Source organism: Klebsiella sp. KTE92 (genome assembly GCF_000398905.1).
GTDB classification, from domain to species: Bacteria; Pseudomonadota; Gammaproteobacteria; order Enterobacterales; family Enterobacteriaceae; genus Klebsiella; species Klebsiella variicola.
In genome coordinates, this window is the sequence record NZ_KB976100.1 from 2196682 (window position 1) to 2312024 (window position 115343).

Consider the following 115343-nt stretch of genomic DNA (forward strand, 5'->3'; position numbering starts at 1 on the left):
TTCTTTGCCAGCCGCCGGATGGCTGCTGGTGCCGGAGCTGGATAGCTCAACCAACCCTATATTTTAATCTCCAAGGAATCTATACACATGGCTAATACGCTTACCGGGTTGATCCCGACTATCTTCACGGCTCTGGATACCGTATCTCGCGAACAGGTCGGTTTTATCCCGGCTGTATCGCGTAATGCTAAAGCTGATGCGGCGGCGAAGGACCAGACTGTTACTGCGCCGGTTGCGCCACCGGCAACCACTGTTGATATTACCCCGGGGGCTACTGCGCCAAATGACGGCGACCAGACGATCGGCACCGTTGATGTCAAAATCACCAAATCCAAAATGGCCCCGGTCAAATGGAACGGTGAGGAACAACTGGCGCTGGGGCCCGCAGGGACATACAACACCATTCTTGCTGATCAGTTTAAGCAGGCTTTTCGCGCGCTGGCTAATGAGATGGATGCAGATCTCGCGGCTCTGTATTTCGCATCCTCTCGTGCTGTTGGTACGGCCGGCACCGCTCCTTTCGGTATTGCAGGTGATTTGTCGGATGCGGCAAATGCGCGCCAGGTTCTCTCTGACAACGGTTCGCCGACAACTGATCTGCAGATGGTTCTCGGTTCTTCGGCTATCGCAAACCTCCGCGGTAAACAGTCTGTTCTGTTCAAAGTAAACGAGTCTGGTACTGATGCGCTTCTGCGCGAAGGTATCGTGGGGCGACTGGAAGGATTCAACATCCACGAATCCGCGCATGTTAAGAAACGCGCTGCATCTCCGGCTGCCGGATACCTGGTGAATGGAGCAAAAGCTGAAGGCGATATTCTGATTGCCATTGATACCGGCACAGGTGCTTTTGCAGCGGGCGACATCGTGACGTTTGACGGGGACAGCAATAAATACCTTGTTGCTGCTGCGACGGCTACAGCAATCACCCTGGCTGCTCCTGGCTTACGTCAGGCACTGGCCGACAACACCGCTATTACCGCTGGTGGCGCCTACACCGCAAACATGGCGTTTGATCGCAATGCATTCCTGCTTGCATCCCGAACCCCGGCAATGCCGCAGGGCGGCGATACTGCGGATGATGTGATGAACGTTACTGACCCCGTATCTGGCATCACTTACCAGGTAGCACTGTACCGCCAGTATCGCCAGGTGCGTTACGAAGTCGGTTTGTCCTGGGGCGTAGCGGCAGTTAAGTCGGCGCACTCAGCGTTGTTGCTGGGCTGATAAACAGGGGCTTCGGCCCCTTTTTTTAGTGGAGGGCTAATGGCCGGATTAACAAAAGAGCAGCGCGCCCAACGAGCTGCTGAGCAAACTGCGTCTACGCAGGCGGATAACAACGAACCCGTATCGACCACATCGCAGCTGGTGGCGATGGTTACCGATTTCCCGGCATTCCCGGGTGCGCCCAATACCGCCAACGTTCACCCTGATGAAGTGGAGAACTGGAAGGCGCACGGCTGGAAAGAAATGGAGTGATGCATGATCACTTTCATCACCGTTGAAGACGTCAATTCGATTCTCGGTGCCACCTGGACAGATGAAAGCAAAAAAGCCAAATCTGTGCTGATGGCTAATACCTGGATGAATGGACTTAACCTGAAAATGCCGTGCGATAAGGCAACTCACGAAATCATCATTCCTGACGATGTGAAGCAGGCTGGCGCCTATGCAGCGCTAGCGGCCTCGAATGGTGGCCTTTATCAGCAGAAAACCGATTCTGGTGTGTTGCTGAGTAAGACGGTAGATGCCGATGATGTCAGCGTTTCAAAGACCTTCGCGGAACTCGCTACCAACAGCTCGGCATTGCTTGATTCTGATCTGCAGCTGGCGCTGGCCATGCTTAAGCCCTATGGCGTTAGTCAGTCACAGGTGCGGCTGGTGAGGGGGTGATATGCAAAATCCAGATGTACATTATGCCGGTGACGGGCTCGGTCCTCGCGATGTGTTTGTGAATGGAAACCCGATCAGACATGTCGTTTACGCAAACCCGGCAAAGGGCGTTGTTGAGTTTGCTCCGCTCCCGCTGCGGGTTAAGCGCAATGGCGAAATCTATACCAGAAAACTGCGTGGTAACGTCCTGGTCCTTTTTACTGGCGGATATGTTTCTAACAATATACCGCTTCAGCGTTTTGGTGAAAAAGGCATAGAGGAGGTAGACCGTGGGTATCCGCGACGAACTCCAAACTGAAGTCGCCGCAGCCTTCGATACAGACCTGCAGGATGCCGTTAAGGATTTCACTGGGTCATACACCGTTCGTGGTGCCTGGGATCCGGTTACGGAAACCGGCACTGAAACACAGGTGACTTACTCAGGGCGCGGAGTGCTGGCGCGCTATAAACTCCGCCGTATCGATGGCGTTAATATTCTGCATGGTGATGTGAAGCTAACCGCCCTGGTTAACGAGGTGACTGATAAGCCGGCAGTCGGGCATATCATCACCGCACCGGATCCGATTACGGGTGAGCTTCAGCGCTACGAGGTCATCAACGCTTCTGCCGACTCTGCTGGCGCTGCGTACTCCATTCAACTGCGGAGGGCGTGATATGGCTAAGGGCTGGAACATTGACCCGGCGGCATTCGCCGGGCTGGTGGCCGAAGATGTCAAACTACGCCAGCGGACAATCGCCATTCAACTGCTGAATGAAATTGTTCAACGGTCGCCGGTAGGAAACCCGGAGCTGTGGGCCATCAACGCGACCGCGGTTCAATACAACAAAGCTGTTGGGGAATGGAACGAATCTCTTTATGCCGATCCTGCTAACCTGACCAAAACCGGAAAGCTCAGGAAGAAAGTCCGTGTTAATGACAGCATGGATATCAGGCGGCCGGCTGAGTATCGCGCAGGAACCTTCAGGGCATCGCATTTTGTCAGCATCGGCGAACCCGATCACTCCGTCCCGACCGAACCGGATCCGCGCGGGACAATGACGTTTCTTAATGGCAAAAATATCATTGACCAGGCGCCAGCCTACTCGGTGATTTACATCCAGTCGAACCTGCCTTACTCCGTGCCTCTGGAGAATGGTCACTCAACGCAGGCGCCAACAGGCGTCTATGCCGTCTCGTTTAATGGTGTGATTCAGGCCTACAAATGACCCTTACAGAAATCAGAAACGCTGTCATTTCCCGAATGGCGGCACAGACCGCTATTGCCTCTGATGCAGTGGATTATCCCAATGGTCCGGTATTTGACCCCAGCAACCGCGATATCTGGGCCCGCCTCACCAACATTGCAGGACAGGCTGGCGCAACCGAGATCGGGGATGGGCCGGTCGTCCACAGGACGGGCTTGCTCATCATTCAGCTTTTTGTTCCGGTCGGCTCCGGGACGTTGCTTATCTCCCGAACGGCCGATCAGCTAACGGAGCTATTCGAGTTCAGGGACGATGGAAAGCTGAGTTATTTCGCTGTATCTGCTGTGCCGGCGGGTGAAACCGATGGCTGGTTACAGCTCAATCTTCAAATTCCTTATCGCGCTCTGTAGCGCACAAAAAACAGGAGGCTCCTGTGAGCTCAGGTGCAAAAGTAGTAGCCGCGTTTATTCGCGAGACAACGCCAGGAATCACGCCAACAGCAGGGGCGTGGAACCTGCTGCGGCGTTCTTCATTTGGTCTGAAACCAACGCTGAACACCAACGACAATGACGAAATCGCTGGTGACCGCATGGCGCAGGGCGTTTCACGCGGCACTGTGGATGTCGGCGGCGATGTCGGTACGCGGTTTCGCTGGAATCAGCACGATGCCTTTCTGGCGAGCTGCTTTGGTGCGGAATGGGTGGATAACGTTCTGACCATGGGCAATGGCCGCATCACGTTCTCAGTGGCTTCCTATGCCGAGGATGTGGGTATCGCCCAGATCGCCCGCGGCTGTCAGGTGGCAACCCTGCAGATCGAAATCCCGAATGATGGTGACATCACTGCTACGGTCACGTTTGCTGGCCTGGACTGGGAAACAAAAGGTGACGATACCAGCTTCTTTAGCGCGCCGGTCGATAATGCCGGAGCGTTGCGCTATTCGTTCAAAGAGGTAACAGCCCTCAGCCTGAATGGCGTTGCTGGTGGCAATGGTTTCTGTGTCGATACCTTCAACATCCAGTTCGACAACAATATGCAGACCCAGCGTTGCATCGGTACCGGTTCGGCGTTCGCCGGCGCAAACATTCCGACAACCTTTACCCCGTCAGGTCAAATCACGCTGTCATGGTCAAAAGCTGCGTGGGAGCTCTATAAGAAAACGTTCACCGGCGAAACGGTGCCGTTTAGCTTTACGCTGGAGAATGCTGAAGGTGCATATACCTTCTATTTCCCGGAAGTGCAGATTTCCGGCGACTGGCCGGATGCGGGGAGCACTGACATTGTTCAAGTTCAACTGGATATCACCGCGGCCAATACTCCGCCAACTATCACCCGCGTCCCCAAAGTGCCGGCGACGGCGATCAGCGTTGCGCCGGGCACTTCAACTGGGGCCGTGGGTTCTACGGTGACGTTAACCGCCACGCTTACCCCAGCTGATTCAACTGATACCGTCGAGTGGACGTCATCGGATCCGACTATCGCCAGCGTGGTTTCTACCGGACAGAAAACAGCGAAGGTCACGCGTAACGCAGCCGGTACTGCAACCATAACCGGTAAGGCCCGCACCTTTACGGCAACGACTGAAATCACCGTTACCGCGCCTTAATTTACTAGGCCCGTTCTGCTGAGCATCGCGGATCGGGCTTCACTATGGAGTTATTATGCTGATTGTTACCCCAAAAATTGATTTAAATGGCGAGCGCTGGTTTTCACCTTATCAAAAGCCAGAAAACAGCAATGAAGAATACACCCCGGAAGAGGAATCGCTTTTCAAACTTCGCCTGCTGGTGGCCAGCAGCGAGAATCCACAATATCGCTCCCGTAACGCGCTGGTGCGCCGCCACATCGATAAGATGGACGCTGGTTATAAGGTAGGCACCAAAGAATTCAATCTCGCCAGAGTGGGCGATATCGACTCTGTTGATGACTTGCTGATCGATAATGTCGCTCGGTTTCTGTTGAAGGGTTGGGAAGGTGTGGGCCAGTTGGTAGATGGCGTAGAAGTTGCCATCGACTACACGCCGGAAGTCGGGATCGCCATGCTGAAACAGCACCCGGAGCTGTACTGGCTGATACTGGCTGAGGCGGCGGCCATTGCTCAGGGTAAGGAGCAGCAGACTCAGGAAACCGTAAAAAAGCCATAGAGGCTCAGAAGTGGCTTAAGGAGTTCGGGGGAGAGCAGGGCGAGAAAGCAAAGTGGCGCAGGGAGAAGCTAAATCTCCCGCCCATTCCAGAGCCTGAAATCGATGCAGTCACTGGTGAGATCCTCAACGCTTACGCCATGATATCGCGCGGCAGGAAGTATGCCGGCATGGCCGGCGTGCCGCTCCCTCTGTCCCTGAATGATGTCGAGCTTTACCTGGCAGCGCGCACCATCCTGATCGACCGCATTGAGTTTGACGCAGCAATACTGGCCCTCGATGATGCCTGGCGGGATGCGTGGGCTGAAGAGCAGAAAAGACAGGCAAAAGTGAAGTAGTCATATCATTGTCTACATCTATTCCTGTGCTAACCTGTGTGCAAATGTTAATGATGGGGATAGGGCTTTGAGCGAAGATATCGGAAATGTCAATTTTGGCATTAGCCTTGGTGGTTACAAAGATGAAGAAACGGCAAAGGAAGTTGGAAATGCTGTAAGCCAATTCATTAAAATACTCTGCAAGTATATCGATCTTACATCCTTAGTTGGAATTTCAATAAATTATGATTATCAATATGCATTAGACTCAGTTGACAGAGGGATTGAGACTTCTAATACATTAACTCCATCTGATGGCGATGTTGTAGGTGTCGCTATGGTTGTTCGAGTTATGCGTAATGGTGAGCCTAGATGCCATATCGTTTTTAATGCTCTTCACATTGAGGGTATTGTATCTCCAGTCAATTCGCCGGAGTGGCTAACTGCTATTGGAATCATTTCGCATGAATGCGCTCATGTCTCAAATAGCAATGCCTTAAACAAATGTTTTCCGGGGCGGATGATGAGTTACCGCTATAAAAACATCCATGAGCAATTGAGAGGGGAGTGTTGGTTATCTGTGATGGAGGAATATTGCGCAACTAGATTGAGTGCGCATATTGGTGAAGATCAGAGCAAGATGTTCAAAGCGTCTTTTTTCAGACAGGCTTCTAAACTATATGATAAAGCAAAGGATTCTATATTTAATTATCAGTTTCATCAAAGTGTAGACAAAACATTAAATGAAGTTTATTCGGAGATTGAAATGACTTTGAAACTTGCAGCATATTTTTTAGGGGATGCTGCAGCAAAAGGTGTTAATTACAAGGATGGAAATGAGGATGACATGTCTGAGTTTTCATGGCTTATTCCCTACATTGAAAGATTAGATTCTGCGAATGCCGTTATTTTCGAAAATTATGGAAGATGGAAATCAATTGATGAGTTTGAGGTGATATCAGATATCCTTGATGATATTGCCAGATATCTAGGCGTAACCGTCTCCTTACGTCCGCAGGGTGTGTGGGTTGATATTAGTTATTATTAATAGAGGGTGCTATAATGAATAATTTTGCTATATTAGTTCCTTTGCTTTGTCTGGTAATGCTTGGGTGCACCTATACAAACCAATATGAAAGTGGGTCTCAAATAGCTGTTGAAAATGTGAACCGGATTGTTAAGGGTAAAACAACTGAGGCTGAGTTGATCGGTATGTTTGGACAGCCTTTTTCTAAGGCAGTCATCAGTGCGACTGAGGTCAAGTGGATTTACACACACAATGCGGTGTCAGCTTCAGCCCAGGCGTTTACCATGAAAACAACATCAAGCGCTGAAATGACAACGCTTGATATCCTTTTGAAGGATGGTGTGGTCGTTAATTATGCGTATACCAAATCCCCTCTAAATCCAACTATGAACATGAAAACGTCTTTGTAACAAGAGAACCCACTCCGGTGGGATTTTTTATCATTGTTTAAACATTCCTTACCCGCTTGATTTGCGGGTTTTTTATTGCCCGGAGAAAGGTAAATGACAGAACAAACATCCCGCCTTGCTATTATTCTCGATAGCACCGGAGCAGAAAAGAACGCGGATAGTTTAGCCAGTGCTCTAAACAAAATGACGGCAGAGGGTGAAAAAGCTGAGTTCGCAACGGATAATCTTTCCGCAGCTACTAAAGACCTGAACTCCCATCTTAAGGTCGGACCAAAGCACGCTATCGAAAATGCGAAGTCAACAAGGACGCAGCGGGAAGAAATAGAAAAATTACTGGATAAGCTGGATCCTACATCAAAAGCGTTTGATGAGCTGGATAAAGCAATGGAGCGGCTGAAAAAGGCAAATTTATCTGGTGTGCTGGGGGCTGAGGAATTCAGCCACTACAGTTCCATCATTGATCAAACTCGCAATCGTCTTCAGTCTGCTCAGGATGAATTGACTGGGTATACGCAGGCCCAGAGAGAAGCTGCGAAAGCTGCTCAGGATTCAGCAGCGCAACAGGCGCAGCAGGAGCGAATTCTCACGCAATTACAGGCTCGCCTTGATCCCGTCACCCACGCATTACAGGCCCTTGACGAGCAGCAACGGCAAATTTTCGAATATACGTATAGTGGTGCGCTTAGTATCCAGCAGTATGATGCCTACAGCGCCAAAATTGCCGAAGCCCGCCGTGAGCTGAACGGAGAAGCGCAAGCAGAACGTGAGGCAGTAAAGGCTCAGGAAGAGCAGCGTGCTTCGTTGCAGCGATTAGTTGGCCAACTTGACCCTTTCTCAGCTGCGTTAGATAAAATCAAGAAACAGCGAGCTGAACTGTCGGCAGCCAAAGATGCCGGGCTGCTTACGCCTGAATACCACGCAGAGCTTTCAAATAAGCTGGATTTGACGGAGAAAGGGCTCAATCAGGTCAGCAATGAAATGCGGTTTGGAGCCATCTCGGCAGGGCAGTATAAAAATGCCATGCGGTTACTCCCTGCGCAGTTGAATGATATTGCTGTTGGCCTGGCTGGTGGTATGCCTTTGTTCACTATCTTCATGCAACAGGGTTCGCAGATCGCTGATTCGTTTGGCGGTTGGGGTAATCTGTTCGAGATCATAAAACAGCAGTTGCTGGGGGCCGGAGATGCCGCCGATGAATCAAGCGATTCCCTGTCAGATAACGCTAACTCATTGTCTGAAAATGCAGAGAATGCCAAAAAACTTACTGGCTTTCTGAATCCCATGACTATCGGGATCGGCGCTCTTGTCGCAGTTGTGGGTACTCTCACATATGCCTGGTACAAAGGCAGCCAGGAGCAACAGGAGTTCAATAAGTCCCTTGTTCTGACCGGGAATATTGCCGGGGTAACCACCGGGCAATTGGCAGACATGGCGAGATCGGTCGCAGATAATACAGGGAATACCACAGCCGCCGCCGCTCAGGCACTAAACCGTGTTGTCTCTGGTGGTAAAATCGCTACAGGCTCAATGCAGACTGTCACAGAGGCCGTTGTCGCAATGAACGATGCGACCGATGAATCTATCGATAGCATGGTGGCAGACTTCGAGAAAATCGCACAAAACCCGGTAGCCGCTATAGGAGAACTGAACGACAAATATCACTTCCTGACTCTGGCAACATACAACCAGATTAAGGCGTTGCAGGACGAGGGTAATCAGCAAGAGGCTGCGAGACTGGCGACAGAGACGTATGCTGCGACTATGAAGCAGCGTGCTGACCAGATTCAGGGTAACCTCGGCTCACTGGAGCAGGCATGGAAATGGTTGGGTGATGCCGCGAAAGGTGCCTGGGATGCCATGCTTGATATTGGTCGTGAAAAATCTATAGATCAAAAAATAGCAGAAGCTCAGGACGAACTGGGTAGGGCGCAAAGGTCACTTTCTGATTTAAGTGCCGGACAATCAAAACATGAGGGGGCATATGGCCCATGGAAGTCTAGTGACCTTTCCATGCTTCAAAAGGGGGTCGATGCTGCCAAAGCACGACTATCTTCATTGCAGTCTGAGAAAATGGCTCAGGACACCATTAACGGGTTATATGATGCTGGCAACCAGAGGCAGCAAAAGGGTATAAAGGCTCAGCAGGAAATCAATGCTCTTGAGGATCGTCTAGCCAGTAATGCGGAAAAGAGAGCCAAGGCGCAAGAAAAATACACGCAACAATTGATTGACGCTAGGGCTGCAGGTTCGATAATCAGTCCTGAGAAAGAGGCTGATACCCGAAAAAAAATTGACGAGCAATTCAAAGACCCTAAAACCCCGAAGACACCAAAAGGCAAAACCTACACCGAAGATGCTGGTACCCGCATGCTCGACCAGCTTAATCAGCAATATGCTGCGTTAACTTCTCAGTTCGATATAACAGAGAAGATTGGAGTTGCTCAACAAGCGCTTATCAAATGGAAGAAACAACTCGCCGACATAAAAAGCAAGAAGACCCTGACCGCCGATCAAAAATCATTGCTCGCAAATCAGAACGAAATTACAGCGCAATTACAGAAAAATGCAGGCTTAGAAAAGGAAATCGCGCTTCGCAAGGATGCCGATAAATTAACAGCTTTCAAGAATACGCTGACATCTGGACTACAGACAGATGCGACGACTTTACAAAATGACCTCAACAACAACACAATCTTGTCACAGGAGCAAAAGCGCCAACAGGAACTAACGAAGATTGTCACCGAGTATCAGAAAAAGCGTGTTGAGCTGACCAATCAGCGCACTACAGGGCAGATCTCGCAAAATCTGTACGACCAGGAGACGGCTGCTTTGCAGCAAGCGCTAGATCAGCGACTTGCCATGCAACACGCTTATTACACTCAGACAGATCAACTCAATAGCAATTGGCAGCTTGGCGTCCAAAACGGAATGCAGTCATACCTTAACAGCGTGCCCACGCTCTACGAATCAGTGACCGCGGCGACAACTTCAATATTCAGTTCAACTGAAACAGCAATCTCCTCAAACTTGTCTGCGATGTTGCAAGGAACCGAAAGCCTAAGCGATGGATTTAAAAATATGGCGGTAGGGATGGGGCAGGCGGTAATTGATGCTTTGACCAAGATGGCTGCTCAATGGCTGGTATACCAGGCGGTTCAATTGCTTGTAGGGAAAACGGCCGCCGCTGGTGCCGCTGCGTCTATGGTTGGACAAGCTACGGCCATGTCGCAAATAGCAGGAATTAATGCATACGCATCAGCGGCAGCAATACCTGTTACTGGATGGGCTATGGCTCCAGCGGCTATGGCGGCAGCTTTGGCAGCAACCACCCCTCTTATAGCATCAGTAGCTGTAAGTTCTGCAGCCATGACTGCTGGAGGTGGACTAACAGGCATGGCTCACAACGGCATCGACTCTGTCCCATCTACTGGTACTTGGTTGTTGGAGAAAGGCGAACGCGTCATGACAGCTGACACATCGGCACGGCTGGACTCAACACTGGAGAACCTGCGCAAAAACGGACTGGACTCGACGCTAAGCAAACCGGGTTTTGGGACCGGGGTGCAGAACGTGAATAGTGATAACAGCAGCAAGACCACCATCCATGCTCCCATTGAGCAGCATTTCCATACGCCGCCAGGTGTTACACCTGATCAGATGGCTCTCTCTATGGCGCAAACACAGAAGCGAGCGACAACGGAAGCCCTGGATCAGGTTGCTGCGCAATTGTTGAGAGGGGACGGGAAAGTTGGTAAGGCAATGCGCAGTAAATATCCAGGCAGAGGGTTAGAGTGATGACTGATATCTACTACCCACATGACTATCTTCCAATGCCACTGCAGGAAGGATACGGATTCCAGCCTGTAAGCCCGTTAAAACGAACCCAGTTAACCACCGGCCGCGCGCGGCAAAGGCGAGCTTATACGTCCACACCGACGCAGGCCAGCATCACCTGGTTTATGGAAACCGATGCGCAGGGACTGGCGTTTGAGTCCTGGTTCCGTGATGCGTTATCTGACGGGGCTGCATGGTTCATGATGAAGCTGCAGACGCCGGTGGGCATTAAGTTTTACAAATGCCGCTTCACAGATATTTATCAGGGACCGGTGCTGGTGGCCCCGATTTACTGGAAGTACACAGCGACGCTTGAATTATGGGAACGCCCCCTTGCTCCTGCCCCATGGGGTAATTACCCGGAATGGATCGTCGGCAGCTCACTGCTGGATATTGCGCTGAATAAGGAGTGGCCAAAGCATGACGCAGATTAAACGCCTCTACGCCAGCAGCGGGCCGGAGGTGATCATTGAAACGCTGCAGATCACCATTGGTTCTGACGTCCATTATCTGTGCCAGGGTTACGAGAACATCACGGCAACGACGGAGAACGGAGATACCGTAACGTTTACCGCCTGTGCGATAGACATTGCGCTGCCGGCGCGTAATGCGGACGGCACGCAGGACCTCAAATTCGCCCTGTGCAATATCGACGGCGTTGTGTCCACGGCGATCCGCTATGCCCTGGCTAACAAATTGCCTGCATGGCTGACGTACCGGAGTTATATCTCCACGGATTTAGCAGCCCCTGCGGAAGTGCCGTATACGCTGAAAATCAAGTCGGGCTCCTGGACGGCGACAGAGGTGCAGATCACCGCGGGCTATATGAATATTCTTGATACAGCCTGGCCACGTAACCGCTACACACTTAATAATTTTCCCGCTCTGCGTTACATGAGTTGAGGTTTCTCCATGTTTAATCCTGATAAATACCGTTCAGTCACCTGGCTGAAGGGCGGGCGCGTATACCCGCTACTCGACTGCTTCGGGATTGTGAATGAAATACGCAGCGACCTGGGGCTACCTGAATGGCCGGATTTTGCAGGTGTGACCAAAGACGGCGGGGGCCTCGACCGGGAAGCGCGCCGGATGATGCTTACCCTTGAGCGCTGCGAACCCTGCGAAGGGGCCGGGGTGGCCTGTTATTCCGGGTCGACTGTCACCCACGTAGGGATCGTGGTCAGTATCGATGGTCTGTTGCATGTGGCGGAATGCAATCCGGGTACGAACGTCACCTTTCTGCCGTTGCCGCGGTTTAAGCGCCGATTTGTCAAAGTGGAGTTCTGGCAATGACCATTCGTTTTTATCCGTCCCGGCTTCCCGGTGAACCACTCGAAACGCATGAGCATGGTGTAACCAGTATTCGCAACTGGCTGGTGGCAAATGTCGAAGGCTACGAGGATCGGGATGTCCCACCGCTGACCGTTGAGGTTGAGGGACTGTCAATTCCGCCAGGCGAGTGGGCCACCTGCGTGATCCACCCTGATAGTGATGTCAGGCTTTATCCGGTTCCCTTCGGGCTGGAGGCCGCCACAATCGCGTGGATCGGCGTCGGTATCTCCGTTGCTGCTGCAGCCTATTCGCTGTTTATGATGAGCAACATCGATACGGGCGGCTATACCTCATCCACAGGGCGGAGTCTCGACCTGAACCCGGCAAAGGCGAATACCGCAAAACTCGGTGATGCCATTCGTGAGGTGTTTGGCCGGGTGCGTATCTACCCTGATTATGTGGTGCAGCCGGTTACCCGGTTTGATGCCGCCGATCCTACGAAAATGCGCGTCCAGATGCTGCTGTGTCTCGGTGTCGGTGATCTGATTTATACCAATGGCGATATCAGGGTTGGCAGTACGCCAGCTTCAACGCTGCCGGGTTTCAACATCACCTATTTTCCGCCAGGCGCGGACGTTTCCGGCGATGAGCGCAGTGAAAACTGGGTCAACTCCACCGAAGTGGGCGGGACGTCATCCGGAACCGGGCTGGACATGGCCCAGACGTCGCCGGATGCCGACGATATTATCGCAGACAGCATGACCGTCTCCGGATCGAGCGTGACGTTTACCGGGCTGGACACGGATGACGGCGATGACGACGACGAGGACGAAAACGCGCTACCGCCCAGCTGGGTAGCTGGCGCCGTGGTCGAACTGAAAGCCCCGGCGAACTACCAGATCACTACGGCGGCTGGATACAGTGTTATCGCCAGCCCGCTGCTGACGGAGATCGCGCCGGTGGTTGGAATGCCGGTGACGCTGGGGTTTAACTCTGTCGATTACGATCTGTTTATCGCGTCATATACCCCCGGTCAGGCTGCAGTGCCCGGCACCGGGGGGAGTGCGGCAAAAGTCCAGGCCAGTGCGGCCCCGACCACCTACGATTTTTCGACCAGCTCCAGCACGTTCACGATCACCTGGCAGGGGGTTATCTACCCGGTGTCGCTGGTGGCTAACTATGTCTCGATGTCGGGACTGCTGGCGGCCATCACCGAGGGACTCACTGGCTCCGGCCTGGTTGCACAGGACAACGGCGGCACCGTACTGATAACCGAGTCGGCCAGTCCGTTCGCGGGTGGGGCGATCACGTCCTCTTCGCTGCCTGCAGCTGTTTTCGGTGATGCTCCGGTTTACACCTCCGGCACGGCATCAACCGGCGGCAGCCCGGCGGTAACGGCGAATGTGACGCTTGCCTATAACAGCGCCACGGGAACAGCCTTTTCCGGCATGCCGGAGGGGGTGCAACGGCTTTCACTTGCTCACCGCGGGAATGAGTACCGGATTGTGTCAGCTGACGGCACGACGGCGACGGTGGCGCGCCTGATTTCCGGTGTCGTTGATGAGTCATGGCCGGGATTCTCCGCCCGGACGATGATCGACTATGAGGCCACTGGTCTTAACGACACGCTGAGCTGGCTGGGGCCGTTCCTGGTTTGCCCTGAAAATGAGACCGTCGATATGTTCGAGGTGAATTTCTCCTTCCCGAACGGCATCTGTGGCTTTGACAGCAAGGGGAAAAAGCGGCTTCGGCATGTTGAGTGGGAGATTCAGTATCGCGTCTACGGTTCCGGATCGGGGTGGGTGAGTCACCAGGGAGAGTATGCGCTTAAAAACGTCAACGGGCTGGGATTCACTGAGCGGATCACCCTCAGTTCTCCGGGACTGGTAGAGGTTCGCTGCCGTCGGCGCAATGAGCAGGGCTCAAACAACGCCAGGGATTCGATGTACTGGCAGGCACTGCGCGGGCGACTGCTGACGCGCCCTTCATCCTATCCCGGCGTGTCGCTGATGGCGGTGACCGTTGAGACGGGGGGCAAATTGGCGGCTCAGTCGGACCGCCGCGTAAACGTTGTGGCCACGCGGGCCTATGACTCAGGAACGGCCAGAACCATTTCTGGGGCGCTGCTGCATGTCGGGAACTCGCTGGGACTGGAGATGGATGTCGACACCATCAACGCGCTGGAGTCTGCGTACTGGACGCCACGGGGAGAGTATTTCGATTTCGCTACCGGCGACAGTATCTCAGCGCTGGAAATGCTGCAGAAGATAGCCAACGCCGGGAAGTCCCGCTTCCTGTTAAGCGATGGCCTCGCGACGGTCAACCGTGAGGGGATTAAGCCCTGGACTGGCGTGATCACTCCTCATGAGATGGTAGAGGAGCTGCAGAGCGGATTTACCGTGCCCTCAGATGATGATTTTGATGGTGTCGACGTGACGTACATCAACGGGACTACCTGGGCAGAGGAGACCGTTAAATGCCGGACGACTGATAATCCCACGCCGGTGAAAATAGAGAATTACAAACTCGATGGGGTACTGAATCAGGATCACGCCTACCAAATCGGGATGCGTCGCCTTATGAAATACCTGCAGCAGCGGGTGACGTTCCAGACCACTACCGAGCTGGACGCGCTGTGCTACAACACGGGCGATCGCATTGTGCTCACGGATGATATTCCGGGTAACAACACAATTTCCTGTCTGGTGGAGGCGATGACAACGGCTGGTGGCGTGACAACGTTCACCGTTACGGAGCCGCTGGACTGGTCTTTCGAAAATCCCCGAGCGCTGATCCGCTATCAGGATGGCTCTGCATCCGGGCTGATGGTGGCGCGCAGGGTGGGTGATTTTCAGCTGTCAGTCCCGCACCTGAGCGAGTTTGATGACCCGATGAAGGTTGACCTGTCGTCGGCAACCATCGAGCCGATCCGCCTGGTGTTCTGCGGCTCAACGCGCCACGTCTACGATGCCATTGTAGAGGAGATCGCTCCGCAGTCAGACGGAACCTGTCAGGTCACCGCTAAAGAATACCTCGAATCGTTCTACCAGTACGACGACGCCACATACCCCGGCAACGTCGCGTAATACCCCATAACAACCCCTAATTAACTCTTTTCGCTCAAACCCTCGTTTGCGCGAACGCCTTTTTTGGAGCAAAAACATGGCCGAACTTAACCCGCCTTTGGGAACGACGACGCCTGAAATTTTCCTGGATAACGTCAAGCGCGCTGACGAGCTGGTTAACGGTCCGGCCGGAACGGTTAACGACCGCGCAGGTGAACCGCTCGATACGTGGCGTCAGATGATGGCGAAAAATGAAGCCCTTACAGAGGCAACCCGTCAGAACCTGATCCCCCTCAGTCGCCAGTATATGACTCTCTCGGCAGCGCAGGCTGATATTGCCAACATTCCCGATGGCAGTGCTACCTATTACCGCAGCCCTGACGATAGCGCGCTGGCTATTGAGGTGATCAATAATGCTGGAACGCTGGAGCCTACTGGGCGGAAAATGCCATCACAGGCTGAGATTGACGATATTAACACCAGGATATTTTACGGTAATGATGGCGATCCGTTTATTTATAAACAGATCGATGCCACTGGTAATATAATTGATATTATATTCAAGAATGGCGAAAGCCAAAGAATGGGGGAGAGAGAAAACATCTCCTCAGGTGTTGATGAAAAAATAACTGGTGTTAAAACATATTCTCAGGTAGCGTCAATAGATGATTCCACCGGTGGCTCGGCAATAGCGGTAACACCAGATGGAATGGTATGGCTCAGAGGGCTTGCTATCCCTATCCAACAAATCTATGCCATAAAAAATCAGAGCCAAATCGCGCAGGCAATAAAATCTATAGCTGAAATAGAAGCTGACGGCCTCTCTCAGATTAGAAGAACATTTTATGCAACGGACAAAAGTGGGGCGCTTACAACCCAGTCCCTTCTGGTATCCAGGGTAACTAAAAACACTGGTTTTACATTGAATTCATGGCCTCAGGGCAAAGTATGTCATGATTCTACCGGGCGAATTTATGTTGGGTACAATCATGCGTCGGCTCACGGTAGTAGTGACCAATTATGTGCGCTTCGCTACAGTGATGATGAAGGCAAAACATGGAGCGATACCATTGAGCCCATCGCCAGCGAAGGAAAAGCGCGTGGTTCAGACTGGTGGGCACTGGGCTGCGATAGCGCGGACCATCTGTGGGGAATCATACGAAGCCGCGGCACGAATAACGCTCAGGGAGTAACTGCTCATAATATCTACAGGTCCACGGACAGAGGAGTTACATGGTCAAAAATAGGGGAAATCCCACTAACCCAGAAAATATCCGGAACACAATATGTTCCTGAGTTGTATCACGATTTTTTATATTATAACGGCAGGATGTATACAGGGTATCATTTTGCAAACTCATCCCGGATGGGCTTTCTGTCATTTGATATTTCCGACCCACTGAACACCATCACAACATTCGACGCTATTGCCGATGGTGCTTATCCTACGACCAAGCTGGTTGAACCAACACTAGGTATCGATCTGGTTCAGGATGGTACGGGATATATTTATGGCGGTATACGAACGCAGGATACAGCATACCCGTCAAAGTTTTATTTCATGCGACCTGATTTTTCAGGGTTTACGATGTATAACGCCCCGGAAAACGTGATTTACAGTGGTGTGGTAGTGAAACGCATTAACGGGATGATGATAGCGTTATTCATTGAGAGATATAACACAGGGATAATGAATTTATGGTTTGGAACGCCATCTGATTTTTACAGTAGTTCTGTGGCTTCATTTTACAAAATGAAAATTGGGCAGATACTGAACTCCGCGATACCCAGCGGAAATTCCACTAACGTAGGTGTGCAGGGTATGGACGTTATAGGAAATAACCTGGTGATGGCATGGTCTACAGAGGATGAGGCTGGAAACAGTGACACCTTCTTTGCTGTTATGAATGTTGTTCAGTCGGAATCGTATATGACCCTTAATTATCTGGAGTCCTTCTAATGTCTAAATCGCTTGTTTTACAGTCCCCGTCATCGTTGGACAGCGATGTGATGCCCCTCATGCTGAGTGATGGAATTCATATCGCAGCGGAAAATGCATACACAGATCAAACTGACTCACTGGTTAAAGTCGCGGATTATATGCAGCCATCTATCATTTATACCTCTCCGGAAGTTGCCAAAAACCCGGGAATTATTACTGATGATGCTGGCTTTGTCGGTCTGGTTTTCAGTGGCGCCCAGGGTTTGCTTGTAAACCCTTTTGCTTCCCTTGCCGGGTATGGCGAGGTCACCTTCTACCTGGTAGGTAAATTTATCGCTGGTACTGCGAATGATGTTTACTTTAAATGGGGGGCTGTTGAGGCGGCGACAAGCAATGATAACAAGGCGGTATACCTCAGGAGATATACGTCGAATAATGAACTGCAATTCACCTACGATCCTGGAACACCAGTAAACGTAGCGACAGTCCACGTACCGAGGCCATCAACCGATACGGCAATCGTATCATGCGGTTATTCAGTTGCCAGTAAAGAGGTCTTTGTCGGATTCAATGGAGCTGAAGTTATCACCGCAATGCCTCAGGTCAGTCAGGCTTTAATCAGCGAAGCGACAGGCGATTTTACGATAGGTTATAATTATTATACGGCCGGGCAGGAAAGCGAGATGACCCTGAACAGAATGCATGCGTTCCGGCAGTACCATAATGCCAAACAAAGGGCTAAAGTTGTTTCCGCATTGGCTTCGGCCTTTGGTGTGAATATTTAATAATAAATATGATGTGCTGATGCTTAAATATACAGTTGTTCACTTCACATGAAGAATAGGCTAACCCGCTAAACGGATATATATAATACTATACCCCTCCCTTTTTTTATAGGTGGCAATTATTGATTAATGCCACCATATTATTTTAAATACTATCTGTTTTTATTTGTTGTCTACCTGAGTCGGTTCACCATAATAATATTTATCTAATAATTTGCACTTGTTTTTTGAAAGTATTGAAAAAGCTATCAGAGCGATTGTTAAAAAAATCACCGCAATATAATAAAATGAACTGTTATTATCAGTAAGTCTGGTGACCAAAATTATAATGGCTACATGCCAAAGATATACTGGAAGAGATGTCTCGCCGAGTTTTGTAATTATATTTGCATTGATGGTTAGTGGTTTTTTACATATGTTGATTGTTAAGTTTATTAGTGAGATGTTAAATAAATACCAAAGTATGGCACCGAAAAGTGGACTCTGGTCAATAAAACTGTTCAACAGTATCGCTATGATACATATAGCTAATGACACCCATGGTTTCATGCTGGTTATGGTACAATTTCCTAGCATGTATCCCATTAAAAAAAATGAATAGTAATAATAGAATCTTTTGTCACCGATGTATTTTAGTAAAGGGATGGTATTAGTCAAATAATCGCCATAAGCATACCACGTAATAGATACTATCGCTGACGCGACAAAGGTTATAAAGACTAATTTATTACTTATATAAATAAATTTTGTATAAAAAATAAATATCAAAACAGCAGGTATGTACCATAGGTGATAAAATGGATAGATGACTGAGGAAATAATATCTTTGGTTTGTAATTTGTTAATTCCTACATAATAATAAAAATTACATAAAGTGTAAGCCACAAAGGCAATTATATATGGTGTGAGTAGTCTTGATTTATATTTAATTAATAATATGGTGGATTTTTGCTCTAGATTTTTTGTTTTAATGAAATATCCAGTAATAGCTAAAAAGAGAGGCATGTGAAAATAATATATATCACCTCTTAATCCTTCGTCTGCTTTGCCAGGAAGAATATGACCTGTGATAACAAGAATAATTAGAAAACCCTTTAAAAGATCAAATGATAAATTTCTTTTGTGCTTCATTATAAAATAACTCAACAAGTTAAGCGGTACATAAAAATCAACTTATGATGTTTTAGCACAGATATTGAAAACTGTCTGCACTACAAATTCCGAATTTATAGACACTTAAGTAAGAAGTGATCGCGGTGGACATGAGTTTTGCATATAAAAAGATTGTAAAGTCAATAAAATCAATGTGTTATTTCGTAACACATTATTGATAGATACCACATCTCTTGATCTTCACTTTTTATAAAGCAGCTGTATATAAAAACAGTATTGTCGGAGGGCAGATCATGCTTCAACAACAGCCAATCTACGAAGCTACCGGCATAAGTCAGTATGCAATGTTCGTCAATACTCAGCGAGGAGTCGCCGTAGTTGAGCGCTCCTCAGTGCCTTTAGCTACAGCCGTTTTGCTTATCTCATACTGTGGGGTGCAGAAATTTGCCAGATTTCTTGGTGGATCACTCATTACGGAAGATGGTGATGCTATCGAAGGAGACGTGCTCTCTGATGTCGAGCTGATAGATGTGGTAACGCATATCATCAGTAAGCCTGGCTTTGATGATTGCCCGGCGATGTGCTGGTGGTCTGGAAACTGGATCGGCTTGGCCGCAGCGTGCGCGATCTGATTACGCTCGTATCGGAGTTGCAGGCGCGTGGGGTGAATTTCCGCAGCCTGACCGACAGCATCGATACCAGTACGCCAGCAGGCCGCTTTTTTTTCCACGTTATGAGCGCCCTGGCGGAGATGGAGCGCGAGTTAATAGTGGAGCGTACCCGAGCCGGTTTAGCCGCTGCGAGGGAGCAGGGGAGAGTCGGCGGCCGCCGCCGGGTAATGACTGAAGTCGTGGTGGAGCGGTGCCGCAGAATGCTGGAGAACGGCGCTACCCGGCAACAGATCGCAGATGTGATAGGGGTGGGGGTGAAGACGATCTACAAATACTTTCCTGCTGCCGTCCGCGATCAAGGATTCCTGCCCTTCCCGTGATATGTAACATTTGAGATAATAAGTACTTTCAGTTTTGAAAACAGTTTGGTTTGTTCGTGAACGGTAAGAAAACAATAAGTTTTGAACAATTTTTAACTATTAACAGCAATCTTGTTTCCATCTCAGATACATGGGCAGACTTGTGGGCGTTAATTTTTCACACAGGTTTAAGCGCTGGAAGGCTGCTGAGTATTCGATATGATGATATTGATGATGGCTTGATACTGATACGAAAACAGGGTCACCTGAAAGAGCTACGTGTTGAATCAACCCCTCCAGTGGAGGGGATCATTGCTCGTAGAAGAGAACGCTATCCAGAAGATGTTTTTTTATTTCAGAGCCATTCTAACCGTGTGAAGTACCAACGCCGGCCGGTCACTATAATTGCTTTCAACGCCGCTTTACGTCGCGCCGCTAGATCATTACCAGACGTTAACGTAAGCAGTAGTAGCGCGAGAAACATACCGGACTAACCGCCTGTCCAGTCGCGTGTGGCCGATGTGACAGGCGTGGACGTGAAGACGATTTACAAATATTTGCCGGTACAATTCGGCGATAAAAAATCCCCTTGAGCAGGCACACTCAAGGGGAAAATACTACATAACATCATTGCTGTGTGCGTCTTCGCACACGCCTATCTTCCTAGAAGACGCCCAAAGCTTCCAGATATTTCTGGTCTGAGTTGTTACACATGAAGTAGGTGCCGATGTGATAGGTTAAGAGCGATGATGGTCTGTAAATACCTCCGACGTCGAGGAACAAGGACCATGAATTTGGGTCTATACCATCACAATTCATACATTCTTTGTAAGTCTATGAAATATTGAGCAGAGTATTCTGCACGAAATGAACCATATGGAATAGCCAAAGGCTAAAATGCCCAGCGTAAAAACAACAATCAGCAAGTCCGTCTGTGACATCTTATATCCATTTTGCACTAGCAGGTTTTGAGAAAAGATAGTCCATAGCTGGCATATAGACAACATAATCACTAAGTGAAACCAATATCAGGGGCTCAAAGGTGACAGGTTTCCCCCTCTATGCTCCTGATTGATAGTTAAAACCTCTATTGATCGGATTAGCGAATAAAACTACTGTATATAAAAACAGTATTAATGTGAGCGAGTTTATTATGCAGTTCTACACGCCCGTTGAGTTACGTCAGATCATGCTCCTACCGTTGTTCAGTGACCTTGTGCAGTGCGGCTTTCCTAGTCCAGCGCAGGATTACGTTGAGCAACGTATCGATCTGAATGAGTTGCTCGTTAACCACCCCAGTGCGACGTATTTTGTCAAAGCCGCCGGCGACAGCATGAAAGACGCCGGCATAGAGGAAGGGGATCTTCTGGTTGTGGATAGCTCAAGGACAGCAGTTCATGGCGATATCGTTATTGCTGCTGTGGATGGGGAATTTACCGTTAAGAAGCTGCAGCTGCATCCGCGGGTTCAGCTTAACCCAATGAACCCTGCATATTCGCCGATAGTCGTCGGTAGCGAGGATACTCTCGACGTTTTCGGGGTGGTTACGTACATCATTAAATCAGCTGGCTAAGATGTTTGCGCTTTGTGATGTGAATTCATTTTATGCATCGTGCGAGACCGTATTTCGTCCTGACCTGAAAGGGCGTCCGGTGGTCGTTCTGTCAAACAACGACGGCTGTGTGATCGCGCGCTCGCCAGAGGCGAAGCCCTTCGTCAAAATGGGTGAACCTTATTTCAAGCAAAAGGACATGTTTCGCCGGCACGGTATTATCGCGTTTAGCAGCAACTATGAGCTTTATGCCGATATGTCCAACCGAGTGATGACAACGCTGGAGGAACTCTCTCCACGGTGCGAAATTTACAGTATTGATGAGGCATTTTGCGATCTGACTGGTGTTCGTAACTGTCGCGATCTTACCGATTTTGGCAGGGAAATTCGTGAGACGGTTCTGCGCAGGACGCACCTCACGGTCGGCGTCGGCATAGCCCAGACTAAAACCCTGGCAAAGCTGGCCAATCACGCTGCGAAACAGTGGCAGCGACAGACCGGAGGAGTGGTGGACCTGTCTAATCTGGAAAGGCAGAGGAAGTTGATGGCTTTGCTTCCTGTGGATGAAGTTTGGGGCGTCGGGCGCCGCATCAGTAAAAAACTGGAGGCCATGGGGATTAAAACTGTGCTGCAGCTGGCGGATACCGATATCCGTTTTATCCGGAAGCATTTTAATGTGGTTCTGGAGCGAACCGTGCGGGAGCTGCGCGGAGAGCCATGTCTCGGTCTTGAGGAGTTCGCGCCGGTAAAACAGGAAATCGTCTGCAGCCGCTCGTTTGGCGGCCGTATCACTGAATACCATGAGATGAGACAGGCGATCTGCAGCTACGCCTCACGTGCAGCGGAGAAACTCCGTGGCGAGCATCAATATTGTCGGTTCATCTCAGCGTTCGTTAAAACCAGCCCCTTTGCGCTTAACGAGCCATACTACGGAAACAGCGCATCGGTAAAGCTGTTAACCCCAACGCAAGACAGCAGGGACATAATCACCGCGGCGACAAAATGTCTCGATGTAATCTGGCGAGACGGGCATCGCTACCAGAAAGCAGGAGTAATGCTAGGAGATTTCTACAGCCAGGGCGTAGCGCAACTGAATCTGTTCGATGATAACGCACCACGAAAGAACAGTGAAAAACTCATGGAAGTACTCGACTATCTCAATGCGAAAGACGGAAGAGGAACTCTGTATTTTGCTGGGCAGGGGATCCAGACTGCCTGGCAGATGAAGCGAGAAATGCTATCACCTCGATACACCACGAGATATAGTGACTTGCTTAAAATCAGATAATTCAGTCCATGAATGTTGCATTGTACTATTACAAGCTCTACTGCTATCTCAGTTCGCTTAGGAGCGAAAAGCGGAAGTTCATAAAGGTTCTTAGCATGGGTAAGATCTTAACAAACGCATAGGTGTATTAGTCCCATCGGGATGGACAAGGAAATAATCAGCCAGTTAAGAGATTTCTAAAGTGAGTGTTCCGGCTAAGCGGGGGGACTTGCGATGATTGCTAGATGAATATAAAAAGGTTGAAACTATGAAAAATAAAAACTACAGCGTTGAGTGTGATGATGAATCATTTGTATCTAAAGACGTTCAAGCTCTGATCAACAACGGTCTGGAATTTCTGGATAAGGCACGCGAAGAGTTGGAAGCCTCCAAGACGAAATTTTCGATTGTCAGTTTCTGGACAGCGGTTGAGATCATGTTGAAAGTGCCGCTGGTACACGAACACTGGAGCTTAGTGTGTTCCGGAAGGAAAATTGAAAAAGCAAAATACCTTGCCGGTGATTTCCAGTCGATCACGTATGATGAAACCTGTCAGCGATTAGGTGATGTGCTTCAAAATCCCTTACCGAAAGAAACCATCGCTGTATTCAAAAAAGTTAAGGACCACCGCAACCGTGTAGTTCATTTTTATCATTCAGATTTCACAGATACTCAAGTGAAGACAATTCTTGATGAACAGGCTGATGCTTGGTTTGCGCTAAACCGTTTTATGCGTGATCAGTGGTTCTACCTTTTTGGAGAACCGCTAAACTCAAAGCTGGCATCAGATGAGGACCGTATGCTCCGGAGTTCGTTATTTTATGCTGATGCAAAATTTCGTTATCTCCAGCCAACTCTTGATAATCTAAGAAATAAGGGAAGCACGATTTCAACCTGTCGTGCCTGCAGCAAAGAAGCTCTCGTTGACATGCCTATCAATGAGGAAAGTGGGAATACTCTTCACGAGGCCGATTGCTTAGTGTGCGGTTGCAGGGCTGATCCATATGTCGAAGTGACATGCCCTGATTGCGGGGTAAAGCAGGATATGGGGGCTACCGGTGGAACGCAATTCAATTGCAGTAACTGTAATTATTCTTCATCACGGTACGACTTGCTGGATGAGTGGATTGGCAAACCGGAAGAATTTAGTTATTCGGGTCTTCCAGCAAGTTGTTCCGATTGCGAAGGTTATGAGACGGTATGTGAGTACGGAGGTGGATATCTGTGTACGAACTGCCTTGTTTTTCATCATTCAATAGGTACTTGTGGTTACTGTGGAGGAAGCTCTACATCAGTTAGTGAAATGAGCGGGCTGGTTGGTTGCGGATTTTGTGACGGAAATATTAAGTATCTTGATGACTGAAATTAGCAAAAAATAGTCAATCATAAGGGGATATATGACAACTTTATTTAGCTGAGTTTTCTATCAGTTCTGGTCCCTTATTCTTCACGTTACCCACCGCGCTGGATACAGGGTGCCAGGTGAATTGATCTGCTGGCACTGCACCATTTGCTGTTATCTCCTCCGCCTCTTTACCTCCTACATCCTGCCTCATCCATTCGCGGGCTGCTTCAGGCGTCAGTACTAGCGGACGGCGGTCATGAATATCGACCAGCCCTTGATCGGCCGCAGCGGTCACAATCAAAAATCCCTCTGCTTCATCTCTGCGCTCGAAAGGGACGCTGCCAATAGTCGCCATGAAGATGGGCTTGCCGTCTTTACGGTGAATGAAGTAAGGCTGCTTCTTGTCTCCTTCACGCTTCCACTCAAACCATCCATCGGCAAAGCAGATCGCTCGACCGTGCTGCCACAGGGGTTTAAACATTCTGCTGCTGGTTGCGGTCTCAACCCGGGCATTAATCAATGGCGGTTTATCCCACCACACAGGCGCATAACCCCAGTGGACAGGATCGAGGTGCAACTGTTCGTCGCGTTCGCTCAGGAGCAAAACTTTAGTGCCCGGCGCCACGTTGTACCGCCCGATTGGTTCTGGGTCATAAGCGATATCGCGCTCGGCCTCTTCAGCCAAATAAGCCAGGTACTCTTCACGGGTTTGTGATTGAGCAAAGCGTCCGCACATGGTTACCTCCAGTCTTTAGACTGAAAGTATAGAAGGTGTGGAGGAAACATAAGAAGAGAACTCCGACAGCCATCTAACTGATGAATGTCGGAGCAGACGTCAAAAACAATGTGTACAAAATTGTGTATTAAAATCAGGAAAATTGCACAATTTAAAATATTAACTCATTGTTTTTAAATGATAAAGCCATTTGTTTTGTAGCTGCTATCGTAGGGCATACCATTCCTTATGTTTCAGCGGGTTAGCCATGGCACCGAGGATATCGGAAATCACGTTGACGATAATGACCAGTGCGCCAATCACCATGACGCCGGCGGAAATCGCCGCATAGTCCTGCTGGCGGATCGCGTTGATCAGCCAGCGTCCCAGTCCGGGCCAGCTGAACACCATCTCGGTGATCATCGCCAGGGTGAGCATGGTGGAAAACTGCAGGCCGAGGCGCGGGATCACCGGCGGCAGGGCGTTGTGCAGTACATGGCGCAGTAAAATTTTGCGTCGCGACACGCCGCGGGTGGCAGCCGCTTTGACATAGTTGGTGTCATACACCTCGCTGGTGCTGATGCGCATCAGGCGGATCACCTCGGTGGTGGGCGCCACCGCCAGGGTCAGCACCGGCAGCACCATATGCCGTGCGGCGCTGACGATCATCTCATGGCGCCATGGCGAGTCCGAGATCCAGGCGTCAATCAGCGCAAAACCGGTGACGGTTTTCACCTCATACAGCAGATCGAAGCGGCCAGAGACCGGAAACCAGCCAAGAGTCAGCGAGAAGAAGAGGGTCAGGAGCAGCGCCAGCCAGAACACCGGGATCGAGAAACCGACCAGCGCGACGGCGCTGATCAGGGTATCAGGCCATTTGTTGCGCATTACGCCAGCGATCATGCCCACCGGAATGCCAATCAGCAGGGCAAAGCCGAAGGCGAGGATGCACAGCTCCATGGTCGCCGGGAACACCTCGCGCAGCTGCTCAGAAATCAACTGGCCGTTAATGCTGGAGACGCCAAAATCCCAGTGCAGCACCCCTTGAAACCAGAACAGCCACGCATTCCACAGGGAGGCGCCCTGTAGCGGCGCATGAGGGGTGAAATAACTCAGGCTGAAGCCGATAAAGGTCAGAAAAAAGAGGGTGACCAGCAGCAACAGCAGACGACGCAGGGTAAAAATAATCATGGTTTTTTCACCTCTTCGGTTTTCTCCCGCGATACGCCAGCGAACGAAGCGTTACCGAAGGGGCTCAGCACGAGGCCTTTCATATCATAGCGATAGGCCTGCAAACGCAGCGAGGAGGCCAGCGGCAGGACCGGCAGTTCGCGGGCGAGGATCCGCTGTGCCTCTTTGTAAGCGTCCATCCGCGAGGAGAGCTGTTGCGAAAGCAGCGCTTTTTGCAGCACGTCATCAAATTCCCGGTTACACCAGTGGGCAAAGTTGGTTTGTGAGGCGATCGCCGCGCAGCTCAGCAGCGGCCGGAAAAAACTGTCCGGATCGTTACTGTCCGTCGCCCAGCCGGAGAGCGTCAGGTCATGGTTCATGTCCATCAGCCGCGCCTCCTGGAAGCGCCCCTCCACCGGCATGATGATCACCTTGACGCCAATCTGCGCCATATCCGCCTGGATCAGCTCCGCCGTTTTCAGCGGGCTGGGGTTCCATGCCTGAGAGCTGGTGGGCACCCACAGCTTGAGGGTCAGATTTTCCAGCCCCAGGGCCTTCAGGCGGGCGCGGGCTTCCTGGGGATTGTACTCAGTAATTTTAGCGTCGTTATCGTAGGCCCACGAGGCGCGCGGTAGCATGGATGCCGCCGTCTCCGCGGTGCCGTAGTAGATGGACTGCATCAGGCGCTGGTTGTTAATAGCCAGCGCCAGCGCATGCCGCACCTCAGGGTTGTCCAGCGGCGGCTTGGCGGTGTTGAAGGCCAGCCAGGCAATGTTCATTCCCGGGCGCAGCGTCAGGCGCAGGCGCGGATCGTCGCGCAGGATCGTCAGCTGGCTGGCGGCGGGCCAGGCCAGCACGTCGCATTCCCCGGTGAGCAGTTTCGACAGTCGGCCGGTACCACCGGAGCCGAGGTCCACCACCACCTGCGGCATCAACGGTTTGCCGCGCCAGTAGTCGGGGTGACGCTGCAGGCGGATATATTGCCCGGAGCGGTACTCGGACAACTGGAACGGACCGGTACCGACCGGCTGGCGATCCAGCTGCTCCTGGCGGTCGTCTTTTGTTAAGCGGGCGGCATATTCGGCAGAGGTAATTGACGCGTAGTGAGTGGCCAGATGCCAGAGGAACGAGGCGTCCGGCCGCTTGAGGCGAAACTCCACAGTCTGATTATCCAGCTTACGCACACTCTCCACGCTGTCAGCAAACTGCAGACTGTCGAAGTAGGGGAAGCTGCTGCCGTTGACGTTGTGCCACGGATGGTCGCGGTTAAAAATACGGCCAAAAGTAAAAATCACATCATCCGCGTTGAAGTCCCGCGTCGGGGTAAACCATGCCGTGCGTTGAAACGGGACGTGGCGGCGCAGGTGGAAGCGGTAGGTGGCGCCGTTATCAAGGACTTCCCAGCTCTCCGCCAGCTCGGGGACCAGCCGGTAGGTATAGGGATCGACGTCAAGCAGACGATCGTAGATCTGAGCGGCCAGCGTATCGACAATCAGGCCGCTGCTGACTTTCTGCGGATTAAAGGTATTCACCTGGCCGCTGACGCAATAGACGAAACCGCTGTCGCGGATATCGGCGCGGTCAGGGAGCACAGGGGCGGCAAAGGCCTGCCCACACAGCAGGGAAACGGCTGCCAGGAGAGATGACAATTTCAGGCGCATATTTTCTGTTTGATTATAGAGTTGAACTCTATCTTATTAAGATTTATAGACATTCACCACCGCCTTCAACAAGCCTGAGGGATAATGCGGTTACCGGGAGCGTATAGTATTCAGTCAATTGATTAAAATAGTAGCGGAACCGAGTCTGTATATTGAAACATGGTAACTTTTTATCGCCGATATCGCCAGTCAGGTCTGTTTGGCCGCGGTTTGCCAGACGATGAAACAGACGCTGACGCCGGGGAGATATATTCAGTATAGCGGGGAGAAAGCAGAGGGACTGACGGGCAGAGGGCGAGCCCGTCAGAAAATTAAACAGAGGGTTTCGCTCGCTTATCGTGACAACGTCACTTTTTGGTAATCCATATTCCGCAGGTCCTCCAGCAGCCCGGGGCCAACCGGCTGCCACTGCAATCGCTCACGGGTCCATGCTGAGCTGGCGCGCAGGTCAAGGGCGGTAAATGGCGCAAACCAGCCGAACCAGGCATCGACCTGCGACTCATCCAGGTGGGTCAGCGGCAGGTTTAATCCCTGAGCAATTACCGTAGCAATCTCGCGTAACGCGATCCCCTCTTCGGCCACCGCATGGTAGCGCTCGCCGGCCGCGCCCTGCAGCAGGGCGCTAACGTACAGACGTGCGACGTCATCGACGTGGGCGGCGGACCAGCGGTTGCTTCCTTCGCCGCGCAGGGCCACCGTCCCGTTGGCGACCGCGCGTTCGATATAGCTGGTCAGTAGCCCCTGGCGCACGGTGTCATGCACCTGCGGCAGGCGAACCACCCGAACATCCACTCCCGCCTCCAGCAGTTGCTGACCGGCGAGCTCAGAGGCGGTGCGCGGGCTGGGGTGCCCTGAGTTGAAGAACGACTCCCGGGCCGGGACGCCGCCCCCGTCGTCGCCCATCAATGTGCCGGAGGTGATGACCAGCGGCCGCGCGCTGCCTTGCAACGCCCGACCCATGGTCAGGATCGCCTGGCGGTCTTTCTCGCAGTTGGCGGCAAAGCGGCTGAAGTCGTGGTCGAAGGCGGTATGGATCACCGCGTCAGCGCCCTCGACGCCAGCCAGTAGCGAGTCCGGGGCGTCCAGCGTGCCGCGGTGCACCTCGACGCCTGCCGCTTCCAGGGTCTGCGCTGCGGTGTCGCTGCGCGCGAGGCCGATAACCTGATGGCCCGACGCCTGCAGGGCCGGAAGAATACGTGAGCCGATAAATCCGCTCGCGCCGGTAAGAAATATACGCATCATGGATCTCCTGAACGGGTTTCAGGCGTATCCTACCTGCGATGTCATACTATAAAAGTAGAGACATTATCGGGGTATAAATTCTAACAGGCAGAACCCACAGGCAGATGATGAACACTTCTGACAACCATGCTTTAGGCGATTTTCTCCGCGCCCGGCGCCAGCGCCTCGATCCGGCGACGTTTGGCTTCCCGCCGGGACGTCGGCGCACGCCGGGGCTGCGCCGCGAAGAGGTCGCGCAGCTCGCCAGTATCAGCCCGACCTGGTATACCTGGCTTGAACAGGGGCGCGGCGGGGCGCCCTCCCGCGAGGTGCTGGAGCGGATCGCCTGCGGTCTGCGGCTGACCACCCCGGAGCGCGAGCATCTGTTTATTCTCGCCTTTGGCCATCCGCCGCAGACGCGTCTGACGGTGACAGATGATATGACGCCGCGGCTGCAGCGGGTGCTTGACGCTTTTACCATTCCGGCGATTATCCGCACCGCCAGCTGGGACGTCATCGCCTGGAACGCGGCGGCGGCCAGGGTGCTGACCGACTACAGCCAGCTACCGCTGGCGGAGCGCAACGTACTGCGTCGCCTGTTTACCCGACCTGAAGCCCGCTGCACGCTGGAGGACTGGCAGACGGTGGGGCAGCTTATCGTCAACGCTTTTCGCGCCGACGTCACCCGGATGGGGGCGACGACGGAAACTGACCAGTTGATCGCTGAACTCACGCAGCAGAGCGTTGAGTTCGCCCGTTTCTGGCAAAGCCATGACGTCGCCGGCCACGGAGAAGGCTATAAGCGCATTCACCACCCGCAGATGGGCCCGCTCGATCTGGAGTTCACCTCTTTTGCCGTAGAAGGCCGCCCCGATCTGTCGCTGCTGGTTTTCAACCCGGCGACGACGGAGAGCCAGCGCAAAATTCACGGATTGCTTGCGGGGGCGGGATCCTCGCCGGGAGCGCGCTGAGGCGTAAATTCGTACAGCGCCAAAGCGTTGCTTTCCAGCGAGTCGACCCGCAGCCAGTGTCCGTCAAGCCGGGCATCTTCCACACTGAGCGCCGGACGAGCCCGATGCATCAACCACTGGTAATCCTCAGCGTCGGGGCCGCTGCGGCTGCGAAAGGCGTCGACCAGCGGGAATAACGCGCCATGATGCTGATCGAACAGGTGCTGTTTGACGCGCCAGCCGCCCTCCAGACCCTGCAGCCGCACGCTGTAGGGCTGGCTGAAGCGCTGGATAAAGGCCGCTTCGCTGGAGAGCCAGGGATTGTAGACCACCGTATTGCGCAGCAGCAGCTGGTAGTGCCCCTGGTGGTGAAGCAACAGCAGGTTTTTATCCTGAAACAGGATCTCGCCGCGCAGCCGCCGCCAGAGCCACAGTACCCAGTAAACCGGGCGAGGCAGCCCGTGCAGATAGTGCAGCGCCAGGCTGGAGGTATCGAGTTTCCCGTTAGCGCGGGCTTCGCCCTGGAGGCCTGAATTTAACCAGAAGCCCGCCAGCCAGACCTGGTCCGCCACCCCCAGCAGATTATCCATCAACAGCGCGCCGCGAAAAAAGCGGCCGTTGGTATCCCGCGTATCGCCGGTCAGGGTATTCCAGGAGAGCAGCCACAGCGGCAGGTTAAGCTGTCGCTGGCGCAGGGCGCTGTGGATCTGCCGCAGCTTGTGCAGCGGATAATGTTCGCTGGAGGCCAGGCGGCTGCTGTCTGCCTGCGCCAGATCCAGCTGTTCGTTGGCATCTGCCTGGCAGGCGAGAAAATCCGCCTCCGCCAGCAGCGGTGAGTGAAACAGCGGATCGTTCCCGGGATCGCTGGGAGCAAAGCGGTGCCAGATCCCCAGCTGCGGCTGCGGCAGCAGGCGGTGAAGAACCTCGCGCTGCTGGCGCCAGGCCGCCTGGCGGGTCGCTTCGCTGGCCTGCGGCGACCAGTGCCAGACAAAGCGCCAGCTGTTGAGCGTGGCCGGCGGAAAATGGTTGGCGGCGAGCAGCAGAAACCGCTGCAGCAGGTCGCTGCGGGTGGTGACGCCGGTGTGGAGGATCACGTTCCAGCCCATCGCCGCCAGCCAGCTAAAAATCTGCTGCAGGTTATACCAGCAGGCGTAGCCGGCCATCTGCGGATCGTCCCAGCCGGTGCCGAACAGCCGGCTGCTGAGAAAGGGATCGTTGATATCGATGGCATACACCGGCAGGGCGCGGTGCAGCTGCTCCAGTTCCCGGCGCACATCCTCCCGTAGCAGGTCGTCCAGCTCGCGCACGGTCACCACCATCCGGGTATGGCGCAGCACAGCGGCGCGCGCCGGGCGATCGTGCAGGTTGATCTCCCGGGTCTGCGGCGGATTGATCGGCAGCGGGGGACTTTCCCGGTCGCGTGGTTCCGGTTCATTGAGGCGAGCATAGAGCCGGTCGACAGCGACCAGCTGCCAGCGGTCGGCCTGCGGCGGACGCGGTCGGGCAAGCTCCCGGGGATGCTGTTCACGATACTGGCGCGGCGTCACGCCGTGCTGGCGCTTAAACAGATCGCTCATCATACGGGTACTGGCGAACCCCTGTTCGCGGGCGATTTGCTGGGCGGGTTTGCGGGTGGTCAACAACTGATCGGCGGCGTGGCGCAGGCGCAGCGCGGTGAGGTACTGAACAAAACTCACCCCGACTTCTTTGTGAAATAAGCGTGACAGCCAGGCCTCGGAGACAAATTCCGCTGCCGCCACCTCCTGCAACGAGAGGCGGCGCTGATAGTTGGCGTCGATCCGCGCCACCACGCTGGCTATTCGCCGGCTCCAGTTCTCCGCTCCGCGGCGCGGCGTGGAGGCGATGGGCTGGCTGAAGCGCGTGGCCAGCAGGAGCGCTATCTCACTCAGCCAGCGGTTGGCCTCCAGTCGGTAATGGCCGGGATGCTTGACCAGGCCGCTCACCAGCAGCTGGCGCATCAGGCGGCGCAGGCCGTCCTCCGCATCCCGGGTGCGCGGCGTTATCTGATAGTCGACAGCAAAAAAAGCGCTGTCAAGGCGGGTCAGCCAGCTGGCGGAAAGGGTCAGGATCATCACTGCGTTGGTACCGGCGCTGCGCAGACTCCAGCGACGGTTGCGGTTAACGATCGCCAGCTCGTCGGCGGCGAGCGGCTGCGGCACACCTTCCGCCTCCGTCAGATTTACGCTCCCCTCCAGCACCCATAGCAGCGTCAGCAGATCGCCTTCTGTCTGGTTCAACTGACGTACATCGCGCACGGTGACGCTAAAGTCGCCTGAATGCTGCTCCACGTGACACTCCTCCGCAGACAAAAAACAACCCGTTATTTTTTGTCATAACTGATATGTATGAAAAACAGTCATTGATTTCTCGTCAATATAAAACAAAAAAGCGCACCTGAAAGCTGTTTCACCCGCATAAACTCGAAAGTGTCGTGCAAACACAACACAGGAATAACAAAAATGACACATCCGTTGCTTGAAGCCTTGCAGGTCAACGAGGCGCAATTTATTGCCCTGCGTCGCCAGTTCCACCAGCAGCCGGAGATCGGCTTTGAAGAACATCAAACCAGCAATGAGGTCGCTCGACTGCTTGGCGAGTGGGGATACGAGGTTCACCGCGGCCTGGCGGGCACCGGAGTGGTGGGCACGCTGCGCGTCGACCACGGAAAAAAACGCCTCGGCCTGCGGGCGGATATGGATGCCCTGCCGATGCAGGAGCGGAGCGGGAAGCCGTGGGCAAGCCAGGTTGACGGGCGTTTCCACGGCTGCGGCCATGACGGGCACACCACCACGCTGCTCTACGCGGCTGAATATCTGGCGCGCACCCGCCAGTTTACCGGGACGCTGCAGCTGATTTTCCAGCCCGCGGAAGAGCTGTTGTACGGCGGGCGAGTGATGGTCGAGGACGGTCTGTTTGACCAGTTCCCCTGCGATGCCATCTTCGGCTTGCACAATATGCCGGGTCAGCCGCTGGGCAAGATCGGCCTGCGCGACGGGGCGATGATGGCCTCCTCCGATACGCTGCATATTGAGGTGAAAGGCGTTGGCGGCCACGGCGCGGTACCGGAGCATACCGTGGATGCCACGCTGGTCGCCTGCCATATCACCCTCGCGCTGCAGTCGATCGTCTCGCGGAATATCACCCCGTTCGAACCGGCGGTGGTCACCGTCGGCAGCATCCAGGCCGGACACGCGCCCAATATCATTAACGATCACGTGCTGATGAAGCTCACGGTGCGCACCCTCAATGAGCAGGTGCGCGAGACCGTGCTGCAGCGGATCCATGATATCGCCGTGGCTCAGGCGGAGAGCTTCAACGCCACGGCCACGCTGACGCACGTCAACGGCAGCCCGGTATTGCGTAACGATCCGGCGGCCAACGCGATGGTGCGGGAGGTGGCGACATCGCTGTTTGGCGCAGAGCAGGTGGGCGAGGTGAAGCCGTTTATGGGCAGTGAAGATTTTGCCTTCATGCTGGAACAGCACCCGCATGGCAGCTATTTCACCATCGGCGCTGGCGATGAGCCGGATCGCTGCATGGTCCATAACCCGGGCTATGACTTCAACGACGCGCTGTTGCTGACCGGGGCGGCGCTGTGGTGCGGTCTGGCGGAACACTATTTGCGTTAATCACCGGAAACAGGAGGGCCATGCGATGAGCACTGTCACCGTGAGCGACACCCCCTTTGTCGGCAGCGATCGCCTGCTGGTGGGGATTGTGCTAAGCGTTTTAACCTTCTGGCTGTTTGCCCAGTCGGTGATTAACGTGGTGCCGGCGATGAAAAGCAGTCTTGATATCTCCCTTGAAACCTTAACCCTGGCCGTCAGTCTCAGCGCGCTGTTCAGCGGCTGTTTCGTGGTTGCCAGCGGCGGCCTGGCGGACAAGTTTGGCCGGATGCGGATGACCACCCTCGGGCTGGGGCTGAGTATCGTCGGCAGCGCCATGCTGGTGGTCGCTCAGGGACCGGGGTTGTTCCTGGCCGGCCGGGTGCTGCAGGGGCTGTCGGCGGCCTGCATTATGCCGGCGACGCTGGCGCTGATTAAGACCTGGTATGAAGGGCGTGCGCGGCAGCGGGCGGTCAGCTTCTGGGTCATCGGCTCGTGGGGCGGCAGCGGTCTCTGTTCCTTCGTTGGCGGGGCCATCGCCACCGGGCTCGGCTGGCGCTGGATCTTCGTCTTCTCCATTGCCGTCGCTCTGCTGGCGCTGTTTTTGCTGCGCGGCACGCCGGAGAGCCGCAGCGCCAGCGCCAGCCAGCATAAGCTGGACGTCGGCGGTCTGCTGAGCCTGATTGCCGCGCTGGTGCTGGTGAATTTGTTTATCAGCAAGGGCCATGGCTGGGGATGGAGCAGTCCGCTGTCGTTGACCATGCTGGTCGGGGCGCTGGCGGCGGGGGCGGTATTTATCCGCAACGGCATGCGCAAAGGCGAGGCGGCGCTGATTGATTTTGCGCTGTTTCGTAACCGGGCCTACGGCGCGGCAGTGCTGTCGAACTTTCTGCTCAATGGGGCGATTGGCACCATGATGATCGCCAGCATCTGGCTGCAGCAGGGGCACCACCTGACGCCGCTGGAGAGCGGGATGATGACCCTCGGCTATCTGGTGACCGTCCTGGCGATGATCCGGGTGGGCGAGAAGCTGCTGCAGCGCTATGGCGCCCGGCTGCCGATGATGGCCGGGCCGGTGCTGACCGCCATTGCCATCGGCCTGATATCCTGCACTTTTCTCGATAAGGCGCTGTATATCGGGGTGGTGTTCGCCAGCAACGTGCTGTTTGGCCTCGGGCTGGGCTGCTACGCCACACCCTCAACGGATACGGCGGTGGCCAACGCGCCGGAGAACAAAATCGGCGTCGCCTCGGGGATCTACAAGATGGGCAGCTCGCTGGGCGGGGCGATGGGTATTGCCGTGACGGCGTCACTTTTCGCGCTGTTTTTGCCGCTGGGCATGGCCCATGCCGCCCAGTATGCCCTGTGGTTCAACGCCGTCTTATGCCTGGGGGCGATGGCGGTGAGCGCGCTGCTGCTGCCGCGCGCCTCTCACAGCTGATGTTTTTTCAGCAGCGCGCGGAGCTGGTGATAGGTTAACCCCAGCAGCTCCGCAGCCTGCTTCTGATGATACTTCGCCTGCTGCAGACTCCGCTGCAGCAGGCGTTTTTCCTGCTGGAGCTGAAAATCGCGCAGATCCAGCGGCAGAGCGGGCAGCTCGTCCCCGGACGCGGCCTCCGGCACGGAGGCCGCGGTCTGACGGAAAGGGTTGAGGATAATGGCGTCCAGCTCGTGCTCGCTGTCGCCGTGGCGATAGACCGAGCGCTCGACGACATTCTTCAGTTCACGAATATTCCCCGGCCAGCGGTAGCCGAGCAGCGTTGCGGTGGCACGTTCGCTGAAGCCGGGAAACAGCGGCAAACCGAGCTCGCGGCACATCTGAATGGCAAACTGGTTGGCGAGCAGCATGATGTCGCTCTGCCGTTCACGTAGCGGCGGAAGCTGCACCACGTCGAAGGCCAGACGGTCGAGCAGGTCGGCGCGAAAATGGCCTTCCTCCACCATCCGCGGCAGGTCAGCGTTGGTGGCGCACACCAGCCGGACGTTGACCTGCAGCGGCTGGCTGCCGCCCACGCGCTCCAGCTCGCCATATTCAATCACTCTTAATAGCTTCTCCTGCACCAGCATCGGCGCCGTCGCCAGCTCATCAAGAAATAACGTCCCGCCGTCGGCGCGCTCGAAGCGCCCAGGATGGCGCTTGCTGGCCCCGGTGAAGGCCCCGGCTTCGTGGCCGAATAGTTCCGAATCGAGCAAATTGTCGTTCAGCGCCGCGCAGTTCAGCGAGATAAACGGCCCCTGCCAGCGGCTGGAGAGGTAGTGGAGACGATTAGCGATAAGCTCTTTCCCGGTGCCTCGCTCGCCGATGACCAGCACCGGCTTATCCAGCGGGGCCAGCCGGGAAACCTGTTCCAGCACCTCGAGAAAGCTGTTGGCCTCGCCCAGCAGATTATCCTTGTACTGCGCCATGATGAATTTCGCCATTAAGTAGTGTGATTAACCAGGTGACTGTAGCAATGCCCTGCACAATTCGCAACCACTCTGTTTAAAATCAATAAGATAAAAAGTTGGCACGTCATTTGTATTAGCTAAGCCACAGGTGAATGCCTGAAACCAGAACTATGAGGATTGAAATTATGGGTATTTTTTCTCGTTTTGCCGACATCGTGAACGCCAACATCAACTCCCTGCTGGAGAAAGCGGAGGACCCGCAAAAGCTGGTGCGTCTGATGATCCAGGAGATGGAAGACACGCTGGTGGAAGTGCGTTCCACGTCGGCCCGCGCGCTGGCGGAAAAGAAACAGCTGACCCGTCGTATTGAGCAGGCGGTCGCCCAGCAGGCGGAATGGCAGGAAAAAGCCGAGCTGGCGCTGCGTAAAGAGAAAGAGGATCTGGCCCGGGCGGCGCTGATCGAAAAGCAGAAGCTGACCGACCTTATCGCTCAACTTGATCATGAAGTGCAGCTGGTGGATGAAACGCTGGCGCGCATGAAGAAAGAGATTGGCGAGCTGGAGAACAAACTCAGCGAAACCCGCGCTCGTCAGCAGGCGCTGGCGCTGCGCCATCAGGCGGCGAGTTCGTCCCGCGATGTGCGTCGCCAGCTGGACAGCGGTAAACTGGATGAGGCGATGGCCCGCTTTGAATCCTTTGAGCGTCGCATCGATCAGATGGAAGCGGAAGCGGAGAGCCACCGCTTTGGCAAGCAGCAGACGCTGGATCAGCAGTTTGCCGAACTGAAAGCGGACGATGAAATCAGCGAGCAGCTGGCGGCGTTGAAAGCCAAAATGAATCAGTCCAACCAGTAAGTATGATTGCGCGGCGCGGCGTTGCGCCGCGGCTCACCCCCTGTAAGGAGTACACATGAGCATGCTTTTTCTCGCCATTCCGCTGACGCTGTTTGTGCTGTTTGTTCTGCCGGTCTGGCTGTGGCTGCACTACAACAATCGCGGCGCCAACGGCAGTCTGACGCAAAATGAGCAGCAACGGCTGCTGCAGTTGACCGATGACGCGAAGCGGATGCGCGAACGTATTCAGGCGCTGGAAGCGATCCTGGATGCTGAACATCCGAACTGGAGAGACAAATAATGGCCGGACTGGATCTGAATAAAAAACTGTGGCGTATCCCGCAGCGCGGGATGGTGAAGGGCGTTTGCGCGGGCATTGCTCAGCATCTTGATGTCCCGGTGAAGCTGGTGCGTCTGATTACCGTGCTGGCGATGATTTTCGGCCTCTTTTTCTTTGTCCTGGTGGCCTACATCATTTTGACTTTTGCTCTGGATCCGATGCCGGACAGTGAACTGTACGGTCACAAGGCGCCGAGCAATGGCGATCTGCTGGCCGCCGTGGATGCCGAACTGGCCTCCGGTGAACAGCGCCTGCGTGAAATGGAGCGGTATGTGACCTCCGACACCTTTACGCTGCGCAGCCGCTTTCGCCAGCTGTAAATCCTGTTTTTAACGAGTGAGGCAACGCATGAATAGCAAATGGCAACGCGCCGGGCAGCAGGTGAAGCCCGGTCTGAAAATCGTCGGTAAGCTGGCGCTGCTGACCGCGCTGCGTTACGGCCCGGCGGGCGTTGCCGGCTGGGCGGTTAAATCGGTCGCGCGTCGGCCGCTGAAAATGCTGCTGGCGGTGGCGCTGGAGCCGCTGCTCAGCCGGCTGGCCAACCGCGTCACGCGCGGGATGAAATAATGCCGCCGTGGGGAAGGCGCAAAAGGATTAACGTTGTCCTGCTTATCCCCGGCAGATAGCTTATGATGACGAGACATACCTTCAGGGCATAACGGACTGGCGATGAAGCGACTGAAAACTGAATTGAATGCGCTGGTCAACCGCGGGGTTGACCGGCATTTACGTCTGGCGGTGACCGGCCTGAGCCGGAGCGGTAAAACGGCGTTTATCACCGCGCTGGTCAATCAACTATTGAATATCCACACGGGCGCCCGCCTGCCCCTGCTGAGCGCCGCACGCGAAGAGCGGCTGCTCGGCGTCAAGCGCGTGCCGCAGCGGGACTTTGGCATTCCCCGATTCACCTACGACGAAGGGCTGGCCCAGCTGTACGGCCAGCCCCCCATGTGGCCAACCCCGACGCGCGGGGTGAGCGAGATCCGTCTCGCGCTGCGCTACCGTTCGAATGACTCCCTGCTGCGCCATTTTAAAGATACCTCCACGCTGTATCTGGAGATCGTCGACTATCCGGGCGAGTGGCTGCTCGACCTGCCGATGCTGGCACAGGATTATCTGAGCTGGTCACGACAGATGACCGGGCTCCTGCAGGGACAGCGTGCGGAGTGGTCGGCCCGCTGGCGGCAGCTGTGCGCCGGGCTGGATCCGCTGGCCCCTGCCGATGAGGCCCGTCTGGCAGATATCGCTGCCGCCTGGACGGACTATCTGCACGCCTGTAAGCGCGAAGGGCTGCACTTTATCCAGCCCGGGCGCTTTGTCCTGCCCGGTGAAATGGCGGGTGCGCCGGCGCTGCAGTTTTTCCCGTGGCCCGACGTCGACGCCATCGGCGAAGCCAAGCTGGCGCAGGCCGATAAACACAGCAACGCCGGCATGCTGCGCGAACGCTACAAATACTATTGCGAAAGGGTGGTGAAGGGGTTCTACAAAGAGCACTTCCTGCGCTTCGACCGGCAGATTGTGCTGGTGGACTGTCTGCAGCCGCTCAACAGCGGGCCGCAGGCTTTTAACGATATGCGTCTGGCATTGACCCAGCTGATGCAAAGTTTCCATTACGGGCAGCGCACCTTGTTCCGCCGGTTGTTTTCGCCGGTTATCGACAAGCTGCTGTTTGCCGCCACCAAAGCTGACCACGTCACGGTCGATCAGCACAGCAATATGGTGTCGCTCCTGCAGCAACTGATTCAGGACGCGTGGCAGAACGCCGCCTTTGAGGGGATCAGTATGGATTGCCTGGGGCTGGCGTCCATTCAGGCGACCCAGAGCGGGCTGATTGAGGTGAATGGCGAGAAAATTCCCGCCCTGCGCGGCGATCGGCTGAGCGACGGCCAGCCGTTGACCATCTATCCCGGCGAGGTGCCGGCGCGTCTGCCGGGCCAGGCCTTCTGGCAGCAGCAGGGATTTCAGTTTGAAAACTTTCGTCCGCAGGTCATGGATGTCGATCGGCCTTTGCCGCACATTCGCCTCGACGCGGCGCTGGAATTTTTGATTGGAGATAAACTGCGATGAGCGAACCGTTAAAACCGCGGATTGATTTTGATGGTCCGCTGCAAGCGGAAAAAATTCCGCCGCTGAAAAGCGCCCGCGCCTTCGACACCCTGGAGGCCGACAACTTCGCGCCAGCGCGGCTGGTGACCGGCGAAGAGGAAGAGGGGGCGGCGGAAGCGGTGGTGGAGTCGGTCCTGCGACCCAAACGCAGCCTGTGGCGGCGGATGGTCAGCGCCGGACTGGCGATCTTCGGCGTCAGCGTCGTGGCGCAAGGCGTGCAGTGGACGGCTAACGCCTGGCAGACCCAGGACTGGATTGCGCTGGGCGGCTGCGTCGCCGGGGCGCTGATCGTCGGGGCCGGCGTCGGATCGGTGGCCACCGAGTGGCGCCGTCTGTGGCGACTGCGCCAGCGCGCCCACGAACGCGATGAAGCGCGCGATATGCTGCACAGTCACGCGGTCGGTAAAGCGAAAGCCTTTTGTGAAAAGCTGGCGCAGCAGGCGGGTCTGGATCAGTCGCATCCGGCGCTGCAGCGCTGGTATGCCGCGATCCATGAAACGCAAAGCGATCGTGAAGTGGTGAGCCTCTATGCGCAGCTGGTGCAGCCGGTGCTGGATGCCCAGGCGCGGCGGGAAATCAGCCGTTCGGCGGCGGAGTCGACGCTGATGATTGCCGTCAGCCCGCTGGCGCTGGTGGATATGGCGTTTATCGCCTGGCGTAACCTGCGGCTGATCAACCGAATTGCCACGTTGTACGGCATTGAGCTCGGGTATTACAGCCGTCTGCGACTGTTTCGCCTGGTGTTGCTGAATATCGCTTTCGCTGGCGCCAGCGAACTGGTGCGCGAGGTGGGGATGGACTGGATGTCGCAGGATCTGGCGGCCCGGCTGTCGGCGCGCGCCGCACAGGGCATCGGCGCCGGACTGCTGACCGCCCGCCTCGGGATCAAGGCGATGGAGCTGTGCCGCCCGCTACCGTGGATCGCCGATGATAAACCGCGACTCGGCGATTTTCGTCGCGAGCTGATTGGGCAGTTGAAAGAGACCCTGCAGAAAAGCAAAACCAGTCCGGAGAAGTAACCTCCGCTCAGAGACATTGCCGGGCGGCGGCTTCGCCTTGCCCGGCCTACCGGGCAGGTTGGATCCCGGCTCGCCCAGGCGTTCATTTAACCACTGACCGCCTGACTTTACGGCACAACGCCCATTTTTCCGCCATGCTGTCAATAATTGTTGACAGTTAGCTTCCCGAAAACTCATTCCTGTCCTATTATTCTCCCGTCATTGGCACTTTTAGGGTGAACACTCCCATGCGTCTTGAAGTCTTTTGTGAAGACCGTCTCGGTCTGACTCGTGAATTGCTCGATTTGCTGGTGCTGCGCGGCATTGATCTACGTGGTATCGATATTGACCCTATAGGCCGAATTTACCTCAATTTTGCCGAACTGAAGTTCGCCACGTTCAGCAGCCTGATGGCAGAGATCCGCCGTATCGCCGGCGTGACAGACGTGCGCACCGTGCCGTGGATGCCGTCTGAGCGTGAACACCTGGCGCTCAGCGCGCTGCTGGTGGCGATGCCGGAGCCGGTGCTGTCGCTGGATACCAAAGGCAGGGTGGAACTGGCCAACCCCGCCAGCTGCCTGCTGTTTGGCCAAAGCCAGGCGAAGCTGCGCAACCATCCGGTGGCCCAGTTGATCGCCGATTTTAACGTTCAGCGCTGGCTGGAGAGCAGCCCGCAGGAGACGCATGCGGAGCATGTGGTGGTGAATGGACAGAACTATCTGCTGGAAGTGACCCCGGTCTATCTGGAAGGGGAGCATAACGAACGGGTGCTGACCGGCGCCGTAGCGATGCTGCGCTCAACCGTGCGCATGGGACGCCAGCTGCAGACCATGACCAGCCAGGACACCAGCGCCTTCAGCCAGATCCTCGCGGTGGGGCCGAAAATGCGCCACGTGGTGGAGCAAGCGCGCAAGCTGGCGATGCTCAGCGCGCCGCTGCTGATTGTCGGCGACACCGGCACCGGCAAAGATCTGCTGGCCCATGCCTGCCATCTGGCCAGTCCGCGGGCGGGCAAACCTTATCTGGCGCTCAACTGCGGCTCCATTCCCGAGGACGCGGTCGAGAGCGAGCTGTTTGGCGACGCGCTGCAGGGCAAGAAGGGCTTCTTCGAGCAGGCCAACGGCGGCTCGGTGCTGCTGGATGAAATTGGCGAGATGTCGCCGCGAATGCAGACTAAGCTGCTGCGCTTCCTCAACGACGGCACCTTCCGCCGAGTAGGCGAGGATCATGAAGTGCACGTCGATGTGCGGGTGATCTGCGCGACGCAGAAAAACCTGGTCGAACTGGTGCAGAAAGGGCTGTTCCGCGAAGATCTCTACTATCGCCTCAACGTCCTGACGCTGTATCTGCCGCCGCTGCGCGACTGCCCGCAGGACATTATGCCGCTGACGGAGCTGTTCGTGGCCCGCTTTGCTGATGAGCAGGGCGTCCCGCGGCCGAAGCTCTCCGCCGATCTCAGTACGGTGCTCACCCGCTACAGCTGGCCCGGCAACGTTCGCCAGTTGAAGAATGCTGTCTATCGCGCGCTGACCCAACTGGAGGGATTTGAGCTGCGTCCACAGGACATTCTGCTGCCGGACCATGACGTCGCGTCGCTGCCGGTGGGCGAGGAGGCCATGGAAGGGTCGCTGGACGACATCACCCGGCGCTTTGAGCGCTCGGTGCTGACCCAGCTCTATCGCAGCTACCCCAGCACCCGTAAGCTGGCGAAGCGGCTGGGGGTGTCGCATACCGCCATCGCCAATAAACTGCGTGAATATGGTCTGAGTCAGAAAAAGGGCGACGAATAATCCCGCCAGGCCGGCGACTCACGTCGCCGGCATTCGGCCTGCAAAGCGGGCCAAACCTGTATATACTGGTTTTTTAATCCTTTTTCCGGGGTGGTGCATCTTGGCGTCGCGTCGCGCGATCGGGCACTGGCTGACATTGCTGCTGCTCTCTGTTCTCTTTTCCTCGCTGCTGTTACGCCTTCATTTGCCGGCAGCGCTACTGCTGGGGCCGCTGATCGCCGGTCTCATTTTGAGCCTGCGCGGGGTGAAGCTGAGCATCCCTCGTCCCTGTTATCTGGCGGCGCAGGCCATCGTCGGCTGCATGATCGCCCGGGCGATTAATCCCTCTGTTTTTGGCGTGCTGTTCAACAACTGGGCGCTGGTGCTGGCGATCCTGTTGACCACCCTGGCGATTAGCGGCCTCACCGGCTGGTTGCTGGTTCGCTACAGCGCGCTGCCGGGCGCCACCGGCGCCTGGGGAAGCTCTCCCGGCGGCGCGTCGGCAATGGTGGTGATGGCCCAGGAGTACGGGGCCGATGTGCGGCTGGTGGCGCTGATGCAGTATCTGCGGGTGCTGTTTGTCGTCGGCGCGGCGGCGCTGGTGGTGCGCTATGCGTTGGGCAATGAAGCGCAGGAAATGACTCAGGATATTGTCTGGTTTCCATCGTTGACCCTGAATTTCCCTTTCACGCTGCTGCTGACGGCGCTAGCCTGTTGGCTGGGCATGCGGCTGCGCATCCCCTCCGGGGCCATGCTGTTGCCGATGCTGCTCGGCGCGCTGGTCCAGGGCAGCGGCTGGATGATGCTGGAGCTGCCGGAGTGGCTGCTGGCGATGGCCTATGCGGTGCTGGGCTGGACGGTGGGGCTGCAGTTTAATAAAGCCATTTTTCTGCTGGCGCTGAAGACGCTGCCGCAGATTATCGCCTCTATTCTTGGGCTGATCCTGATGTGCGCCCTGATGGCCCTTGCCCTGACCCACATTCTGCAGATGGACTTTATGACCGCCTATCTGGCCACCAGCCCTGGCGGCCTGGACACGGTGGCGATTATCGCCGCCGGCACCCGGGCGGATATGTCGTTCATTATGGCGCTACAGACGTTGCGGCTGTTTACCATTTTACTGACCGGCCCGGCGATGGCGCGGGCTATCTCCCGCTATGCGCCACGGCAATAAAAAAGCCCCCGCAGAGCGGGGGCTGAGTACATAGATTGTCCGCGGGCGTGATGCGCCCGGGCACGCTGTTATCAGGCTTTCAGGGCGGCCAGCGCGGCGTCGTAGTCCGGCTCTTCGGTGATTTCATTCACCAGCTGGCTGTAGACGACCTGATCATTTTCATCGATAACGACCACGGCGCGAGCGGCCAGGCCAGCCAGCGGACCGGCGGCGATGGCGACACCGTAGTCAGCGAGGAACGACGCACCGCGCAGCGTGGAAAGGGTCACCACGTTGCTCAGGCCTTCCGCGCCGCAGAAGCGGGACTGGGCGAACGGCAGGTCAGCGGAAATGCACAGCACCACAGTGTTGTCCAGTTCAGCGGCCAGCTGGTTGAATTTACGCACTGATGCGGCACACACGCCGGTATCAATGCTCGGGAAAATATTCAGTACTTTACGTTTGCCGGCGTACTGGCTCAGCGCGACGTCAGAGAGATCTTTGGCGACCAGCGTAAACGGCTGCGCTTTAGCGCCTGCCTGCGGAATGGTGCCCTGAACAGAAACGGGGTTGCCCTGGAAATGCACGGTTTGTGACATGGTTATCTTCCTGTTTACATATAGTTAACGTCACGAGTAGTGTATGACATCCGCCAGCTACACGGCAAACCCTATTTAACATTGACCAGAGAGGACAAGGGAATGCGCAACGTGCGAGTGTATGAGGAAGCCTGGCCGCTACATACCCCTTTTGTGATCGCCCGCGGCAGCCGCAGCGAGGCAAAAGTGGTAGTGGTGGAACTGGAGGAGGACGGTGTGAAAGGGGTGGGCGAATGCACGCCTTATCCCCGCTATGGCGAGAGCATCGCTTCGGTCATGGCCCAGGTGATGGCGATCGGCGAGCAGCTGGAAGCGGGCCTCACCCGCGAACAGCTGCAGCGGCTGCTGCCGGCAGGCGCCGCGCGCAATGCCGTTGACTGCGCGCTGTGGGATCTGCAGGCGCGGCGCGAAGGCAAAACCTTGTCCCAGTTGCTGGGCGTGGCGTTGCCCAACCGGGTGATCACCGCCCAAACGGTGGTCATTGGTACGGCGGATCAGATGGCGGCCAGCGCCGCGGCGCTGTGGCAGAAAGGTGCCCAGCTGTTGAAAGTGAAGCTTGACGACCGGCTGATCAGCGAGCGGTTAATCGCTATCCGTCAGGCGGCGCCGGAGGCTACGCTGATTGTCGACGCCAATGAATCCTGGCACAGCGAGGGGCTGGCGGCGCGCTGTCAGCTGCTGGCGGACCTCGGCGTGGCGATGCTCGAGCAGCCGCTCCCGGCTGACGCCGATGCGGCGCTGGAAAACTTCGTTCATCCGTTACCGATTTGCGCCGACGAGAGCTGCCATACCCGGGAGAGCCTGCCGCGGCTGCGCGGGCGCTATGAGATGGTCAATATCAAACTGGATAAAACGGGCGGTCTGACCGAAGCGCTGGCTCTGGCCGGAGAGGCGGAACGGCAGGGGTATGCGCGGATGCTGGGCTGTATGCTCTGCACCTCGCGCGGGATCGCCGCCGCGCTCCCGCTGGCGCCGCTGGCGCGCTTCGCTGACCTCGACGGCCCGACATGGCTGGCGGTGGACGTTGAGCCGGCGCTGCGGTTCAGCACCGGCGTGCTTCATCTTTAAGCCTGCCAGCGCAGCAGATCGGTCATCGCCGGCAGGTAACGCTCCGTTGCCTCGTCGGCGGAGACCGGTGGGAACTCGGCGGTGATGCAGGGGAGCCCGATATCCGCGCACCAGCTGCCAAAGGAGCCCGGCGTGTCGTAGCCCACGCTGCCCACCAGCGGCAGGGAGAAGGCGTCGGCCAGCCAGTGCCCCAGCGGGCTGTGGCCCGGGTCTTCGATACAGGCCAGCGGATCGTGAAAGGAGACCACCCACGCCGGATGGATCTGGTGGATCAACTGACACAGGGCCTGGGTCTCCCGCTCCGAACCTGGCTGCTCGCCGGTCAACAGCACCACGTCGCGTTCCTCTGCCGCGCTGTTCCAGCGATAAACCGTTTCCCCTTGTTTCCAGTTAGCGGCCGGAAAGTTACGGTTGAGGTCAACGCCGCGGGCATTGGCACGCAGCCCGAGCTGACAGCCGTCAGGGTTGACCGTTAGCACCACGTGGTGACGGCGCAGCTCGGGTTTCAGGGTGCGCAGGGCGCAGGAGAGGGTCACAATCGACGAATTTTCATCACCGTGGGTGCCGGCAATAATCAGGCCGCTACGGCTGTCGGCCTGCGGCGCAGGAAACCACAGCAGCGGCGCGCCCAGTTCCGAGCTGCCGTACTGCCGGGTTCCCGGCGGAAAGTCGCCGCGCTGCGGACGAGGACGTGAAATAGACATAGGGCTTCCTGTGTGTCGTTATTATTCAGTGTTGGCGAAAAGCGTGTCGGGATCAAACCCATTCCCTGAGGCGTGAAATCCGACGACACATCAATTTTCTATCATATGTCGTTTGCAATTTCAGGTGATGAAACAAATAATTATCGCTCTGTTGGCGGTATTTTTTTCATTTTAAAGGGGATCTTATGAAGTATCCTGTCGCTTTGACATGCGGCGCGCTGTGGTTAGCCAGCGTATCTTCTTTAGCCTGGGCGGCGGACGTACCGCCGGGCACGGTACTGGCGGAAAAACAGCTGTTAGTACGCCATATCAAAGATGAACCCGCCTCGTTAGATCCCGCCAAAGCGGTGGGCCTGCCGGAAATCCAGGTGATCCGCGATCTGTTTGAAGGTTTAGTCAATCAGGATGCGAAAGGCAACCTGGTTCCAGGCGTGGCGACCCGCTGGCAGAGCAACGATAACCGTGTCTGGACCTTTACCCTGCGCGATGACGCGCGCTGGTCCGACGGCACGCCGGTTACCGCCGCGGATTTCGTCTATAGCTGGCAGCGTCTGGTGGATCCGAAAACCACTTCGCCGTTCGCCTGGTTCGCGGCGCTGGCGGGGATCGCCAACGCGCAGAACATTATCGACGGCAAAGCCGCGCCGGAGACCCTGGGGGTTACCGCCGTCGATGCCCACACTCTGCGGGTGCAGCTGGATAAACCACTGCCGTGGTTCAGCAACCTGACCGCCAGCTTTGCCTTCTACCCGGTACAGAAGGCGAATGTCGACAGCGGCGCGAACTGGACGCGGCCCGGCAGCCTGGTGGGCAACGGCGCCTATGTTCTGAAAGATCGCGTGGTCAATGAAAAGCTGGTGGTGGTGCCGAACACGCACTACTGGGATAACGCCAAAACGGTGATCCAGCAGGTCACCTTTGTGCCGATCAACCAGGAGTCCGCCGCCACCAAGCGCTATCTCGCTGGCGATATCGATATCACCGAATCTTTCCCGAAAAATATGTATCAGAAGCTACTGAAGGATATTCCGGGGCAGGTATATACCCCGCCGCAGCTGGGTACCTACTATTACGCTTTCAATACCCAAAAGGGCCCGACGGCGGACGAGCGGGTGCGACTGGCGCTGAGCATGACCATCGATCGCCGGGTGATGGCGGAGAAAGTACTGGGAACCGGGGAAAAACCGGCCTGGCGTTTCACGCCGGACGTGACGGCGGGCTTCACCCCCCAGCCGTCGCAGTTTGAGAGTATGAGTCAGGCCGAACTTAATGCCCAGGCGAAAGCCCTGCTGGCTGCCGCCGGCTATGGCCCGAATCGTCCGCTGAAGCTGACGCTGCTGTATAACACCTCCGAGAATCACCAGAAGATTGCCATCGCGGTGGCGTCGATGTGGAAGAAAAACCTCGGCGTGGAGGTGAAACTGCAGAACCAGGAGTGGAAAACCTATATCGACAGCCGTAACACCGGCAATTTCGACGTGATCCGCGCCTCGTGGGTGGGGGATTACAACGAGCCGTCCACCTTCCTGTCGCTACTGACCTCCACCCACAGCGGAAATATCTCCCGCTTTAACGATCCGGCGTACGATAAAATCCTCGCCCAGGCGGCGGTGGAGAATTCGGCCAAAGCGCGTAACGACGATTACAACGCGGCGGAGAAGATCATTATGGTCAAAGCGCCGATTGCGCCGATCTACCAGTACACTAACGGCCGGCTGATTAAGCCGTGGCTGAAAGGCTACCCGATCACCAACCCGGAAGATGTGGCCTACAGTCGTACCATGTATATCGTGAAGCACTAACCGGTCGTGGTTGCCTGACAATGTCAGGCAACCCTTGCTACGCCGGTAGCGAAAAGCCCATCAGGTCTGCCGAAGAGGAGTAATACCGAGCCGTTTCCTCCTCCATCACGCTCGTAAGCAGTTCGTTAACCTTTATCTTATGTCCGGGCAAATTTCGCCGCGCTTTGGCAATAATTTCCCCATCGCTAAGCGGCCGCTCGGCGCTGCCCAGGGGTTTGTAGCGTTCCTGCACTGCACATTCGCCACGTGAGTTTGTGACCACAACGCGCGCGCCAGGCTGGCGTGCCGGACCGTTCATTCGTTGTGTAAATTCAGGTGTGACAGTGGCCGTGACTTTATCCGCCAGCGCCAGCAAGGCTGGGTTTTGCATATTGTCTTCAGTATACCAGTCGGCACCCGGCGCCAGGCCAGCGGCGATCGCTGCCAGCGTCCACGGCAGGCTGAACTGCGCGTCGGTCACCGTTTGCGGCCGATAATCCATCATATCATTGACCAGGCGGGGGAAGCTTTGTACCTCAATGGTGCGGAGATCCGCAACAGACCAGCCGGTCTGCTGCATGATGCCCTCCATGCATTCCAGCGCGCAGGCCAGCCAGCGGCAGGCGGGATATCGCTTAAAGCTACCGTAGCCAGCGTACCAGTGCCTGCCGAGCTCATCGGTCAACCTGTCTGGCGCGAACTGGTCGGAGCCAATCATCCGCCAGAAACCCTGTTCGCCATCGAGTACATCAAGGCTGCCGCTGAGGCCTTGCTGCGCCATTATCACCGCCTGCACGGCGGCTTGCGCGGCGGGCGCCACGGCATCTTTGAGCGACAACAGCGGCCGTTGTCGCCAGTTATACTGGTGCAGACTGGGGAGCGGTGTTAACGCGGCGGCCAGGCCCACCGCGTGATGTAATTGCTCAGGGTTTAACCCCAACAACCGACCGGCCACCACGGCTGCGCCGATGGATTGATGCTGCGCCACGCCGTAGACCTGGCTGAAGCGTTCTGCCGAAGGCTGGATGGCGTGGATGAGCCGGTTATTCACCTCGAAACCGGCCGCCAGGGTGGTAATCAGCACGTCCTGAGCTACCGGCTCAGGATTGAGGTCAAGCGCAACCATCGCGGCGGCAACCAGTGTGGCCCCCGGATGGCCGAGCCCTTTGCCGTCGATCTCCACACCGTCATCGTGATCCAGGCCGTTTATCATGGCCGCGTTCGCGAACGCGGCCGCCAATGGGCTGAAACCGGACTCACCGAAGACGCTACAGTGACCGTTTCCACCAAATAGCCGGGAGGCGCGTATCATCGGTTCGCTGACCCGGTGGCCACTGGCCGCCCAACCGCAGGCGAGAGCATCCAGTAAATGCAGTCGAATTTTGCGCCGAACGGGAGCCGGGATAGCTGGCGCAGATAAGGTACTGGCAAAATTGACCAGCTGGCGTGTTGCGGAAATAGTCATGGTTACTCAACGTTTGAAGTAGCGGCTGCGGATCCGGCGCTCGGCATAGCTTGCCAGCAGTGACAGCGGAAGAATGGTGGCGACGAAAAACAGCGCCACAAAAGTCAGTGTCTCCAGAGGGCGGAAGGTGGCGGTACTCAGCCGTTGCCCTTGATAGAGGATCTCACCCGTTGCGATATAACTCGCCAGCACGGAATTCTTAACCGACATCACGCACTGGCTGACAAACGCCGGTAAAATTCGCAAAAAGGCTACCGGCGCGGTAATGCGAACTAATACTTTCAGCGGTGACATCCCCACCGACAGGCCCGCTTCGACCAGACCATGATCGACCGATTGCATACCAGAACGAAATATTTCAGCGAAAAATACGCTGCCATATAACGAGATGGCGAGGACACAGGTCAGATACGAGGAGAGGGTCAGGCCGAACAAAATGGGCAGACAGTAGTAGGCCCAGACAATCAGCACCAGAGGGGGGATTGAACGCACAATCTCAATCAACCCCTGGGTGGGTAAGCGGATGACCGCCCTGGACGCGCCGCGCAACGGGGCCAGCAGCGCTCCGCCAAGAATGCTTAACGTGACTGAGGCCAGCACAATTTTAAAGGTGGTCAATATCCCTTCCAGCATAACCGCGTGATATTGCCACAGTATTGAGAAATCCCAGTGATATGACATTAGCGCAGCTCCTCTGCCGTTACGCCGGACAGCGTCATAAAGCGTCGGATAGGGGCATCGGGCGGCCGTGACCAGATCTCCTGAGGGGATGCTTCTTCCACCAGTTTGCCATTATCCATCAACAGCAGCCGACTACATACCTGCAGGGCAAAACGCATTTCATGGGTAACCACCAGCATGGTGGTGCCGCTGGCCGCCAGTTCGGAAATAACGGACAACACCTCCCCGACAGATTCCGGATCGAGTGCGGAAGTCGGTTCGTCAAACAGGATCACTTGCGGCGCCATGGCCAGGGCGCGGGCGATAGATACCCGCTGCTGCTGACCGCCTGAAAGTTGAACCGGGAAGTCTCCGGCTTTTTCTTGCAGGCCCATACGCGTGAGCAGCGCCATGGCTTTTTCGATGGCTTTTTTACGCGGCAAGCCCAGGACCTGTACCGGACCTTCAATAATATTCTGCAATACACTGCGGTGTGGCCACAGATTAAAGTGCTGGAATACCATTGTCATTGAGGCACGCTGGCGCGCTAATGTGCGCTGTGTGACCTGTTTTCTCTGCGCGCCGTGAAAGCCTATTTCTTCCTCACCCAGCCAAATATGCCCACTATCCGGGACTTCAAGCATGTTCAGGCAACGCAGCAGGGTGGATTTACCCGCGCCGCTGCGGCCAATGATGCCAATCACCTCCGAGGGACGAACCGCGAAGGAAACATCATCTATAATTTTATTACCTGAAAATGATTTGCTAAGCGCTTCAATTTTCAGTAACGGTAATAATGATTGTGGGTTCATCAGAGTTATTTCGCTGGGTGAGTATATTTCTGCCATATTTTTTTCAGCGTGCCGTCTTTATCCAGCTGTTCGAGCCGTCCATTCAGCCACGCCTGTAATTCCGGTCGTTCTTTACGCAGGCCCATATTGGTTGCCTGTTCTTTGACCGGCTGTGGGATAATCATCGTGCCCTGATGACGCTTTTGAATATATTGCGCCATCTGGATATCGTTAGTGACGATGGCATCCGCGCGGCCGCTCTCCATCTGGAGCTGCATGTTGTCGCTATCGGGAACGATAATCCACTGGGCTTTGTCCAGTTGAGGCTGCAGCAGCGTGACGGCTGCCGAGCCATCAATCGCGCTGAGCCTGGTCTGCGAAGTGTTGATGGTGTCCCAGCGCTGATATTTCTGCGTCTCTTTTTCCAGAGTCAGGACGCCCATCTGGTGCGAGCCCATAGGGCGGGTAAAGTCGACGGCTTTGGCCCTTTCTGGCGTATTATTAAAACCACCTAAAATATCGAAGCGGTTGGACTGTAAACCCGCGACGGCGGTGCCCCATTGCGTATCAACGTATTCAATCTTGATATCGGTGTTTTTAAATATCGCCTGCACAACATCCGGAACCAGCCCGGTCCACTGGTTGGTCAGCAGATCTTTCTGATACCACGGCGGTGCGTTGACCGCACCGACGCGGATCACATGGTCTGGCAGAATCGTATTGATTTCTTCCCCGGCCTGAGCAGGAGACTGGGCTAAGAACATCCCCGGTATAAGCAACAATATCGACATGAAGCGTGACGTGAAAAATTTCATTTTATGCCCTCTTGTGAATATAATTATGGATTCTATAACCCTGAGTGCATATTTTTTAAATGCATAATCAGCATATCGTTATCAGGAAAATGGCAATGACACCCAAGCAACTCGAGGTCTTTATCAGTATCGTTCAGCTAGGTTCAGTGACAGCGGCAGCGGCGCAGCTGGCCATGTCGCAGCCTTCGGTGAGTAAAAGCCTGGCGCTTATCGAGCAGCAGATGGGGTTCAGCCTGTTTGAGCGCTATCAAGGGAAGATGCAGCCAACCGCGGAAGCCAGAGCGCTGTATAAAGAGGCGCTGCGCGTGCATCAGGACCGGCTTCGTTTTGAGCGTTTTGTTGATCACATCCGCCAGTATCGCGTTGGTCAGTTGCGGGTCTGTGCCACGCCTGCGCTGGCGCTGAATATATTGCCGCTGGCGGTGGCGCGTTTTCGGCAGAGCTTTCCGGATTATGGTGTGGTGGCGGATATGTGTCTCAACAATGAAATTGAGACGGCGGTTGAAGAAGGGCGTTACGATCTCGGTTTTCTGGTGAAACCCGGCTACGAACCAGAGGAGAACCCGTTGGCCATCTGCCGGGGCGAAATGGTGTGTGTGCTGCCCGAGCAGCATCCGCTGGCGCAGCAGACGGAAATCCATTGGCAGGATATCCCGACGCGCGACCTGGTGTATATCACGACCGACGCGCGGCTGGTTGCCATGATTGCCGAAGAGGTGCCGGCGTTCCGCCAGCGCCAGGTGGCGGCGGTAGAAACCAACCGCTACAGCATGGCGATTAATCTTGTCAGACACGGCAACAACAGTATGACTATTGTTGACAGTTTTTCTCTACAGGGCGTCGACACCAGCGGTCTGGCGGTGCGGCCGTTCCGTCATGCATTGCCGGTTTCTGTCGTCGCGGTGACGGATGGACACAGCACCCTGTCGCAGCCGGGCGAAGTGTTTGCGAAAGTGATGACGGAATTAATGGCTGAAACGTGAGATCAGCGTGAGGCTCTGTGGCTGGCCGCTCATGCAGGTTCATCACTATTCTGCAACGCGAACTTTCACCCCAGTCACGGTGCGCTAACCCACCGGGAGTGGTGTCTGTGGTTTACCGCCAGGCCGCCTTCCAGTACTTTTGTTGAATAGTAGAGGGAAGGGAGCGGATCGATGCATCTGGATTTTCGCCAGTTACGCAATTTTGTAGCGCTAGTGGAGTACGGCAGTTTTAATCGTGCGGCGGAGGCGGTTTGCCTGTCGCAATCGGCGTTTAGCCGCAGCATTCAGGCGCTGGAGCAGAGTGTCGGTCATCCTTTATTCGACCGCCAGAGCAAGCTACCGACGCTCACGCTGCACGGGCAAAAGCTGCTGCCTTATGCGCGCCGTTTTCAGGAACTCAATATTGAGCTTAGTAGCCAGCTGCGTGAGGCGGACGATGCGCAAAATGGCGAGGTCGCTTTTGGCTGCGGCCCGGCTCCCGGCGCGAGGCTGATTCCGGCGGCCATCGGAGAGTTTCATCGTCTTTTGCCGCAGGCGAGGGTGCGTTTTCACATTGATAACTGGCTTGCTCTGCATCAGGCGCTTACCTCCCAGCACTATCCTTTTGTGGTCGCCGATAGCTGGCAGGCCGAGCTTGACCCGCAGTTACGCGTGCAGCCGCTTAGCCCACAACGCTGTTTCTTTGTCTGCCATGCCGAACATCCGCTGGCAAAACAGGGGACGATCTCGATTCAGGAGATGTTGCGCTACCCTTTTGCCGCCCCCTATTTGCCGCCGGGGGTACGCAAGGTACTGGCGACCCTCAGCCAGCAACAGGACTTTACGCCCGCGATCCAGTGCGACCATATTTACGCGCTGCTTTCCACTCTGGCGCAAACCCACGCGATAAGCTTCGCCAGCGAGGACGGCTTCGCGTTGTGCCAGCACAGCCATCGGCTGGTGAAACTGGAACTTAGCGATCTGCCAGATGAGTGGCGGCTAATGCAGACCCGGTTTGCCATTATCTCCCCGGTTCACGCGATTCAGCCGCCGCTGGTTGAGAGGCTGATTGAGATTATCCTCCATACCGACCGTCAGCATCAGCTTCAGCTGCTGGCGCAGGAGGAGAGGGATTAACCGGCGTTTTTCGCCTCACCTTTGGCATCGTACGGTGGCCAGCGGTTTTCCAGTTGCTGCGTTTTCAGCGCCTGCTCGACAAACTGGCCGTCCACCCACTGCTTAACGTCAAAAGCGCTGCGGATCAGACGACCCGATTTAGCCTGCTCGACGCTACTGCTGAAGCTGTCGGTCAGGAACGGGTCAATACGCGGTGAGGTGGTAAAGTTCAGATCCTGTGGCTGCAGCGCTTCCAGAAATAACGCCTTGGGGATCTGGCTTTGCTGCGCCATCTCGGCAGACCAGGCGTCTCGATTAGCCGGATCGCTGATTTCAGCGGCATTCTTCACCAGCACATTAACGATCTGCTGAGTCGCCTGCGGCCAGGTCTCGATAAACGTCTGCGTGCCGAGGAACCCCGCCTGAGTGGTGTTCTGGCGGCCTGAATCGCCGCTTTTAACCACCACATCAATTTTGTCGCCGCGTAGCGCCAGCAGGGAGACGCCTCCCCATACCGCATCGACGCGACCGGCCGCCAGCGCCGCTTTACCCGCGTTCCAGTCAAGGTTGATGACCTGCAAACTGCGCTCATTGAGGCCGGCGGTTTGCAGCGCCCGGTCAAAGGCCAGCTGGTCCGCCGTACCGCGATAGACCGCCACCCGTTTGCCTTTCAGGTCGGCCAGCGTTTTAATACCCGAGGCTTTGGTTACCGCGAGCCAGGATTCCGAGCCGCGGCTGCCCAGAAGCAGGCGTGTCGGCAGACCATTGGCCTTACCGATAATCGCCGCCAGATCGCCGAGGTAAACAAAATCAAGCTGTCGGTTGGCTAACGCTTCATTCACCGCCGGGCCTGCCCCCTTGAAAAACTGCCACTGCACTTCCACACCCTGCGGTTTAAACACCTCTTCCAGCTGATGGCGGATAAACGCCATGCCGACCGGCCCCTCAATAAAAGGTTGACTGCCGGCGCTCTGATCCGGCACGCCGATGCGAATGGTTCGTAGCGTCTCGGCCTGGGCGTTTGCCGCCAGACCGATGACCGCGACCAATGCCAGCAAGGTGCGGCTAAAAAATGCTTTCATCATAACGTATTGCTCCCTTGAGTTTTTTTCTCACCCTAAAGAGCCGGCGGGCCGTGTGTTAAATGCTTTTATTCGCCAAGCATGGGTGAAAAAAAGCTAAATCAGACGCCGCGTGCCCGCCAGGCTGAAATGCATTCGATGCATCGGGATTATTCACCTTACGCAATAGCGGGGCAGCGTGAGTCACGTTTTCATAGCGGCATCACTTTCCGATGAGTGGACCGATATGTCGCAGATGATCTTAAGAACCGATGCCCCTGGCAGGCCGGGTTTCCGGCTTAACGGCTGGCCGTGGCTGCTGCCAGCGCTACTGTTGTTGCTGTGGTACATCGCCGCCCGCGAGGGATGGATGCCCGCGCAAATTTTGCCCGCCCCGTCGGTGGTTGCCGATACCGCATTGTCGCTGCTGAGCGGCGATCTGCTGGCGCAGTGGGGATTTAGTCTCCAGCATCTGGCGCTTGGCCTGCTGCTGGGCGCCATCGCCGGCACGCTGCTCGGGGCGCTGTTTGGCCTGGTGCCAGCGGCCGCGCAGCGGGTGGAACCGCTGTTCTACGCGCTGGCGCAAATTCCGACGCTCGGTTGGATCCCGCTATTGATGGTGCTGTTCGGGATTGATAACGGCCTCAAGCTGGCGGTTATCGTGAAAACCACTGTGGTGCCGATGACCATCAACACTCAGCAGGCGGTAGCCAGCGTGCCGCAGACCCTGAGCGAAGCCAGCAGGGTGATGAACTTCTCCCGCTGGCAGCGGCTGCGCTGGCTGGTGATCCCGGCAAGCCTGCCGGGCTGGTTTACCGGTCTGCGTCTGGCGCTTTCGCAGGCCTGGGTATCGCTTATCGTTGTCGAGCTGTTGGCTTCTTCCGAAGGTATTGGCTACCTGATGGTCTGGGGCCGCCAGCTTTTTCAACTGGATATCGTCTTTGTCACCATCGCGGTGGTTGGCCTGAGCGGCATGCTGATGGAGTGGGCGGCGAATCGGGCCTGTTCCCGACTGGTGTTCTGGCCGCAGCCAGCCGCCGGACGCCTGGCGTGGAAACCGCAGGCCAGCTGGCGGGCGTTACCGCTGCCGATAGTCCTGCTGGCGCTGTGGCAGCTGGCCAGCCAGTGGGGCTGGATTGATAGCGGATTATTCTCTTCGCCGCTGGCGGTGGCGGCACGTTTTGTTCAGGGGATCCTGAGCGGAGAGCTGAGCGCCGCGATGCTGGCCAGTCTGGGGAGAGCGGTTGTCGGCGGCGCGCTGGGGATTGCCGGCGGTTTGCTCTGCGGACTGCTGCTGGCGCTGCGCCCACGCGCCGGACAAATTTTTACCCCCACGCTTAACGTGCTGCGCCATATTGCTCTGTTTGCCTGGCTGCCGCTGCTGACGGCATGGGTGGGTAACGATAACGGCGGCAAAATCGTCTTTATCGCGCTGGCGTCGTTCTTTCCTATGTTCTTCAGCACTCTGCAGGCGGTGCTTCAGCGAAACCCGCAACTCGATGAAGTCGCCAGGGTGCTGCGGCTGGGCGAATTCGCACGCCTGCGCCGGGTCATTCTTCCCGGTGCCGCGCCGGGGATCTTTGCCGGTCTGCGGCTGGCGCTGATTTACGCCTGGCTTGGCAATATCGGCGCGGAATATTTCATGTCCTCCGGCGTCGGGATCGGCAGCCTGATGATCAATGCCCAGCAGCTGCTGGATATGCCCACTATTCTCTGCGGCATGGTGCTGGTCGGTATCACCGGCGCGGCGCTGGATAAAGCCGGACGTTTACTGGAAATGCGCGCCACCCGCTGGCGTCAACAGGAGCAGTTATGACCTCTTCAACTCTGGTCTCTTTTCGCCACGTGCGTAAATCCTGGCAACAGGTGACGGCGCTACAGAATTTCAACCTGGATATCGCCGCCGGTGAACTGGTCGCGCTGGTGGGCAGCAGCGGCTGCGGTAAATCGACGCTGCTACGGATGCTGGTGGGCCTTGAGTCTGCCACCCAGGGGGATATTTGTATTAACGGCGAGCCGGTCACCGGCGTGGGCAAAGAGCGCGGCATTGTGTTTCAGGAGCCGCGCCTGTTCCCGTGGCTTAACGTGCTCGACAACGTGATGCTCGGCCTGGCAGATGAAAAGCTCACCCGGGCGACGAAGCGCCAGCGGGCACTGGAGATGCTGGCGCGCGTGCAGCTCAGCGAGTTCGCCAGCGCGCTGCCCGCGCAGCTTTCCGGCGGCATGGCCCAGCGGGTGGCTATTGCCCGCGGTCTGGTGGCCCGCCCGCAGATCCTGATGCTCGATGAGCCTTTCGGCGCGCTGGATGCCCTGACGCGTCACACCCTGCAGCAGGAACTTTTACAGATCCACCAAAGCGCGGGAACCACCACGTTACTGGTGACGCACGATGTTGAAGAGGCCGTCGCCCTGGCCGATCGCGTCGTCGTGCTCTCCCCGCGTCCGGGGCGGATACGAGAAATCGTGAACCTGGCGCTGCCTCATCCGCGCCAGCGTGATGATGACTCGTTTACCGCCGCCTGCCGCCACATTCGCAACCTGATTACTTCTGTCTGATTTTATTATTTAAGGAGCAACATATGGGACATCCTTCCGTTTACCCGACCGGCGCCACCCTTTATGATCCGCAGCGCGCCTGGAGCGGCTACACCCTTTTCCAGGCCACCGAACACGGCGCGGTACTGGTGGATATGAATGGTCACGTGGTGCGGGAATGGCCTGAACTGCATGGGTTTCCCAACAAAATTCTGCCCGGCGGCGCCATCCTTGGCCACAGCGGCGAGCGCGACCCGCGCTATGGCATGCAGGATATGCTCGATCTGATCCAGGTGGACTGGGAGGGCAACGTGACCTGGAAATTCGACCACTACGAACAGGTCAGCGACCCCGGCAATGAAACGCGTTGGATGGCGCGCGCTCATCACGACTATCAGCGAGCGGGTAACCCCGTCGGCTACTACGCGCCGGGGCTGGAGCCGCAGGTCGATGGCGGCAATACCCTGATCCTCGCCCACACCAATCTGGTGAATGAAGCGATCTCCGACAAGCTGCTGCTGGACGACACCATTATTGAAGTCGACTGGCAGGGCAATGTGGTCTGGGAGTGGCGCTGCAGCGACCATTTTCATGAGCTGGGCTTCGACGATGCGGCGCGCACCGCGCTGTACAATAACCCGAATATGCGCGCCAGCGGCGGCGGAATGGGCGACTGGATGCATATCAACTCGATGTCGGCGCTGGGGCCGAATAAATGGTATGACGCCGGCGATGTGCGCTTTCATCCCGACAATATTATCTGGGACGCCCGCGAATCCAACATTATCGCCATTATCGATAAGCAGAGCGGCAAAATTGTCTGGCAGCTCGGCCCGGATTACAGCAAACCGGAGCTGAAGCACATCGGCTGGATCATCGGCCAGCATCATGCGCATATGATCCCGCAGGGGCTGCCGGGCGCGGGCAATATCCTGATTTTCGACAACGGCGGTTGGGCCGGATACGGTGCGCCTAACCCGGCATCGGCGGATGGGGTGAAAAACGCCTGGCGCGATTATTCTCGGATCCTTGAGATCAACCCGCTGACCCTCGATATTGAGTGGCGCTACTCGCCTTATGAAGCGGACCTGCCGCAACCGACTGATTCATACCGCTTCTACAGTCCGTATATCAGCAATATGCAGCGCCTGGAAAATGGCAATACGTTGATTAACGAAGGTTCGAACGGCCGCATTTTTGAAGTGACCCGCGATCACGACATTGTCTGGGAATACATTTCGCCGTTCTGGGGCAAGACGCTGAATAATAATATGGTTTACCGCGCCTACCGCATTCCTTACGCGTGGATCCCGCAGCTTGCGCAACCGCAGGAGACGCCGATTGCGGCAGTTGATGTCCGCACTCTGCGTCAGCCGGGCGCGGCGGCGGCGGGCCCGGCGCAGAGCGTGGTGCGCGTGGCGGGCGTACAGCCGTACAGTAAAAGCGCCGATGCGCTGTGCGTCGCAACCGATAACGATACGCTGCGCCGCAGTCCGAAGCTGTTCCGCGTTGCGGAAAGCGCATTCCGGCCGATAAGCGCGGCGAGTGAACTGGAGGGTGAACGACCCGTGCTGCTGTTCGTTGGCGCGGAGCGCTGTGTGCACTGCCGTAAACTCTGGCAGCTACTGGCCCATGAAAAACTCAGCCAGCGGATTGCTCAGTTTGAAACGCGCTATCTGGATGCCGACCTGCATCAGGAACTGGCCAGCGACCTCGGCGTACGCGGCCTGCCGACGCTGCTGTTGATAACATCGGGGCAGCCGATATCGCGCGCACCGACGCAATACTCAGTGGCAAGTCTGCTCAACTGGTTGAACAGTGTCAGTTTGTGATGCTGCCCGGGTAAGAGGATAACTGTGGCGCTGCGGCTTGCAGCGCCAGTTTCTCCCTCTCTCCCTCTCTGGCTACAGCAGAAAGCGCACTTTTCTGGCAGTATGGCCGACTGATACCAGGTCCAACCCTCTGAAAGCGAAGCATCAGAAGATCTCATCTGCTGGGTTTTTGTCATGATGCTCAACGTATTCGGCAATCATGCCATCCGGATGCCGAACCAGCATGTTCCAGCCGGTGGGCACGGCACTCACCGGATTGATAATCGTTGCTCCGGTGGAAGGCAGATGTTTCTCCCAGGCGGTAATGTCGTTGACCAGGAAAGTGGCCTCGGTGGCGCGAAAAGGCGCCAGGCTTTGCTCGGTTCCGCCGATTAAAAGCACTGAACCCACCTGCGCCAGTTTGAGATCGTATTCGGGATAGTCGAAACGCAACCTTGCCTTCTGCGCGATAAGGTTTTCATAAAACGAAACGGTCTCTTCAAAGCGGGTAATCAGCACGCATCGACGGACCAGGATATTGAGGACTTTCATTACGCCTCCTTCGCCATTGACTGAGAGTTAGCGTAGCAGCCCTGAGGTGGAAAGGAATGCTTAAGCGTTTTGGAGGTATTTCAACAACAGGCGTGGGTAGGCGAAGAAAAAGGGTTTGCGTAGCAGGGAAATATGCGTTTTTTTAACTCGTTACGAAGCGGTGCTGTATTATAACTTTATGATCACATAGGTAAGTCGCAAAATTGATACTGATACCAGATCATTTCCGCCTCGCCTAACAATTTGCATGGTTCGGAATTAAGCGAAAGCTCTGAGTTCAGACCCCTCCACCAACCGCTACCGGTGGTCTGCTGCCTGCAGGCAACCTCAGCTACATTCGCAATGTATCAATGACCGCTCTCAGCGCGGGCGACACATTGCGGTGCGGGTAATAGAGAAATGAACCTTCCAGACGCTGGCTATAACGCTGGAGCACCCGGATAAGTGTGCCCTGGGCTAGATCGTCGGTAATCAGCTCTTCCGGGACATAGGCCAGCCCCAGACCGAGCCTTGCCGCTTTGGCCTCCATATAGCTATCGGCGAAAGCCCACTGTCCCTGAGGCGGGTGGGTGATTTTTTTGCCATCCACATTAAGTTCCCAGGCGTAAAGGCTGCCGTCGCCGAACTGATAAGCGATGCAGGGGTGGGCGACTAAATCGGCGGGCGTTTGTGGAAAGCCGTAGCGGCGAAAATGTTCCGGGGTACCGACAACAGCCATCTCCATATCGGGCGAAATGCGTACCGCAATCATACCACTCCCGACTTCCGGGCCCAGACGCACGCCCGCATCGAATCGCTCCGCAATAATATCGACAAACCGGCTTTCGCTGATCAGTTCCAGTCTGATATCGGGATAGCGGTGTTTAAATACTGCCAGCTTCGGCAGCAGGACTTTATCAATGGCATGCTGGCTGGCATTGATGCGTACCGTACCGGAGGGCGTTTGACGATAGTGGGCCAGCGTGGCGAGTCCCATATCTAAGGCGTCGAAACCGGATTCGACATTGTGATAGAGCTGCTCACCCGCCTGAGTGAGCGACAACCGGCGGGTGGTGCGCACCAGAAGCTGAACGCCCAGCCGCTCTTCGAGTTCGCGAACCGCACGGCTTACCCCGGACTGCGCCAGGCCAAGTCGTTGCGCTGCGGCGGTAAAACTGCCTTCCCGCACCACCTGCATAAACAGATAAAGGTCATTATAGTTTTCCCGTTTCGCCATTCTCCCGCCTCGTCACCCGCATGCCATTTAGAACAATATGGTATTAATCTTAGCATTTTTCACCCCCTAATAAGAACCATTATTGCTGGCTACACTAAGCGCACGACAACAAAGCACAGCAGCGTTGTCTACTGGAGACTTGCATTGATCACGTTTATTTAGGGGAATTTTGATGACGGTTTTCACCAAAAAACTGACAGCCGCGATACCCGCCATGCTGCTTTGCGCCTCATTAACTGGAGTCACAACGATGAGCTCTGCTGAGACAATTAACCCGAATGCGCCTGTTTCACTGATTGAAAAATGGGATAAAACGTTTGCTGAGAGTTTGAAAGTGGATCACCGTAAGGTGACCTTCCAGAACCGCTACGGGATAACCTTAGTTGGCGATCTCTACCTGCCGAAGGATCGCGGTGAACGCAAACTGGCAGCTATTGCCGTGAGCGGTCCCTTCGGCGCGGTAAAAGAGCAGTCCAGCGGCCTGTATGCCCAGACGCTGGCCGAACAGGGGTTTGTCACCCTGGCGTTTGACCCATCCTATACGGGCGAAAGCGGTGGCTACCCACGCAACGTGGCCTCACCGGATATCAATACCGAGGATTTCAGTGCCGCGGTGGACTTTCTGGGCCTGCAAAAAGAGGTGGATCGCAACCGTATCGGTTTGCTCGGCATTTGCGGCTGGGGCGGTATGGCCCTAAACGACGCGGCGATGGACACCCGCGTCAAAGCGGTGGCGACCAGCGTCATGTATGACATGAGCCGCGCGATGGGGCATGGGGTAGGCGATGGCAAAGACCGCTACACGACAGCCGACCGCCGAGCGGTACTGCAGTACTTGAACGCGCAGCGCTGGAAGGATGCGGCAAACGGCACTTCCGCCCCCGGTGGGCATGACATATATGTTGATGATAAAGGCAACGTCAGCGCTGCCGATCGTATTTTGCCGGAAACCTTGCCCGCCAACCCCAATCCGGTCCTGAAAGAGTTCTTCGATTATTACCGTATGCCGCGAGGTTTCCATGCGCGTTCGGTTAATTCAACCGGGGCTTGGAATGCGACGATGCCGCTGTCGTTTATGAATATGCCGCTGCTGAGTTACGCCAGCGAAGTGACTATTCCGACGCTTATTGTGACCGGCGAACAAGCCCATTCACGCTATTTTGCCGAAGATGCCTTTAAGGCGATCGGCAGTAAAGAGAAAGCGCTGGTGATTGTCCCTGGCGCAAACCACGTCGATCTCTATGACAACGTCGCGGGCAAAATTCCCTTTGCTACATTCACTCAATTTTTCAAAACCAACCTGCAATAGCTCTCCTGTGCCGGAGACATCCCCAAAGCCGCCTGCAGGCGGCTTTGTTTTGTCGGAGATAAATAATGTCTGGATTACATAACACCCGCGCATACTGGAGCGGCGTCCTGGCGATGACGCTCTGCGTATTTGTGCTCATTGCCTCAGAGTTTATGCCGGTCAGTCTGTTGACACCCATCGCGGGTGATTTACACATTACCGAGGGATTAGCAGGCCAGGGGATCGCGCTTTCTAGCGCGCTGGCGGTATTGACCAGCCTGACGATTTCCCGTCTTACCGGGTCGCTGGACCGTAAATGGCTGTTGCTGGGGCTCACGGCGTTGATGGCGGCCTCAGGATTGATGATTGCCCTGGCGTCCAGTTTCCCGGTTTATATGCTGGGCAGAGCGCTCATCGGGATCGTCATCGGCGGCTTCTGGTCGATGTCGGCGGCAACGGCCATTCGGCTGGTGCCGCAACGCCAGGTCCCCCGCGCACTGGCCATCTTTAACGGCGGTAACGCGCTGGCCACCGTTGTGGCAGCGCCGCTGGGCAGCTACCTGGGGGCCACCGTCGGCTGGCGCGGTGCCTTTTTATGTCTTGTTCCGCTGGCGATGGTAGCCTTCATCTGGCAATGCGTTAGCCTGCCGTCGATGAAAAGCCAGCGCGCACCACAGCGGCAGGGAACCGTGCTGCGTCTGTTCCGCCGCTCGACGGTATCCCTTGGATTGCTGGCCTGCGGGCTGTTCTTTATGGGGCAGTTTACCTTATTTACCTATGTGCGACCGTTTCTGGAGACGGTGACCCGGGTCAGTTCTTCTGGTCTGCCCCTGATATTACTGGCGATTGGCGTCGCTGGTTTTGTCGGCACGCTGCTCATTTCGACCGTTCTGCACGCCCGGTTTTATCTGACGCTGGTGGCTATCCCTTTGATTATGGCTGCGATTGTCGGAGCGCTTTTGCTGGCCGGGCACCATACCGGTGCTGTCACCGTACTGTTAAGCCTGTGGGGCCTGCTGGCGACGGCGGCGCCCACCGGCTGGTGGACATGGATTGCGCGGACGCTGCCCGAAGATGCGGAGGCGGGCGGTGGTCTTATGGTTGCTGTGATCCAGCTATCGATTGCCCTCGGGTCAACGGCAGGCGGCCTGGTGTTTGATAGTCTGGGATGGCACAGCACGTTTGCACTGAGCGGTCTGTTATTGCTGGGCGCGGCAGGGGGGACTTTTCGGCTCTCTGTCAAAATCAGATCATCTCAGCGCACTGCGATTAATGAATTGAATGCATAAGTCAAATCAGGAATGACAGGCTAATCGTGACCGCGTTCTTGTCTTACCATGATGTTTTAACAAGAGGGGAGCTTCACCGTGGAATATTCTGTATTAAGTAACAACCTTAAAATGCCGATGCTGGGTTTTGGCGTTTTTAAGGTGACCGATAAAGCAGAGTGTAAGCAGTCAGTGCTGAACGCCATTCGTACCGGCTACCGCCTTATCGATACCGCTGCCGTCTACGATAATGAAGATGCGGTGGGGGAGGCCGTTCGCGAAGCCATCGCCGAAGGTCTGTGTACCCGTGAGGCGCTGTTTATAACCTCCAAACTGTGGGTCCAGGACATGGCCAACACCGGGATGGCGAAAGCCGGGATTGCCGCGTCCTTAAAAAAATCCGGGCTGGAATATTTCGATCTCTATCTGTTGCATCAGGCGATGGGCGATTATTTCAGCTCCTGGCGCGCGCTGGAAGACGCGTATGAAGCCGGGAAGCTGAAAGCGATCGGCGTCTCCAATTTCTACCCCCATGTGTTAGCTAACTTCTGCGAAACTGTCAGAATCAGGCCGATGGTGAACCAGGTTGAACTGCATCCTTATTTCGCGCAGCCTGCGGCGCTGGAAACCATGAAGCATTATCACGTTCAGCCGGAAGCGTGGGCGCCGTTAGGCGGTGGCAGACATAATCCGTATCAAGAGGCGATGCTGCAGGGGATTGCCGATGCCCATCAAAAAACCATTGCACAGGTCATCCTGCGCTGGAACGTGCAGCGTGGCGTCACGGTGATCCCTAAATCCACCCGCCAGGAGCGTATTGAAGAGAACTTTGCCATCTGGGATTTCTCGCTCACCACGAGCGAAATGGCGCAGATCGGCGCCCTGGATTTAGGTTACGTTGGCGAAGCGGTGAAACACTTTAACCCTGAATTTGTTTGCGGCTGTCTGGGGGTGAAAATCCACGACTGAGAGGAGCTTAGCGTGAAGCCGCCTGCGCTCTGCGCCGCAGCCACAAGTGGCAGCCTGTGATCGCCTCAGCCAGCGCGTCGCGCAGAGCGTCAGACACGGTTTGGTCGGGCGACGTCGCCTGGCTCTCCAGCTGCTGGAGCACCCCGGCAAGGCGTTGAAAGCCGAGGGTGACCGCCTCGCCGCGCAGCTTATGGGCGGTACGGCGCAGCGTCTCCCGGTCATTGGCGTCAATGGCGTGGGTAAGGGCCGCCGTTGCGGCGTCAAGCCCTTCAGCGAAGAATCCCAGCAACTCCTCGACCAGCTCAGGATCGTCTGCGCACTGTTTTAGCAGGTGGGCCTCGTCCGGCAGGCCTTTCTCTTCCTCCAAACCGCTATCTTCCGCAGCGCCGACGCGGGCGATGGCTTCCCGTAGCGCCTCCTGACTCACCGGTTTGGCGATATAGTCGTCGAAGCCCATCGCCAGACAGCGCTCTCTATCGCCCTGCATGGCGTGGGCGGTCATGGCCATCGCGGGCTGGTGCTCCCGGCCCCGCGCCAGCGTCTCTTCGCGCAGCAGGCGGATGGCGGTTTCACCGTCCATCTCCGGCATTTGCAGGTCGATCAGCAGGAGATCCCAGCAGGCGGCGCGACAGCGCTCCAGCGCCTCCCGGCCGTTATTCACCACTTCGCAGCGGTGGCCAAGCTGTTCCAGCAGTCGTCTGGCGACCTTTTGATTCACCAGGTTATCTTCGGCCAGCAGGATATGCAGCCCGGCCTGGGCCTTGATCGGCACCGCAACGGGGGCTGGCGCTGTTGTCGCTACTGGCGTGGGGACCAGAATCCCGGCGATAACCTGATGCAGTTCGCGCTGCGCCACCGGTTTATGCAGATAGTGGGCAATGCCGATGCGCTTGAGCATATTGGCGTCGAAATGGCGGCTCATGGAGCTGAGCATAATAATCTGGCTTTGCCGGGCTTCAGGCAGGGCGGAGAGCTCCAGCGCCAGGGATACGCCGTCCATATCCGGCATCTGTGCATCCAGCAGGATCAGCGGCCAGGGCGGCCCTTCGGCGGCCCGACGTAACGCCTCGCTGGCGTTGTCCACGCAGGTCGGTATCAGTCCCATCTGGCGAAGCATGGTGTCGAGCAGGCGCAGGTTGGTGCTGTTGTCGTCAACCACCAGCACCCGCTGGTGGTTGAAGCGTCCCGGCGGGGCGCTACCGGAGACGGCGGCGTGCAGGCCTTCCAGCGGCAGGGTGAAGGCAAATTCGCTGCCCGCCCCGGGCTGGCTGTCCACCGTCAGCTCGCCGCCCATCAGGCTGACCAGGCGGGCCGAAATGGTTAACCCCAGCCCGGTGCCGCCGTAGCGGCGGGTGGTAGAGCTATCGGCCTGGCTGAAGGCCTCGAAGATCGCCTTTTGCTTCTCCGGGGCGATGCCGATCCCGGTATCGCGAATGCGAAAGCGCCAGCGGCTTTCGTCGTCGGCCGGCGCTATCGCCAGCAGAACCTCCCCCTGATGTGTGAACTTCAGCGCATTACCCAACAGGTTAGTCAGGATTTGCCGCAGCCGGGGGCCATCGACGATCAGCACCTCCGGTACCGCAGGTGAGATGTCCACCAGCAGCTCAATGCCCTTTTCGCTGGCGGCAGGCATATGCGGGCGGATCAGCGACTGGATAAAGGGGCGGATCTCCAGCGGCTCTTCGTCCACCTGCATCTTGCCCGACTCAATGCGTGAGAAATCAAGAATGTCGTTAATAATGTGCAGCAGCGACTGGGCTGAGCTCATCACCAGCGAAAGGTACTCCCGCTGCTCCGCGGTCAGCGGCGTATCGAGGCAGAGCTGCGTCATACCGAGAATGCCGTTCATCGGGGTGCGGATTTCGTGGCTCATATTGGCGAGGAAGGCGCTTTTCGCTTCGTTCGCCTCGCGGGCCTCCTTCGCCGCCTCAATGGCCAGCAGCTCTGCGGCTTTGCGCCGGGTAATATCCTGCAACGTCCCGATCACCCGCTCTGCCTGCTGCTGCATATTGAGGGTGACGATCTGCCCGGAGAGCAGCATCCAGCGCCAGCCCTGCGTTGGGTGCTGGACACGAAGTTCACATTCAAAAACCGGCATATGCTCGTTTTGCGAGGCAATCATCGCCTGTTGCAGGGTAGCGCGATCGTCCTCGTGGACCAGATTGAGCATAAAACGCAGCGGATAGCGCCACTGTGCCCGCGACTGGCCGACCATCGCCAGCAGGGTGTCATTCACCTGCAGGTTGTCGTGGGAGACCTGCCAGTCCCAGATACCGATCTGGATCGACTCCGCAGTGAATAAAAAATCGTCGTGAAGCTGGTGACGTGCGCGTCGGGCCTCGTCAAGCTCAGTGATGTCGGTATGCAGACTGACAATTCCACCATCCGCCAGCCGCTGATGCTGAACGTAAATCCGGCGGTTGCCCGACTGGCGGACCTCGCAGTGGTTCGTCTGGCGGCAGTTGCGGATAATCGTCTCGCGTAGCGTCTGTTGCCGACCAGGGTCGATGTTATACCCTGCATCGATGAACTTCTCCGCCAGGCTCTCAAGGGGAGCGCCGACGGCGAGCCAGGGCGCGATCGCGGGATAAAACAGCGCCACCTTATCATTCCAGGCCTGCAGTCGTTCGCGCTCATCGTAGATCATCACCGCTGAGGGCAGGACGTTGAGGTCGACACGGTTAGCGGCGCGCATGATCAGTGACCTGCGGTCTGATAGTGGAGCTCCGCCTGGCGGCGTAGATACTCAAGACCAGGGGCGATCGCCATTGCCCATGCAGTGAGGATCTCTTCATCGCACAGTGGATCGCTGGCGCGGACGGTTTTGAGCATGGCTTCTCGCCACAGGGCAAAAAACCGCGGTGGCAGACGCAGGCCTTCCTCGCTCTGCGCTCGCGCCAGCCGTTCCAGAAAATCGGGTACAAAGAGGTCGCCGTTGACCGCCAGCATGGCGAAAAAGCTCTTAAAGATCATCTGCTGGCCTTCCTCGCCCGGGCGTCGTGAGAAGTGCTGCTCCGTCTCGGGCGACATATGGATAAAGGTGCTGTAGAAGGCCTGAAAAAAGCGCTTTTTATCGTGCTCCGGTACGACGCGATTCAGGCTGGCTTCAAAAAGATCGCGATAAAACTTCATGGTGCGTTCCTCATGACCCGTTCGCCCGGCAGCGGCCGGGCGGGTTAGGATCCGCAGGCGACACGCGCTGGCCATGCATGAGTTTTCCCCTTACAGGATTTCCTCGTTGCCATTCTGCGGAAAAGCGGGCCGCCGCTCACCCGTCTTTATCCAGCATCAGCCACACGATACTTTTGCTGACCAGCCATTTATCGCCTGTTTGTCGCTAAAGTCGATTGGCGTTGCCGTCAGGTTGGAGTATAGCCTGGTTGACAACCCCATTGCTGATGAGCAAGCCAACCCGCTACTGACTAAACTGATAGCGTACAGCGGCAAGTTTCGTGAAGGAATGATCAGCCTTATCTGGTTCCTGCCGATTTAGGAGGCGCGATGTCGGCACAGCACGTCCTGATTGTTGAAGATTCGCTGGTTTATCGTCGGTTGCTAAGCCGGATGTTGACGCAGTGGGGCTATATCGTCAGTGAGGCGGAAAACGGCGTCGCCGCGCTGGCGATCCTCGAAAACCAGCCCGTCAGCCTGGTGATTAGCGACTGGGAAATGCCGGAGATGAATGGCCTGACGCTGTGCCGGGAAGTTCGCCGTCGCCAGTTTGGTCACTACGTTTATCTGATATTGCTTACCGCTCGCGAAGATCCTGGCGATTTAACGCAAGGGTTTGCGGCAGGGGCCGATGATTTTCTCAGCAAACCGGTGGAGCAGAGCGAACTGCGGGCGCGGCTGCACGCCGGGGCGCGGATCCTCTCCCTTGAAGCCGACCTCGCCGCGCGCAATACGCGGCTAAGTGAAGCGCTGCGGCAGATTGAACAGGATCTGGAGCTGGCGGCGCGCATTCAGCAGTCGGTTCTCCCGGCTCATCAGCTGTGCTATCAGGGTTTTTTCTCCGACTGGATTTTCCTGCCGTCGGCCTGGGTATCGGGGGATATTTTTAATGTTTTCCCGCTGGGGGAGCATCTCGGATTTTACTGTGTGGATGTCTCCGGGCACGGCGTGGGGGCGGCGATGATGTCGCTTGCCGTCGCCCGCCAGTTTCTGCATGGCAGGGCGGTTGAGCGTTTTCTTTTCTCTGCTGATAACCAGCCGGCATCACCTGCCGAGGTAGTGCAGATCCTGAATGGTCGTTTTTGTAGCGACGAGGCAGAGATTGTCAGCTATTTCACCCTCATCTATGGCGTCATCGACCTCACAACCGGTGAGGGGAAACTGTGTCAGGCCGGGCATCCCACGCCGTTTATCGTCACCGTTGATGGAAGTGTGCGCTCGGCCGGTAGCGGTGGGGCGCCGGTGGGGTTGATAAACCATCTCTCATGGGCAGATGTCAGTTTCTCGCTGGCGCCAGGAGAGCGGCTTTGCCTGTTCAGCGACGGTATCACCGAATGTGAAAACCGGAGCGGTGAACAGTTTGGCGAAGCGCGTTTACAAGCGTGGCTGCAGGACAGTGTGACGCAGCCGCTGCCCGCGCTGCTGCCGCGGTTTGCCCGGCACTTGATCCACTGGCGCAATGGCGACGCGCAGGAGACCCAGGCGATGGCCGATGATGTTTCACTCTTGATTATTGAACGTACAGGGGACAGTGATGAAAATTGAAACCGAACGGCAGGCCTCGGTGACGATCCTGACGCCGGCGGTGCGTCGGCTGGATGCTTCCGTCGCGGTGGCCTTTAAAGCGGCAGTCGCCCAGGAGATAGGCGAATCTCGCACCGATTTGATTGTTGATTTCAGCAAAATTGCACAGCCAAATGAGTGACGTGCCCGTGAATAGCAACATGATGTTTCCTGCCGAACTCACCTCGCTTTCACCGCTGGCGGAGTGGCTTGCCCAGCAAATGGCTTCGCTGCCTGTTGCGGACGAGTGGCGTTTTGCGCTCGATCTCGCCGCCTGTGAAACGGCAACGAATATTATTCGCTATGCGCTGCATGAGGATCGGGAAAGTCGTTTTGGTGTGGAATTTAGGGTCGCGGACCGACGGGTGACGCTGCGCTTTACCGACGCGGGGGAAACCTTTCCCGCCGAGCGCCTGGCGCTGGCGCGTGGTGATGAGCATTTCGATGTCGATCCGTTAGCGGAAAGCGGTAGAGGCTTGCGGCTTATTCTGCGTGCGGTGGACTTTTTTGACGTTGAAATGAATGCAGGGAAAAATATTACCACCCTGATAAAAGCGTTGCCTGATCCCGCTGTTAATTATTCAACCGACAAAAACGGCGGTTGAGAAAAAGACGTCATCCGCCTGGCGGATAACAGGCATGCTTTACCCGCGCATACTTATTGTTGTGCCTGCGCAGTAGACTGCGCGCCCAGATGACGAGGGCGGATAGCATCAAATGTCATCATCGCCGATTTGCAGAAAATGCATTTCGCACCAAAGGGATTTTTTTCCGTCACATCAAACTGGGACGTTCTGTACTGGGAGCCATGGCAGCATGGGCATCTAAAATGGATATGTTCAATCATAATGTAAACCTTGTATGGGTAATGTTCTGTTGAAAAGACAAAGGTCGTTTTCAGGAAAATTAACGCGGCTGATTTTTGTTAGTGGTAAGCCGGGTATTGCGTCAGTCGGAGGGCTTTATTAACGAGCCAACAGGGATCTGACAGAGCCTGTTTACAGAAAAAGTAAAATACTAACGGGACTGCTCAAAGGAAGGTGGTATCAGGGATAACGCCTGGAGATGAGAACGCGTACTTAGATAATAACTTTTCGTCTGGTAAATCGACTTAACGATTAACGCACGAGCCGCAAATAATAGCAAATATTATTTTAGCCTTCCGGATGCCTGTTGCGCCAGTGGAGGCTTTATCAGCGCCGTCACCCAGTCGATAAATACCTGTACCCGGGCAGAGAGCTGCCGATTACTGGGATAGAGCAGGGAGAGCGGGAGCGGCGCAGGGCGAAAATCGGCCAGCACTTCCGTTAACGCGCCCGACGCCAGATCGGCCTCAAGGCGGGGCAAGGGGGCCTGATACAGGCCAAAGCCAAGCCTTGCCGCTTCGGCGCCGACGTCGGCATCGGAGGTCAGCAGCCGACAGGGCAAATTGACCTCGCTCTGGCGGCCATCCTGGGTAAAGCTCAGCGGCAAGGTACGTTGCGTGCGCGATGAAACAAACCCGATCATCACGTGGCCCGTCAGTCCTTCAATCGTATGCGGGGTACCGTACCGGGCGAGGTAGGCCGGACTGGCGCAGGTGATTTCCTGCAGCCTGGCGAGCGGCCGGCAAATCATCTCGCTGTCGGGGAGATGGCCGCCGCGAATGACGCAGTCGACCCCTTCGCGAACCAGATCGACGTCGCGCTCGCTTTCACCGATCTGCAGCGTCATGGCAGGATAGCGGGCGAGAAACTGTGGCAGCGCGGGCAGCAGCAGGGTTCGCGCCAGATTGCCCGCCACGTCCACGCGGATAATACCGGCAATGCTCCCCCCGGCGCTGCGGTTGGCCTCCTCAAGGGCCGCCAGAATAGCCACGCAGCGCTGATAATACAGCGAGCCCTCCGCCGTCGGTCGTACGTGCCGGGTGGTGCGCTGCAGCAGCCGCGCCCCGAGACTGGCCTCCAGCGCCTTAATGGCCGCGGTCGCCACCGGCCGGGAAAAACCCAGATCCGCGGCGGCGGCGCTGAACGAACCTCGTTCGACGATGCGCACGAACAGGGTCAGGGTATCCAGTTTATCCATGGCATTGTTCCAGCTGGCAAAACAATCCTGTCGCGCCACGCGGTCTTATCGTCGGCATGCAGAAGCCTATAATCGCTCATGTTTTCAGCAGAGATAAAAGGGGGAAACATGAACAATAGCGCAAAAATTGCCCTGGTGACAGGCGGCAGTCGCGGCCTGGGGCGCGCGACCGTTGAAGCGCTGGCTCAGCGCGGCGTGAACGTGGTATTGACCTACAACGCGCATTTTGTCGAGGCGAACGAGGTGGTCGCGCGGGTTGAAGCTCAGGGCTCGCGGGCGATTGCGTTGCCCTTCAGCGCCGGCGAAACCGATACCTTTGACGGATTTGTCAGCGCCTTTCAGGAGGCGCTGGCGGAGCTGGGGGCCGATCGGTTTCATTACCTGGTCAATAACGCCGGCAACGCCAGCGGCATGGGTTTTCTTAACGCTACGGAAGCGGAATTCGATGCGCTGTATCGTATCCACGTGAAGGGCGTTTTTTTCCTCAGCCAAAAACTATTGCCGCTGATGGCCGATGGCGGGCGAATAGTGAATATCTCGTCCGGACTGACCCGTATCGTGATGGCGAACCGGGCGCCCTATGCGATCATGAAGTCCGCGGTGGAAACCCTGACCCGCTATATGGCGTTTGAACTGGGCAGTCGCGGAATTACGGTGAACTGCGTGGCGCCCGGCGCCATCGCCACCGATTTCAGCGGCGGGGTGGTGCGGGATAACCCGCAGGTCGCTCAGGCGGTGGCGAACATGACGGCGCTGGGTCGACCGGGGGTGCCAGAGGATATCGGGCCGATGATCGCCTCGCTGTTATCCGATGATCATCGCTGGGTGAATGCCCAGCGCATTGAGGTTTCCGGGGGAATGCGGATCTGAAGCGAGGGGACTATTCGGCCAACGTTTTGCTGAGTTGAGTCAGGTTAAGCTGCTGCGGGAACGGCTGATCAAACAGCGCCGTGCCGGTGGGAAGGAGAGCACCAGCGCGGCGATGGCCAATTCCTTTCGTCAGAGAAAACGCTTTCTCTACAGGCCGTTATTCCGCCAGCAGGGCGGCGAATTTCGCCAGCCACTGCGGGTGGGCCGGCCAGGCTGGGGCGGTGACCAGATTGCCGTCAACATGCGCCTGGTCGATACCAATATCCGCATAGTGCCCACCGCTCAGGCGCACTTCTGGGGCACAGGCGGGATAAGCGCTGCAAGTGCGGCCCTGGAGAATACCAGCGGCGGCCAGCAGCTGTGGGCCATGGCAGACGGCGGCGATAGGTTTACGCGCGGCGTCGAATGCCTGTACCAGTTTAATAACCTCCTCGTTCAGGCGCAGATACTCCGGCGCCCGGCCACCGGGGATCACTAGCGCGTCATAGTCCTCGGCCTTCACCGCGGCAAAATTGGCGTTCAGGGTGAAGCGGTGCCCCGGCTTTTCGCTATAAGTCTGGGCGCCGTCAAAGTCATGGATCGCGGTCATGACATAGTCGCCAGCGGCTTTATCCGGGCAGACGGCATCGACCTGGTGGCCAATCATCTGCAGTGCCTGAAAAGGGACCATCGTTTCGTAATCTTCGGCATAATCGCCGACCAGCATCAGGATCTTCTTGCTCATCATTTTTACTCGTTGTGGGAGAAAGGTGTCTTAGATATAGCCTGGCGATCCGCAGAATGCGACCCCCTCAGGATGCCGAAGACGGTAGCGTGTGCATCTTGTTATCGGGGTCATGTTTTTTCTGGTAACGACAACTTTTGCCGACATCGCCGTGTGGTCAGTCACCCGGGAAAATAGCCTTTTTCAGCTAATGACGGCTGTCTGTGGTGGAAAATATCGCGGGTTCCGCAGGCCTGTGTGCCAGGGCTGCTGACGGTTCAGCGTGGACGAAAACAGGAGAAGTGGCTTAAATGCGTGCCTGATCTGCTAACGATAATATCAATTATCTCATGACAATATTATTCACGGGAATTGCCGCTATCATATTCATTTAATCTATTTTTTTATCGCCTTGATGATATGTGATGTGAATATTCATGTGTTCAATGTTAATTGAGGGTGTTGGCTTTGGACTTTATATTTGGCTGTAAGTCATTCATTGTTGTTACTATTAAAATAAACTTGTTTGCCTTGTGAATGCATTAAAGAAATATTCTTGTTAAGTTGATCGATAATCTGTTTTTGCTCTATTATCATCCGGTTTTTATCGTCAACTCTTCAATAATTATTCCTTAAGGAAAGGAACTGCTATGGCTGATACGTTCCAGAATGAAGTCCCCAGGGCGCGCATTAATCTCAAATTATCTCTTCATACCGGCGGCGCGCAGAAGAAGGTCGAACTGCCGCTGAAGCTGCTTACCATTGGCGATTTTAGTCATGGTAAGGAAAACCGGCCTTTATCGGAAAGAGAAAAAATAAACGTCAATAAAAATAACTTTAACAGCGTACTTTCGGAATTTAGCCCGGAAGTTAACCTCTCGGTGCCGAATACGCTGGCCGGTAATGGTGAAGAGGAGAATGTCAGACTGCGTTTTACCGACATCAAAGATTTTGAACCGGAGCAGGTTGCCCGGCAAATACCGCAACTCCGCGCCATGCTGGCGATGCGTAATTTATTACGCGATCTCAAATCCAATCTGCTTGATAACGCCACTTTCAGAAAAGAGCTTGAGGCAATCCTGAAAGATCCGGCGCTGTCCCAGGAATTACGCGACGAAATGAGTGCGCTTGCCCCGAAATAATGGCGGGGCAAGTCTGTTAATGGATTAACCGGGAAAATGCTAATGTCTGTTACCACAGAAAACGCCCCTGTTCAGGGGCAAACCACGTTGCAGGAAAATAGGGCGGGCGAGGGCGTTTACGCCTCGCTGTTTGAAAAAATTAATCTCGCCCCGGCGTCTCACCTCGGGGATATCAACGACTTTCTGGACGATGCCGCGCTCTCCGAGGCGCCGGCGGCGGAGCGTCTCACCGCGGCGATGCAGGTGTTTATGGAGCGCATTCGTCAGTCCGGTCAGCGGGTGGAAAAGCTCGACAAAACGCTGATTGACCACCATATCGCTGAACTGGATTTCCAGATAAGCCGTCAGCTGGACGCGGTGATGCACCATCAGGAGTTTCAGCAGGTCGAATCCCTGTGGCGCGGCCTCAAACAGCTGGTGGACAACACCGACTATCGGCAGAACGTCAAAACGGAGATCCTGGACGTCGCCAAAGACGATCTGCGCCAGGACTTTGAGGACGCGCCGGAGCTTATCCAGAGCGGCCTCTACTGGCACACCTATACCGCGGAGTATGACACTCCCGGCGGCGAGCCGATCGGCTCGGTGATCTCGGCCTATGAGTTCGACGCCAGCCCGCAGGATGTGGCGCTCCTGCGCAATATCTCCCGCGTCTCTGCGGCCGCCCATATGCCGTTTATCGGCGCCGTCGGCCCGGCCTTCTTCCTGAAAGAGACCATGGAAGAGGTGGCTGCTATTAAGGATATCGGCAACTACTTCGATCGCGCGGAATATATCCGCTGGAAATCATTTCGTGAAACCGACGATGCCCGCTACATCGGTCTGGTGATGCCGCGCGTGCTGGGTCGTCTGCCGTACGGTCCGGACACCGTGCCGGTGCGCAGCTTCAACTATGTCGAGCAGGTGAAAGGTCCGGACCACGAAAAGTATCTGTGGACCAGCGCAGCGTTCTCCTTCGCTTCCAATATGGTGAAGAGCTTTGTCAATAACGGCTGGTGCGTGCAGATCCGCGGTCCGCAGGCCGGCGGCGCGGTGAAAGATCTGCCCATCCACCTGTACGATCTGGGCACCGGCAACCAGGTGAAGATCCCTTCCGAGGTGATGATCCCGGAAACGCGGGAGTTTGAGTTCGCCAGCCTGGGCTTTATCCCGCTGTCGTACTACAAAAATCGCGATTACGCCTGCTTCTTCTCGGCCAACTCCGCGCAGAAACCGGCGCTGTACGATACCGCCGACGCCACCGCCAACAGCCGCATCAACGCGCGTCTGCCTTACATCTTCCTGCTGTCGCGCATCGCGCACTACCTGAAGATGATCCAGCGCGAGAATATCGGCACCACCAAGGACCGGCGGCTGCTGGAGCTGGAGCTGAACACCTGGGTGCGGAGCCTGGTGACTGAAATGACCGACCCCGGCGACGAGCTGCAGGCCTCCCATCCGCTGCGCGATGCCAGCGTGGTGGTGGAAGATATTGAGGATAACCCAGGCTTCTTCCGCGTGAAGCTTTACGCGGTGCCGCACTTCCAGGTCGAGGGGATGGACGTCAATCTGTCGCTGGTTAGCCAGATGCCAAAGGCGAAGGCGTAGGTTCGGACGATGATGAAAACGGAACGTCCGTTGTGGGGCCGGGGCATTATGGTGTCGCCCCAGCATTTTCAACAGCAGGCTGCGTATGCAGCCTGGACTGCGGAAGTGATTGCCCGGATGGGGCTTAACCACCCCTGGGGAGTGATGGAGGCGACCTTCGAACCAGAGATGCTCAAACTGGGCCGCCTGCAGGCTTACAGGCTGCAGGTCCGGTTCCAGGATGGCACGATGATTGATACGGACAATGCCGATGCGCTGCCGTCCGCGCTGTCACTGGACGGCGCGTCCGGCGAGGCGGTGATCGTGCTGGCGCTGCCCCTGATGCAGGCGAATGGCGGCAACTGTCTGAAGCCGGAGGAGGTGGCCGAAAGGCCGGTGCGCTTCCGGCAGCGCTGGCGCGATGTCCGCAACCAGTTCGGGGAAGATACCCGACAGATTGCCGTCATGCAGCCGGAGCTGACCCTCCGTTTCGCCCATCAGGACAACAGCGATTACCTGACCTGTCCGCTTGTTCGCCTGCAGCGGGACTCGCAGGGGGCCTGGCTTATCGACGAGACGTTTCTCCCGCCGCTGCTGCAGATCCAGGGCAGCCGCTGGCTGGCGACGCAGCTTGAACAACTGCTTACTCAGCTTCGGGCTCGTCTGACGCGCCTGATGGCCATGCGTCGCGAGAGCAATGAACGGATGGCTGATTTTGCCGTGGCCGATGTCTCTCTGTTCTGGTTGCTGAACGCGCTGAACAGCGCCGAGCCGGTGCTGGGGTACTTTCTGCGTTACCAACAGAGCCCGCCGGAACGCCTCTATCCGGAGCTGGCGCGCCTGGCTGGCAGCCTGCTGACCTTTTCGCTCACCCATCAGGCGAATGCCGTCCCGATTTATCAGCATGACCAGCTGAACGCGGTTTTTCCGCCGCTGTTTGATTTACTGAGCGACCTACTGGAGGCGAGCCTGCCGTCGCGGGTGGTGGCGATTGCGCTGGAGCATGATGCCCGGCTGCACTTCTGGCAGGCGCGTCTGCACGATGCCCGGCTGCGGGAAGGGGCTGACTACTACCTGTCGGTTCGTTCTTCGGTACCGGTCGCCCGACTGCAGGAGCAGTTTCCGCGACAGTGCAAAGTGGGCAGTCCGGATCATGTCAAAGCCATCGTCAACTCCTCGCGGACAGGGGTGCCCCTCACGCCATTGCGTCATGTGCCGGCGGCGATCCCGCTGCGTCTGGAAAATCAGTATTTCAGCCTCGATGTGTCCCACCCTCTGGCGACGGAAATGCTGCAGAGCGGCACCTGTATGTTTTACGTCCCGGGGATGCTCGGTGAGCCTGAACTTGAACTTTTTGCGGTACTACGAACGTGAATGAGCCTAAACGCGGTAACGCCGCGTCCATTGATATTGATGCGCTGCTGCAGAACACCTGGCTGCAGGTTATCAGCCTGCGCCACGGCCCGCAGTTCCGCGATGAGGAAGGGTACACGCTATGGCAGCGCTGTATTGCTGATGTCGAGCGCGTGCAACATGAGCTGAAGGCGAGCGGGCTTGATGACGCCAGCTGTCAGCATATTCTCACCGCCCAGTGCGCGCTGCTCGATGAAGCCGTGAAAGGGCGCGGCGTGGAGGATGAGGCCTGCCTGCAGTGGTATGACATTCCGCTGCAGGGGCACTTCCTCGGCACCATGGATGCCGGTGATACGCTGTGCGAGCGGATGCGTGATGTGCTGCGTGAACCGGCGCCAGACCTGGCCGTGGTCACCTGTTTTCAGCGGGTGATGCTGCTGGGTTTTGTTGGCAGCTTTCGCTCCCTCAACGATCCCGAGCGCCTGAAGCTGATCAACGCGCTCAGTGAGCATGTCCCACCTTTTCAGTGCCCGTCAGCCGCTCCCGTACTGGTAGAGAGTCGGGCAGGACTGGGGATAAGCGGCTGGCTGGCCTCCTGGCCCGTGCGAATTGGCCTGAGCGTGATGGTGGTACTCGTCCTGTGGTGGGGGCTGAACCACTGGCTCGATCACCTGCTGCTGACCCTGTTACCGGGGACGGTGAAATGAGCCCCGCGCAGCAGCGTGGGCTGGCGCTGTGGGCCAGCCTGCTGAGTGCGCTGGTGTGCCTGCTATTTTTGCCGGTTCCCCGCTGGGGGGCATGGCTCATTCTGCTGGTCACGCTGGCCCTGATCATCGGGATCTGGCGCATCGCCAGTCGTCGTACCCGACGTAACGTCGCATCAACCCTGGCCCCTCTCCCGGAGGGCGCTTATCGCCAGCCGGTGGTCCTCGTTTGCGGCGATCTGCCGTTTGTCTGGTCGCAAAAGTCTCCGGTGCGGGTCGTCAAACAGGGCTGCTGGATCCGCGTGGAAAAGACGGAGGAGCTGCAGCAGGTCGCGCGTCAGATATTGAGCCAGCGGCCGGAATGGGGGCCTCAGCTGTCGGTGCTGCTCTGCGTCTGCCCGCAGCGGCATGCGCAAAGCGATGCGCTGACCAGCGCTCTGCTGGCCCTGCGCTGGCAACTCAGCCAGCTGCGCCAGCAGACGGGGTATGCCGTACCGCTGGCGCTGCAGGGGCAGGTGGGCAGCACGATGAGCCCCATCCTGCTCTGGCAGGCGGCGATGCCGGGTGAAGCGGTGAAAGTCTGGCAGCCCTCCTGCGCCCCCTGTTCCGTACCGGCCTGGGTAAGCGCTGGCGGGGCGGCCGCGCTGAAGCAGCAGGTGCTGATGAACAGCCTGATGGGCTGGTTTGAACAGCACGTCCATGCCGTGTTGACGGAAGAGAATACCGACCTGCCGCCTCTGACCCCAGCGGCCGTGCTGTGGGGCCTCGGGCCCTCGCTGCCTGGAAGTCTGGCGTCGTCGGCCTGGACGACGTGGTTATCCCGACATAGTGGCCTGTCGCGGGTAGCTGGCTGGCAGCCTGGCGAGAGCGACACCGGGGACGCTTCAGCCTTACCGGAATTCATCCTGCCGCAGTTACCGGCGGGACGGGGACTCACGCCACGAGGCAGGGCCTGGCGCGCGGCGCTCGCGATTTTCACCCTCGCGGCTGTCGCCGCGCTGCTCAGCAGTGGCTGGAACAATCGACAACTGCTGCAGCGCGTGGGCGTCGATATTGCCCGTTATGAGCGGATTGCGATGGATGATTATCGGCCAAAAGCCAGCGCTGTCAGGGTGCTGCGTGAAGATGCCGCGCTGCTGGATAGCTGGGCGCGTAACGGCGTCCCGCTGCGCCTGAGTCTGGGCTTGTATCGCGGGGAGCAGATTCGCCTGCCGCTGCTGGAGGCGATTCGCGGTTACGTGCCGCCGCCACCGCCGCCCAGGCCGGTGCAGCGCGTCGCGCCGAACGTCATCCGCCTTGACAGCATGTCGCTATTCGATACCGGGAAATGGGTACTGAAGCCCGGTTCGACAAAGCGGCTGGTCAACTCACTGATGGACATTAAGGCCAGGCCCGGGTGGCTGATCGTGGTGGCGGGTCACACCGACAGCGTGGGTGAGGAAAAAGCCAACCAGCTATTGTCGCTGAAACGTGCGGAATCGGTCCGCGACTGGATGCGCGATACCGGCGACGTGCCGGACAGCTGCTTTGCCGTTCAGGGCTATGGCGAAAGCCGACCAATTGCAACAAACGATACGCCGGAGGGCCGTGCGCTGAACCGTCGTGTCGAAATCAGTCTGGTGCCGCAGGTAGACGCCTGCCGGTTACCGGACCAACCCTCTGCGTCATCCCAGGATGATGGCGCTTCACTACACAATGGAGAGTAATTCCATGGCAATTCCTGTTTATCTTTGGCTGAAAGACGATGGCGGCGCGGACATTAAAGGGTCTGTCGACGTTCAGGATCGTGAAGGCAGTATCGAAGTGGTGGCTCAGGAGCACAACCTGTACATCCCGACCGATAACAACACCGGCAAACTGACCGGCACGCGTATCCATACGCCGTTCCTGTTCACCAAGGAGATCGACTCCTCCAGCCCCTACCTGTACAAGGCGGTGACCACCGGCCAGACCCTGAAATCCGCTGAGTTCAAGTGGTACAGAATCAACGATGCCGGCCAGGAAGTGGAGTATTTCAATACCAAACTTGAGAACGTCAAGGTGGTGAAAGTGAATCCCCTGATGCACGACATCAAAAACCCCGCCTACGAGAAGCACAACCATCTGGAACAGATTGAGCTGCGCTACGAGAAGATCACCTGGACCTATAAAGACGGCAACATCATTCACTCCGATAGCTGGAACGAACGCGCCACCGCGTAATTGCCCGTCATATTTCGCGCCGCTGGCGCGCAGGCGACGTTCGCTCATCCCGGCCGCATCGTTATCTCTGCGGCCGGGGATTATTGCGGGCGATCGCCTGATGCGGGCAGCGTTTCTCTGCCCGCCGTTTTTTGCTGAGCGCCTGAGATACGGGGTCTCAGCAAAGAAAAACACAATCTGTCTGCCTGACCTTGTGCGCTTGGGGTTCCTGTTCAGGAACAGCGACGGGCGGTAGCGTGTCCGGAACCAATAAGAGAGGATCTCATGGAAAATCCAGCCAGCCTGTTACGCCGTCTTAATCCCTGCTGTGCCCGCGCAATGGAGGGGGCGGCCTCCCTGTGCCAGACCCGGGCGCATGCCGAGATCCTGCCCGAGCACTGGCTGCTTAAGCTGCTGGAACAGGGGGAAGGCGATCTGACGGTGCTGGCGCGGCGCTATGAATGGGATATGGATGCGCTGTGGCAGGATCTGCTGAACTGGCTGGATAAACAGCCGCGCTCGGTACGTCATCGTCCCCAGCTCTCTGACCATACCCTGAGGCTGATGCAGGAGGCCTGGCTGATTGCCTCGCTCAGCGGCGAAGCGCAGATCCGCAGTGTTCACCTGCTGATGGCGCTGGTTGAAAAACAGAATCTGATCCAGTGCGATGGCCTGTGGCCGCTGTTAACGCTGGGCCAGCGTCAGCTGGAACGCCTGCGCCCCTTGCTGGATGCCCAGTCCGACGAACGTCCGCCAGCGCAGCAGGAAGCGGCCCTGGCGCAGCCCCATGGCGGGGACGTGGAATTTGTGGGGCGTCCTGCGAGCGGTGAACTGAATGCGGATGGGCTCAACCCGGCGCTGCAGAACGCGCTGGACAAATTCACTCTCGACGTCACCGCCAAAGCCAGAGATGGCCAGATTGACCCGGTGTTCGGACGCGACACGGAAATCCGCCAGATGGTGGATATTCTCTCCCGTCGGCGTAAAAACAACCCGATCCTCGTCGGTGAGCCGGGCGTGGGCAAGACCGCGCTGGTGGAAGGCCTGGCGCTGCGCATTGCCGAAGGCAACGTCCCCGACGCGCTGAAGCCGGTGTCGGTGCGCACCCTCGACCTCGGTCTGCTGCAGGCCGGCGCCGGGGTCAAAGGCGAGTTCGAGCAGCGGCTGAAAAATATCATTGAGGCGGTACAGCAGTCGCCTTCGCCGGTGCTGCTGTTTATCGACGAGGCGCACACGATCATCGGCGCGGGTAATCAGGCGGGCGGCGCGGATGCCGCCAACCTGCTGAAGCCGGCGCTGGCCCGGGGCGAGCTGCGGACCATCGCCGCCACCACCTGGTCTGAATACAAGCAGTACTTCGAGCGCGACGCCGCGCTGGAGCGCCGCTTTCAGATGGTCAAGGTGGATGAGCCGGACGACGACACCGCCTGCCTGATGCTGCGTGGCCTGAAGTCCCGCTATGCCGACCACCACGGCGTGCATATCACGGATGATGCGGTGCGCGCCGCCGTGACGCTGTCACGACGCTATCTCACCGGCCGCCAGATGCCGGACAAGGCAGTGGATTTACTCGACACCGCTTCCGCCCGCCTGCGTATGAGTTTGGATACCGTGCCTGAGCCGCTGACCCGCATGAAAGCGCAGCTCACCGCGCTGGCAATGGAGAAGCAGGCGCTGCTGGAAGATATTGCGCTGGGCAACAGCGCCCGCGGCGATCGGCTGGCGGCCATTGAGCAGGAGGAGATCCGCCTTATTCTGGCGCTGGATACCCTTGAAACTCAGTATGGTCAGGAGCTGCAGCTGACGGAAGCGCTGCTCGCCTGCCGCCGCGATATCTCCCGCCAGGCGGAAATTAGCGATCTACAAACCGCACTTATTGCTGTCCAGCTGGGCAATCCGCTGCTCGGGCTGGACGTCGACGTCCGCACCGTGGCGACGGTGATTGCCGACTGGACCGGCGTGCCGCTCTCCTCGCTAATGAAAGATGAGCAGACGGAGCTGCTGAGTCTGGAAGAGAGTCTCGGCAAACGGGTGGTTGGCCAGGAGGCGGCCCTGAGCGCTATTGCCCGGCGCCTGCGCGCCGCGAAAACCGGCTTGACGCCGGAGAACGGTCCGCAGGGGGTGTTCCTGCTGGTCGGGCCGAGCGGCACCGGCAAAACGGAAACGGCGCTCGCCCTGGCCGATGCGCTGTTCGGCGGCGAGAAAGCGCTGATCACCATCAATCTCTCCGAGTACCAGGAGCCGCACACCGTCAGCCAGCTGAAGGGTTCTCCGCCGGGCTACGTCGGCTACGGCCAGGGCGGGATCCTGACCGAGGCGGTGCGCAAACGCCCCTACAGCGTGGTGCTGCTCGATGAGGTGGAGAAGGCCCATCGCGATGTGATGAACCTGTTCTATCAGGTCTTCGACCGGGGGGTTATGCGCGACGGCGAGGGGCGTGAAATTGACTTTCGCAACACCGTGATCCTGATGACCGCCAATCTCGGTAGCGACCTCCTGATGCAGTTGCTGGATGAACAGCCGGAGGCCAGCGAATCAGACCTGCACGAGCTGCTGCGCCCGGTGCTGCGCGGCCACTTCCAGCCGGCGCTGCTGGCCCGCTTCCAGACGGTGATTTACCGTCCGCTGCCGGCGGTTGCGCTGCGCGCCATTGTCGGGATCAAGCTCGGTCAGGTGAGTCAGCGTCTGGCTTGCCATTACGGAATCACCACCACCCTCAGCGAGAGCCTGTTCGACGCGCTGACCGAGGCCTGCCTGCTGCCGGATACCGGCGCCCGTAACGTCGACAGTCTGCTCAATCAGCAGATCCTGCCGGCACTGAGTCAGCAGCTATTGAGCCATATGGCGGCGGGGCAGAAACCGCGCCAGGTGACGCTGGGGTATCACGAAGAGGAAGGCGTCATGATGGCGTTTGACGAGGGGACAATATCCGATGAGTAGCGTGAAATCGTTGTTGTTCAGCCATAACCACCACCTGCTTTCGGTGAAGGGATGTGAAGCCGGGCTTGATGTGCTGGCCTTCGAGGGCGATGAAGCCCTGAGCCAGCCGTTCCGCTACCGTATTGAATTCACCAGCGCAGACCATGCCATCAGCAAAGAGATGATGCTGATGAAGGCAGCCTCCCTGACGCTGCAGGCGCCGGTGGCTCAGGGCTTCGGCATCAATGTTCAGCAACCCGTGCGGGTGATCCAGGGCGTGGTGACGGGGTTTGAACGGCTCAGTACCTCCAGGGATGAAACGCACTACGCGCTGACGCTTCAGCCGCGCCTGGCGCTGCTTAATCGCTCGCACCAGAACGCCATTTACCAGGACCAGTCCGTTCCGCAGATTGTGGAAAACATCCTCCGCGAGCGCCACGGCCTGCGCGGTCAGGATTTTCTGTTCTCGCTGACAAAAACGTATCCGCGCCGCGAGCAGGTGATGCAGTACGGCGAGGATGACCTGCGCTTTATCACCCGGCTGCTGGGTGAGGTGGGGATCTGGTTTCGCTTTACCGCCGACACGCGGCTGCACATCGACGTCGCTGAGTTCTGCGACAGTCAGCAGGGCTATGAGAAGGGGCTGACGCTGCCTTCGGTCCCGCCGTCAGGGCAGCAGTCGGCCGGGGTGGACGCGGTGTGGGAGATGGCATGCCGCCACCGCGTCGTGGAGCAGCAGGTCAGTACCCGCGACTACAACTACCGCGAGGCGACGGCGGACATGAGCGCGCAGGTGGATGTCACCCGCGGGGAGACCACCACCTTCGGTGAGGCTTACCACTGGGGAGATAACTACCTGACGGCGGGGAATGCCCATGACCGGCATCCGGCGCCGGAGTCCGGGGCGTTTTACGCCCGCCTTCGCCATGAGCGTTATCTGAACGGCCAGACCCGGACGCAGGCCATCACCAGCTGCCCGACGCTCTGCCCGGGACAGGTGCTGAAGGTCACCGGCGGAGAGGAGGTGGCCAGGGAGTTTGCTGATGGCGTGCTTATCACGGCGATGCACAGCCACGCCCGGCGCGATGCGGACTTTGCGGTGGAGTTTGCCGGCATACCGGACAGCCCGGACGTCGGCTACCGGCCTGAGCCCGGCGCGCGTCCGGTGATGGCCGGGACGCTGCCGGCCCGCGTGACCAGCACCCGGGAAAACGACACCTACGGGCATATCGACAAACACGGACGCTACCGGGTGAATATGCTGTTTGACCGGGCGCGCTGGGAAACCGGGTTCGAGAGCCTGTGGGTCCGCCAGTCGCGGCCGTATGCCGGAGACACTTACGGCCTGCACCTGCCGCTGCTGGCGGGGACGGAGGTGGCGATTGGCTTTGAGGATGGTAACCCCGACCGGCCGTATATCGCGGGGGTGCTGCACGACTCGGCGCACGGCGACCACGTCACCATCCGCAATGACAAACGCAACGTTCTGCGCACCCCGGCCAACAACAAAATCCGCCTCGACGACGAGCGCGGAAAAGAGCATATCAAGGTCTCGACGGAGTACGGCGGCAAGAGCCAGCTGAACCTCGGCCATCTGGTGGATGCTGAAAAGCAGCCGCGCGGCGAAGGCTTTGAGCTGAGAACCGACAGTTGGGGCGCTATCCGGGCACAGAAGGGTATTTTTATCAGCGCGGACGGACAGGCGCAGGCCCGGGGGCAGGTGCTGGCGATGGAGCCGGCCCTTGCCCGGCTTTCAGCGGCATTACTGGAGATGGAATCCCTTGCCGCCAGCGCACTTCAGGCTCAGGCCCTGGCTGCTGATGTCAGTCGTCAGCAAAAACTCCTGAAGCAGAAAATTGAACAACTGCATGGGGAGGTGATCCTTGGCAGTGCGCCGAAAGGAATTGCCCTGGTGAGCGGTGAAGATATGCAGTTTTCGGCCAGCGATAATCTGACTCTTACTGCAGGTAAACAACTCGATATTGGTGCACATAAGGACTTTACCATGGCGGTAGGTAAGCAACTGAGTCTGTATAGTCGTGGAGGTGTCAAACTATTCAGCTCGCAAAATGATATTGATATTCAGGCTCAGGGAGGGAATATCACTACTTGGTCGACGGAGGATACGCATATTTCAAGTGGCAGAAAAATGGTCATTACAGCACAGGATGAACTGACGCTGATATGCGGTGGCGGCTATATCAAAATCACTGGTGGGAGTGTTGAAATTGGCGGATCGGGCAAACTGCTGATTAAAAATTCGGGGATAAAGAAAGCAGGCGCTGGCAGTATGCAGGGTGTTATGAGGTCGTTTGAACCCTCAACATTTGATGAAAAATTTATAATCAGAAATGCGCTGACTAAAGAACCACTGCCAGGGAGAGCGTACAAAATTACCATGCCAGATGGTTCAGTTGTTTCTGGTGTAACAGATGATTCTGGAGCAACGTCACTCAATTCATCTGATGTTATCGACAATATGAACATAAGCTTGGTTAAGGCGAAATAAGATGAGATGGAGTCAATCAGACCGGAAAGTACTTACAATTATAGCTATTGTCGGTTTGCTACTGTATGTCATTTATAAAGGCTTACAGTTCCTGTCAGGGGTCAGTATGGGGGCCAGTTTTGGCGTAGGGCTGGGAGGTATGAGCAGTTCTCAGAAGGTGGAGGAATCACGAAAAGTTGAAACTGATGCTCCGCCTCAGGTTCTTTATCGCATAGATAAATATCGATACCTGACACTGGAGAACTACATATCTTGTGATAAGGGGGGGCAGGTTTATTACAATGATACTCAGAGGGAAATAAAAACTCAATTGGGATGGGAACACGAATTTTATGATTTCTCGTATCGCCGTGGTAATTATTTTGCGGCTTATAAAGGAACTGTTATTAATGGCGCGAATAATGGTTATCTGGCGTTCCCTGGTGCATCAACTAGACAGTATTGCGGTAGCGGAAGATCAGCGCAAGGGTGTCCAGTTTTTTTCTTTTTTTCAGCGGATTATGGTAGAACCTTTATATATAAAATTGTAGCGGCGGAATACAGCACACCTGAGCGCTTTAGTAAGCTCAAAGTGGTAGTGGCTAATGATGGGGTTTATTTAAGAGATGAGTCTCAAAAAGAGAGTGTGTATTCTCACCCTATAGGTCTTCGCGATCTTTATTCAGTCAATAAATTAAGGTTTTCTGATGGGGCTTTAATAAGTATTTATGATGACTGGCAAAATGAAATTGCCGGGTTAGTGAAGGAGGAGTTGATAAGAAAAAAAATACCTTACGCAAATGAGTATGGGCCAGATTTTCGCATACTTGACTATATTAGAACCTTAACGCCACCGAAAACACGTCATGAAAGTAATTTAATGGTAGATAAATTATCAGAAATTCGAATGGAAATTGAAGATAAAATCTATGGTAGTAGAGTTAAATTCCCTGAAATTTCAACACAAAGTATTGATTCTAAATATACATGTAATAGAAATGTTGGGGCTAAAACCATCACGTATACGTTTGTCACAAGTGGAAAAAAGGAAGTGGTAAAAAATGAGCAATAAAACTGAGCCTATCCGTGAACTTGAATGTAAGTTTGATGATAATGGGAGTCCGTCCTGGGACTCCTTTCCTTCTCATAAAAACTGCCAGGTCAGAGGTGGGTGTGACTTACCACCTCATTTGCCTGGTATTATTATACTTGTACACGGTGTTAACTCGACAGGAGAGTGGTTTTCAGTTGCGGAGAAAAAACTTTGTGAAGGTCTGAATAAAAGACTTGGGTTAACCGGAACATCACATGAACTGGAAACCAATAAATATCTTTTTGACGATAAAATAGATGCTATGCCTCTAATGCCCAGGGATTTACCTGATGTTAATATAAATAAATCTCCCGTAATTCGTTTTTACTGGGGGTATGCTTCGTCTAAAGGTAATGAAGATAGATACATCATACCTTTAGCTAATGAGAAAGGTGTTGATTATCATCAACTAAAAAGGGAAAATATACCCTATGCCAATATTATGGCACAGGGTCCATTTTTCTGGGGCGGCGGGCCATTCCAGAACGGTACAAACAATTTGCATTCTTTATGGAGTGAAAAAGGGTTCAAAGAGAGAGTCGGTGGAGTCAAAGTTCAGTGGCTTAATGAGGATAAGGATCGCCTGTTAACCAATGCGCCACCGCGAAAATACTATGCCCATGCAGCCAAACGCCTTGCAGACATGGTTGACAGTATCCGTAATAAATATCCTAAAGATACAGTCACTATTATTTCTCACAGCCAGGGTACAATGATTGCAATGGCAGCGGTAGCGATAGCTAAGAACGCACCTGATGCATTATTTTTACTTAACTCACCCTACGCATTGGATCACAACGACCTTAATGGCGCGTCACTTCCGGTAGATGAGTGTATTTCGCCAGAAGGACGGCAGAATACGCTATCTGCCATCATTGACAAGGTGGCCTGCAGAAGAAATCATTTGTCATCTCTTGGCTATGAAGGGCTTTGTGTCGGACAGACGGCAGATAAAAAGAACTGGCGACCTGATGTTGCACTTGTTGGGGAAAATGGAGATGGTCTTGCTGAGCGAGATAATCACGGGCGCACTTACATCTACTTCTGCCCTCATGATCGTGTTATGGGGTCACGCCCGCTACGCTCAATTGGCTGGCAGGGATTACCTAATGATTCACAGGGGCAGCCCCATCCACTGCTGAAAAAGCATCAGGGATATTTATTTCAGCGTATGCTGGCGCGCAGTACTCCATGTGGCGAAACTCCTAATCCCGTTACACCGTTTGCAAAATTGCCGGATGGAAAACCATTCTGGGACGACAAAGGCGATAAATATCAAAGCAGTAGTTTCACCTATCCCGACCCTCCGGAATGGCAAACAGTTTTTATTAATGCGGAAATGGTGCCTGAACCTATAGAGGCTGCAAAATTAGCTGATTTTGACGAATCACGCGTTGGAGCGGAGCATGACGATAGAGAGATAGATGGCTGGGGTGAAATTAACCCGGACAAAAAAAGTAAAAACGACAATACCTATGACAACTATATCAATCTTTACCCCAATCAGGATATTGTGACTGGTTTTAAAAATACGGGTACTGAATCCGAACCAAGAATGGTTCCCGTAACACGTAAGGAGACATTTGAAGAAAAGGATCTTCGCCTGAGGACCTATGTTTCTCAGCCCACGGATCACAGCACTCTGCCAATGCGTGCTGATTTTATGTCTAAGGTGGTCGCATATGACTTACCCATTGGATACTGTGATGCAACCTGGGATAAAGAATTTATGGCTGATTTACGGCGAAAAGCTGACTGGACGCAGGGGGAGGATCCGTATCTCTTCACTGGAATACCTGACAATGTGCCTGAGCCTGATATAATTAGTCGTGAAACTGTTACTGATAAATTTAATAAGGAGAAATATAAATTACCCATGTACAGGTCTGTCAATAAGGCATAAATAAGTGTTAATAAACCATTCGGTTTAATATACGTGATGAATATCAAAATATATATTCAAGGTCTTAGTTTTAACCAAAGGAATGGCAAGTGGGTAAATATATCGTTGTAATAGGGGATGCTACTTCACATGGTGGTAGAGTAACTTCAGCCTCGTCCAGTTTTGAAATATCGGAAAAAAATGTCGCCCTCCTGAACGATACTGTATCCTGCCCGTATCATGGTACAAATAACATCATTGAGTGTGATTTTTCTGCCTATGAAGAAAACGGCCGTGGAGTTGTTATCCATCATTGTAAAACACAGTGCGGAGCTGTGGTTATTGCCAGTTTACAGGATATGGAGATCGGATAATGGGATGGTCTCTACCGGTTATTCCAAAGAAAAACAGCGCCCAACAGTGGTCGCCTTGGTTATGCCTCTTGATTGTTTTATTAGGTTTTGTTCTGTCGCTAATTATTGCAGTGTTGGACTCTCCGGAAAATAGATTTCTTTCTTTTAGTAGCGGTTATTGGCTGCCAATGATACTACAAACTACTATCGGATGTTTTACTGTAGTCACCTTCTACACGTTCTGGTGGGAGGTTCAAGCTTTTGCTGTATGGCGTTGGAATTCCTGGAGACATAATACGAATCTTCTGTGGTTCAGAAGAGCACACAAGCACCACTTTGTAAGCTTCCATTGTATAATACCAGCCAACTCTCAATTGCTCCCTAAAATCGCTGGTGTATCGTCGGAAAGCATTGATGAAAAACCGCCGCTGACACTGCTTCCTGGCGAGCCACTAACGCCGGGTATTTCGCGTTTTGAACAACTATGTCGATTACTGTTTGTCAGTATGCCACAGAGGCTTCTTGATAAGCATTCGGGTAATTTAACGGTGATGTTACTTACCTCCTCTAGCGAAAAAGAAGCGGAACAGCGGGCATTTCGACGACTCTGGGATAGCGAAAAACTCTCTGGTTTACCTTATACATTGGTGCTCCCGAAAGAGTTCGCCTTTAAAGACTGGAACCAGTGTGTATCTACTACATGCGGCAACATTCTGGTGCTGGCGATGCATTATCGGCAGCCTAATGAGTCATTACCAGAGTTTGCAAGCGTTTTACTGCTTAAACGATCATCTTTAGTTAAGCAAGGTGAATATAATTTTATCCCCAAAATTTTCCATGCAATGCCCCTTCGTGGTGATGCCATGGAGAATGAATTAATTGAGTGGCGTGATATGGGGCAACAACCATCAGATCAAAGATATTTAGTCTGGCATAGTGGATTAAACATTACGGTCCGACAAGAATTGGGTAGAGTTTTAAATACACTACCATTACCACTGATTGATAATATCGGAGTTGGGGGAGTAATTGATTTTGACAAGGAATTTGGCGTTTATAAAAGGCTTGCTGGATGGTTGATGATTGCGTCAGCTTGCGAAATGACACGTTATGGCCCAGCAACACATTTATTTTTGTGCGAAAATGAAAATGAGGGTTGGGCTGTGACAATAGGAAAGAGTTGTCCGGTGATTTCTCCCCAATTAAGAGAATTTTATTTATCCCCATTTCCTGCTGGAACTGTTATGATGGCGTTGTTGTTTAGTGTTAGTATTTTCGGTTTGATAGCAAATTACTCACCCTCGATTGCATTTTCCTGGTCTGGCATGGTGATATTTTCATTTCTTCTTGTAGTATCTTTTTCTTTTATAGTCATTCTTACGCGCAATGTAATTTCAAAACTGCTGTATCCTCGTTTTGTTAAGGCTGTCAGAGAGCCCAAAAAGGAAAGGTTGGAATGAGAAAAAATATACGATTGGTAGGTTTTGGTCTCCTGATTTTGGTTATCTTACTCCTGATTGTTTTATTAATTTCTCAGATAAATAAAATCCCTGCTATTATTGAGGGATATTCCACCTGGTTAAAGATAGGCGCGATTATAGGAATATCTTGCATTTCCTGCGTAACAGCTCAGTTCGTCTTATTTGAGAGGCATATTGAAACACCATTTACCCCTGATGATGAGAACTATGTCAACGAGATGTATTATGCGACGGCAGAGAACAACAATGAATTAAAAAAATATCTTCAGCACCGCTATAGTTTCTTTTGGCGCCGCAAAGTCCGCCTGATTTTAGTCACCGGGGACGATGCAGCAATCGAACAACTGGTGCCTGGTCTGCGTCAGCAGCGCTGGCTGGAGGGCCAGTGTACCGTTCTGATTTACGGCGGCAGTCTGCTCTCCGAACCCGATAACCAGCAATACGCCGCGCTGCGCAAGCTGCGCCGCGGCCGTCCTCTGGACGGGATTGTGCGGGTGATGCCGTCGTCTCTGACCCTGACGCCGCAGATAAGCGAGAGCGATCTGCGTGGGCTGGAAAAAATCAGCGAACTGCTGCGCTATGCCGCCCCGGTCTGGCTGTGGAAACTGTGCGACAGTGAGTGGCCGCAGGCTGACCGCGCGGTGCAGGCGGTAGGTGTTAGCTTCCCGTTACGCGCTACCGAGGACGATGTCGCCCGTCAGCTTGCGCAGATGTTGCCCACGCTGCGGGAGCAGGGGATGCGCCAGATCGCAGCAGATACCCGCCACGACTTTCTGCTGCGTCTGGGGCAGCGGCTTATCGACGGGGGGATCGCGCAATGGCGCTGGCAGCTGGCGCCGTGGCTGACCGCCTCGCGGCAGCGGCTTGCGCTGCGTGGCCTGATGTTTAGCCTGCCAGAGCCTCGTACCGTAGATCCGTATCAGGAAGCTGATGCCCTGCCTGCGAACCAGCCTCATCTCCTGACGCTGCCCGCGACCTGGCAGGGGATCGTCGATGACTGCCGCCGTTTACGCGGGCATCACGTGGGAATGGCATGGGAGCGGGGCCTGGCGTGCGGTCTGCTGGCCATCCTCGGCCTGTGGGCAGCGGGACTGCTGCTCTCATTTGCCCTTAATTACAGCCAGATTGCTACAGTCGCGGGAAAAGCCCGCGACCTGGTGGCCCACCCCTCTGTTTCTGACTATCAACTGACGGCCCTCCATGCCCTGCGCAATGAGGCCGGCCGTCTCGTGCACGATGGGCAGAAGGGCGCTCCCTGGTATCGGCGCTTTGGTCTGGACCATCATCAGCAGCTATTAAACGCCGTCCTGCCCTGGTACGGTGTGGCAAATCATCGCCTGATACGTGACCCGGCCAATGCCGCGTTGCAGCAGGCGCTCAGCGCGCTGGTCAACTCCGCCCCCAATAGCGACCAACGAGCCCAGCTGGCGAAACCAGGCTATGACCAGCTGAAAGCCTGGCTGATGATGGCTCGTCCGGATAAAGCCGATGGCGCATTTTTCGCGCAGACCATGAAAGCGGTCCAGCCGACGCGAATGGGGATCTCGACCGGTCTGTGGCAAAGTCTGGCGCCGGATTTGTGGGCCTTTTATCTCTCCCTGCTGCCCGAGCGGCCAGAGTGGAAGATCATCCCGGATGCGCAACGGGTGAGTCAGAGCCGTCAGGTTCTGTTGCAGCAGCTAGGTCGCCGCAATGCCGAAAGCACCTTATATGAGAACATGCTCAAATCCGTGCGTCGTAATTTTGCCGATGTGTCGCTGGAAGACATGACCAGTGGCACCGACGCGCGCCGCCTGTTTACCACCGATGAAGTGGTCCCGGGGATGTTTACCCGCCAGGCATGGGAAGGCGGCATTCAGCAGGCCATTGATAAGGCAGCCAGCTCGCGCCGGGAGGAAATCGACTGGGTGCTGAGCGATTCGCGCAAAACGATGTCGACAGACCTGTCGCCGGAGGCGCTGAAAGCGCGTCTGACCCGACGCTACTTCACCGATTTCGCTGGCAGCTGGCTGAATTTTCTCAACAGTCTGCGGCTCAACCCGACGACCAATATCGCCGATGTTACCGACCAGCTCACGCTAATAAGCGATGTCCGCCAGTCGCCGCTGATTGCCCTGATGAATACCCTTGCCTGGCAGGGGCAGGCGGGGCAACAAAGGGAGGGGCTGTCGGACAGCCTTATTAAATCGGCCAAAGACCTGGTGGGCGGGAAAGACAAGCCGGTCATCGACCAGTCGGCAACCGGCCCGCAGGGGCCTCTGGATGACACGTTCGGCCCACTGCTCCAGCTGATGGGGAAAAACACGGGCAGCAACGTCATGTCGGCCGATAGCACCCTGAGCCTGCAAACCTATCTGACCCGTATCACCCGCGTGCGCCTGCGCCTGCAGCAGGTTGCGAATGCCTCCGATCCGCAGGAGATGATGCAGACCCTGGCGCAGACCGTCTTCCAGGGGAAAAGCGTCGACCTGACCGACACGCAACAGTACGGCAGCCTGATTTCGGCAAGCCTTGGCGAAGAGTGGAGTGGCTTCGGTAATACTCTGTTTGTGCAGCCGCTGACTCAGGCCTGGGAAACCGTGCTTCTGCCGTCGGCGGCCAGTCTGAATGACAAATGGCGCCGATCGGTGGTCGCCAACTGGCACACCGCCTTTGACGGACGCTTTCCGTTTGCCGCCAGCAAAAGTGACGCCTCGCTGCCGATGCTGGCTGAGTTTGTGCGCAAGGACAGCGGGCGGATCGAACGTTTTCTCACGACGGAGCTGAACGGTGTCCTGCATAAAGAAGGCAGTCAGTGGGTGCCGGATAAGGTCAACAGTCACGGCCTGGTCTTTAATCCGGCCTTTCTGCGCGCCATCAACCAGCTAAGCCAGCTGTCCGACATTCTTTTTACCGACGGCAGCCAGGGGATCAGCTTTGAGTTACAGGCCAGGCCTGCCCCGGAGGTTGTCGAGACACAGTTGACGATAGACGGCCAAAAGCTGCGCTATTTCAATCAAATGGCCGACTGGCAGACTTTCCGCTGGCCGGGGGAGACGTATAAACCCGGCACTCTGCTGACCTGGACCACCGTCAATGCGGGCACGCGTCTGTTTGGTGACTACAGCGGTACCTGGGGCTTTATTCGCTGGCTGGAGCAGGGTAAACGCCAGCAACTCGAACGCAGCCAGTGGATGATGAGCTTCACCGCTCCGGATGGCCGCACCCTGCAGTGGGTATTGCGCTCCCAGCTTGGGAGCGGCCCGCTGGTGCTTCTGGCGCTGCGCGGATTGACCCTGCCGGATAAGATTTTCACTGTCGATGCTGCTGAGAGCGCACAGGCCCTGACGACGGGGGTAGGGAATAGTGACATGGATGAGATGGAATTATGAGTATTTTACAAAATTTGGTTGCCGCCAGTCAGTTGGATGAAAGCGTACTGCGCCAGCAGGCCCGGTCACGTCAGGCGCAGTGGCAGTCCTGGCTTGCGCCGATCAGTGATAGCCAGCCCACCGGGAGCGATCCGGGCTATGACGATGATTTTCAGCGTATCCGCGAGGAGGTCAATAAGATCTCCGGTGTCGATACCGAACTGATTTGCCAGCTGGCAGAAAAACTGCTGACTCAGACCTGCAAGGATCTGCGCGTGATCACCTTTTACGTGTGGGCGCGTCTGCAGCGGGATGGCGAGAGCGGTCTGGCGGAGGGCGTTACGCTGCTGGCGGCAATGCTTGAGCGGTTTGGGGCTATGCTCCATCCCCAGCGTGAACGTAGCTGTAAATCGGCGCTGGAATGGCTTGGCAGTCGCCGGATGTCGGACAGTCTGTCTCTTTATCCGGAAGTCGACATGACCACTATGCAGGTCATTATCGGGGCGTTATTGCTGGCGGAAGCCACTTTTGCCGGATTGGCTGAAGCATCTCGCCCCGATCTTTCCGGGCTATATCAGATACTGGAGAACCGCCTGGTTCAAAGCGGCGGAGCCCACAGTCTGGTGCCGCAGACCAGCCGCGAAGAACACGATCTGCTACCCCAACATGCGGACACCGCGCCGGTAATGTATACCGTCACGTCAGGTCGTGATTTGCTCGATCAGGCTAAGGTGCTGGCGAAATATCTGCGCGAGTGTCCCGGCGGATGGCTGGCAGGTCATCATCTGATGAAGAGTGTGCGTTGGGATACGTTAACGGAGTTACCGCCGCTGGATGCCTCCGGCCGGACCCGGCTATTGCCTCCCAAGCCTGAGAGTAAAGCCCATCTTAAACGGTTGTATTTACAGAAAAGCTGGTCGGAACTGCTGGAGCATACGGACACGCTGTTGGCGCAAGGCGTCAACCATCTGTGGCTGGATGTGCAGTGGTACGCCTGGCAGGCGCTGCTGAAACTGGATGCTGACAGTGTACGTGCCGATATCCTGTGCCGGGATATGAAAGGGCTACTGGCTCGTCTGCCGGGGCTGGAAACCCTGGCGTTTAACGATGGTACGCCATTCGCCGATGAAGTAACGCTCAACTGGCTTAACGAGCGTGTTCTGGATGAGATGGCCGGATGGCAAGATGAACCGGTAATGGCGGCGACCAGCGCTGATGAGGTGCTGTCGCTGGAGCCAGAAGTGCTCACCCGCGCGGACGATGAAGGTATTGAGTCGGCGCTGAACTGGTTACAGGCGCAGCCGGGCTATACCACCAGCCGCAATCGGTGGCTGATGCGCTTACTGATGGCGCGGGTCAGCGAGCAGTACGGAAAAAATGAAATGGCGCTGCATCTGCTGGCGGAACTCGACAGCCGCGCCCGGGAAATGACGCTCGAACAATGGAAGCCGGAGCTTATCTTTGAGGTCAAAGCCCGTCGACTCCGGCTGCTCAGAGGCAAGGCCGGGCGCAGTGAGGCAGAAAAAAATCGCTTGCTGCCAGAAATGGAGTCATTGCTTGCCGGGCTTATCGCTCTGGATCCCGCTCGCGCTGCGGTGCTGTGCGCATAATTCACGCATCATTCACATTGCACTCCCTGCACCTGCGGTTTTCTGCATATCTGAAAGCTATTACTCATTCTGGTGATTTATGGACGATTTAACCCAGCGTTATTACGACGCTGAAATGCGCTACCTGCTGGAAGCGGGTGAAGAGTTTGCCCGTGCTCATCCTGAGCAGGCGGCAATGCTCAATCTCGACAAAGCGGGCGCCCGCGACCCCTTTGTCGAGCGTCTGTTTGAAGGTTTTGCCTTCCTGATGGGCCGCATGCGCGAGAAACTCGATGACGATCTGCCTGAGCTGACCGAAGGCGTGGTCAGTCTGCTGTGGCCACATTATTTACGTACCATTCCCTCGATGTCGGTCGTGGAATTCACCCCCGACTGGCCGGAAATGAAAGAGCCGATGACGATGGTCAAAGGCTTTGAAGTGCTTTCCCGGCCGATCGGTGAAAAGGGCACGCGCTGCCGGTACACCACCACCAAAGCGATCGCTCTACAGCCGTTATCCCTTGAGCTAGCCCGGCTGGCCACCGATACGGATGGCCGGTCGGTGATCACGCTGCGCTTTAACTGCAGCCAGCTGACGGACTGGAGCCGGGTCGATCTCAGTCATATCCCGCTCTACTGTAACGCCGATGCGCCGCTGGCCTGCGCCATGCACGAGGCCTTTACCCTCAATGTGGCCCGGATGTGGCTGCGCATGTCCGATGAGGTGGACAGAAGGCCGCTGGACGGGTATTTCAGCGCGCTGGGATTTGGCGAGGAGGACAGCCTCTGGCCTGAAGATGGCCGCAGTTTTCGCGGTTACCAGCTGCTGCTGGAGTATTTTACCTTCCGCGAAAAGTTCATGTTCATCGATCTGCGCGGGCTGGAGACGGTGGCTTTTCCGGCCGAACTGGCGTGGTTTGAAATCGACGTCGTGCTGGCGGAACGCTGGGAACATGACTTCCGCTTCAGCGAAAAGCAGCTGCGCCTGCACTGCGTGCCAGTGATCAACCTGTTTCCGCTGGAGTCCGATCCGCTGACCATCAATTCCCTGCAGACCGAATACCCGCTGCGCCCGATGCGCGTGCAGGACGGCCACACCGAAATTTACACCGTCGATTCCGTGATCTCCTCGCACCAGCAGGTTTACGCGCCGTTCTCAAGTTTTCGCCACAAAGGCGGCATGATGCGTCATGACGCGGCGGACTATTACTATCATACCCGGGTGCGCCGTGGCCCCTCCGGGCTGTACAACACCTGGCTTATCGTCGGCGGGGAAGCCTTTGACAATCATACCGTACCGGAAGATGAAAGCCTGTCGCTGACCCTCACCGGAACTAACGGCCAACTGCCGCGTCGCGCGCTGCAGAGCACCGTACTCGATACGGTGATGAAAACCACTTCCGCCAGCGTCGCGGTGCGTAACCTCTGCGCACCAACGCTGCCGTGCTATCCCCCGGCCCAGGACCGCTTTCACTGGCGGGTGCTGAGCCATCTGGGCAGCAGTTTTCTTTCCCTGATGGACAACGCTGAAGTCCTGCGCGGCACCCTGGCGCTGTATGAATGGACCGACAGCGAGATGAATCGTCGGCGTCTGGAAGCCATCCTCGACGTGAATCACCGCGCGACAGAGCGCTTTGCTCAGGGCCATCTGGTGCGCGGCGTGCAGATTGAAGTCACCCTCGACAGTCACGGCTTTGCCGGACGAGGCGACATATGCCTGTTTGGCGAGATGCTTAGCCGCTTCTTCGCGCTCTACACCGACATCTATTTGTTCAACCGCCTGATTATCATTCTGCAACCAACCGGAGAACGACTGGAATGGGAAGAGAAGCACAGCCGACGCATTCCCGGCTGAACCCGCGGCTGGAGGCCGACCTGCCGCGGATCAATTTTTACCGCTTCTGCCAGCTTCTGGAAAAACGGCGTCCTGGCCAACCGCTGATGGGGGCGACCAGCCATCCGGCTGACGATCCGGTGCGTTTTTACCCGCATCCGGGGATGGGATTCCCGGCCAGCGAACTCAGAGCCGTGGAATACGATGAGGCCGATGACTGCGGGCCGCCGGTCATTCGCACCACCTTTATGGGGTTGTACGGTGTCGATTCGCCGCTCCCGACGGCATATCTCGATGATATCGCCCAGCGCAGGGAAGGGCATGAAGCGCTGCAGGGCTTACTGGATATCTTCAGCCACCGGATCATGACGCAGTTTTACCGCATCTGGCGGAAATACTCCTGGCCCGCCACTTTTGAGCCTGGCGGCACCGATCGTCTCTCGCAGTCGCTGCTGGGCCTGGCGGGGTTGGGCATCCCCGGCACGACGCAGCATATCGCTTCGCCGGCGTCGCGCTTTCTGGCGCTAACTGGCGTGCTGCGGCAGCCTGGCAAAACCCAGCAGGGGATCCAGGCGCTGGTCACCCTGCTGGCCCCGGAGACCACCGTCAGGGTGAGCCCGTACAGCCTGCGTCCGGTGGCGATCAGTCAGCCGCTGGGGTTTTACGGCGATGACGACTTCTTACTGGACGGCAATATGCCGCTGGGTGACGAAGCGATGGATGCCAGCAGCCAGCTCCTCGTCGCCCTTACCACCGACAATCCCGCGGAGGCGCAGGGCTGGAAGCCTGACGGCCCGCTGTTTCGGGACTTTCTCATCCTGCTGCGGGTATACCTAGGCTGGCGATTCCGGGCCGACATCACCCTGACCGCGCCGACCCGACTGCTGGCTGTCCCGCCGCTGGGGGACGAGCCGTTCTGGCTCGGTATGAACGGCGTGCTGGGCGTGGGTGAGGGCGAGAGTGAGGACGATATTCCTCAGACCTTTACCACCGAGCTGGGTACCTATACGGGCCTGCAGCCTGCCACCTTTCTACAAGGAAACCGACGTGTTACGTACAAGTTTGACTAAAACCGCCTGCCTGCTGCCCCTGCTTGCGCTTTGTCTGAGCGGGTGCGGGCTCACCCAGCGCGTCTCGGAGGGGACCAAAAATGCCTTCAACGCCGTTTTTTATAAGAAAATTACTACGCTGCATCTGGACTTTACCGCGCGCGAAGCGCTCAACACCGATGCCAGAGAGAATCACTCGCTCTCTGAACCGGTTGTGGTGCGCATCTATCAGCTTAAAGATCGCCAGACCTTTGACCGGCTGGTTTACCAGCAGCTGCTGGAGGAGGGGGATATTCTGCTCGCCGCCGATCTCCTCGCCAGTCGCGATGTGATGATCGGTCCCGGAGGGGATGCCAGTCTGAATGTGCCGCTGGAAGCGGAGGCGACGTTCGTGGCGGTTGTCGGCCTGTTCCGCCATCCGGACACCGAAAGAAATACCTGGAAGCAGGTGCTGGGGCGTGAGGAATTGGATCCGGACAAGCCGCGCATTTTCACCGCCGAACGCAACCAGCTACGGCTCAGGCCTGAAGCGGCGAAGTAACGTCGAAAACAAACATTTGCGGCGGGGCCATCGCGCCAGTTCGCCCTCAATCTTCGTAACCAGCGAACGGGCGATAACCATCTTCATCCAGCCCAACCGGTTTCATCACAGCACAGGGAGATAACGTGACAGCGAGGGAACGTTTTTTTAAGAAACTGCAGCAACAGCAAAATCCGCGGCGGACAGCGGCCCTCGACGGGTCGGTCGCCGCGGATATCGCCAGGTTTCGCCAGCAAATGGCGGCGCTGGCTCAGCAGATAAGTCAGTGGTTTGACGGAACGGGTATCGAGGTGGTGATGTCGACCCGCCACCTCCACGATCTGAGTACCCTTGGCTACAGCCTCAACAGCGGCATCTGCCGCTACGATATCCCGGCCATTCGTCTGCAAAACGGCGAGCGCAGCGTCAATATCGTGCCGCAGCAGCTGTTGGATGGCGTGGAAAAGGGGATCGTGACGCTGAGTTTCGAGACACCCGGCGGTACGGGCTCCCGGGAGGTGTTTTATCTTAGCCTGGCCCCGGAGGATGGCTGGATGATTCGCAAGGCGCACCAGTCCCCGCAAGCGCGGCTTATGCTTACCGAAGATCGCTTTTTTATGGCGGTCGACAGCCTGGCCTGACAATCCCTGACAGGCGATGACGTTCCCGCGGCGGCGGTGCAAAGCGCGCATCGCCGCCCGGGGATATCAGGCGCCAAACGCGCCGTCGATGGTGTGCATGGCGCCCGTGACAAATGACGCCTCCGGACCGGCCAGCCACGCCACCATTCCCGCCACCTCTTCCGGGCGGCCATGGCGCTTAATGGCCATAAAGCTGTGCATCAGCTCTTTCATCGGACCGTTCTCCGGGTTGGCGTCGGTATCAACAGGGCCGGGCTGGACGACGTTGACCGTGATGCCGCGCGGGCCAAAATCACGCGCCAGGCCGCGCGCCAGCCCCTGCAGGGCCGATTTGCTGACCGCATAGGCCGCCATTCCCGGCACCGGCATGCGATCGCCATTGACCGAACCGATGACAATAATGCGCCCGCCTTCCGGCATGCGGCGCGCCGCTTCCACGGAGGCATGGTAGGGGGCATGAATATTGATGCGGAACAGGCGATCGATGGCATCGCTGTCCTGCTCGAGGGCATCGCCGAAAATCGCGATCCCGGCATTGACCACTAACACATCCAGCGGGCCGCTGTCACGGACCAGGCTTATCACCGCATCACGATCGGCGCTATCCGCCTGCACCGCCGTGCTGCCGGTCTCCGCCGCCAGCCGCTCGGCCGCTTCCGGCGAACCGGAATAGCTAAACACCACCGATGCGCCATCGGCGACAAAACGCCTGACAATCGCCGCGCCAATTCCCCGACTCCCACCTAAAACCAGCACTGATTTGTTGTGAAACGCTGTCATGTCCCGCACCTCATGATATTGTAGTGACGATTACAATATGCTGCGGCAAAACAGGCTGTCAAGGATTAATATAGTGACCACTACAAAACCAGGGCGTACTCCGGGACGTCCCCGCCAGTTTGATGCGGAACAGGCCATTGCAACGGCACAGCGCCTCTTCCACGCGCGAGGCTACGACGCGGTGAGCGTGGCCGATCTGACCCAGGCTTTCGGCATCAACCCCCCGAGCTTTTATGCCGCTTTCGGCAGCAAGCTCGGGCTGTATACCCGCGTCCTGCAGCGCTACAGCCAGACCGGGGCCATTCCCATCGACGCCCTGCTGCGAGACGACCAGCCGGTGGCGGCATCGCTCATCGCCGTGCTGCAGGAGGCGGCTCGCCGCTATGTGGCCGATCCGGCCGCCGCTGGCTGCCTGGTGCTGGAGGGGGTACATTGTCAGGATGCTGATGCCCGGGGGGCGGCAGGCGAATGGCATGCTGCGGCGAGAGCCAAAATCCAGCAGTATATCGCCCGTCATCGCCCGCAGGACGCGCTGCGGGTGACTGACTATATGGATACACTGATGCTTGGCCTGTCGGCGAAAGCGCGGGAGGGAGATAGCCTGCCGCGTCTTATGGAGACCGTGCGGCTGGCAGGCCTGGCGCTGGAGCGCATCCTGCCAGCCTGAGTCGTCAGATGGTTTGTCCGCCCGACACCTCGATCCGCTGGGCGGTCACCCAGCGGTTATCGTCGCGCAGCAGGCTGGCGATCATTGGCCCAATATCCTCAGGAACGCCCACCCGTCCCAGCGCCGTCATGGCGGCAAACTGCGCGTTAACCCCTGCGTCGTCCCGCACCAGCCCGCCGCCAAAATCGGTGGCGATAGCCCCGGGAGCGATGGTATTGACGGTGATGCCGCGCCCGCCCAGCTCGCGGGCCATGTACACGCTCAGCATCTCCACGGCCGCTTTGGCCGCAGCGTAAGCGGAGAAGCCAGGATAGGAGACGCGGGTCAGCCCGGAGGAGAAGTTAACGATCCGTCCGCCGTCTGCCAGCAGCGGCAGCAGGGTTTGTACGAGGAAAAATACCCCCTTAACGTGGACGTTAAACAGCCCGTCGAACTGCGCTTCGCGCGTTTCGGCCAGCGGGGCGAATTCGCCGTGCCCTGCGTTATTGATCAGGTGGTCGAAAGTGGCCCGCCCCCAGACGCTGGCCAGCGCGCTGCCGAGGCTGTCGGCGAAGGCCGGGAAGCTGGCGGTTTGCGCCATATCCAGCGGCAGGGCGATGGCCTTGCGCCCCAGGGCGCGGATGTCGGCGACCACCGCTTCCGCCTGTTCGAGATTGCCGCGGCAGGTGACGATGACATCCCCACCCTGGCGGGCGATATCCAGTGCAGTCTGACGGCCAAGGCCGCGGTTGGCGCCGGTAATAAGTGCAATCTTAGTCATGTTCGGTCCTCTCTGGTATGTTGAGGCTCTACAATAGGGGCCGCGCGTCAGGCCGGGTTGCCCAATCCTTGTTATTTTTTGCCCATTTCTCTCCGTTCACTCCCTTTTCCCGGGAAATAGCGCATACTCAGGCTTTAAAACTTGCCTGAAAGGATCTTATGCGCGACGCCCTGTTCGATCTCTGCCGCCGGTTTGCCGATGCTCATGTCGATAGCAGCGGGGTGGCGGTTACCCCGGTTCCTGGCATCACCCTGGTGCGGGCCCTGCATCCTGGCGACCTGCAGGCGGCCATCGCCAGGCCGCTGGTGGCCATGCTGCTCCAGGGGCGCAAGAGCGTGACCACCGGCCTGGCGAGCTTTGACTATGGCCCGGGCGAGGCGATGGTGATTGCCGCGGATGTCCCCACCACCAGCCAGATCACCGAGGCCAGTCAGCGTTTTCCCTATTACGCGCTGGTGCTGGAGCTGGACCTGGCTATCCTGCGCGAGCTGCAGGAGGCCGGGCCGTCAGGGCCGGATGAGGCGCCCCGCGTCGGTATCGAACCGATGAATGCCGATGTGACGGACGCCGCTTACCGGCTGGCAAGACTGTTTGATCAACCGGGGGCGCTGGCGGTGCTGGGGGAAGGTCTGCGGCGGGAGCTGCATTACTGGCTGTTGCAGAGTGTCCACGGGCCGGCCATTCGGGCGCTGGGCGCCGTAGACAGCCATTCGGCGCGGATCCGCCGGGCGGTGGCGATGCTGCGCCGGGATTTTATGCAGCCAGTCAGCGTGGACGCCCTGGCCGACGCCGCCGGGATGAGCGTCTCTGTCTTTCACCGTCATTTCCGCGCTATGACCACGCTGTCGCCGCTGCAATTTCAGAAGCAGTTACGCCTGATCCACGCCCGCCGCCTGATGTTGGCGGAAGGGATGAGCATTGCGCAGGCTGCCGGGGAGGTGGGCTATATCAGCGTGTCGCAGTTCACCCGGGAATACGCTCGCCTGTACGGCGCGCCGCCGGGCCGCGATCGTCGACGGGAAAAAATGAGCGCCTGACCTGGCGCGCGGGCAGGCGGCAGCTCATCCCTGAGCCTGGCGCCGGTGGTTTAGTCCACGAGGGTCGCTGTGATATGCACTTTGTTGCCCATTCGCGCTTCAGTGATGCGATAGGCGGTTGCGCCCTCGCGGGCGGCCTGCTGGCGGATTTTACTCTCCGCATGGTCCAGGGTATCGCCGGTGGCGGTGATGGTTCTGGCATTTGCCGCCAGGGGCAGCAGACAACTCAATACGATCAGTGGAATCAACTTGTTCATCTTCATTCTGTCCTGTGAGAGAAAATCAGCGCGCGGTCTGCAGCCAGCCGGCAATGTCCTGGGTCGGCAGCTGGTGGCGGGCATTCCAGGTGTCGCCCATCGGCCACCACACGCCATCCCCCCGGGCGAAGGCGGCGCGATAGCGCAGCATGGCGTCATCCGGGTCTGTCCGCAGCTGCTCCAGCAGGGCGGGCAGGGTGTGGACGGCTTTGCTGAACGTCTGCTGCGTTACGCGCTCCACGGTATCTGCCAGCTGCCGGTAAGAGGTTGTTTCGCCGGCAACAAACACCACCTCGTTGACGATCCGCGGCTGATGCAGATAAATCGCCGTGGTCAGGCGGCCAATATCCGCCGGTGAGGTGACGGTCACCTGGGTATCCCAGCTGCCAAGGGCGTGAAGGGTTCGGTTGGATAAATTCACTACATCGAAGTCTGGTTCGAAGAGAAAGCTGGTAAACATCCCGGTGGAGACAATGACCCACTCCGTGGCCCGCTGCGCGCGCAGCAGGGTCCGGACATCGTACTGCTCGTCCCAGACCGGCTGACCGCTGCCTTTGCCGACCACATCGTAATTGACGCCAAACTGCCAGGGAAAATAGCGGGGTACCCCGGCCGCCAGCACCGCGCGGGTAATTTTCAGCTGTGTCCCCGGACCGGCGACAAACCCCATGCAGTTAATCACGGTGGTGAATCCGCGAAACTGATCGGCCAGCGTCTCCATGGCGCTACCGGCGATGTCGACGGCGAGGAGGGTGGCTCCGGCGTCGGCCAGCGCCTGATGGTTTGCCGACCGCAGCTGGCCGGCTTCATCCCTGGCCGCCGGCGAGACGATAACCGAGACCGTGCCCTGGCGCTGGATCACCGCAGGCACCAGCGCATCGAGAACGGCGGCGCCCAGTTGTCCCGCTCCCAGCACCAATACCTTTTCCTCATGATTAAGATTATCAGTTTTCATTTTGACTCCTTGCTCAGTTAAGCCTTGTACTGACTGGCTACAGGCTCAGTGTAGGGGGGCGGGCATCATTCGATAAGAACAGGATTTCGGGTTGGACTGTTCGTGATAATGGGATAATAATTGCCGGGGGAGTACGAAATGGACAGACTGGATGCCATGCAGTTGTATGTTGCGGTTGTGGATGCCCACAGCTTCGCCCGTGCGGCGGAGGTGCTCGGGCAGCCGCGCTCCACGGTATCGCGGGTGGTGAAGGAGCTGGAAGCCTGGCTCGGGGCGCAGCTTCTCCAGCGCACCACCCGCAAGCTCAGCGTGACGGCGGAGGGTCGCCGGTATTATGAGGAGTGTAAAAGGCTGCTGGCCGAGATGGCGGCGATGGAAGCCTCCTTTCCCGGGCGCTCGGCTCAGCCCGCCGGGCGATTCAAAGTGGGGATGCCGCAATCCCTTGCCCGCCACTGCATTCTGCCGAGGATCGGCGAGTTTTTGCAGCAGTATCCCGACCTGGAGCTGATCCTCTGCTCAAGCGACAACGTGGAAGATATTATTCAGGAGGGATTCGACTGCGTGATCCGTACCGGGCGGATCGAAGATTCCACCACCCTGGTGGCGCGTCCTCTGGCCCGCTACCGCTGGATGGTCCTCGCCTCGCCGGCCTGGCTCGCGGCCCACGGCCGGCCGCAGAGCATCGACGATCTGCACCACCACCGGGCGGTGGGCTACCTGAACCACCGTACCGGGCGGACCATCGACTGGCTTTTCTCCCTTGATGACGGCGACTGCGCGATCCGTATGCAGGAGACGCTGGTGGTCGACGATACCGATGCCTATATCCAGGCCGGCATTCAGGGGCTGGGCCTGATCCGCGTCGCCAGCTATCTGGCGCAACCTTATCTGCAGAGCGGGGCGCTGGTCGCCTGTCTGGAGCAGGCCGCTTCTGATCTTCCCTTGTCGCTGGTCTATCCGCAAAACCGCTATCTGCCGCCGGCGGTGCACGCGTTTTATGACTGGAGCAGGCGCGTTCTGCAACCCCCGCTCAGCGAGGCCTGATCCCGGGGCATCGGCCCGGTTATTGGCCGCGCATGGCCTGTTTTAACTTCGCCACCAGCCAGTTCAGCGCCGGATCCTGCACCCGGCGTTTGTGCCGCAAAATGCACAGCGTAAATTCCGGATACGCTACCGGCGGAGCGTCCGCGCGCAGCGCATACTGCATCTGCCAGCGCTGCGCCAGCCCCTGCGGGACGGTGGCGAACAGCGGCAGGGTGGTCAGCAGCAGGGGAAAGGTGGAGAAATTCTGCGTGGCAAAGCGCACGCGCCGCGCGAGTCCCTGGCTGGCGAGCTGGCGGTCAATTTCACCGTGGCCGGTTTCGCGATAGGCCACCATCACGTGTTCCCAGGCGACAAAGTCGCTCACCGACAGCGGCCCGCGACAGGGGATCTGCTGCGGCGACCACAGAGTGGTGACTCCCATGGTCATCACTGGCTCGCTGACCACCTCCCCGCGGCTCTGTTTGTTGACAGACACCGCGACATCAATGCGCTCCTCCTCCAGCAGCTGGCGAACCTGGAAGGGGTCGGCGGCTATCGACTGCAGTGAGACCCCGGGCGCCTCCTGCATCATCCCGGGTAACAGCTGGGGCATCAGCCAGTGTTCGCTCCAGTCGCTGAGGCCGATGCGAAAAAGCTGCTGTGCGCGCGCCGGGACGAACTCCCCGGCGCCAAACATCGCCGAATGCAGGTTTTCCATCAGCGGCTGCAGGTCGGTCATCAGCGCTTGCGCCCGCGGCGTCGGCAGCATGCCTCTGGCGCTGCGCACGAACAGCGGGTCGTCAAACATCTCGCGCAGCCGCTTCAGCGCCCCGCTGATGGCCGGCTGGCCAAGATGCAGCACCTCTGCGGTGCGGGTGACGCTCGCTTCGCGGTACAGCACCATCAAGACCGTCAACAGATTCAGGTCGATACGACTAAAATCATTTTCAATGATTTTCTTCATTATGATAATCAATTTGAATGTGGGTTATCCCGGCAGCATAGTGAATCTCACCCCGATAAATCAACCAGCGCAATGCGCGCGGAGGGTGTGATGCAAACTTACCAGACAGGCGATAGCCTGATTTTCAAAGTGCCGGAGCGCGAGATTACCCTGCAGCCGGCGGCGCTCTATCCACAGGCGTTCCCGGTAGCGGAGGCGGACAACGTTATTCAGTCGATTGCGCTGTCGATCCACAGCTGGGTGGTGCAGACCCCCCACGATCTGATTGTTATCGATACCGCCACCGGCAACGGTCGGGAGCGCGGCGGCAATCCACTCTATCATCAACTTAACACGCCGTATCTGGAGAATCTCCGCGCCGCGGGAGTGAACCCGGAGGACGTGACCCTGGTGCTACTGACTCACCTGCATACCGACCATGTCGGATGGAATACCGTCTGGCAGGACGATCGCTGGGTACCGCTGTTTCCCAACGCCCGGTATCTGTGCTCGGCAAAAGAGCTGTCGCGGGTGAAAAACAGCGAACGCTACCGGGCGCTGTGGCTCGACAGCCTGCTGCCGGTGATCGAGGCCGGCCAGCTGGAAACCGTCGATGTGGCGGCCCGGCCGCGGGTCGGCGGGCGGATCGCCTTTGTTCCCACCCCCGGCCACAGTCCGGACCATGCCGCGCTGATCCTCGCCGCCGGAGATGATTACGCCTGTTTCTCCGGCGATCTCCTTCATTCCCCGCTCCAGTTTGCCCATCCGCAGTGGAACTCAGCGTTCTGCGGCGATCCCCGGCAGGCGGAAGCCTCGCGACGGGAGATGATGGCGTGGGGAGCCAGCCATCATGCTCAATGGTTCACCGGGCATTTTGCCGGGTCTTCCTGCGGCTGGCTGGAGGAGGATAAGCAAGGTGACTATCGCTGGCGAGAGGCCGGGCAACAGGCTGCAGATAAGGGGAACAGTGATGAATAATGCGCAAAGCGTGTTGGTTTTTGGCGCGACCGGTCAGCAGGGCGGCTCGGTGGCGCGGGCGCTGCTGTACCGCGGCTGGCGGGTTCGGGCGCTGGTCAGGGATCCTTTCTCCGCCGGGGCCGTCGCGCTGGCGGCGCGGGGAGCCGAGCTGGTCGTGGGTACCTTTGAAGACCGGGCGGCAATGCGGTCGGCAATGGCCGGGGTCGACGGCGTCTTCAGCGTCCAGCCCAGTTCGCCGGGAGGGACGGTGACCGATGAGCAGGAGGTACGCTACGGGATAACCATCGCCGATCTCGCCGTCGAGTGCGGGGTGAAGCATCTGGTGTACAGCTCCGGCAGCGCGGCAGGGGAGACGCCCACCGGCGTAGCGCATTATGACACCAAAGCGGAAATTGAACGGCATATCCGCCGCCTGCCGCTGGCGGCGACCATCGTGCGGCCCGCCACCTTTATGGAGCTGCTGGTGATGCCCGGTTTTGGCCTTGATGAAGGTCATTTTCATTTTTTTATGCTGCCGGAGGGGAGGATGCAGGTGCTGGCGGTGGAGGATATCGGCCATCTTGTCGCGGCGGTTTTTGCCGCGCCAGCGCGGTTTGCCGGCAAGACGTTTGAGATCGCCAGCGACAGCGTGACCGGCCGTCAGCTGGAGGCGTTATTCTCCGCGGCGGCGGGATGGCCGATCCCCTATTCGCGATTTTCCGATGAGGTGCTGGCCGCCAGCCCTTTTCTGCACAAGCTGACCGGGCTGGTGGACGACGGGCGGCTGGCCGGGCACGCCGACCTCGACGCCATGCGCCAGCTGCACCCGCAGCTGCACACCTTCGCCGGCTGGCTGGCAGGCCCCGGTCGTCCCGCCTTCGAGCGGGCGCTGACCAGCGGGGCCCGCTGGGCGTTTGATCCTTAAAGGCGGGCGTACCGGTCACTCTCGAGGCGTGCTGTCTCGTCGGTGGCTGGCCGCCGCTAGGCGGCAGTCAGGATCGCGTCGGCCAGCACCGCTAAAATCCGCTCTGCGCGCGGGGCATGGGAGGGCTGCTCCCGCAGCCAGGCAAGCGCGGCAATCAGATCGAACAGTTCGTCTCCGCTGAGATCTGGCCGTGCCTGGCCGGCCTGCTGCGCGCGGGTCAGCAGCGACGTACCGGCGGCGCGCAGGGCAACGCAGGCGCTGTGCAGGGCGGACTCAGGATCGTCGATGGCGCTCATCAGCGGGGCGATGATCCCGCGATGCTGATGGGTAAACGCCACGCTCTCGGCCAGCCATTCCAGCAGCGCCGCGGCAGGATCGGCGGCGAGCAGAAGCGACTCAGCCCGGGCGGTTAGCGCCGCAAAGCGGCTGCGGAGCAGGGCTTCCAGCAGGCTGTCGCGGTTGGGAAAGTGGCGGTAGAGGGTTCCCATTCCGACGCCCGCCCGGCGGGCGATATCGCGCAGCGAGGCCTCGGCGCCTTGCTCCACAAACACTTCCCGGGCCACGTCGATCAACAGATCATAATTTTTTCTGGCATCAGCTCTCATTGGCGTTCCTTGACAATCGGAGCACTGCTCCATATATTCGGAGCAGTGCTCCGTTAAATATAACGCATTTCCATATGAGGAGAAAGCGATGTCGACGCAGATGATGAAGGCTGTTCAACAGCACGCCTTTGGCGGGCCGGAAGTCCTGAGCTATGACGATGCGCCACTGCCGGTGTTGCAGGCTGGCGAGGTGCTGGTGCAGGTGCACGCGGTGGGCGTGAACCCACCGGACAGCTATCTGCGCGATGGCTATCAACAGCTGCCCCCGGAATGGCGGCCCGAGGTCCGCTTTCCCTTGATCCTCGGGACCGATCTCTCCGGGATGGTGGTGGCGCGGGCGGATGACGTCCGGGAGGTGGCGGTCGGCGACGAAGTCTACGCCATGGCGCGTTTTCCCGAAGGGGCGGCAGGGGGCAGCCGCGCTTACGCCGAGTACGTTAGCGTGCCGGTCAGCGACCTGGCCCGCAAACCCCTAACCCTGAGCCATCAGCAGGCCGCCGCGGTGCCGATGTCGCTCCTCACCGCCTGGCAGTTCATGATCGATCCCGGGCATGAGGTGGCGAATCCGCTGCAGCCGGGGCCGCATCGGCCAATGCCGCTGGCGGGTAAACGCGTCCTGGTCAACGGCGCGGCGGGCGGCGTTGGTCATTTCGCCGTACAGCTGGCGAAGTGGCAGGGCGCCGAGGTGATTGCCGTCGCCGCGGGCCGCCATGAAGCCTTTTTGCGTCAGCTCGGCGCCGATGCTTTTATCGACTATACGACCACTGCGGTTGAGGAGGCGGTGCGTGACCTGGATCTGGTCATCGATGCCCCGGGCGGGCCGGCCAGCGGCCGTTTTCTGCGTACCCTGCGGCGCGGCGGCGCGCTGTACCCGATTTTTCCGCTCGGCTTTGCCGGGGCGGAAGAGGCGCGACAGCGCGGAGTGACGGTCTCGACCACCCAGGTGCGCTCCAGCGGCGCGCAGCTCGCCCGGCTTGCCGGCCTGCTGGACGCCGGAGTCATCCGGGTGGCGATTGACAGCGTTTTCCCCCTTGCGCAGGCGCAGATGGCGCACGAGCGAGCGGTGCAAGGTCGTCTGCAGGGCAAAATTGTGCTGTCGGTGATGGACTCCTCAGCGGAGTAACCCCCGGCGGCCTGGGTTACGTGTTTTCACTTCCCCCGGCGGCGGACTAAAACAGCGCCAGCCGGGCGAGACGGTCCAGCGCGTTGCTCAGCGCGTCGTCGCCTGCCGTGAGGCTGATGCGAATAAACCCTTCACCCCCTTCGCCAAAACCAGTGCCCGGCGCCACCAGAATATGCGCTTCCTGCAGCAGCAGGCGGGCAAACTCCTGCGAACGGTAGCCGGGCGGCACGCCGAGCCAGAGGAAGAAAGTGCCTTGTGCGGCACGCGCCGGCCAGCGCAGCGCAGCCAGTCGACGCAGAACCCACTCCCGACGTTGATGATAGACCGCCGTCAGCTGCGCAATCCGTTCGGCCGGCAGGTTGAGCGCGGCGATCGCCGCATCCTGAATCGCGCCAAACACCGTGCTGTAGCTATGGGTGTGCAGCTTTTTAAACGCCCGGATAATCGAGGCGTTGCCGACCGCGAAGCCGAAGCGCCAGCCGGCCATATTAAAGGTCTTGGAAAAAGTATAGGTTTCCACTCCCCATGCTTTCGCGTCGGGCTGGGAGAAGAGGCTCAGCGGCGCATCGCTGGCTGCGCTGCCGATGGCCGCATAGGCAAAATCATGGAGGATCGGCACCTGGTGACGACGGGCAAATTGCAGAGCGCTGGCGAACAGCGCCGGCGTGGCGAGGGCGCCGGTTGGATTATGCGGGTAGTTAAGCACCACCAGCCCGGCCTTGTCAGCCACCTCCCGGGGGAGGTCGTTAAAATCCGGCAGGAAATGGTTCTCCGCCCTGAGCGGCAGGCCATAAAACGTTGCCTGGGACTGCAGCGCCGCCGAGCGGTAAATCGGATAGCAGGGATCGGTGGAGATCAGATATTGACCGGGGCTGAGCAGCGCCCGCGGGATGCCGCCAATGCCGATATGCGAACCCTGAAACACGGCGACTTCGCTGTGCGGATCGAGTTCCACATCATATTGCCGGCGATAGAACTGGGCGATCGCCTCGCGGACCTGCGGTTTGCCCCAGAACGACGGGTAGCCATGGTTTTCACGACGATGAATGGCGCTCTGCAGCGAGTCAATCACTTCTGGCGGAGTGGGTTGATCCGGACTGCCGCTGGAAAGATCGATCAGCGGCAGCGCTTCGGTGTTGACCTCCGCGGCCAGTTTTTCCAGCAAGCTGAACAGATTCTCTTCCAGCGCGTCCACCAGCGGCGAAGCAGTAAAATCAGGCATAACATTCCCGGTTTAAGTCACGAATAATTAGCCATCTTTAAGGGATTTATTGCGCCTGGCTAAATAACAAAAAACGCAAAGGATTCTTGTTTTTAGGATATGTCGATATAGCAAAAGTTAATGAGGAATTAGCAAAAGGAAATCCGGCGTTCTGGCTTACAACCCACAGTCGGCTGTGATTTAATCGCTCAATATCGCCAACCTTCCAGGAAAATACCTTATGAACAAGTCAGTTGCGCTCGGGATGACTCTCGCCCTGTTGTCGGCCACCTCTTTTTATGCCGCCGCCGACGAACATCTTATTCGCGTCGGCTTTAACCCCGGGCCGTACAAAGAACAATTTGAGAAAGGCGTTGCGCCCTATTTATTGAGTAAAGGGTATAAAATCGAATATAAGGATTTCAGCGACGGTATTCAGGTGAATGACGCGGTAGCCCGCGGGGATATCGAAGCGAATATTATGCAGCATCCGGTATATCTGAAAGCAATTAATGAGCGGCTGGGGATCGATAACGTGGGCATTGTGCAGGTCCCCACGCCGCCGATGGGGCTGTACGGCGGTAAACTGACCACCCTGGGGACGCCGGCGGCAGGGACCGTCGTGTCGGTACCGAACCAGCCGTCGAACGAATATCGCGCGGTGCTGGTGTTACAGAGTCTGGGCTGGGTGAAGGTCAAACCGGACAGCGACCCCGCCACTTTTTCGCAGCGCAATATCGTTGACAATCCGTACAAAATTGTCCTTAAAGAGATGGATAATGCCCAGCAGGTTCGCGCTCTGCCGGATGTCGACTATGGCCTGATTCAGGGCAATTTCGCCGTCTCCAGCGGTATGTCCCTGACCTCGGCATTAAAGCTGGAGGCAGCCACCAGCCATTTTATTAATGTCGTGACCGTCGCCGGTAAAAATCAGAAGGCGCAGTTTGCCAAAGATATTATCGATGGCTACCACTCTGCCGATTTCAAAAAATATATTCTCAGCCATCCGCAGTATGATGGTTACCTGCTTCCTGATTATTTAAAATGAATAACGCGATGATAGAGTTTCGCCACGTCAGTAAAAGCTTTTCCAGGAAAGGACATCCGGTTCTGGCCCTGCAGGATATTAATCTCAGCATTGAACGAGGCGATATTTTCGGCATTATTGGCTACAGCGGGGCAGGAAAAAGCACCTTATTACGGCTGATTAATCGTCTGGAAACGCCTGGCGAGGGCGAGGTGCTGTTAAACGGCGAGCCGCTACAGGCCTGCAGCGGCCAGCGCCTGCAGGCCATCAAAAAAGATATCGGCATGATCTTTCAGAATTTTAATCTGCTGAATTCGAAAACCGTTTTCCATAACATCGCCATCCCGCTGATTTTACAAGGCCGCGACAAGGCCTTTATCCAGGCGCGGGTGGCGGAACTGCTGGCGTTCGTCGATCTGAGCGACAAAATCCACAGCTACCCTAATGAGCTGTCGGGTGGACAAAAGCAGCGGGTCGGTATTGCCCGGGCGCTGGCCACCAACCCGTCGGTACTGCTGTGCGATGAAGCCACCTCGGCGCTCGATCCCCACACCACGGTGCAGATCTTACTGCTCTTGCAGGAGATTAATCGCCGCTATGGCATCACCATCGTACTGATCACCCATGAGATGTCGGTGATCCAGAAAATCTGTCACAAGGTGGCGGTGATGCAGGCGGGCCGTATCGTTGAGCAGGGGACGGTTTTCGACCTCTTTGCCCAGCCGCAGCATCCGGTAACGGCCAGTTTCGTGCAGTCGGTGGTGCACGATCGTCTGCCGCAGCGGGTGGCGTCGCTCCTGCAGCGCGATAACGGCGCCCGGGCTATACGCCTCGAATTTATCGGCGCGACGGCGCAGCAGCCGATCATTAACCACCTGATCCGCGAGTATGCTGTCGAGGTGAATATCCTGTTTGCCAGCATGTCTGAAGTTCAGGGCCGGATTCTGGGATTTATGATTGTGCAACTCCTCGGCGAGCCTGACGAAACCGACCGCGCCATCACCCATCTGGCCGATGCAGGAGTGAAAATCACCCATGTTTGATCTTATTGATACCGCCATTACCGGCGATCAGTTTCTGCTGGCGCTGCATGACACGCTGATTATGGTCGCCGTCTCGCTGGGCTTTGGCGCGCTGATCGGCGTACCGTTAGGGATTGTGCTGGTGGTTTGCCGTCCCGGCGGCATCGTGGCCAACCCGGTGGTGCATCAGGCGCTGAATCCGCTGATTAACGTGCTGCGTTCGCTGCCGTTTATCATTTTGCTGATTGTGATCCTGCCCTTTACCCGACTGCTGGTGGGCACCACTATCGGCACCGCGGGGGCCATCGTGCCGCTGATCGTTTTTGTCGCCCCGTACATTGCCCGGCTGGTGGAGAGCTCACTGCTGGAGGTGGATGAGGGGATCCTCGAAGCCGCGGATGCGATAGGCGCGACCCCCCTGCAGACGGTCTGGCATTTTATGCTGCCGGAGGCGGCAGCGTCGCTGATTCTGGCCCTTACCACGGCGACCATCGGCCTGCTTGGTGCGACCGCCATGGCAGGAACGGTGGGCGGCGGCGGAATTGGCGACCTGGCGATCACCTATGGCTATCAGCGCTTCGACGCCTTTGCCACCCTCACCACCGCCCTGGTGCTGATTGTGATTGTCCAGCTCATTCAGACGCTGGGCACCCGCCTGGCTCGCCGACTGCGTCGCGAATAACCGTCGTCCCGCCCCGGGGTAACCGCGGTTCGCGGGACAGCGGCTTAGCGCGTGGAGACCGCGGCAAAGGCATGGGCGACTCGCGCAATATTACCGTGGTTGAGCCCGGCCACGCAGACCCGACCGCTGGCGATCAGGTAAATGCCGTACTCTTCACGCAGGATGTCCACCTGCCGGGTGCTAAAGCCGGTATAACTGAACATGCCGCGCTGGGTCAGCAGATAGGAAAAATCACCCTCCGGCTGGGCGGCCTGCAGGGCCGTCACCAGCGCGACGCGCATGGCGCTGATGCGGGTGCGCATGGCTTCCACTTCTTCCTGCCACAAGGCGTTCAGCGCGGGAGCGTTGAGCACCTGCGATACCACCTGAGCGCCAAACCCCGGCGGGCTGGAGTAGTTGCGCCGCACGGTGGCTTTCAGCTGGCCCAGCACGCGCCCGGCGATATCGGCATTGTCGCAGACCACTGACAGGCCGCCAACCCGCTCGCCATACAGCGAAAATATCTTGGAAAACGAGTTGCTGACCAGCGCCGTCAGCCCGGCGCTGGCGATGGCGCGAATGGCATAGGCATCCTCGTCCAGTCCGCGGCCGAAGCCCTGGTAGGCGATATCAAGGAATGGGATCAGCTCCCTGCCGATCAGCACCTCAATCACGCGATCCCACTGCTCGCGGGTGAGATCGGCCCCCGTCGGGTTATGGCAGCAAGGGTGAAGCAGCACAATGCTGCGCGGCGGCAACTGCTGGAGGGCGGCGAGCATAGCGGGGAAATTCACCCCGCGGGTGGCGCTGTCGAACCAGGGATAGGTATGTACCTCAAAGCCGGCGCCGGCAAAGATGGCAACGTGGTTCTCCCAGGTTGGATCGCTGACCCAGACCGCGGAGTCGGGGAAGTAGCGCTTGAGGAAATCAGCGCCCACCTTCAGCGCGCCGGAGCCCCCCAGCGTCTGGATGGTGGCGATGCGTCCGGCACGCAACGCCGGATGATTGTCGCCAAACAGCAGGGTCTGGACCGCACGGCGATAGGGCGCCAGCCCCTCCATCGGCAGATAAAGGCTGGCCTTTTGCTGCTGACTCTGCAGCCGGTCAGCGGCCTGACGGACCGCCTCCAGCTGGGGAATAATGGCCTGCTCGTTATAGTACAGCCCGATGCTGAGGTTAACTTTGTCTGCCCGGGGATCCTGTTGAAAGGCTTCCATCAGCGACAGGATAGGATCGCCCGCATAGGCGTCAACGTTCTGAAACACAGTGGTTACTCCTGAAATGACCGTCAAAGGTGAAGCCATTACACCGCGTAGCGTCCGGGACGGTGGTTCATGGCGATAATCGAATTCAAAACTACGGCGCCGAGGATAGAGACCAGCAGCATCGGCAGGCTTACTACCCATAGCGAGGCGGTGACGATGCAGGCGTCAACCACCATCTGGAATTTACCGGCGCGGATGCCGCTTTTGTCCTGCAGATAGAGGGCCAGAATATTAACGCCGCCGAGGCTCGCTTTATGGCGAAACAGCACCACAAAGCCGATGCCGACCATGATGTTGCCGAAGAGGGTGGCGTAATAGGGGTTCAGGCGATCGACATGGATAAAGTAACCGTGCAGGTCAGAGAACAGGGACACCAGTCCGACCGCGCAGAAGGTTTTCAGCGTGAAGGCGGCGCCCATCCGCCGGACGGAGAGCCAGTAGAAGGGCAGATTAATGGCGAAGAAAACCACGCCGAACGGCAGGTGGGTGGCGTAGTGGATCAGAAAGGCCATGCCTGCCGTCCCGCCGGTCAGGGCACCGGCCTGACGAAACAGGATAATACCAAAGGAGATCATTAGCGTGCCGAACAGCAGCGCCAGGGCATCCTCCAGCCAGGTGTGGGTCAGTTTTTCAGGGGAAAGGACGTTATCCATAAATAAGCACTATCTTTTCGTTAACAAGGATAAGCGCTTGTTTGCAAAAATCGCACCAGAGGAGCGTGCCCGGGCGATCGTTTGCGGAAAAAACAGCCGTGGTTAAGCCTAACCTGTTGTTCTGACAGGAAGAGAAAATTGCACGAATCGTGCGTGTCATGGTTTCTGTATGCGTGAGTTGTGCGAATTCGCCGTTTTACATGCATTTTCTGGCCCCGCGTCTGCACCAACGCAGGGCACTGTGCTCCGGTTCAGCGCAGCGGGGGCGTGCCCGGCATCAGCTGGCCGTTCTCTTTCAGGCGGTTGAGCACAACGGCAGTTTTCAGATGGGCCACCCCTTTGTTTTGCGCCAGAATATGGCTGATCAAATGGCTCAGACCGGGCAGGTCCGGGACCGTCACCCGCAGCAGATAATCGGCGTCGCCGGTGGTTTTCCAGGCATCCAGAATGGCGTCCACTTCACTGAGCATCTGGTGAAAGCTCTCCACGCATTGCGGGGTGTGATTCAGCAAGCGCACTTCTATCAGACCCAGCATTTCCTGTCCGGCAGCATCCGGCGCCAGCCGCGCGTGATAGCCGAGGATAAGCTGCGCCTGTTCAAGGGCGATGCGGCGCCGTGAACACTGGGAGGCGGACAGGCCGATGAGATCGCTCAGTTCCTGATTGGTCAAACGGCCATTGGCCTGCAGCAGGGTGAGAATTTTCAAATCATAGTCGTCGATGTTGTACATGGTGGCCACTAATGGAACGTCAGAGTGGTTAACAGCCTAACAGCTTTTTGCCCGCCGTGAAGTCTGACGACAGGGCGGCGACGCCGGCGCACCAAAACGGGTCAGCTTTATGCATGAGGAGGCTATTTTTCTCATGAACTGTGCGATTTCAGGCGGTTTATTGCGCGTTATGTTTGGCGTGGCGGCGCATGGCTTACGCCACAGAGCAGACGGATAAATAATATTTTAATAAAATTCAATATATTGCTCTTGCTCTTATGGCGGGATGCTGCGCCCTGGCCTGAAAGTTGCTATCGCCGAAGGTGACTTTTTTACAGACAGGGGCAGGTCAGAGATGACAACGCAGCAAGAGCATCAGTTAAAACGTGGGTTAAAAAACCGCCACATCCAGTTGATCGCCCTCGGGGGCGCGGTCGGCACCGGACTGTTTTTAGGTATCGCGCAGACGATCCGTATGGCAGGCCCCTCGGTCCTGCTGGGCTACGCCATCGCCGGAGCGATCGCCTTCTTCATCATGCGACAACTTGGC

At 57.0% G+C, this 115343-nt stretch carries 109 protein-coding genes and 2 pseudogenes (1 of these 111 running past the window's edge); 80 read left to right on the top strand and 31 right to left on the bottom strand.

Features of this window, described 5'->3' with window-relative positions:
* The first annotated feature begins 87 nt into the window (after positions 1–87).
* The 19 genes from A1WC_RS14975 (at position 88) to A1WC_RS14905 (ending at position 17868) form a co-directional block, all read left to right on the top strand.
* Complete coding sequence (locus A1WC_RS14975; protein WP_004184463.1) at positions 88–1224, top strand: P22 phage major capsid protein family protein; 1137 nt, start codon at positions 88–90, stop codon at positions 1222–1224.
* 39 nt (positions 1225–1263) lie between these two features.
* A complete protein-coding gene (locus tag A1WC_RS14970) occupies positions 1264–1476 on the top strand; it encodes a hypothetical protein (RefSeq protein ID WP_016160819.1) in 213 nt (70 codons plus the stop codon).
* 3 nt (positions 1477–1479) lie between these two features.
* Positions 1480–1890 (top strand): hypothetical protein, encoded by a 411-nt coding sequence (locus A1WC_RS14965; RefSeq protein WP_016160820.1) that lies wholly within the window; start codon positions 1480–1482, stop codon positions 1888–1890.
* 1 nt (position 1891) lies between these two features.
* Positions 1892–2188 carry a hypothetical protein gene (locus A1WC_RS26130; protein ID WP_016160821.1) on the top strand — a complete coding sequence of 99 codons (297 nt, stop codon included), beginning with the start codon at positions 1892–1894 and terminating at the stop codon, positions 2186–2188.
* Positions 2160–2543 carry a hypothetical protein gene (locus A1WC_RS14960; RefSeq protein WP_016160822.1) on the top strand — a complete coding sequence of 128 codons (384 nt, stop codon included), beginning with the start codon at positions 2160–2162 and terminating at the stop codon, positions 2541–2543. Before A1WC_RS26130 ends, A1WC_RS14960 begins: the two co-directional genes overlap by 29 nt.
* Before the next feature lies 1 nt (position 2544).
* A complete protein-coding gene (locus tag A1WC_RS14955) occupies positions 2545–3096 on the top strand; it encodes a hypothetical protein (protein ID WP_016160823.1) in 552 nt (183 codons plus the stop codon).
* Entirely contained in the window at positions 3093–3485 is a 393-nt protein-coding gene (locus tag A1WC_RS14950; RefSeq protein WP_012967910.1) for a phage tail terminator-like protein, read from the top strand. The genes A1WC_RS14955 and A1WC_RS14950 overlap by 4 nt, the downstream gene beginning before the upstream one ends.
* A gap of 23 nt (positions 3486–3508) precedes the next feature.
* Complete coding sequence (locus A1WC_RS14945; protein ID WP_016160824.1) at positions 3509–4681, top strand: phage tail tube protein; 1173 nt, start codon at positions 3509–3511, stop codon at positions 4679–4681.
* A gap of 55 nt (positions 4682–4736) precedes the next feature.
* On the top strand, positions 4737–5219 hold the full coding sequence (locus A1WC_RS14940) for a hypothetical protein (protein ID WP_016160825.1): 483 nt from the start codon (positions 4737–4739) through the stop codon (positions 5217–5219).
* A gap of 167 nt (positions 5220–5386) precedes the next feature.
* Positions 5387–5554, top strand: a complete 168-nt coding sequence (locus A1WC_RS27185) for a hypothetical protein (RefSeq protein WP_016160826.1) — start codon at positions 5387–5389, stop codon at positions 5552–5554.
* Between the two features lie 67 nt (positions 5555–5621).
* Positions 5622–6581: a hypothetical protein gene (locus A1WC_RS27455; RefSeq protein WP_136085944.1), complete on the top strand. Its 960-nt coding sequence runs from the start codon at positions 5622–5624 to the stop codon at positions 6579–6581.
* Positions 6582–6595: 14 nt separating this feature from the next.
* Entirely contained in the window at positions 6596–6970 is a 375-nt protein-coding gene (locus A1WC_RS14935) for a hypothetical protein (RefSeq protein ID WP_016160828.1), read from the top strand.
* A gap of 93 nt (positions 6971–7063) precedes the next feature.
* On the top strand, positions 7064–10765 hold the full coding sequence (locus tag A1WC_RS14930; RefSeq protein WP_016160829.1) for a phage tail length tape measure family protein: 3702 nt from the start codon (positions 7064–7066) through the stop codon (positions 10763–10765).
* Complete coding sequence (locus A1WC_RS14925; protein WP_016160830.1) at positions 10765–11238, top strand: hypothetical protein; 474 nt, start codon at positions 10765–10767, stop codon at positions 11236–11238. Before A1WC_RS14930 ends, A1WC_RS14925 begins: the two co-directional genes overlap by 1 nt.
* Positions 11225–11707, top strand: coding sequence for a DUF1833 family protein (locus A1WC_RS14920; RefSeq protein WP_016160831.1), 483 nt, complete (start codon positions 11225–11227; stop codon positions 11705–11707). Before A1WC_RS14925 ends, A1WC_RS14920 begins: the two co-directional genes overlap by 14 nt.
* 9 nt (positions 11708–11716) lie before the next feature.
* Positions 11717–12097 carry a hypothetical protein gene (locus A1WC_RS14915; protein WP_016160832.1) on the top strand — a complete coding sequence of 127 codons (381 nt, stop codon included), beginning with the start codon at positions 11717–11719 and terminating at the stop codon, positions 12095–12097.
* On the top strand, positions 12094–15162 hold the full coding sequence (locus A1WC_RS14910) for a host specificity factor TipJ family phage tail protein (RefSeq protein WP_016160833.1): 3069 nt from the start codon (positions 12094–12096) through the stop codon (positions 15160–15162). Before A1WC_RS14915 ends, A1WC_RS14910 begins: the two co-directional genes overlap by 4 nt.
* A gap of 76 nt (positions 15163–15238) precedes the next feature.
* Complete coding sequence (locus A1WC_RS28275; protein WP_016160834.1) at positions 15239–17101, top strand: sialidase family protein; 1863 nt, start codon at positions 15239–15241, stop codon at positions 17099–17101.
* Positions 17101–17868, top strand: coding sequence for a hypothetical protein (locus A1WC_RS14905; RefSeq protein ID WP_016160835.1), 768 nt, complete (start codon positions 17101–17103; stop codon positions 17866–17868). Before A1WC_RS28275 ends, A1WC_RS14905 begins: the two co-directional genes overlap by 1 nt.
* Before the next feature lie 162 nt (positions 17869–18030).
* Here A1WC_RS14905 and A1WC_RS14900 read toward each other — a convergent pair whose 3' ends face one another.
* A complete protein-coding gene (locus A1WC_RS14900) occupies positions 18031–18999 on the bottom strand; it encodes an acyltransferase family protein (RefSeq protein ID WP_016160836.1) in 969 nt (322 codons plus the stop codon).
* 275 nt (positions 19000–19274) lie between these two features.
* Between A1WC_RS14900 and A1WC_RS14895 the strand changes: the two genes are divergently transcribed.
* The 6 genes and pseudogenes from A1WC_RS14895 to A1WC_RS14875 all read left to right on the top strand — a co-directional run bounded on the left by A1WC_RS14895 (position 19275) and on the right by A1WC_RS14875 (position 24133).
* A complete protein-coding gene (locus A1WC_RS14895) occupies positions 19275–19613 on the top strand; it encodes a hypothetical protein (RefSeq protein WP_016160837.1) in 339 nt (112 codons plus the stop codon).
* Positions 19553–19972: pseudogene (locus tag A1WC_RS14890) on the top strand (recombinase family protein); the annotation flags it as partial. The gene A1WC_RS14895 and the pseudogene A1WC_RS14890, both read left to right, overlap by 61 nt.
* Positions 19973–20022: 50 nt before the next feature.
* On the top strand, positions 20023–20445 hold the full coding sequence (locus tag A1WC_RS26140) for a hypothetical protein (protein WP_004892499.1): 423 nt from the start codon (positions 20023–20025) through the stop codon (positions 20443–20445).
* A gap of 659 nt (positions 20446–21104) precedes the next feature.
* On the top strand, positions 21105–21524 hold the full coding sequence (locus A1WC_RS14885) for a translesion error-prone DNA polymerase V autoproteolytic subunit (protein WP_016160839.1): 420 nt from the start codon (positions 21105–21107) through the stop codon (positions 21522–21524).
* Between the two features lies 1 nt (position 21525).
* Positions 21526–22791, top strand: a complete 1266-nt coding sequence (locus tag A1WC_RS14880; protein WP_016160840.1) for a Y-family DNA polymerase — start codon at positions 21526–21528, stop codon at positions 22789–22791.
* 247 nt (positions 22792–23038) lie between these two features.
* Positions 23039–24133, top strand: a complete 1095-nt coding sequence (locus A1WC_RS14875) for a hypothetical protein (protein WP_016160841.1) — start codon at positions 23039–23041, stop codon at positions 24131–24133.
* A gap of 43 nt (positions 24134–24176) precedes the next feature.
* Here A1WC_RS14875 and A1WC_RS14870 read toward each other — a convergent pair whose 3' ends face one another.
* The 4 genes from A1WC_RS14870 to A1WC_RS14855 form a co-directional block, all read right to left on the bottom strand.
* Complete coding sequence (locus A1WC_RS14870; RefSeq protein ID WP_016160842.1) at positions 24177–24851, bottom strand: SOS response-associated peptidase; 675 nt, start codon at positions 24849–24851, stop codon at positions 24177–24179.
* Between the two features lie 204 nt (positions 24852–25055).
* Positions 25056–26021 (bottom strand): putrescine export ABC transporter permease SapB, encoded by a 966-nt coding sequence (gene sapB, locus A1WC_RS14865; RefSeq protein WP_008805241.1) that lies wholly within the window; start codon positions 26019–26021, stop codon positions 25056–25058.
* Positions 26018–27661 carry an ABC transporter substrate-binding protein SapA gene (gene sapA / locus A1WC_RS14860; RefSeq protein ID WP_012542027.1) on the bottom strand — a complete coding sequence of 548 codons (1644 nt, stop codon included), beginning with the start codon at positions 27659–27661 and terminating at the stop codon, positions 26018–26020. The genes sapB and sapA overlap by 4 nt, the downstream gene beginning before the upstream one ends.
* A gap of 333 nt (positions 27662–27994) precedes the next feature.
* Positions 27995–28903: an SDR family oxidoreductase gene (locus A1WC_RS14855; RefSeq protein ID WP_162823127.1), complete on the bottom strand. Its 909-nt coding sequence runs from the start codon at positions 28901–28903 to the stop codon at positions 27995–27997.
* A 107-nt stretch (positions 28904–29010) separates the two neighbouring features.
* Between A1WC_RS14855 and A1WC_RS14850 the strand changes: the two genes are divergently transcribed.
* Complete coding sequence (locus A1WC_RS14850; RefSeq protein ID WP_016160844.1) at positions 29011–29853, top strand: helix-turn-helix transcriptional regulator; 843 nt, start codon at positions 29011–29013, stop codon at positions 29851–29853.
* On the opposite strand, the gene A1WC_RS14845 is transcribed toward A1WC_RS14850, so the two are convergent.
* Positions 29808–32141, bottom strand: a complete 2334-nt coding sequence (locus tag A1WC_RS14845; RefSeq protein WP_008805237.1) for a helix-turn-helix domain-containing protein — start codon at positions 32139–32141, stop codon at positions 29808–29810. The genes A1WC_RS14850 and A1WC_RS14845 overlap by 46 nt on opposite strands.
* A gap of 171 nt (positions 32142–32312) precedes the next feature.
* On the opposite strand from A1WC_RS14845, the gene A1WC_RS14840 reads away from it, so the two are divergent.
* Both A1WC_RS14840 and A1WC_RS14835 read left to right on the top strand, forming a co-directional pair.
* Positions 32313–33482, top strand: a complete 1170-nt coding sequence (locus A1WC_RS14840) for a M20 aminoacylase family protein (RefSeq protein WP_016160845.1) — start codon at positions 32313–32315, stop codon at positions 33480–33482.
* Between the two features lie 25 nt (positions 33483–33507).
* Entirely contained in the window at positions 33508–34899 is a 1392-nt protein-coding gene (locus A1WC_RS14835; protein WP_008805235.1) for an MFS transporter, read from the top strand.
* On the opposite strand, the gene pspF is transcribed toward A1WC_RS14835, so the two are convergent.
* Positions 34890–35879: a phage shock protein operon transcriptional activator gene (gene pspF / locus A1WC_RS14830; RefSeq protein WP_008805234.1), complete on the bottom strand. Its 990-nt coding sequence runs from the start codon at positions 35877–35879 to the stop codon at positions 34890–34892. The two genes, A1WC_RS14835 and pspF, sit on opposite strands and share 10 nt — an antisense overlap.
* A gap of 152 nt (positions 35880–36031) precedes the next feature.
* Between pspF and pspA the strand changes: the two genes are divergently transcribed.
* The 8 genes from pspA (at position 36032) to A1WC_RS14790 (ending at position 43066) form a co-directional block, all read left to right on the top strand.
* Positions 36032–36700, top strand: a complete 669-nt coding sequence (gene pspA, locus A1WC_RS14825) for a phage shock protein PspA (protein ID WP_004203910.1) — start codon at positions 36032–36034, stop codon at positions 36698–36700.
* Positions 36701–36755: 55 nt separating this feature from the next.
* Entirely contained in the window at positions 36756–36980 is a 225-nt protein-coding gene (gene pspB, locus A1WC_RS14820; protein WP_002901911.1) for an envelope stress response membrane protein PspB, read from the top strand.
* Positions 36980–37339, top strand: a complete 360-nt coding sequence (gene pspC / locus A1WC_RS14815) for an envelope stress response membrane protein PspC (RefSeq protein WP_004203911.1) — start codon at positions 36980–36982, stop codon at positions 37337–37339. Before pspB ends, pspC begins: the two co-directional genes overlap by 1 nt.
* Positions 37340–37367: 28 nt before the next feature.
* Complete coding sequence (gene pspD, locus A1WC_RS14810) at positions 37368–37586, top strand: phage shock protein PspD (protein ID WP_002901915.1); 219 nt, start codon at positions 37368–37370, stop codon at positions 37584–37586.
* A gap of 102 nt (positions 37587–37688) precedes the next feature.
* Positions 37689–39086: a YcjX family protein gene (locus A1WC_RS14805; protein ID WP_008805233.1), complete on the top strand. Its 1398-nt coding sequence runs from the start codon at positions 37689–37691 to the stop codon at positions 39084–39086.
* Positions 39083–40144, top strand: a complete 1062-nt coding sequence (locus tag A1WC_RS14800; RefSeq protein WP_008805232.1) for a YcjF family protein — start codon at positions 39083–39085, stop codon at positions 40142–40144. The genes A1WC_RS14805 and A1WC_RS14800 overlap by 4 nt, the downstream gene beginning before the upstream one ends.
* 227 nt (positions 40145–40371) lie before the next feature.
* Entirely contained in the window at positions 40372–41913 is a 1542-nt protein-coding gene (gene tyrR / locus A1WC_RS14795) for a transcriptional regulator TyrR (protein WP_016160846.1), read from the top strand.
* A gap of 100 nt (positions 41914–42013) precedes the next feature.
* A complete protein-coding gene (locus A1WC_RS14790; protein ID WP_008805230.1) occupies positions 42014–43066 on the top strand; it encodes an AbrB family transcriptional regulator in 1053 nt (350 codons plus the stop codon).
* Between the two features lie 71 nt (positions 43067–43137).
* Here the strand turns inward: A1WC_RS14790 and tpx are convergent, their stop codons facing one another.
* The gene (gene tpx, locus A1WC_RS14785) at positions 43138–43644 is read right to left on the bottom strand and encodes a thiol peroxidase (protein WP_008805229.1); all 507 of its coding nucleotides are present in this window, start codon (positions 43642–43644) and stop codon (positions 43138–43140) included.
* Positions 43645–43746: 102 nt separating this feature from the next.
* Here tpx and ycjG point away from each other — a divergent pair, with 102 nt between their 5' ends.
* Complete coding sequence (gene ycjG / locus A1WC_RS14780; RefSeq protein ID WP_016160847.1) at positions 43747–44712, top strand: L-Ala-D/L-Glu epimerase; 966 nt, start codon at positions 43747–43749, stop codon at positions 44710–44712.
* On the opposite strand, the gene mpaA is transcribed toward ycjG, so the two are convergent.
* Positions 44709–45416 (bottom strand): murein tripeptide amidase MpaA, encoded by a 708-nt coding sequence (gene mpaA, locus A1WC_RS14775; protein ID WP_008805227.1) that lies wholly within the window; start codon positions 45414–45416, stop codon positions 44709–44711. The two genes, ycjG and mpaA, sit on opposite strands and share 4 nt — an antisense overlap.
* A gap of 72 nt (positions 45417–45488) precedes the next feature.
* Here mpaA and A1WC_RS27900 point away from each other — a divergent pair, with 72 nt between their 5' ends.
* Together A1WC_RS27900 and A1WC_RS14770 are read left to right on the top strand one after the other, a co-directional pair.
* Positions 45489–45605, top strand: a complete 117-nt coding sequence (locus tag A1WC_RS27900; RefSeq protein WP_012542015.1) for a hypothetical protein — start codon at positions 45489–45491, stop codon at positions 45603–45605.
* Entirely contained in the window at positions 45602–47218 is a 1617-nt protein-coding gene (locus A1WC_RS14770; protein ID WP_008805226.1) for a peptide ABC transporter substrate-binding protein, read from the top strand. The genes A1WC_RS27900 and A1WC_RS14770 overlap by 4 nt, the downstream gene beginning before the upstream one ends.
* Positions 47219–47255: 37 nt before the next feature.
* Here A1WC_RS14770 and A1WC_RS14765 read toward each other — a convergent pair whose 3' ends face one another.
* Genes A1WC_RS14765 through A1WC_RS14750 form a run of 4 tightly spaced genes read right to left on the bottom strand, consistent with a single transcriptional unit; the run spans position 47256 to position 50928 of the window.
* Positions 47256–48662: an MmgE/PrpD family protein gene (locus A1WC_RS14765; protein WP_016160848.1), complete on the bottom strand. Its 1407-nt coding sequence runs from the start codon at positions 48660–48662 to the stop codon at positions 47256–47258.
* Between the two features lie 6 nt (positions 48663–48668).
* Entirely contained in the window at positions 48669–49343 is a 675-nt protein-coding gene (locus tag A1WC_RS14760; protein WP_016160849.1) for an amino acid ABC transporter permease, read from the bottom strand.
* The gene (locus tag A1WC_RS14755) at positions 49343–50134 is read right to left on the bottom strand and encodes an amino acid ABC transporter ATP-binding protein (protein WP_008805223.1); all 792 of its coding nucleotides are present in this window, start codon (positions 50132–50134) and stop codon (positions 49343–49345) included. The genes A1WC_RS14760 and A1WC_RS14755 overlap by 1 nt, the downstream gene beginning before the upstream one ends.
* A 5-nt stretch (positions 50135–50139) precedes the next feature.
* Positions 50140–50928, bottom strand: coding sequence for a substrate-binding periplasmic protein (locus A1WC_RS14750; protein WP_016160850.1), 789 nt, complete (start codon positions 50926–50928; stop codon positions 50140–50142).
* 95 nt (positions 50929–51023) lie between these two features.
* Between A1WC_RS14750 and A1WC_RS14745 the strand changes: the two genes are divergently transcribed.
* Positions 51024–51911 carry a LysR family transcriptional regulator gene (locus A1WC_RS14745; protein ID WP_016160851.1) on the top strand — a complete coding sequence of 296 codons (888 nt, stop codon included), beginning with the start codon at positions 51024–51026 and terminating at the stop codon, positions 51909–51911.
* Between the two features lie 171 nt (positions 51912–52082).
* A complete protein-coding gene (locus A1WC_RS14740) occupies positions 52083–53027 on the top strand; it encodes a LysR family transcriptional regulator (protein ID WP_008805220.1) in 945 nt (314 codons plus the stop codon).
* Here A1WC_RS14740 and A1WC_RS14735 read toward each other — a convergent pair.
* Positions 53024–54091 (bottom strand): ABC transporter substrate-binding protein, encoded by a 1068-nt coding sequence (locus A1WC_RS14735; protein WP_012542008.1) that lies wholly within the window; start codon positions 54089–54091, stop codon positions 53024–53026. The two genes, A1WC_RS14740 and A1WC_RS14735, sit on opposite strands and share 4 nt — an antisense overlap.
* Before the next feature lie 223 nt (positions 54092–54314).
* Between A1WC_RS14735 and A1WC_RS14730 the strand changes: the two genes are divergently transcribed.
* From A1WC_RS14730 to A1WC_RS14720, 3 genes are read left to right on the top strand one after another with little or no spacing between them, the layout of a single operon-like run.
* On the top strand, positions 54315–55883 hold the full coding sequence (locus tag A1WC_RS14730; RefSeq protein WP_012968426.1) for an ABC transporter permease: 1569 nt from the start codon (positions 54315–54317) through the stop codon (positions 55881–55883).
* Positions 55880–56623 (top strand): ABC transporter ATP-binding protein, encoded by a 744-nt coding sequence (locus A1WC_RS14725; RefSeq protein ID WP_008805217.1) that lies wholly within the window; start codon positions 55880–55882, stop codon positions 56621–56623. Before A1WC_RS14730 ends, A1WC_RS14725 begins: the two co-directional genes overlap by 4 nt.
* A gap of 23 nt (positions 56624–56646) precedes the next feature.
* Positions 56647–58434 (top strand): aryl-sulfate sulfotransferase, encoded by a 1788-nt coding sequence (locus A1WC_RS14720; protein WP_016160852.1) that lies wholly within the window; start codon positions 56647–56649, stop codon positions 58432–58434.
* A 144-nt stretch (positions 58435–58578) separates the two neighbouring features.
* On the opposite strand, the gene A1WC_RS14715 is transcribed toward A1WC_RS14720, so the two are convergent.
* A complete protein-coding gene (locus A1WC_RS14715) occupies positions 58579–58965 on the bottom strand; it encodes a VOC family protein (protein ID WP_016160853.1) in 387 nt (128 codons plus the stop codon).
* Between the two features lie 331 nt (positions 58966–59296).
* On the bottom strand, positions 59297–60181 hold the full coding sequence (locus tag A1WC_RS14710) for a LysR family transcriptional regulator (protein WP_008805214.1): 885 nt from the start codon (positions 60179–60181) through the stop codon (positions 59297–59299).
* Positions 60182–60353: 172 nt separating this feature from the next.
* Here A1WC_RS14710 and A1WC_RS14705 point away from each other — a divergent pair, with 172 nt between their 5' ends.
* The 3 genes from A1WC_RS14705 (at position 60354) to A1WC_RS14695 (ending at position 63706) form a co-directional block, all read left to right on the top strand.
* Complete coding sequence (locus A1WC_RS14705; protein WP_032691172.1) at positions 60354–61490, top strand: alpha/beta hydrolase; 1137 nt, start codon at positions 60354–60356, stop codon at positions 61488–61490.
* A gap of 65 nt (positions 61491–61555) precedes the next feature.
* Positions 61556–62758 carry an MFS transporter gene (locus A1WC_RS14700; RefSeq protein WP_016160855.1) on the top strand — a complete coding sequence of 401 codons (1203 nt, stop codon included), beginning with the start codon at positions 61556–61558 and terminating at the stop codon, positions 62756–62758.
* 78 nt (positions 62759–62836) lie between these two features.
* The gene (locus A1WC_RS14695; RefSeq protein ID WP_016160856.1) at positions 62837–63706 is read left to right on the top strand and encodes an aldo/keto reductase; all 870 of its coding nucleotides are present in this window, start codon (positions 62837–62839) and stop codon (positions 63704–63706) included.
* Positions 63707–63713: 7 nt separating this feature from the next.
* Here A1WC_RS14695 and A1WC_RS14690 read toward each other — a convergent pair whose 3' ends face one another.
* Together A1WC_RS14690 and A1WC_RS14685 are read right to left on the bottom strand one after the other, a co-directional pair.
* Positions 63714–66401 carry a hybrid sensor histidine kinase/response regulator gene (locus tag A1WC_RS14690; RefSeq protein ID WP_016160857.1) on the bottom strand — a complete coding sequence of 896 codons (2688 nt, stop codon included), beginning with the start codon at positions 66399–66401 and terminating at the stop codon, positions 63714–63716.
* Between the two features lie 2 nt (positions 66402–66403).
* Complete coding sequence (locus tag A1WC_RS14685) at positions 66404–66838, bottom strand: globin (RefSeq protein WP_012968418.1); 435 nt, start codon at positions 66836–66838, stop codon at positions 66404–66406.
* A gap of 106 nt (positions 66839–66944) precedes the next feature.
* Here A1WC_RS14685 and A1WC_RS14680 point away from each other — a divergent pair, with 106 nt between their 5' ends.
* From A1WC_RS14680 to A1WC_RS14665, 4 genes and pseudogenes are all read left to right on the top strand, one after another.
* Positions 66945–67199 carry a hypothetical protein gene (locus A1WC_RS14680; protein WP_016160858.1) on the top strand — a complete coding sequence of 85 codons (255 nt, stop codon included), beginning with the start codon at positions 66945–66947 and terminating at the stop codon, positions 67197–67199.
* An 8-nt stretch (positions 67200–67207) separates the two neighbouring features.
* The gene (locus tag A1WC_RS14675; RefSeq protein WP_008805202.1) at positions 67208–68422 is read left to right on the top strand and encodes a PP2C family protein-serine/threonine phosphatase; all 1215 of its coding nucleotides are present in this window, start codon (positions 67208–67210) and stop codon (positions 68420–68422) included.
* Positions 68412–68564, top strand: a pseudogene (locus tag A1WC_RS14670) (anti-sigma factor antagonist); the annotation flags it as partial. The gene A1WC_RS14675 and the pseudogene A1WC_RS14670, both read left to right, overlap by 11 nt.
* 10 nt (positions 68565–68574) lie before the next feature.
* Complete coding sequence (locus A1WC_RS14665) at positions 68575–69045, top strand: ATP-binding protein (protein WP_016160860.1); 471 nt, start codon at positions 68575–68577, stop codon at positions 69043–69045.
* Positions 69046–69098: 53 nt separating this feature from the next.
* Here A1WC_RS14665 and A1WC_RS26145 read toward each other — a convergent pair whose 3' ends face one another.
* A complete protein-coding gene (locus tag A1WC_RS26145; RefSeq protein WP_008805199.1) occupies positions 69099–69287 on the bottom strand; it encodes a hypothetical protein in 189 nt (62 codons plus the stop codon).
* Between the two features lie 302 nt (positions 69288–69589).
* Positions 69590–70504 (bottom strand): LysR family transcriptional regulator, encoded by a 915-nt coding sequence (locus A1WC_RS14660; RefSeq protein WP_016160861.1) that lies wholly within the window; start codon positions 70502–70504, stop codon positions 69590–69592.
* Positions 70505–70612: 108 nt separating this feature from the next.
* Here A1WC_RS14660 and A1WC_RS14655 point away from each other — a divergent pair, with 108 nt between their 5' ends.
* Positions 70613–71374 carry an SDR family NAD(P)-dependent oxidoreductase gene (locus A1WC_RS14655; protein WP_016160862.1) on the top strand — a complete coding sequence of 254 codons (762 nt, stop codon included), beginning with the start codon at positions 70613–70615 and terminating at the stop codon, positions 71372–71374.
* Positions 71375–71531: 157 nt separating this feature from the next.
* On the opposite strand, the gene A1WC_RS14650 is transcribed toward A1WC_RS14655, so the two are convergent.
* Positions 71532–72098: a DJ-1/PfpI family protein gene (locus A1WC_RS14650; RefSeq protein WP_008805196.1), complete on the bottom strand. Its 567-nt coding sequence runs from the start codon at positions 72096–72098 to the stop codon at positions 71532–71534.
* Positions 72099–72727: 629 nt separating this feature from the next.
* Between A1WC_RS14650 and tssB the strand changes: the two genes are divergently transcribed.
* The 18 genes from tssB (at position 72728) to A1WC_RS14570 (ending at position 98222) form a co-directional block, all read left to right on the top strand.
* Positions 72728–73219, top strand: a complete 492-nt coding sequence (gene tssB, locus A1WC_RS14645) for a type VI secretion system contractile sheath small subunit (RefSeq protein WP_004176434.1) — start codon at positions 72728–72730, stop codon at positions 73217–73219.
* A gap of 42 nt (positions 73220–73261) precedes the next feature.
* Complete coding sequence (tssC, locus tag A1WC_RS14640) at positions 73262–74806, top strand: type VI secretion system contractile sheath large subunit (RefSeq protein ID WP_008805195.1); 1545 nt, start codon at positions 73262–73264, stop codon at positions 74804–74806.
* 9 nt (positions 74807–74815) lie between these two features.
* Entirely contained in the window at positions 74816–76159 is a 1344-nt protein-coding gene (gene tssK, locus A1WC_RS14635) for a type VI secretion system baseplate subunit TssK (protein WP_016160863.1), read from the top strand.
* A complete protein-coding gene (gene tssL / locus A1WC_RS14630) occupies positions 76156–76845 on the top strand; it encodes a type VI secretion system protein TssL, short form (RefSeq protein ID WP_016160864.1) in 690 nt (229 codons plus the stop codon). Before tssK ends, tssL begins: the two co-directional genes overlap by 4 nt.
* Entirely contained in the window at positions 76842–78548 is a 1707-nt protein-coding gene (locus A1WC_RS14625; RefSeq protein WP_016160865.1) for an OmpA family protein, read from the top strand. Before tssL ends, A1WC_RS14625 begins: the two co-directional genes overlap by 4 nt.
* 4 nt (positions 78549–78552) lie before the next feature.
* Positions 78553–79044, top strand: a complete 492-nt coding sequence (hcp, locus tag A1WC_RS14620; protein WP_002902160.1) for a type VI secretion system effector Hcp — start codon at positions 78553–78555, stop codon at positions 79042–79044.
* Positions 79045–79308: 264 nt separating this feature from the next.
* A complete protein-coding gene (gene tssH / locus A1WC_RS14615; RefSeq protein ID WP_016160866.1) occupies positions 79309–81963 on the top strand; it encodes a type VI secretion system ATPase TssH in 2655 nt (884 codons plus the stop codon).
* 1 nt (position 81964) lies between these two features.
* Positions 81965–84451 (top strand): type VI secretion system Vgr family protein, encoded by a 2487-nt coding sequence (locus A1WC_RS14610; RefSeq protein WP_172437950.1) that lies wholly within the window; start codon positions 81965–81967, stop codon positions 84449–84451.
* A 1-nt stretch (position 84452) separates the two neighbouring features.
* The gene (locus A1WC_RS14605; RefSeq protein ID WP_016160868.1) at positions 84453–85502 is read left to right on the top strand and encodes a hypothetical protein; all 1050 of its coding nucleotides are present in this window, start codon (positions 84453–84455) and stop codon (positions 85500–85502) included.
* Entirely contained in the window at positions 85492–87426 is a 1935-nt protein-coding gene (locus A1WC_RS14600; RefSeq protein ID WP_016160869.1) for an effector protein Tle3 domain-containing protein, read from the top strand. Before A1WC_RS14605 ends, A1WC_RS14600 begins: the two co-directional genes overlap by 11 nt.
* 89 nt (positions 87427–87515) lie before the next feature.
* On the top strand, positions 87516–87779 hold the full coding sequence (locus A1WC_RS26150; RefSeq protein ID WP_071599411.1) for a PAAR domain-containing protein: 264 nt from the start codon (positions 87516–87518) through the stop codon (positions 87777–87779).
* Entirely contained in the window at positions 87779–89218 is a 1440-nt protein-coding gene (locus A1WC_RS26155) for a hypothetical protein (protein WP_016160870.1), read from the top strand. Before A1WC_RS26150 ends, A1WC_RS26155 begins: the two co-directional genes overlap by 1 nt.
* Positions 89215–92610 (top strand): ImcF-related family protein, encoded by a 3396-nt coding sequence (locus A1WC_RS14595; protein ID WP_016160871.1) that lies wholly within the window; start codon positions 89215–89217, stop codon positions 92608–92610. The genes A1WC_RS26155 and A1WC_RS14595 overlap by 4 nt, the downstream gene beginning before the upstream one ends.
* Positions 92607–94199: a type VI secretion system protein TssA gene (tssA, locus tag A1WC_RS14590; RefSeq protein ID WP_016160872.1), complete on the top strand. Its 1593-nt coding sequence runs from the start codon at positions 92607–92609 to the stop codon at positions 94197–94199. Before A1WC_RS14595 ends, tssA begins: the two co-directional genes overlap by 4 nt.
* 79 nt (positions 94200–94278) lie before the next feature.
* The gene (gene tssF / locus A1WC_RS14585; protein ID WP_016160873.1) at positions 94279–96033 is read left to right on the top strand and encodes a type VI secretion system baseplate subunit TssF; all 1755 of its coding nucleotides are present in this window, start codon (positions 94279–94281) and stop codon (positions 96031–96033) included.
* The gene (tssG, locus tag A1WC_RS14580) at positions 95997–97082 is read left to right on the top strand and encodes a type VI secretion system baseplate subunit TssG (protein WP_008805176.1); all 1086 of its coding nucleotides are present in this window, start codon (positions 95997–95999) and stop codon (positions 97080–97082) included. The genes tssF and tssG overlap by 37 nt, the downstream gene beginning before the upstream one ends.
* Positions 97060–97602, top strand: coding sequence for a type VI secretion system lipoprotein TssJ (gene tssJ / locus A1WC_RS14575; RefSeq protein WP_016160874.1), 543 nt, complete (start codon positions 97060–97062; stop codon positions 97600–97602). Before tssG ends, tssJ begins: the two co-directional genes overlap by 23 nt.
* 125 nt (positions 97603–97727) lie before the next feature.
* Positions 97728–98222, top strand: coding sequence for a hypothetical protein (locus A1WC_RS14570; RefSeq protein ID WP_016160875.1), 495 nt, complete (start codon positions 97728–97730; stop codon positions 98220–98222).
* Between the two features lie 66 nt (positions 98223–98288).
* Here the strand turns inward: A1WC_RS14570 and bdcA are convergent, their stop codons facing one another.
* A complete protein-coding gene (gene bdcA / locus A1WC_RS14565) occupies positions 98289–99002 on the bottom strand; it encodes an SDR family oxidoreductase (protein WP_008805173.1) in 714 nt (237 codons plus the stop codon).
* A 73-nt stretch (positions 99003–99075) separates the two neighbouring features.
* Between bdcA and A1WC_RS14560 the strand changes: the two genes are divergently transcribed.
* A complete protein-coding gene (locus A1WC_RS14560; RefSeq protein ID WP_016160876.1) occupies positions 99076–99669 on the top strand; it encodes a TetR/AcrR family transcriptional regulator in 594 nt (197 codons plus the stop codon).
* A 4-nt stretch (positions 99670–99673) separates the two neighbouring features.
* On the opposite strand, the gene A1WC_RS14555 is transcribed toward A1WC_RS14560, so the two are convergent.
* Positions 99674–100429, bottom strand: coding sequence for an SDR family NAD(P)-dependent oxidoreductase (locus tag A1WC_RS14555; protein ID WP_016160877.1), 756 nt, complete (start codon positions 100427–100429; stop codon positions 99674–99676).
* 158 nt (positions 100430–100587) lie between these two features.
* Here A1WC_RS14555 and A1WC_RS14550 point away from each other — a divergent pair, with 158 nt between their 5' ends.
* On the top strand, positions 100588–101466 hold the full coding sequence (locus A1WC_RS14550) for an AraC family transcriptional regulator (RefSeq protein ID WP_004151595.1): 879 nt from the start codon (positions 100588–100590) through the stop codon (positions 101464–101466).
* A gap of 50 nt (positions 101467–101516) precedes the next feature.
* Here the strand turns inward: A1WC_RS14550 and A1WC_RS14545 are convergent, their stop codons facing one another.
* Complete coding sequence (locus A1WC_RS14545) at positions 101517–101723, bottom strand: DUF1471 domain-containing protein (protein ID WP_016160878.1); 207 nt, start codon at positions 101721–101723, stop codon at positions 101517–101519.
* A gap of 25 nt (positions 101724–101748) precedes the next feature.
* Positions 101749–102678, bottom strand: coding sequence for an aromatic alcohol reductase (locus tag A1WC_RS14540; RefSeq protein WP_012541970.1), 930 nt, complete (start codon positions 102676–102678; stop codon positions 101749–101751).
* A 138-nt stretch (positions 102679–102816) separates the two neighbouring features.
* On the opposite strand from A1WC_RS14540, the gene A1WC_RS14535 reads away from it, so the two are divergent.
* A complete protein-coding gene (locus A1WC_RS14535) occupies positions 102817–103722 on the top strand; it encodes a LysR family transcriptional regulator (protein ID WP_016160879.1) in 906 nt (301 codons plus the stop codon).
* A 19-nt stretch (positions 103723–103741) separates the two neighbouring features.
* Here A1WC_RS14535 and A1WC_RS14530 read toward each other — a convergent pair whose 3' ends face one another.
* On the bottom strand, positions 103742–104665 hold the full coding sequence (locus A1WC_RS14530) for a LysR family transcriptional regulator (RefSeq protein ID WP_016160880.1): 924 nt from the start codon (positions 104663–104665) through the stop codon (positions 103742–103744).
* A gap of 87 nt (positions 104666–104752) precedes the next feature.
* Here A1WC_RS14530 and A1WC_RS14525 point away from each other — a divergent pair, with 87 nt between their 5' ends.
* Positions 104753–105622 (top strand): MBL fold metallo-hydrolase, encoded by an 870-nt coding sequence (locus tag A1WC_RS14525; RefSeq protein WP_163595390.1) that lies wholly within the window; start codon positions 104753–104755, stop codon positions 105620–105622.
* Positions 105615–106526, top strand: a complete 912-nt coding sequence (locus A1WC_RS14520; protein WP_032691177.1) for an NmrA/HSCARG family protein — start codon at positions 105615–105617, stop codon at positions 106524–106526. Before A1WC_RS14525 ends, A1WC_RS14520 begins: the two co-directional genes overlap by 8 nt.
* A gap of 56 nt (positions 106527–106582) precedes the next feature.
* On the opposite strand, the gene A1WC_RS14515 is transcribed toward A1WC_RS14520, so the two are convergent.
* A complete protein-coding gene (locus A1WC_RS14515; RefSeq protein WP_016160883.1) occupies positions 106583–107131 on the bottom strand; it encodes a TetR/AcrR family transcriptional regulator in 549 nt (182 codons plus the stop codon).
* A gap of 88 nt (positions 107132–107219) precedes the next feature.
* Between A1WC_RS14515 and A1WC_RS14510 the strand changes: the two genes are divergently transcribed.
* Complete coding sequence (locus tag A1WC_RS14510; protein ID WP_016160884.1) at positions 107220–108254, top strand: NADP-dependent oxidoreductase; 1035 nt, start codon at positions 107220–107222, stop codon at positions 108252–108254.
* A gap of 46 nt (positions 108255–108300) precedes the next feature.
* On the opposite strand, the gene A1WC_RS14505 is transcribed toward A1WC_RS14510, so the two are convergent.
* Complete coding sequence (locus tag A1WC_RS14505) at positions 108301–109476, bottom strand: aminotransferase class I/II-fold pyridoxal phosphate-dependent enzyme (protein ID WP_016160885.1); 1176 nt, start codon at positions 109474–109476, stop codon at positions 108301–108303.
* A 220-nt stretch (positions 109477–109696) separates the two neighbouring features.
* Between A1WC_RS14505 and A1WC_RS14500 the strand changes: the two genes are divergently transcribed.
* Genes A1WC_RS14500 through A1WC_RS14490 form a run of 3 tightly spaced genes read left to right on the top strand, consistent with a single transcriptional unit; the run spans position 109697 to position 112186 of the window.
* Positions 109697–110503, top strand: a complete 807-nt coding sequence (locus tag A1WC_RS14500) for a MetQ/NlpA family ABC transporter substrate-binding protein (protein ID WP_012968382.1) — start codon at positions 109697–109699, stop codon at positions 110501–110503.
* Positions 110504–110511: 8 nt separating this feature from the next.
* Entirely contained in the window at positions 110512–111525 is a 1014-nt protein-coding gene (locus tag A1WC_RS14495; RefSeq protein WP_008805160.1) for a methionine ABC transporter ATP-binding protein, read from the top strand.
* Positions 111518–112186 carry a methionine ABC transporter permease gene (locus A1WC_RS14490; RefSeq protein WP_016160886.1) on the top strand — a complete coding sequence of 223 codons (669 nt, stop codon included), beginning with the start codon at positions 111518–111520 and terminating at the stop codon, positions 112184–112186. The genes A1WC_RS14495 and A1WC_RS14490 overlap by 8 nt, the downstream gene beginning before the upstream one ends.
* A gap of 44 nt (positions 112187–112230) precedes the next feature.
* Here A1WC_RS14490 and A1WC_RS14485 read toward each other — a convergent pair whose 3' ends face one another.
* From A1WC_RS14485 to A1WC_RS14475, 3 genes are all read right to left on the bottom strand, one after another.
* Positions 112231–113430, bottom strand: coding sequence for an amino acid aminotransferase (locus A1WC_RS14485; protein WP_012968380.1), 1200 nt, complete (start codon positions 113428–113430; stop codon positions 112231–112233).
* Between the two features lie 38 nt (positions 113431–113468).
* Positions 113469–114083, bottom strand: coding sequence for a YitT family protein (locus A1WC_RS14480; RefSeq protein ID WP_016160887.1), 615 nt, complete (start codon positions 114081–114083; stop codon positions 113469–113471).
* Between the two features lie 251 nt (positions 114084–114334).
* A complete protein-coding gene (locus A1WC_RS14475) occupies positions 114335–114814 on the bottom strand; it encodes an Lrp/AsnC family transcriptional regulator (protein WP_016160888.1) in 480 nt (159 codons plus the stop codon).
* A gap of 334 nt (positions 114815–115148) precedes the next feature.
* On the opposite strand from A1WC_RS14475, the gene A1WC_RS14470 reads away from it, so the two are divergent.
* Positions 115149–115343, top strand: the start of a protein-coding gene (locus tag A1WC_RS14470; RefSeq protein WP_016160889.1) for an amino acid permease. The gene runs 1182 nt beyond the window's last position; only the first 195 of its 1377 coding nucleotides appear in the window; its start codon is at positions 115149–115151; its stop codon lies off the right edge, out of view.

Excerpts from the sequence above, each read along its gene's own strand:
- A1WC_RS14975 (WP_004184463.1), top strand. The coding sequence starts at position 88 with ATGGCTAATACGCTTACCGGGTTGATCCCGACTATCTTCACGGCTCTG.
- A1WC_RS14970 (WP_016160819.1), top strand. The coding sequence starts at position 1,264 with ATGGCCGGATTAACAAAAGAGCAGCGCGCCCAACGAGCTGCTGAGCAA.
- A1WC_RS14965 (WP_016160820.1), top strand. The coding sequence starts at position 1,480 with ATGATCACTTTCATCACCGTTGAAGACGTCAATTCGATTCTCGGTGCC.
- A1WC_RS26130 (WP_016160821.1), top strand. The coding sequence starts at position 1,892 with ATGCAAAATCCAGATGTACATTATGCCGGTGACGGGCTCGGTCCTCGC.
- A1WC_RS14955 (WP_016160823.1), top strand. The coding sequence starts at position 2,545 with ATGGCTAAGGGCTGGAACATTGACCCGGCGGCATTCGCCGGGCTGGTG.
- A1WC_RS14950 (WP_012967910.1), top strand. The coding sequence starts at position 3,093 with ATGACCCTTACAGAAATCAGAAACGCTGTCATTTCCCGAATGGCGGCA.
- A1WC_RS14940 (WP_016160825.1), top strand. The coding sequence starts at position 4,737 with ATGCTGATTGTTACCCCAAAAATTGATTTAAATGGCGAGCGCTGGTTT.
- A1WC_RS27185 (WP_016160826.1), top strand. The coding sequence starts at position 5,387 with ATGGCCGGCGTGCCGCTCCCTCTGTCCCTGAATGATGTCGAGCTTTAC.
- A1WC_RS14935 (WP_016160828.1), top strand. The coding sequence starts at position 6,596 with ATGAATAATTTTGCTATATTAGTTCCTTTGCTTTGTCTGGTAATGCTT.
- A1WC_RS14930 (WP_016160829.1), top strand. The coding sequence starts at position 7,064 with ATGACAGAACAAACATCCCGCCTTGCTATTATTCTCGATAGCACCGGA.
- A1WC_RS14925 (WP_016160830.1), top strand. The coding sequence starts at position 10,765 with ATGACTGATATCTACTACCCACATGACTATCTTCCAATGCCACTGCAG.
- A1WC_RS14920 (WP_016160831.1), top strand. The coding sequence starts at position 11,225 with ATGACGCAGATTAAACGCCTCTACGCCAGCAGCGGGCCGGAGGTGATC.
- A1WC_RS14915 (WP_016160832.1), top strand. The coding sequence starts at position 11,717 with ATGTTTAATCCTGATAAATACCGTTCAGTCACCTGGCTGAAGGGCGGG.
- A1WC_RS14910 (WP_016160833.1), top strand. The coding sequence starts at position 12,094 with ATGACCATTCGTTTTTATCCGTCCCGGCTTCCCGGTGAACCACTCGAA.
- A1WC_RS28275 (WP_016160834.1), top strand. The coding sequence starts at position 15,239 with ATGGCCGAACTTAACCCGCCTTTGGGAACGACGACGCCTGAAATTTTC.
- A1WC_RS14905 (WP_016160835.1), top strand. The coding sequence starts at position 17,101 with ATGTCTAAATCGCTTGTTTTACAGTCCCCGTCATCGTTGGACAGCGAT.
- A1WC_RS14900 (WP_016160836.1), bottom strand. The coding sequence starts at position 18,999 with ATGAAGCACAAAAGAAATTTATCATTTGATCTTTTAAAGGGTTTTCTA.
- A1WC_RS14895 (WP_016160837.1), top strand. The coding sequence starts at position 19,275 with ATGCTTCAACAACAGCCAATCTACGAAGCTACCGGCATAAGTCAGTAT.
- A1WC_RS14885 (WP_016160839.1), top strand. The coding sequence starts at position 21,105 with ATGCAGTTCTACACGCCCGTTGAGTTACGTCAGATCATGCTCCTACCG.
- A1WC_RS14880 (WP_016160840.1), top strand. The coding sequence starts at position 21,526 with ATGTTTGCGCTTTGTGATGTGAATTCATTTTATGCATCGTGCGAGACC.
- A1WC_RS14875 (WP_016160841.1), top strand. The coding sequence starts at position 23,039 with ATGAAAAATAAAAACTACAGCGTTGAGTGTGATGATGAATCATTTGTA.
- A1WC_RS14870 (WP_016160842.1), bottom strand. The coding sequence starts at position 24,851 with ATGTGCGGACGCTTTGCTCAATCACAAACCCGTGAAGAGTACCTGGCT.
- sapB (WP_008805241.1), bottom strand. The coding sequence starts at position 26,021 with ATGATTATTTTTACCCTGCGTCGTCTGCTGTTGCTGCTGGTCACCCTC.
- sapA (WP_012542027.1), bottom strand. The coding sequence starts at position 27,661 with ATGCGCCTGAAATTGTCATCTCTCCTGGCAGCCGTTTCCCTGCTGTGT.
- A1WC_RS14855 (WP_162823127.1), bottom strand. The coding sequence starts at position 28,903 with ATGATGCGTATATTTCTTACCGGCGCGAGCGGATTTATCGGCTCACGT.
- A1WC_RS14850 (WP_016160844.1), top strand. The coding sequence starts at position 29,011 with ATGAACACTTCTGACAACCATGCTTTAGGCGATTTTCTCCGCGCCCGG.
- A1WC_RS14840 (WP_016160845.1), top strand. The coding sequence starts at position 32,313 with ATGACACATCCGTTGCTTGAAGCCTTGCAGGTCAACGAGGCGCAATTT.
- A1WC_RS14835 (WP_008805235.1), top strand. The coding sequence starts at position 33,508 with ATGAGCACTGTCACCGTGAGCGACACCCCCTTTGTCGGCAGCGATCGC.
- pspF (WP_008805234.1), bottom strand. The coding sequence starts at position 35,879 with ATGGCGAAATTCATCATGGCGCAGTACAAGGATAATCTGCTGGGCGAG.
- pspA (WP_004203910.1), top strand. The coding sequence starts at position 36,032 with ATGGGTATTTTTTCTCGTTTTGCCGACATCGTGAACGCCAACATCAAC.
- pspB (WP_002901911.1), top strand. The coding sequence starts at position 36,756 with ATGAGCATGCTTTTTCTCGCCATTCCGCTGACGCTGTTTGTGCTGTTT.
- pspC (WP_004203911.1), top strand. The coding sequence starts at position 36,980 with ATGGCCGGACTGGATCTGAATAAAAAACTGTGGCGTATCCCGCAGCGC.
- pspD (WP_002901915.1), top strand. The coding sequence starts at position 37,368 with ATGAATAGCAAATGGCAACGCGCCGGGCAGCAGGTGAAGCCCGGTCTG.
- A1WC_RS14805 (WP_008805233.1), top strand. The coding sequence starts at position 37,689 with ATGAAGCGACTGAAAACTGAATTGAATGCGCTGGTCAACCGCGGGGTT.
- A1WC_RS14800 (WP_008805232.1), top strand. The coding sequence starts at position 39,083 with ATGAGCGAACCGTTAAAACCGCGGATTGATTTTGATGGTCCGCTGCAA.
- tyrR (WP_016160846.1), top strand. The coding sequence starts at position 40,372 with ATGCGTCTTGAAGTCTTTTGTGAAGACCGTCTCGGTCTGACTCGTGAA.
- tpx (WP_008805229.1), bottom strand. The coding sequence starts at position 43,644 with ATGTCACAAACCGTGCATTTCCAGGGCAACCCCGTTTCTGTTCAGGGC.
- ycjG (WP_016160847.1), top strand. The coding sequence starts at position 43,747 with ATGCGCAACGTGCGAGTGTATGAGGAAGCCTGGCCGCTACATACCCCT.
- mpaA (WP_008805227.1), bottom strand. The coding sequence starts at position 45,416 with ATGTCTATTTCACGTCCTCGTCCGCAGCGCGGCGACTTTCCGCCGGGA.
- A1WC_RS14770 (WP_008805226.1), top strand. The coding sequence starts at position 45,602 with ATGAAGTATCCTGTCGCTTTGACATGCGGCGCGCTGTGGTTAGCCAGC.
- A1WC_RS14765 (WP_016160848.1), bottom strand. The coding sequence starts at position 48,662 with ATGACTATTTCCGCAACACGCCAGCTGGTCAATTTTGCCAGTACCTTA.
- A1WC_RS14760 (WP_016160849.1), bottom strand. The coding sequence starts at position 49,343 with ATGTCATATCACTGGGATTTCTCAATACTGTGGCAATATCACGCGGTT.
- A1WC_RS14755 (WP_008805223.1), bottom strand. The coding sequence starts at position 50,134 with ATGAACCCACAATCATTATTACCGTTACTGAAAATTGAAGCGCTTAGC.
- A1WC_RS14750 (WP_016160850.1), bottom strand. The coding sequence starts at position 50,928 with ATGAAATTTTTCACGTCACGCTTCATGTCGATATTGTTGCTTATACCG.
- A1WC_RS14745 (WP_016160851.1), top strand. The coding sequence starts at position 51,024 with ATGACACCCAAGCAACTCGAGGTCTTTATCAGTATCGTTCAGCTAGGT.
- A1WC_RS14740 (WP_008805220.1), top strand. The coding sequence starts at position 52,083 with ATGCATCTGGATTTTCGCCAGTTACGCAATTTTGTAGCGCTAGTGGAG.
- A1WC_RS14735 (WP_012542008.1), bottom strand. The coding sequence starts at position 54,091 with ATGATGAAAGCATTTTTTAGCCGCACCTTGCTGGCATTGGTCGCGGTC.
- A1WC_RS14730 (WP_012968426.1), top strand. The coding sequence starts at position 54,315 with ATGTCGCAGATGATCTTAAGAACCGATGCCCCTGGCAGGCCGGGTTTC.
- A1WC_RS14725 (WP_008805217.1), top strand. The coding sequence starts at position 55,880 with ATGACCTCTTCAACTCTGGTCTCTTTTCGCCACGTGCGTAAATCCTGG.
- A1WC_RS14720 (WP_016160852.1), top strand. The coding sequence starts at position 56,647 with ATGGGACATCCTTCCGTTTACCCGACCGGCGCCACCCTTTATGATCCG.
- A1WC_RS14715 (WP_016160853.1), bottom strand. The coding sequence starts at position 58,965 with ATGAAAGTCCTCAATATCCTGGTCCGTCGATGCGTGCTGATTACCCGC.
- A1WC_RS14710 (WP_008805214.1), bottom strand. The coding sequence starts at position 60,181 with ATGGCGAAACGGGAAAACTATAATGACCTTTATCTGTTTATGCAGGTG.
- A1WC_RS14705 (WP_032691172.1), top strand. The coding sequence starts at position 60,354 with ATGACGGTTTTCACCAAAAAACTGACAGCCGCGATACCCGCCATGCTG.
- A1WC_RS14700 (WP_016160855.1), top strand. The coding sequence starts at position 61,556 with ATGTCTGGATTACATAACACCCGCGCATACTGGAGCGGCGTCCTGGCG.
- A1WC_RS14690 (WP_016160857.1), bottom strand. The coding sequence starts at position 66,401 with ATGCGCGCCGCTAACCGTGTCGACCTCAACGTCCTGCCCTCAGCGGTG.
- A1WC_RS14685 (WP_012968418.1), bottom strand. The coding sequence starts at position 66,838 with ATGAAGTTTTATCGCGATCTTTTTGAAGCCAGCCTGAATCGCGTCGTA.
- A1WC_RS14675 (WP_008805202.1), top strand. The coding sequence starts at position 67,208 with ATGTCGGCACAGCACGTCCTGATTGTTGAAGATTCGCTGGTTTATCGT.
- A1WC_RS14665 (WP_016160860.1), top strand. The coding sequence starts at position 68,575 with ATGAGTGACGTGCCCGTGAATAGCAACATGATGTTTCCTGCCGAACTC.
- A1WC_RS26145 (WP_008805199.1), bottom strand. The coding sequence starts at position 69,287 with ATGATTGAACATATCCATTTTAGATGCCCATGCTGCCATGGCTCCCAG.
- A1WC_RS14660 (WP_016160861.1), bottom strand. The coding sequence starts at position 70,504 with ATGGATAAACTGGATACCCTGACCCTGTTCGTGCGCATCGTCGAACGA.
- A1WC_RS14655 (WP_016160862.1), top strand. The coding sequence starts at position 70,613 with ATGAACAATAGCGCAAAAATTGCCCTGGTGACAGGCGGCAGTCGCGGC.
- A1WC_RS14650 (WP_008805196.1), bottom strand. The coding sequence starts at position 72,098 with ATGAGCAAGAAGATCCTGATGCTGGTCGGCGATTATGCCGAAGATTAC.
- tssB (WP_004176434.1), top strand. The coding sequence starts at position 72,728 with ATGGCTGATACGTTCCAGAATGAAGTCCCCAGGGCGCGCATTAATCTC.
- tssC (WP_008805195.1), top strand. The coding sequence starts at position 73,262 with ATGTCTGTTACCACAGAAAACGCCCCTGTTCAGGGGCAAACCACGTTG.
- tssK (WP_016160863.1), top strand. The coding sequence starts at position 74,816 with ATGATGAAAACGGAACGTCCGTTGTGGGGCCGGGGCATTATGGTGTCG.
- A1WC_RS14625 (WP_016160865.1), top strand. The coding sequence starts at position 76,842 with ATGAGCCCCGCGCAGCAGCGTGGGCTGGCGCTGTGGGCCAGCCTGCTG.
- hcp (WP_002902160.1), top strand. The coding sequence starts at position 78,553 with ATGGCAATTCCTGTTTATCTTTGGCTGAAAGACGATGGCGGCGCGGAC.
- tssH (WP_016160866.1), top strand. The coding sequence starts at position 79,309 with ATGGAAAATCCAGCCAGCCTGTTACGCCGTCTTAATCCCTGCTGTGCC.
- A1WC_RS14605 (WP_016160868.1), top strand. The coding sequence starts at position 84,453 with ATGAGATGGAGTCAATCAGACCGGAAAGTACTTACAATTATAGCTATT.
- A1WC_RS14600 (WP_016160869.1), top strand. The coding sequence starts at position 85,492 with ATGAGCAATAAAACTGAGCCTATCCGTGAACTTGAATGTAAGTTTGAT.
- A1WC_RS26155 (WP_016160870.1), top strand. The coding sequence starts at position 87,779 with ATGGGATGGTCTCTACCGGTTATTCCAAAGAAAAACAGCGCCCAACAG.
- A1WC_RS14595 (WP_016160871.1), top strand. The coding sequence starts at position 89,215 with ATGAGAAAAAATATACGATTGGTAGGTTTTGGTCTCCTGATTTTGGTT.
- tssA (WP_016160872.1), top strand. The coding sequence starts at position 92,607 with ATGAGTATTTTACAAAATTTGGTTGCCGCCAGTCAGTTGGATGAAAGC.
- tssF (WP_016160873.1), top strand. The coding sequence starts at position 94,279 with ATGGACGATTTAACCCAGCGTTATTACGACGCTGAAATGCGCTACCTG.
- tssG (WP_008805176.1), top strand. The coding sequence starts at position 95,997 with ATGGGAAGAGAAGCACAGCCGACGCATTCCCGGCTGAACCCGCGGCTG.
- bdcA (WP_008805173.1), bottom strand. The coding sequence starts at position 99,002 with ATGACAGCGTTTCACAACAAATCAGTGCTGGTTTTAGGTGGGAGTCGG.
- A1WC_RS14555 (WP_016160877.1), bottom strand. The coding sequence starts at position 100,429 with ATGACTAAGATTGCACTTATTACCGGCGCCAACCGCGGCCTTGGCCGT.
- A1WC_RS14550 (WP_004151595.1), top strand. The coding sequence starts at position 100,588 with ATGCGCGACGCCCTGTTCGATCTCTGCCGCCGGTTTGCCGATGCTCAT.
- A1WC_RS14545 (WP_016160878.1), bottom strand. The coding sequence starts at position 101,723 with ATGAACAAGTTGATTCCACTGATCGTATTGAGTTGTCTGCTGCCCCTG.
- A1WC_RS14540 (WP_012541970.1), bottom strand. The coding sequence starts at position 102,678 with ATGAAAACTGATAATCTTAATCATGAGGAAAAGGTATTGGTGCTGGGA.
- A1WC_RS14535 (WP_016160879.1), top strand. The coding sequence starts at position 102,817 with ATGGACAGACTGGATGCCATGCAGTTGTATGTTGCGGTTGTGGATGCC.
- A1WC_RS14530 (WP_016160880.1), bottom strand. The coding sequence starts at position 104,665 with ATGAAGAAAATCATTGAAAATGATTTTAGTCGTATCGACCTGAATCTG.
- A1WC_RS14520 (WP_032691177.1), top strand. The coding sequence starts at position 105,615 with ATGAATAATGCGCAAAGCGTGTTGGTTTTTGGCGCGACCGGTCAGCAG.
- A1WC_RS14515 (WP_016160883.1), bottom strand. The coding sequence starts at position 107,131 with ATGAGAGCTGATGCCAGAAAAAATTATGATCTGTTGATCGACGTGGCC.
- A1WC_RS14510 (WP_016160884.1), top strand. The coding sequence starts at position 107,220 with ATGTCGACGCAGATGATGAAGGCTGTTCAACAGCACGCCTTTGGCGGG.
- A1WC_RS14505 (WP_016160885.1), bottom strand. The coding sequence starts at position 109,476 with ATGCCTGATTTTACTGCTTCGCCGCTGGTGGACGCGCTGGAAGAGAAT.
- A1WC_RS14500 (WP_012968382.1), top strand. The coding sequence starts at position 109,697 with ATGAACAAGTCAGTTGCGCTCGGGATGACTCTCGCCCTGTTGTCGGCC.
- A1WC_RS14495 (WP_008805160.1), top strand. The coding sequence starts at position 110,512 with ATGATAGAGTTTCGCCACGTCAGTAAAAGCTTTTCCAGGAAAGGACAT.
- A1WC_RS14490 (WP_016160886.1), top strand. The coding sequence starts at position 111,518 with ATGTTTGATCTTATTGATACCGCCATTACCGGCGATCAGTTTCTGCTG.
- A1WC_RS14480 (WP_016160887.1), bottom strand. The coding sequence starts at position 114,083 with ATGGATAACGTCCTTTCCCCTGAAAAACTGACCCACACCTGGCTGGAG.
- A1WC_RS14475 (WP_016160888.1), bottom strand. The coding sequence starts at position 114,814 with ATGTACAACATCGACGACTATGATTTGAAAATTCTCACCCTGCTGCAG.